General features: G+C 65.3%; 105 protein-coding genes and 1 pseudogene (1 of these 106 cut by a window edge). 39 read left to right on the top strand and 67 right to left on the bottom strand.

Annotated features, from left to right (window positions below; all coding sequences use genetic code 11):
- The 7 genes from zwf to PSEWESI4_RS07225 all read left to right on the top strand — a co-directional run.
- Positions 1-1,386: the 3' portion of a glucose-6-phosphate dehydrogenase gene (gene zwf, locus PSEWESI4_RS07255; RefSeq protein ID WP_235978891.1), read on the top strand. 33 nt of this gene lie to the left of the window's left edge; only the last 1,386 of its 1,419 coding nucleotides appear in the window; its start codon lies off the left edge, out of view; the stop codon is at positions 1,384-1,386.
- 396 nt (positions 1,387-1,782) lie between these two features.
- On the top strand, positions 1,783-2,805 hold the full coding sequence (gene nirK / locus PSEWESI4_RS07250; RefSeq protein WP_235978890.1) for a copper-containing nitrite reductase: 1,023 nt from the start codon (positions 1,783-1,785) through the stop codon (positions 2,803-2,805).
- Positions 2,806-2,854: 49 nt separating this feature from the next.
- Entirely contained in the window at positions 2,855-3,676 is an 822-nt protein-coding gene (locus PSEWESI4_RS07245; protein ID WP_187670517.1) for a formylglycine-generating enzyme family protein, read from the top strand.
- A 65-nt stretch (positions 3,677-3,741) separates the two neighbouring features.
- Positions 3,742-4,449, top strand: a complete 708-nt coding sequence (locus PSEWESI4_RS07240; protein WP_210768832.1) for a Crp/Fnr family transcriptional regulator — start codon at positions 3,742-3,744, stop codon at positions 4,447-4,449.
- A gap of 222 nt (positions 4,450-4,671) precedes the next feature.
- Positions 4,672-5,343 carry an iron-sulfur cluster repair protein YtfE gene (ytfE, locus tag PSEWESI4_RS07235; protein ID WP_187670516.1) on the top strand — a complete coding sequence of 224 codons (672 nt, stop codon included), beginning with the start codon at positions 4,672-4,674 and terminating at the stop codon, positions 5,341-5,343.
- 110 nt (positions 5,344-5,453) lie between these two features.
- Positions 5,454-6,137, top strand: coding sequence for a Crp/Fnr family transcriptional regulator (locus PSEWESI4_RS07230; RefSeq protein WP_187670515.1), 684 nt, complete (start codon positions 5,454-5,456; stop codon positions 6,135-6,137).
- Positions 6,138-6,141: 4 nt separating this feature from the next.
- Positions 6,142-6,324, top strand: coding sequence for a protein DnrP (locus tag PSEWESI4_RS07225; RefSeq protein ID WP_187670514.1), 183 nt, complete (start codon positions 6,142-6,144; stop codon positions 6,322-6,324).
- 58 nt (positions 6,325-6,382) lie between these two features.
- Here PSEWESI4_RS07225 and PSEWESI4_RS07220 read toward each other — a convergent pair whose 3' ends face one another.
- The 6 genes from PSEWESI4_RS07220 to PSEWESI4_RS07195 all read right to left on the bottom strand — a co-directional run bounded on the left by PSEWESI4_RS07220 (position 6,383) and on the right by PSEWESI4_RS07195 (position 11,997).
- Positions 6,383-8,224: a nitric oxide reductase activation protein NorD gene (locus PSEWESI4_RS07220; protein WP_187670513.1), complete on the bottom strand. Its 1,842-nt coding sequence runs from the start codon at positions 8,222-8,224 to the stop codon at positions 6,383-6,385.
- 65 nt (positions 8,225-8,289) lie between these two features.
- Positions 8,290-9,711 (bottom strand): cbb3-type cytochrome c oxidase subunit I, encoded by a 1,422-nt coding sequence (locus PSEWESI4_RS07215; protein WP_187670512.1) that lies wholly within the window; start codon positions 9,709-9,711, stop codon positions 8,290-8,292.
- A gap of 2 nt (positions 9,712-9,713) precedes the next feature.
- Positions 9,714-10,154 (bottom strand): c-type cytochrome, encoded by a 441-nt coding sequence (locus PSEWESI4_RS07210; RefSeq protein ID WP_187670511.1) that lies wholly within the window; start codon positions 10,152-10,154, stop codon positions 9,714-9,716.
- Positions 10,155-10,378: 224 nt separating this feature from the next.
- Entirely contained in the window at positions 10,379-10,627 is a 249-nt protein-coding gene (locus tag PSEWESI4_RS07205) for a cytochrome C oxidase subunit IV family protein (RefSeq protein ID WP_187670510.1), read from the bottom strand.
- A gap of 4 nt (positions 10,628-10,631) precedes the next feature.
- On the bottom strand, positions 10,632-11,216 hold the full coding sequence (locus tag PSEWESI4_RS07200; protein WP_187670509.1) for a cytochrome c oxidase subunit 3 family protein: 585 nt from the start codon (positions 11,214-11,216) through the stop codon (positions 10,632-10,634).
- Positions 11,200-11,997 carry a CbbQ/NirQ/NorQ/GpvN family protein gene (locus PSEWESI4_RS07195; RefSeq protein ID WP_187670508.1) on the bottom strand — a complete coding sequence of 266 codons (798 nt, stop codon included), beginning with the start codon at positions 11,995-11,997 and terminating at the stop codon, positions 11,200-11,202. Before PSEWESI4_RS07195 ends, PSEWESI4_RS07200 begins: the two co-directional genes overlap by 17 nt.
- A gap of 200 nt (positions 11,998-12,197) precedes the next feature.
- Between PSEWESI4_RS07195 and PSEWESI4_RS07190 the strand changes: the two genes are divergently transcribed.
- From PSEWESI4_RS07190 to tatA, 8 genes are all read left to right on the top strand, one after another.
- Positions 12,198-12,512 carry a c-type cytochrome gene (locus tag PSEWESI4_RS07190; protein ID WP_187670507.1) on the top strand — a complete coding sequence of 105 codons (315 nt, stop codon included), beginning with the start codon at positions 12,198-12,200 and terminating at the stop codon, positions 12,510-12,512.
- Positions 12,513-12,597: 85 nt separating this feature from the next.
- Positions 12,598-14,748 (top strand): transcriptional regulator NosR, encoded by a 2,151-nt coding sequence (nosR, locus tag PSEWESI4_RS07185; RefSeq protein ID WP_187670506.1) that lies wholly within the window; start codon positions 12,598-12,600, stop codon positions 14,746-14,748.
- 42 nt (positions 14,749-14,790) lie between these two features.
- On the top strand, positions 14,791-16,701 hold the full coding sequence (gene nosZ, locus PSEWESI4_RS07180; RefSeq protein WP_187670505.1) for a TAT-dependent nitrous-oxide reductase: 1,911 nt from the start codon (positions 14,791-14,793) through the stop codon (positions 16,699-16,701).
- Positions 16,702-16,778: 77 nt separating this feature from the next.
- Positions 16,779-18,041: a nitrous oxide reductase family maturation protein NosD gene (locus PSEWESI4_RS07175; protein WP_187670504.1), complete on the top strand. Its 1,263-nt coding sequence runs from the start codon at positions 16,779-16,781 to the stop codon at positions 18,039-18,041.
- Entirely contained in the window at positions 18,038-18,952 is a 915-nt protein-coding gene (locus PSEWESI4_RS07170) for an ABC transporter ATP-binding protein (protein WP_187670503.1), read from the top strand. The genes PSEWESI4_RS07175 and PSEWESI4_RS07170 overlap by 4 nt, the downstream gene beginning before the upstream one ends.
- On the top strand, positions 18,949-19,776 hold the full coding sequence (locus PSEWESI4_RS07165) for an ABC transporter permease (RefSeq protein ID WP_187670502.1): 828 nt from the start codon (positions 18,949-18,951) through the stop codon (positions 19,774-19,776). Before PSEWESI4_RS07170 ends, PSEWESI4_RS07165 begins: the two co-directional genes overlap by 4 nt.
- Before the next feature lie 24 nt (positions 19,777-19,800).
- The gene (locus tag PSEWESI4_RS07160; RefSeq protein WP_187670501.1) at positions 19,801-20,349 is read left to right on the top strand and encodes a nitrous oxide reductase accessory protein NosL; all 549 of its coding nucleotides are present in this window, start codon (positions 19,801-19,803) and stop codon (positions 20,347-20,349) included.
- Positions 20,349-20,543, top strand: a complete 195-nt coding sequence (gene tatA, locus PSEWESI4_RS07155; RefSeq protein WP_408004283.1) for a twin-arginine translocase TatA/TatE family subunit — start codon at positions 20,349-20,351, stop codon at positions 20,541-20,543. Before PSEWESI4_RS07160 ends, tatA begins: the two co-directional genes overlap by 1 nt.
- A gap of 193 nt (positions 20,544-20,736) precedes the next feature.
- Here tatA and PSEWESI4_RS07150 read toward each other — a convergent pair whose 3' ends face one another.
- The 3 genes from PSEWESI4_RS07150 to PSEWESI4_RS07140 form a co-directional block, all read right to left on the bottom strand.
- On the bottom strand, positions 20,737-21,993 hold the full coding sequence (locus tag PSEWESI4_RS07150; RefSeq protein ID WP_187670499.1) for an MFS transporter: 1,257 nt from the start codon (positions 21,991-21,993) through the stop codon (positions 20,737-20,739).
- Between the two features lie 142 nt (positions 21,994-22,135).
- Positions 22,136-22,795 carry a hypothetical protein gene (locus tag PSEWESI4_RS07145; RefSeq protein WP_187670498.1) on the bottom strand — a complete coding sequence of 220 codons (660 nt, stop codon included), beginning with the start codon at positions 22,793-22,795 and terminating at the stop codon, positions 22,136-22,138.
- Positions 22,796-22,910: 115 nt separating this feature from the next.
- Positions 22,911-25,796, bottom strand: coding sequence for a putative bifunctional diguanylate cyclase/phosphodiesterase (locus PSEWESI4_RS07140; RefSeq protein WP_187670497.1), 2,886 nt, complete (start codon positions 25,794-25,796; stop codon positions 22,911-22,913).
- 180 nt (positions 25,797-25,976) lie between these two features.
- Here PSEWESI4_RS07140 and uvrD point away from each other — a divergent pair, with 180 nt between their 5' ends.
- From uvrD to PSEWESI4_RS07125, 3 genes are all read left to right on the top strand, one after another.
- Complete coding sequence (gene uvrD, locus PSEWESI4_RS07135; RefSeq protein WP_187670496.1) at positions 25,977-28,157, top strand: DNA helicase II; 2,181 nt, start codon at positions 25,977-25,979, stop codon at positions 28,155-28,157.
- A gap of 227 nt (positions 28,158-28,384) precedes the next feature.
- Entirely contained in the window at positions 28,385-28,960 is a 576-nt protein-coding gene (locus PSEWESI4_RS07130) for a TetR/AcrR family transcriptional regulator (RefSeq protein WP_187670495.1), read from the top strand.
- Positions 28,961-28,988: 28 nt separating this feature from the next.
- Entirely contained in the window at positions 28,989-29,429 is a 441-nt protein-coding gene (locus tag PSEWESI4_RS07125) for an EamA family transporter (RefSeq protein WP_187670494.1), read from the top strand.
- Here the strand turns inward: PSEWESI4_RS07125 and PSEWESI4_RS07120 are convergent, their stop codons facing one another.
- Positions 29,430-30,059, bottom strand: coding sequence for an FMN-binding negative transcriptional regulator (locus PSEWESI4_RS07120; protein WP_187670493.1), 630 nt, complete (start codon positions 30,057-30,059; stop codon positions 29,430-29,432).
- 144 nt (positions 30,060-30,203) lie between these two features.
- On the opposite strand from PSEWESI4_RS07120, the gene PSEWESI4_RS07115 reads away from it, so the two are divergent.
- The gene (locus PSEWESI4_RS07115) at positions 30,204-31,046 is read left to right on the top strand and encodes a Tim44 domain-containing protein (protein ID WP_187670492.1); all 843 of its coding nucleotides are present in this window, start codon (positions 30,204-30,206) and stop codon (positions 31,044-31,046) included.
- A 144-nt stretch (positions 31,047-31,190) separates the two neighbouring features.
- Here the strand turns inward: PSEWESI4_RS07115 and PSEWESI4_RS07110 are convergent, their stop codons facing one another.
- Positions 31,191-31,655 carry an aminoacyl-tRNA deacylase gene (locus PSEWESI4_RS07110; protein WP_187670491.1) on the bottom strand — a complete coding sequence of 155 codons (465 nt, stop codon included), beginning with the start codon at positions 31,653-31,655 and terminating at the stop codon, positions 31,191-31,193.
- Between the two features lie 151 nt (positions 31,656-31,806).
- Between PSEWESI4_RS07110 and PSEWESI4_RS07105 the strand changes: the two genes are divergently transcribed.
- Entirely contained in the window at positions 31,807-32,214 is a 408-nt protein-coding gene (locus PSEWESI4_RS07105) for an SMI1/KNR4 family protein (RefSeq protein WP_187670540.1), read from the top strand.
- Positions 32,215-32,351: 137 nt separating this feature from the next.
- On the opposite strand, the gene mnhG is transcribed toward PSEWESI4_RS07105, so the two are convergent.
- The 7 genes from mnhG to PSEWESI4_RS07070 form a co-directional block, all read right to left on the bottom strand.
- Positions 32,352-32,735, bottom strand: coding sequence for a monovalent cation/H(+) antiporter subunit G (mnhG, locus tag PSEWESI4_RS07100; RefSeq protein WP_210768831.1), 384 nt, complete (start codon positions 32,733-32,735; stop codon positions 32,352-32,354).
- Positions 32,732-33,010 (bottom strand): K+/H+ antiporter subunit F, encoded by a 279-nt coding sequence (locus PSEWESI4_RS07095; RefSeq protein WP_210768834.1) that lies wholly within the window; start codon positions 33,008-33,010, stop codon positions 32,732-32,734. Before PSEWESI4_RS07095 ends, mnhG begins: the two co-directional genes overlap by 4 nt.
- Entirely contained in the window at positions 33,010-33,501 is a 492-nt protein-coding gene (locus PSEWESI4_RS07090) for a Na+/H+ antiporter subunit E (RefSeq protein WP_235978888.1), read from the bottom strand. Before PSEWESI4_RS07090 ends, PSEWESI4_RS07095 begins: the two co-directional genes overlap by 1 nt.
- Positions 33,501-35,174 (bottom strand): monovalent cation/H+ antiporter subunit D, encoded by a 1,674-nt coding sequence (locus PSEWESI4_RS07085; protein WP_235978887.1) that lies wholly within the window; start codon positions 35,172-35,174, stop codon positions 33,501-33,503. The genes PSEWESI4_RS07090 and PSEWESI4_RS07085 overlap by 1 nt, the downstream gene beginning before the upstream one ends.
- Positions 35,171-35,518, bottom strand: a complete 348-nt coding sequence (locus PSEWESI4_RS07080) for a Na+/H+ antiporter subunit C (RefSeq protein ID WP_187670488.1) — start codon at positions 35,516-35,518, stop codon at positions 35,171-35,173. The genes PSEWESI4_RS07085 and PSEWESI4_RS07080 overlap by 4 nt, the downstream gene beginning before the upstream one ends.
- A gap of 23 nt (positions 35,519-35,541) precedes the next feature.
- Entirely contained in the window at positions 35,542-38,433 is a 2,892-nt protein-coding gene (locus PSEWESI4_RS07075) for a monovalent cation/H+ antiporter subunit A (RefSeq protein ID WP_187670487.1), read from the bottom strand.
- A gap of 434 nt (positions 38,434-38,867) precedes the next feature.
- A complete protein-coding gene (locus tag PSEWESI4_RS07070; protein ID WP_187670486.1) occupies positions 38,868-39,590 on the bottom strand; it encodes a GntR family transcriptional regulator in 723 nt (240 codons plus the stop codon).
- 251 nt (positions 39,591-39,841) lie between these two features.
- On the opposite strand from PSEWESI4_RS07070, the gene PSEWESI4_RS07065 reads away from it, so the two are divergent.
- From PSEWESI4_RS07065 to ybaL, 4 genes are all read left to right on the top strand, one after another.
- A complete protein-coding gene (locus tag PSEWESI4_RS07065) occupies positions 39,842-41,227 on the top strand; it encodes an aspartate aminotransferase family protein (RefSeq protein ID WP_187670485.1) in 1,386 nt (461 codons plus the stop codon).
- 107 nt (positions 41,228-41,334) lie between these two features.
- The gene (locus PSEWESI4_RS07060; protein WP_187670484.1) at positions 41,335-42,702 is read left to right on the top strand and encodes a glutamine synthetase family protein; all 1,368 of its coding nucleotides are present in this window, start codon (positions 41,335-41,337) and stop codon (positions 42,700-42,702) included.
- 91 nt (positions 42,703-42,793) lie between these two features.
- A complete protein-coding gene (locus PSEWESI4_RS07055; protein ID WP_187670483.1) occupies positions 42,794-43,276 on the top strand; it encodes an acyl-CoA thioesterase in 483 nt (160 codons plus the stop codon).
- Positions 43,277-43,610: 334 nt separating this feature from the next.
- Complete coding sequence (ybaL, locus tag PSEWESI4_RS07050; protein WP_187670482.1) at positions 43,611-45,317, top strand: YbaL family putative K(+) efflux transporter; 1,707 nt, start codon at positions 43,611-43,613, stop codon at positions 45,315-45,317.
- A gap of 97 nt (positions 45,318-45,414) precedes the next feature.
- Here ybaL and pdxY read toward each other — a convergent pair whose 3' ends face one another.
- Positions 45,415-46,281 carry a pyridoxal kinase PdxY gene (pdxY, locus tag PSEWESI4_RS07045; protein WP_187670481.1) on the bottom strand — a complete coding sequence of 289 codons (867 nt, stop codon included), beginning with the start codon at positions 46,279-46,281 and terminating at the stop codon, positions 45,415-45,417.
- A gap of 94 nt (positions 46,282-46,375) precedes the next feature.
- Here pdxY and PSEWESI4_RS07040 point away from each other — a divergent pair, with 94 nt between their 5' ends.
- Positions 46,376-46,804 (top strand): DUF3301 domain-containing protein, encoded by a 429-nt coding sequence (locus PSEWESI4_RS07040; protein WP_187670480.1) that lies wholly within the window; start codon positions 46,376-46,378, stop codon positions 46,802-46,804.
- Here PSEWESI4_RS07040 and PSEWESI4_RS07035 read toward each other — a convergent pair.
- The 3 genes from PSEWESI4_RS07035 to PSEWESI4_RS07025 are packed head-to-tail and all read right to left on the bottom strand — an operon-like array spanning position 46,789 to position 49,052.
- Positions 46,789-47,160, bottom strand: a complete 372-nt coding sequence (locus tag PSEWESI4_RS07035) for a DUF7079 family protein (protein ID WP_187670479.1) — start codon at positions 47,158-47,160, stop codon at positions 46,789-46,791. The two genes, PSEWESI4_RS07040 and PSEWESI4_RS07035, sit on opposite strands and share 16 nt — an antisense overlap.
- Positions 47,161-47,169: 9 nt before the next feature.
- Complete coding sequence (locus tag PSEWESI4_RS07030) at positions 47,170-48,048, bottom strand: alpha/beta fold hydrolase (RefSeq protein WP_187670478.1); 879 nt, start codon at positions 48,046-48,048, stop codon at positions 47,170-47,172.
- Positions 48,049-48,083: 35 nt separating this feature from the next.
- Positions 48,084-49,052: a CobW family GTP-binding protein gene (locus PSEWESI4_RS07025; RefSeq protein ID WP_187670477.1), complete on the bottom strand. Its 969-nt coding sequence runs from the start codon at positions 49,050-49,052 to the stop codon at positions 48,084-48,086.
- Between the two features lie 74 nt (positions 49,053-49,126).
- Between PSEWESI4_RS07025 and PSEWESI4_RS07020 the strand changes: the two genes are divergently transcribed.
- Positions 49,127-49,480 carry an NADH:ubiquinone oxidoreductase gene (locus PSEWESI4_RS07020; protein WP_187670476.1) on the top strand — a complete coding sequence of 118 codons (354 nt, stop codon included), beginning with the start codon at positions 49,127-49,129 and terminating at the stop codon, positions 49,478-49,480.
- A gap of 69 nt (positions 49,481-49,549) precedes the next feature.
- Here PSEWESI4_RS07020 and zigA read toward each other — a convergent pair whose 3' ends face one another.
- Positions 49,550-50,755 carry a zinc metallochaperone GTPase ZigA gene (gene zigA / locus PSEWESI4_RS07015; RefSeq protein ID WP_187670475.1) on the bottom strand — a complete coding sequence of 402 codons (1,206 nt, stop codon included), beginning with the start codon at positions 50,753-50,755 and terminating at the stop codon, positions 49,550-49,552.
- A gap of 13 nt (positions 50,756-50,768) precedes the next feature.
- Positions 50,769-51,173: an RNA polymerase-binding protein DksA gene (dksA, locus tag PSEWESI4_RS07010; protein ID WP_187670474.1), complete on the bottom strand. Its 405-nt coding sequence runs from the start codon at positions 51,171-51,173 to the stop codon at positions 50,769-50,771.
- Between the two features lie 83 nt (positions 51,174-51,256).
- Between dksA and folE2 the strand changes: the two genes are divergently transcribed.
- Both folE2 and cls read left to right on the top strand, forming a co-directional pair.
- Positions 51,257-52,156, top strand: coding sequence for a GTP cyclohydrolase FolE2 (folE2, locus tag PSEWESI4_RS07005; RefSeq protein ID WP_187670473.1), 900 nt, complete (start codon positions 51,257-51,259; stop codon positions 52,154-52,156).
- Positions 52,157-52,211: 55 nt separating this feature from the next.
- Positions 52,212-53,654, top strand: coding sequence for a cardiolipin synthase (gene cls / locus PSEWESI4_RS07000; RefSeq protein ID WP_187670472.1), 1,443 nt, complete (start codon positions 52,212-52,214; stop codon positions 53,652-53,654).
- A 33-nt stretch (positions 53,655-53,687) separates the two neighbouring features.
- On the opposite strand, the gene PSEWESI4_RS06995 is transcribed toward cls, so the two are convergent.
- From PSEWESI4_RS06995 to cfaB, 6 genes are all read right to left on the bottom strand, one after another.
- Positions 53,688-54,086 carry a DUF1850 domain-containing protein gene (locus tag PSEWESI4_RS06995; RefSeq protein ID WP_187670471.1) on the bottom strand — a complete coding sequence of 133 codons (399 nt, stop codon included), beginning with the start codon at positions 54,084-54,086 and terminating at the stop codon, positions 53,688-53,690.
- Positions 54,087-54,099: 13 nt separating this feature from the next.
- Entirely contained in the window at positions 54,100-56,130 is a 2,031-nt protein-coding gene (locus tag PSEWESI4_RS06990) for a TRAP transporter permease (protein ID WP_187670470.1), read from the bottom strand.
- 121 nt (positions 56,131-56,251) lie between these two features.
- Positions 56,252-57,205 (bottom strand): TAXI family TRAP transporter solute-binding subunit, encoded by a 954-nt coding sequence (locus PSEWESI4_RS06985; RefSeq protein WP_187670469.1) that lies wholly within the window; start codon positions 57,203-57,205, stop codon positions 56,252-56,254.
- A gap of 208 nt (positions 57,206-57,413) precedes the next feature.
- Positions 57,414-58,760, bottom strand: a complete 1,347-nt coding sequence (locus tag PSEWESI4_RS06980; protein ID WP_187670468.1) for a sigma-54-dependent transcriptional regulator — start codon at positions 58,758-58,760, stop codon at positions 57,414-57,416.
- 226 nt (positions 58,761-58,986) lie between these two features.
- Entirely contained in the window at positions 58,987-60,735 is a 1,749-nt protein-coding gene (locus PSEWESI4_RS06975) for a sensor histidine kinase (protein WP_187670467.1), read from the bottom strand.
- 68 nt (positions 60,736-60,803) lie between these two features.
- Positions 60,804-61,988 (bottom strand): C17 cyclopropane fatty acid synthase CfaB, encoded by a 1,185-nt coding sequence (cfaB, locus tag PSEWESI4_RS06970; protein ID WP_187670466.1) that lies wholly within the window; start codon positions 61,986-61,988, stop codon positions 60,804-60,806.
- A gap of 179 nt (positions 61,989-62,167) precedes the next feature.
- Between cfaB and PSEWESI4_RS06965 the strand changes: the two genes are divergently transcribed.
- Entirely contained in the window at positions 62,168-62,353 is a 186-nt protein-coding gene (locus tag PSEWESI4_RS06965; RefSeq protein ID WP_187670465.1) for a ribbon-helix-helix domain-containing protein, read from the top strand.
- Positions 62,354-62,466: 113 nt separating this feature from the next.
- Here the strand turns inward: PSEWESI4_RS06965 and PSEWESI4_RS06960 are convergent, their stop codons facing one another.
- On the bottom strand, positions 62,467-64,131 hold the full coding sequence (locus tag PSEWESI4_RS06960; protein WP_187670464.1) for a SulP family inorganic anion transporter: 1,665 nt from the start codon (positions 64,129-64,131) through the stop codon (positions 62,467-62,469).
- Positions 64,132-64,436: 305 nt separating this feature from the next.
- Here PSEWESI4_RS06960 and PSEWESI4_RS06955 point away from each other — a divergent pair, with 305 nt between their 5' ends.
- On the top strand, positions 64,437-65,414 hold the full coding sequence (locus PSEWESI4_RS06955; protein WP_187670463.1) for an aliphatic sulfonate ABC transporter substrate-binding protein: 978 nt from the start codon (positions 64,437-64,439) through the stop codon (positions 65,412-65,414).
- A 22-nt stretch (positions 65,415-65,436) separates the two neighbouring features.
- Here PSEWESI4_RS06955 and glmS read toward each other — a convergent pair whose 3' ends face one another.
- The 21 genes from glmS to rpmH all read right to left on the bottom strand — a co-directional run bounded on the left by glmS (position 65,437) and on the right by rpmH (position 85,627).
- Entirely contained in the window at positions 65,437-67,272 is a 1,836-nt protein-coding gene (glmS, locus tag PSEWESI4_RS06950; protein ID WP_187670462.1) for a glutamine--fructose-6-phosphate transaminase (isomerizing), read from the bottom strand.
- Between the two features lie 19 nt (positions 67,273-67,291).
- Positions 67,292-68,053, bottom strand: coding sequence for a DeoR/GlpR family DNA-binding transcription regulator (locus PSEWESI4_RS06945; protein ID WP_187670461.1), 762 nt, complete (start codon positions 68,051-68,053; stop codon positions 67,292-67,294).
- Positions 68,054-68,187: 134 nt separating this feature from the next.
- Positions 68,188-69,564, bottom strand: coding sequence for a bifunctional UDP-N-acetylglucosamine diphosphorylase/glucosamine-1-phosphate N-acetyltransferase GlmU (gene glmU, locus PSEWESI4_RS06940; protein WP_187670460.1), 1,377 nt, complete (start codon positions 69,562-69,564; stop codon positions 68,188-68,190).
- Positions 69,565-69,675: 111 nt separating this feature from the next.
- The gene (locus tag PSEWESI4_RS06935) at positions 69,676-70,101 is read right to left on the bottom strand and encodes a F0F1 ATP synthase subunit epsilon (protein ID WP_187670459.1); all 426 of its coding nucleotides are present in this window, start codon (positions 70,099-70,101) and stop codon (positions 69,676-69,678) included.
- Between the two features lie 43 nt (positions 70,102-70,144).
- A complete protein-coding gene (gene atpD / locus PSEWESI4_RS06930; RefSeq protein ID WP_187670458.1) occupies positions 70,145-71,521 on the bottom strand; it encodes a F0F1 ATP synthase subunit beta in 1,377 nt (458 codons plus the stop codon).
- A gap of 30 nt (positions 71,522-71,551) precedes the next feature.
- Positions 71,552-72,412: a F0F1 ATP synthase subunit gamma gene (gene atpG / locus PSEWESI4_RS06925; RefSeq protein WP_187670457.1), complete on the bottom strand. Its 861-nt coding sequence runs from the start codon at positions 72,410-72,412 to the stop codon at positions 71,552-71,554.
- 52 nt (positions 72,413-72,464) lie between these two features.
- Entirely contained in the window at positions 72,465-74,009 is a 1,545-nt protein-coding gene (gene atpA, locus PSEWESI4_RS06920; RefSeq protein WP_187670456.1) for a F0F1 ATP synthase subunit alpha, read from the bottom strand.
- 21 nt (positions 74,010-74,030) lie between these two features.
- The gene (locus PSEWESI4_RS06915; protein WP_187670455.1) at positions 74,031-74,567 is read right to left on the bottom strand and encodes a F0F1 ATP synthase subunit delta; all 537 of its coding nucleotides are present in this window, start codon (positions 74,565-74,567) and stop codon (positions 74,031-74,033) included.
- A gap of 12 nt (positions 74,568-74,579) precedes the next feature.
- Entirely contained in the window at positions 74,580-75,050 is a 471-nt protein-coding gene (locus PSEWESI4_RS06910; protein WP_187670454.1) for a F0F1 ATP synthase subunit B, read from the bottom strand.
- Positions 75,051-75,107: 57 nt separating this feature from the next.
- On the bottom strand, positions 75,108-75,365 hold the full coding sequence (gene atpE, locus PSEWESI4_RS06905) for a F0F1 ATP synthase subunit C (protein WP_003097235.1): 258 nt from the start codon (positions 75,363-75,365) through the stop codon (positions 75,108-75,110).
- 145 nt (positions 75,366-75,510) lie between these two features.
- Positions 75,511-76,377, bottom strand: a complete 867-nt coding sequence (gene atpB / locus PSEWESI4_RS06900) for a F0F1 ATP synthase subunit A (RefSeq protein WP_187670453.1) — start codon at positions 76,375-76,377, stop codon at positions 75,511-75,513.
- 17 nt (positions 76,378-76,394) lie between these two features.
- On the bottom strand, positions 76,395-76,799 hold the full coding sequence (locus PSEWESI4_RS06895) for a F0F1 ATP synthase subunit I (protein WP_187670452.1): 405 nt from the start codon (positions 76,797-76,799) through the stop codon (positions 76,395-76,397).
- 159 nt (positions 76,800-76,958) lie between these two features.
- Complete coding sequence (locus tag PSEWESI4_RS06890; RefSeq protein WP_187670451.1) at positions 76,959-77,831, bottom strand: ParB/RepB/Spo0J family partition protein; 873 nt, start codon at positions 77,829-77,831, stop codon at positions 76,959-76,961.
- 9 nt (positions 77,832-77,840) lie between these two features.
- Complete coding sequence (locus PSEWESI4_RS06885; RefSeq protein ID WP_187670450.1) at positions 77,841-78,644, bottom strand: ParA family protein; 804 nt, start codon at positions 78,642-78,644, stop codon at positions 77,841-77,843.
- Positions 78,645-78,663: 19 nt separating this feature from the next.
- Positions 78,664-79,311 carry a 16S rRNA (guanine(527)-N(7))-methyltransferase RsmG gene (rsmG, locus tag PSEWESI4_RS06880; RefSeq protein ID WP_187670449.1) on the bottom strand — a complete coding sequence of 216 codons (648 nt, stop codon included), beginning with the start codon at positions 79,309-79,311 and terminating at the stop codon, positions 78,664-78,666.
- Positions 79,311-81,203, bottom strand: coding sequence for a tRNA uridine-5-carboxymethylaminomethyl(34) synthesis enzyme MnmG (gene mnmG, locus PSEWESI4_RS06875; protein ID WP_187670448.1), 1,893 nt, complete (start codon positions 81,201-81,203; stop codon positions 79,311-79,313). Before mnmG ends, rsmG begins: the two co-directional genes overlap by 1 nt.
- A 495-nt stretch (positions 81,204-81,698) precedes the next feature.
- Positions 81,699-83,066: a tRNA uridine-5-carboxymethylaminomethyl(34) synthesis GTPase MnmE gene (gene mnmE / locus PSEWESI4_RS06870; RefSeq protein WP_187670447.1), complete on the bottom strand. Its 1,368-nt coding sequence runs from the start codon at positions 83,064-83,066 to the stop codon at positions 81,699-81,701.
- An 85-nt stretch (positions 83,067-83,151) separates the two neighbouring features.
- Entirely contained in the window at positions 83,152-84,834 is a 1,683-nt protein-coding gene (yidC, locus tag PSEWESI4_RS06865) for a membrane protein insertase YidC (RefSeq protein WP_187670446.1), read from the bottom strand.
- Between the two features lie 2 nt (positions 84,835-84,836).
- Positions 84,837-85,082 (bottom strand): membrane protein insertion efficiency factor YidD, encoded by a 246-nt coding sequence (gene yidD / locus PSEWESI4_RS06860; RefSeq protein WP_187670445.1) that lies wholly within the window; start codon positions 85,080-85,082, stop codon positions 84,837-84,839.
- Positions 85,075-85,476 (bottom strand): ribonuclease P protein component, encoded by a 402-nt coding sequence (rnpA, locus tag PSEWESI4_RS06855; RefSeq protein WP_187670444.1) that lies wholly within the window; start codon positions 85,474-85,476, stop codon positions 85,075-85,077. The genes yidD and rnpA overlap by 8 nt, the downstream gene beginning before the upstream one ends.
- Before the next feature lie 16 nt (positions 85,477-85,492).
- Positions 85,493-85,627: a 50S ribosomal protein L34 gene (gene rpmH / locus PSEWESI4_RS06850; protein WP_003458028.1), complete on the bottom strand. Its 135-nt coding sequence runs from the start codon at positions 85,625-85,627 to the stop codon at positions 85,493-85,495.
- Between the two features lie 521 nt (positions 85,628-86,148).
- On the opposite strand from rpmH, the gene dnaA reads away from it, so the two are divergent.
- From dnaA to gyrB, 4 genes are read left to right on the top strand one after another with little or no spacing between them, the layout of a single operon-like run.
- Positions 86,149-87,618, top strand: a complete 1,470-nt coding sequence (gene dnaA, locus PSEWESI4_RS06845; RefSeq protein ID WP_187670443.1) for a chromosomal replication initiator protein DnaA — start codon at positions 86,149-86,151, stop codon at positions 87,616-87,618.
- A 34-nt stretch (positions 87,619-87,652) separates the two neighbouring features.
- Positions 87,653-88,756 carry a DNA polymerase III subunit beta gene (gene dnaN, locus PSEWESI4_RS06840; RefSeq protein ID WP_187670442.1) on the top strand — a complete coding sequence of 368 codons (1,104 nt, stop codon included), beginning with the start codon at positions 87,653-87,655 and terminating at the stop codon, positions 88,754-88,756.
- Positions 88,757-88,779: 23 nt separating this feature from the next.
- Complete coding sequence (gene recF / locus PSEWESI4_RS06835; RefSeq protein ID WP_187670441.1) at positions 88,780-89,871, top strand: DNA replication/repair protein RecF; 1,092 nt, start codon at positions 88,780-88,782, stop codon at positions 89,869-89,871.
- Positions 89,872-89,875: 4 nt separating this feature from the next.
- On the top strand, positions 89,876-92,296 hold the full coding sequence (gene gyrB, locus PSEWESI4_RS06830) for a DNA topoisomerase (ATP-hydrolyzing) subunit B (RefSeq protein WP_187670440.1): 2,421 nt from the start codon (positions 89,876-89,878) through the stop codon (positions 92,294-92,296).
- A 75-nt stretch (positions 92,297-92,371) separates the two neighbouring features.
- Here gyrB and PSEWESI4_RS06825 read toward each other — a convergent pair whose 3' ends face one another.
- From PSEWESI4_RS06825 to PSEWESI4_RS25270, 3 genes and pseudogenes are all read right to left on the bottom strand, one after another.
- Positions 92,372-92,785: a DUF4194 domain-containing protein gene (locus tag PSEWESI4_RS06825; protein WP_187670439.1), complete on the bottom strand. Its 414-nt coding sequence runs from the start codon at positions 92,783-92,785 to the stop codon at positions 92,372-92,374.
- Positions 92,782-93,396: a DUF3375 family protein gene (locus tag PSEWESI4_RS25275; RefSeq protein WP_268960747.1), complete on the bottom strand. Its 615-nt coding sequence runs from the start codon at positions 93,394-93,396 to the stop codon at positions 92,782-92,784. The genes PSEWESI4_RS06825 and PSEWESI4_RS25275 overlap by 4 nt, the downstream gene beginning before the upstream one ends.
- Positions 93,384-94,105, bottom strand: a pseudogene (locus PSEWESI4_RS25270) (DUF3375 family protein). The gene PSEWESI4_RS25275 and the pseudogene PSEWESI4_RS25270 overlap by 13 nt, the downstream one beginning before the upstream one ends.
- A 907-nt stretch (positions 94,106-95,012) precedes the next feature.
- On the opposite strand from PSEWESI4_RS25270, the gene PSEWESI4_RS06815 reads away from it, so the two are divergent.
- From PSEWESI4_RS06815 to PSEWESI4_RS06800, 4 genes are all read left to right on the top strand, one after another.
- Positions 95,013-95,252, top strand: coding sequence for a type II toxin-antitoxin system RelB/DinJ family antitoxin (locus PSEWESI4_RS06815; RefSeq protein ID WP_084314717.1), 240 nt, complete (start codon positions 95,013-95,015; stop codon positions 95,250-95,252).
- Positions 95,242-95,529, top strand: a complete 288-nt coding sequence (locus PSEWESI4_RS06810; RefSeq protein WP_125897923.1) for a type II toxin-antitoxin system RelE family toxin — start codon at positions 95,242-95,244, stop codon at positions 95,527-95,529. The genes PSEWESI4_RS06815 and PSEWESI4_RS06810 overlap by 11 nt, the downstream gene beginning before the upstream one ends.
- Positions 95,530-95,571: 42 nt before the next feature.
- The gene (locus PSEWESI4_RS06805) at positions 95,572-97,944 is read left to right on the top strand and encodes a TOTE conflict system archaeo-eukaryotic primase domain-containing protein (RefSeq protein WP_235978886.1); all 2,373 of its coding nucleotides are present in this window, start codon (positions 95,572-95,574) and stop codon (positions 97,942-97,944) included.
- A gap of 386 nt (positions 97,945-98,330) precedes the next feature.
- Positions 98,331-98,534: a hypothetical protein gene (locus PSEWESI4_RS06800; RefSeq protein ID WP_187670438.1), complete on the top strand. Its 204-nt coding sequence runs from the start codon at positions 98,331-98,333 to the stop codon at positions 98,532-98,534.
- 2 nt (positions 98,535-98,536) lie between these two features.
- On the opposite strand, the gene PSEWESI4_RS06795 is transcribed toward PSEWESI4_RS06800, so the two are convergent.
- From PSEWESI4_RS06795 to glyQ, 10 genes are all read right to left on the bottom strand, one after another.
- Positions 98,537-99,469 (bottom strand): phosphatidate cytidylyltransferase, encoded by a 933-nt coding sequence (locus PSEWESI4_RS06795; protein ID WP_187670437.1) that lies wholly within the window; start codon positions 99,467-99,469, stop codon positions 98,537-98,539.
- Positions 99,462-100,094, bottom strand: a complete 633-nt coding sequence (locus tag PSEWESI4_RS06790) for a lysophospholipid acyltransferase family protein (protein ID WP_187670436.1) — start codon at positions 100,092-100,094, stop codon at positions 99,462-99,464. Before PSEWESI4_RS06790 ends, PSEWESI4_RS06795 begins: the two co-directional genes overlap by 8 nt.
- A 10-nt stretch (positions 100,095-100,104) precedes the next feature.
- On the bottom strand, positions 100,105-100,560 hold the full coding sequence (locus tag PSEWESI4_RS06785) for a hypothetical protein (protein ID WP_187670435.1): 456 nt from the start codon (positions 100,558-100,560) through the stop codon (positions 100,105-100,107).
- Entirely contained in the window at positions 100,550-101,857 is a 1,308-nt protein-coding gene (locus tag PSEWESI4_RS06780) for a phosphatase PAP2/dual specificity phosphatase family protein (RefSeq protein ID WP_235978885.1), read from the bottom strand. The genes PSEWESI4_RS06785 and PSEWESI4_RS06780 overlap by 11 nt, the downstream gene beginning before the upstream one ends.
- A gap of 2 nt (positions 101,858-101,859) precedes the next feature.
- A complete protein-coding gene (locus PSEWESI4_RS06775; protein WP_187670433.1) occupies positions 101,860-103,614 on the bottom strand; it encodes a bifunctional alpha/beta hydrolase/class I SAM-dependent methyltransferase in 1,755 nt (584 codons plus the stop codon).
- A gap of 11 nt (positions 103,615-103,625) precedes the next feature.
- Positions 103,626-104,249 carry a CDP-alcohol phosphatidyltransferase family protein gene (locus tag PSEWESI4_RS06770; RefSeq protein ID WP_187670432.1) on the bottom strand — a complete coding sequence of 208 codons (624 nt, stop codon included), beginning with the start codon at positions 104,247-104,249 and terminating at the stop codon, positions 103,626-103,628.
- Positions 104,250-104,343: 94 nt separating this feature from the next.
- Positions 104,344-105,111, bottom strand: coding sequence for a lysophospholipid acyltransferase family protein (locus PSEWESI4_RS06765; RefSeq protein ID WP_187670431.1), 768 nt, complete (start codon positions 105,109-105,111; stop codon positions 104,344-104,346).
- 6 nt (positions 105,112-105,117) lie between these two features.
- Positions 105,118-105,654, bottom strand: coding sequence for a D-glycero-beta-D-manno-heptose 1,7-bisphosphate 7-phosphatase (gene gmhB / locus PSEWESI4_RS06760; RefSeq protein WP_187670430.1), 537 nt, complete (start codon positions 105,652-105,654; stop codon positions 105,118-105,120).
- Between the two features lie 78 nt (positions 105,655-105,732).
- Positions 105,733-107,787 (bottom strand): glycine--tRNA ligase subunit beta, encoded by a 2,055-nt coding sequence (glyS, locus tag PSEWESI4_RS06755; RefSeq protein WP_187670429.1) that lies wholly within the window; start codon positions 107,785-107,787, stop codon positions 105,733-105,735.
- Entirely contained in the window at positions 107,784-108,734 is a 951-nt protein-coding gene (gene glyQ, locus PSEWESI4_RS06750) for a glycine--tRNA ligase subunit alpha (protein ID WP_187670428.1), read from the bottom strand. The genes glyS and glyQ overlap by 4 nt, the downstream gene beginning before the upstream one ends.
- A gap of 258 nt (positions 108,735-108,992) precedes the next feature.
- On the opposite strand from glyQ, the gene PSEWESI4_RS06745 reads away from it, so the two are divergent.
- The gene (locus PSEWESI4_RS06745) at positions 108,993-109,541 is read left to right on the top strand and encodes a DNA-3-methyladenine glycosylase I (protein ID WP_187670427.1); all 549 of its coding nucleotides are present in this window, start codon (positions 108,993-108,995) and stop codon (positions 109,539-109,541) included.
- A gap of 34 nt (positions 109,542-109,575) precedes the next feature.
- On the opposite strand, the gene PSEWESI4_RS06740 is transcribed toward PSEWESI4_RS06745, so the two are convergent.
- Both PSEWESI4_RS06740 and PSEWESI4_RS06735 read right to left on the bottom strand, forming a co-directional pair.
- Complete coding sequence (locus PSEWESI4_RS06740; protein ID WP_187670426.1) at positions 109,576-110,157, bottom strand: TetR/AcrR family transcriptional regulator; 582 nt, start codon at positions 110,155-110,157, stop codon at positions 109,576-109,578.
- A 98-nt stretch (positions 110,158-110,255) separates the two neighbouring features.
- A complete protein-coding gene (locus PSEWESI4_RS06735; protein WP_187670425.1) occupies positions 110,256-111,767 on the bottom strand; it encodes a 3-hydroxyacyl-CoA dehydrogenase in 1,512 nt (503 codons plus the stop codon).
- Between the last annotated feature and the right edge of the window lie 320 nt (positions 111,768-112,087).

The raw sequence follows: 112,087 nt of genomic DNA, 5'->3' as shown, positions 1-112,087 counted from the left end.
CTGCACAAACTGCTGCCCGCGCTCTATCACCTGCACCGTGACGGTCGTCTCGACCCGCAGACGCGCATCCTCGCCCTGGCCCGCCAGCCGCTCGACCGCGCCGCCTACCAGTCGCTCGCCGAACGACGCTGCCGCGCCCAGGTGGCGCGCGCCGACTTCGACGCCACGACCTGGCAGAGCTTCGCCGAGCGCCTCGACTACTTCGCCATGGACGTCGCGCAGAGCGCCGACTTCAGCCGCCTGGCCAAGCGCCTGGGCGAGCCCGCGCGGGTCCAGGTCTACTACCTGGCCACCGCCCCGCACCTGTTCGAGGACATCGCCGCGCACCTGGCCACCGCCGGGCTGGCCGGGCCGCAATCGCGCATCGTGCTGGAAAAGCCGATCGGCCACTCGCTGGAATCGGCCCGGGCGATCAACGCCGCGATCGGCGCGGTGTTCGACGAGTCGCGGGTATTCCGCATCGACCACTACCTGGGCAAGGAGACGGTGCAGAACCTGATGGCGCTGCGCTTCGCCAACGCCCTGTTCGAGCCGGTGTGGCGCGCCGGGCACATCGACCACGTGCAGATAAGCGTCTGCGAGACCCTTGGCGTGGAGAACCGCGGCGCCTACTACGACCATGCCGGCGCCATGCGCGACATGGTGCAGAACCACCTGTTGCAGTTGCTGTGCCTGGTGGCCATGGAGGCGCCGGTGCGCTTCGACGCCGAGGCGGTGCGCGACGAGAAACTCAAGGTGCTCCAGGCGCTCAAGCCGATCCACGGCCTCGACGTGCAGGACAAGACGGTGCGCGGCCAGTATGCCGCCGGGAAGATCGGCGGGCAGGAAGTACCGGCCTATTACTTCGAGAAAAATGTCGACAACGACAGCGATACCGAGACCTTCGTCGCCCTTATCGCGGAGATCGACAACTGGCGCTGGGCCGGCGTGCCCTTCTACCTGCGCACCGGCAAGCGCATGGCGAAGAAGAGTTCGGAGATCGTCATCCAGTTCAAGCCGGTGCCGCACCGCCTGTTCAACGGCGGCGAGGCCAACCGGCTGCTGATCCGCCTCCAGCCGGAGGAACGCATCAGCCTGCAACTGATGGCCAAGGCGCCGGGCAAGGGCATGCGCCTGGAGCCGGTGGAGCTGGATCTCAACCTGGCCCAGGCGTTCCAGCAGAAGCGCCGCTGGGACGCCTACGAGCGCCTGCTGCTGGACGTGATCGAGGGCGACTCGACGCTGTTCATGCGTCGTGACGAGGTGGAAGCGGCCTGGGCCTGGGTCGACCCGATCCTGCAAGGCTGGCACGAGTACTACCAGAGCCCGCGCCCCTACCCGGCCGGCAGCGATGGCCCGGAGCAGCTTCAGGCGTTGTTCGGGCGGCATTTGCACAACAGGTCGTGAGGCAGGACCGGGACGACCCGACGCTCCGCTCCTCGATCCAGCCCAGTCCTCTCCCCCTGCCGACTCCCCCCACCTGCCCGGGCCGGGCGGCGCTTCTCCCCGACCCGGCAAGAATCCTGGCCTGAAGACCCCGCATCCACCCGCTCCGGGCGGTGCGACAGATTGTCCATCCGCCCCGGTCTTTGCTTCCGGTCAAAGAAGAGGTCGCCACTCTGCCGCTATCTCTGTGGGAAACGACATTCCTACCGATACGGAGATGCACCCATGCAAGACCACAAGGAGCACTTTCCACTGTCCCGTCGCAGCCTGCTAGCCGGTGCCGTTCTACTCGGCGCCGCCGGCTCGGTGGTCGGCAGCGGCCTGACCTTCGCTGCCGACGAGCCGGCGCCGAAGGGCATGGGGCCGGTGCCCGACCTGTCCAGGCTGGACCGGGTCAAGGTCGACCTGCTCACCCCGCCCTTCGTCCATGCCCACGAGCAGCGCACCCGCGCCAAGCCGCGCGTGGTGGAGTTCCGCATGGTGATCGAGGAGAAGGAACTGATCATCGACGACGAAGGCACGCGCATGCACGCGATGACCTTCAACGGCTCGGTGCCCGGCCCACTGATGGTGGTGCATCAGGACGACTACGTCGAACTGACCCTCGTCAACCCGGCCAGCAACAGCATGCCGCACAACATCGATTTCCACTCCGCCACCGGCGCGCTCGGCGGCGGCTCGCTGACCCTCGTCAACCCCGGCGAGCAGGTCAAGCTGCGCTTCCGGGCCACCCGGCCGGGCGTGTTCGTCTACCACTGCGCCCCGGGTGGGCCGATGATCCCCTGGCACGTGGTCTCCGGCATGAACGGCGCGATCATGGTGCTGCCGCGCGACGGCCTGAAGGATCGCGAAGGCCGGCCGCTGAAGTACGACAAGGTGTTCTACATCGGCGAGCAGGACCTCTACATCCCGCGCGACGAGAAAGGCCGCTACAAGCGCTACGCCACGCCGACCGACGGCTTCACAGAGATGTACGAGGTGATGAAGGGCTTGATCCCGAGCCACGTGGTATTCAACGGCAAGGTCGGCGCGCTGACCGGCAAGAACGCGCTCAAGGCCAACGTCGGCGAGACCGTGTTGATCGTCCACTCGCAGGCCAACCGCGACACCCGCCCGCACCTGATCGGCGGACACGGCGACTACGTCTGGGCCACCGGCAAGTTCAACAATCCGCCGGAGCAGGACCTGGAGACCTGGTTCATCCCCGGCGGGGCGGCCGGCGCGGCCCTGTACACCTTCCTCCAGCCGGGCCTGTACGCCTACCTCAACCACAACCTGATCGAAGGCGTGGCCCTGGGCGCCACCGCCCACTTCCAGGTCGAGGGGCAGTGGGATGCCGACCTGATGACCCAGGTCGAGCCGCCATCGCCGATCAAGTGAGCCCACCCGGCCGGCCCTCCGGGGCCGGCCTCACGAGGAGTCGATCGTCATGCGGCAGGCGTTGAAGTTCACGGTTCCCGTCCTGTTGGCACTGGCCGTCGCCGGCACCCTGTTCATCGCTCAGCCAACGGCGCCCGATCCCGAGCTGGTGCCGGAAACCGTGCGCCTGGAGGCCCGTGAGCACAGCTACCGGCCAGCCGGCGACTACTGGCGCCACGGCAAGCCGGTGGACCCGCCCCTGCGGCACGAATTCCTCGACCCGGGATTCGACGTCATGAAATACCAGGTCAGCCAGGCCGAGTACGGCCGCTGCGTGGAGGCCGGCGCCTGCCTGCCGCTGGATGGCCTGGACCCATCGGCCGGGGACCTGCCGGTTACCGGCGTCAGCCTGCTCGACGCCCAGCTCTACGCCGACTGGCTGTCGGCGCGCACCGGCCAGCGCTGGCGCTTGCCCAGCGACAGGGAATGGGCCTTCTTCGCCGCGTCGCGCTGGTCCGACGACGCCCTCCTGCTGGATGAAGACGATTCCAACCCCGCCCGGCGCTGGCTCGCTCGCTACCGGTTCGAGGCGGAGCTGGCGTCCGACGGCCCGGCCCAGCCGCAGCCGCGCGGCAGCCACGGCGTCAACGAGCTGGGCGTGGCCGATCTTTCCGGCAACGTCTGGGAATGGACGCTGACCTGCTACGACCGGGTGACCCTGGACGAGCAGGATATCGAGCTGGGCCGGGTCGAGGCCTGCGCGATCAAGGTCGCCCAGGGCCGGCACCGGGCCGCGCTCAACGAATTCGTCCGGGATGCCCGCGTCGGCGGTTGTGGCGCCGGCCAGCCACCGGACAACCTGGGATTCCGCCTGGTAAGGGAGTTGCCTTGACCCATCTCAAGTTTCGCAGTCAGTCACCGAGGGTATGCTGTCGCGGGCCACAAGGACTCGTCACCGTGACAGCCACCATTCCCATCAATCGTGCCTGGCTGGCCAGGCTTCCACTGTTCGCCCACAGCAGCGCCGAGGACCTGGACGACATATTGCGCCAGGCCAGCGGCCTGCATTTCGCCGCCGGGGCGACGGTGTTCGAACAGGGTATGCCGGCCGAGGCGTTCTACCTGCTGGTCCATGGCCGCCTCAAGGCCACCCAGGTGACCCTCGACGGCCAGCGCATCCTGGTGCGCATGGTCAATCCCGGCGACCTGTTCGGCTTCGCCAAGGCGCTCGACCGCACCGACTACCCGGCCACCGCCTGCGCCGCCCAGGACAGCCTGGTGCTGGCCTGGCCGAGCGCGCTGTGGGAGCCCCTGTTCGCCCACCATCCGGGCTTCGCCCTGGATACCGTGCAGGCGGTCGGGCGCCATTTGCAGGAAGCCCACGTGCGCCTGTGCGAATTGGCCACCGAGGAAGTGGAGCGGCGCGTCGCCCATGCCGTCCTGCGCCTGGCGCAGCAATCCGGGCGGCGCGAGGCCGAGGGCCTGCGCATCGACTTCCCGGTGACCCGCCAGGACATCGCCGAGATGACCGGCACCACCCTGCACACCGTCTCGCGCCTCCTCTGCGCCTGGGAGGAGCGCGGCCTGGTGCGCGGCGGCCGGCAGAAGCTGCTGGTGCTCGATCCGCATCGCCTGCTGGCGATCGCCGACGGGGTCGAGGCGTAGCCTGCCGCGCCCCTCCCCGTAGCCCGGACGCAATCCGGGGAAAACCGGCACCTCAACCTTCCCGGATTGCATCCGGGCTACGGGCCGGCGCAAACGGAATTGCTTGATCGCCATCAAGGAGCGCCGGTCCCGGCGCTTCATAGACTGTGCCCAACCTACCCGCCGTCCCGGCCGGCCCGCCGCGTCGCTGCCGTGTGCCCGCCCTTCCACGAGGACACTCCCATGACCGAAGCCCTCACCGAACGCACCCTGAGCGACCTGGCCTGCAGCCTGCCGGGCAGTACCCGGCTGTTCCACGACTACAAGCTGGACTTCTGCTGCGGTGGCCAGAGCACCTTGCGCGACGCCGCCGCCCGGCGCGGCCTGGACGCCGAGCGGATCGCCGGCGAACTGCTGGCCCTGCGGCCCGGCAACGACGAGCGCGACTGGCGCCAGGCCAGCAACCGCGAACTGATCGAACACATCCTCGAGCGCTACCACGACCGCCATCGCGAGCAGTTGCCGGAGCTGATCCGCCTCGCCGCGCGGGTGGAGAAGGTCCACGGCGGCCGCGCGGACTGTCCGCAGGGGCTGGCCGCCCATCTGCACCTGATGCAGGAGGAACTGGAAAGCCACATGTGCAAGGAGGAACACGTGCTGTTCCCCCTGCTCGGCCAGAGCGTGCCGCTGTTCCAGGTGCAGGGACCGATCGGCGTCATGCGCCACGAGCACGACGAACATGCCGCGTCCCTGGCCCGGCTGGCCGAGCTCACCAACGACCTGCAACCGCCGGCCAACGCCTGCAACACCTGGCGCGCGCTCTACGCCGGCCTGGAGGAGCTGCGCCGCGACCTGATGCAGCACATCCACCTGGAGAACAACATCCTGTTCATCGGCGCCAACCAGCCATCATGACGAACACGGAGCGCGGCAGCATGCCTATGACAGAATGCCTCACGACCAACCACGGGGTTTGCGGTCATACTGGACGGCCTAGTCAGCCACCCGCACATGAAGGCCCCATCATGCTGCTGCACCGTGTCCACCACCAGATCCTGCGCAGTCACCACCTGTTCAGCGACCTGAACGATGAACAACTGGAACAACTGATCGCCACCAGCCAGCTCCAGAACCTGGACAAGGGGGACAACCTGTTCCACCAGGGCGAGCCGGCGCATTCGTTCTACTTCGTCATTTCCGGCGCCGTGAAGGTCTACCGGCTCACCCCGGACGGCCAGGAAAAGGTCTTCGAGGTGATCGGCAACCGGCAGACCTTCGCCGAAGCCATGATGCTGATGGATACCCCCAACTACGTGGCCTCGGCGCAGGCGGTCTGTCCCACCCAGGTCTACCGCTTCTCCAACCGCACCTACATGGAGTTGCTGCGCAGCAACCCGCAGTTGCCCTTCGCCCTGCTCGGCACCCTGTGCATCCGCCTGCACCGGCGCATCAACGAGATCGAGACGCTGTCGCTGAAGAACGTCACCCACCGGGTGGTGCGCTACCTGCTCACCCAACTGACCCGCCACGGCGATGCGGACAACCGCTTCGAATTGCCGATGGCCAAGCAACTGGTGGCCGGGCACCTGTCGATCCAGCCGGAAACCTTCTCGCGGGTGCTTCGCCGGCTGGTCGACGAAGGCATCATCGAGCAGCAGGGCCGCGTCATCCACGTGCTCGACCCGTTGCGCCTGGAGCAGTTCGAGTAGCGCCATGCGCCAGTGCCTGTACTGCCAGCAGAGCAGTCCCGACGACCAGTCCGACTGTTCGCACTGCGGCATGCCCCTGCCCGCCGGCCAGGCCATAGCCCGCCAACGGCGCCTGCGGCGCTTCCACTGGTTCTGCATCGGCCTCGGCCTGTTCTGCCTGGCGATGGCCGTCTGGTTGCCGCGCTGATGGGACTGTAGCCACGTAGCCCGGATGCAATCCGGGAAAAACCACCCCAGGGTACAACTCAGCGCCGGGTCAGTTGCCGGTACAGGTGCGGCAGGCGCACCGGCAGTTGCGCCGGGTCGCGGATCATCAGGTAGCCCTGGCTGCCGAACATGTGCGGCAGGTAGTCGCCGGCCTCGCGGTCGATGGTGATGCAGAACGGCAGCAGTCCTTCGCGGCGCGCCTCGAGCACCGCCTGGCGGGTGTCCTCGACGCCGTAGCGTCCCTCGTAGTGATCCAGGTCGTTGGGCTTGCCGTCGGTGAGGATCAGCAGCAGGCGCTGGCGTTCGCGGCGCTCGACGAGCAGCCGGGTGGCCTGGCGGATGGCCGCGCCCATGCGCGTGTAGTAGCCCGGGCGCAGCGCCTGGATGCGTCCGCGCACGGTGTCGCCGTAGCTTTCCGAGAACGTCTTCAACTGCATCAGGCGCACCTGGTGGCGGCGCAGCGAGGAGAAACCGTACAGGGCGAAGCGGTCGCCCACCGCCTGCAAGGCCTCACCGAACAGCAGCAGGCTGTCGCCGATCAGCTCGATCACCCGGTGGTGGTCGTCGATATGGGCGTCGGTGGACATCGACAGGTCGGCCAGCAGCAGGCAGGCCAGGTCGCGGCGGGTCTGGCGCTGCTCGAGGAACAGCCCCGGCTCGCCGCACTGGCCCTGGCGCCGCTCGACGACGAAATCCAGCCAAGCCTGCAAATCCAGTTCCGAACCCTGGGGCTGGCGGCGCAGCCACTGGCGCTGGTTGCGCAGGCCCTCGAACTGCCGGCGCAGGCGCCGCGCGGTGACCGCCAGGGACGGCGGCAGCGGCGCCGGCACGGCATCGCGCGGCAGCATCGGTTGCAGGTTGACGTGGTCGGCCAGCAGGCACTGGCGGCGGTAGTCCCACTCGGGCAGGCGGATGCCCTCGCCCAGCGGCAGGTCGTCAGCCTCGGCCGGCGGCAGGTCGAGATCGAGCTTGAGGCCGCCGCCCTTGCGCTGGCGCTGCCGCGACAGGCTCAGGTGGTCGAGGTCGTCGGCCACCCGCGCGGCGTCCAGGTCCTCGCTGTCGTCGCCGGCGCGATCCAGCTCGACATGCTCGGACCAACTGAACAGGTTTTCCAGGCGGAACAGCAGCAGGCCGCCCTTGCCCGGATCACGTTCGGCGCGCTCGGCCTTCTTGCGCGCCACACCGCCGTGGCCGGGCGGCGACAGCCCTCCCTCGCCATCGCCTTCGACCAGTTCGGTGTGCTGCGGCGCCGCCAGCCGTTGCGGCGGATACAGCCACAGGGGCAGCGGCCAGGGCGCCCTTTCGCTGCGTGGAAAGGCGGCGACGCTGCCCGGCTCGCGCAGGGCCCGGCGCAACGCCCGTTCCAGCGCCGCCTCGGCCGGCGGCAGGTGCGCCGGGTCGGGACGCAGCGGCAGGTGGGCCTCGACCAGCCGCCGGTAGCGCGCGCGCAGCGGCGGGTAGCGCTCCAGCAGTGCGCAGGTCCAGGCCTGGTTGTCCCGCGCCCAATGGTGCAGCGGCGCGCTCTGCGCGGCGAGCAGCGCCAGCCAGCGGTACAGCTCGCGGTTCAGCGCCGCATCCGGGTAGACCGCCAGGCTGGCCGGCAGGCGCAGGGAATCGCCGTCGAACCAGGCCACCGGCAACTGCTCGCAGGTGCCGGCGATCTGTTGCAGCAGGCTGCGGCGCACCAGCAGCTCGCGGGCGCCAGCCGCCTCCACGCCGACCCCGGCGGCACCGCCGGTGGCGCGGAACAGCAGCGCCAGGCGCTGGCGCACCTCGCCCAGCGTCACCGCCGCCTCGGCGAACTCGGGGCTGGCACGGCGGGTGATGAAGCGGTGCCAGGCGCTGCCGAAGCGTTCTTCCAGTTCCAGGTTGACGGCCATGGCGCCCTCGCGGATCGCTCAAAAAAGCGGCCCGCTGCAAGGCAGACGGGCCAAGGGGGAGGAAGTCAGCGGGCCGTCGCCAGGTTGGCGGCGACGAGGCGGCCGCGCTGGCGGAAGCTGAACAGGTAGCAGATCAACCCGGCGAAGAACCCGATCCCGGCGTACAGGCGCAGCCAGAAGAACAACTGCAATTGGTCGACCGTGCCCATGAACGGCAGCGCCACGCCGTCGGCCGGCAACCGTTGCAGCCAGACCTGCACCACGCCGGCGGCGGTGAGCAGCAGGGTGATCAGCAACATGGAGACGGTCATCAGCCAGAAGCCCCAGATTTCCATGCGCTGCGCGCGGGCGTCAGGCGCTTCGCCGATCCCGCGCAGGCGCGGCATGGCGTAGCTGATCATGGTCATCACGATCATCGCGTAGGCGCCGTAGAAGGCCAGGTGGCCGTGGGCGGCGGTCAGTTGCGAGCCGTGGGTGTAGTAGTTCACCGGGGCCAGGGTGTGGATGAAGCCCCACACGCCGGCGCCGAGGAAGGCGGTCACCGTGGTGCCCAGCGCCCACAGCGAGGCGGCCTTGTTGGGGTGCTCGCGACGGCGACGATTCACCATGTTGAAGGCGAACAGCACCATGGCGAAGAACGGCAGCGGCTCCAGCGCGGAGAAGATCGAGCCGAGCCACAGCCAGACGCCCGGCGCGCCGATCCAGAAGTAGTGGTGGCCGGTGCCGATGATGCCGGTGATCAGGGCCATGGCGATGATCACGTACAGCCACTTCTCCACCACCTCGCGGTCGACGCCGGTGATCTTGATCAGCACGAAGGCCAGCATCGAGCCCATGATCAGTTCCCACACGCCTTCCACCCAGAGGTGCACCACCCACCACCAGTAGTACTTGTCGCGGGCCAGGTTCTCGGGGTTGTAGAAGGAGAACAGGAAGAACACCGCCAGACCGACCAGGCCGGTCATCATCACCACGCTGACCACCGTCTTGCGGCCCTTGAGCATGGTCATGCCGATGTTGTAGAGGAAGCCCAGGGCCACCACCACGATGCCCATCTTGGTGATCGTCGGCTGTTCGAGGAACTCCCGGCCCATGGTCGGCAGCAACTCGTTGCCGGTCATCTTGGCCAGCCCGGCATAGGGCACCAGCAGGTAGCCGAGGATGGTCAGCACGCCGGCGATGGCGAACACCCAGAACAGCAGGATCGCCAATTTCGGGCTGTGCAGCTCGCGGTCGGCTTCCTCCGGTATCAGGTAGTAGGCCGCGCCCATGAAGCCGAACAGCAGCCAGACGATCAGCAGGTTGGTGTGCACCATGCGCGCCACGTTGAAGGGGATCAACGGGAACAGGAAGTCACCGACCACGTACTGCAGGCCCATGATCAGGCCGAAGACGATCTGCCCCACGAACAGTATCAGGGCGAACACGAAGTACGGTTTGGCCACCGCCTGCGAAGCGAATTTCAGATGTGGATTGCCTTGGCTCATGATCAACCCTCCTTGTTCGGCGGCCAGTCGTTGGTGTCGATCTTCGATGTCCAGCGCAGGAAGGCCGCCAGGTCGTCCAGCTCCCGATCGCTCAGGTTGAACTGCGGCATCTGCCGGCGCCCGGACACGCCGAGCGGTTGCATCTTCATCCAGGCATGCAGGAAGGAGTCGAAGTTCTCCTCGCCGCCGCGCCGGTCGAAGACGTTGCCCAGTTCCGGCGCGAAGTAGGCGCCCTCGCCGAGCAGAGAATGGCAGCCGATGCAGTTGTTCTGCTCCCACACCAGCTTGCCGCGTACCACCGCTTCGCTCATCTCGCTCTCGTTGGTGCGCGCGGCGAAGGTGGTTTCCGTGTGATAGGTCAGGGCGAGGAACACCAGGAAGAAGAACACGCCTCCCCCCAGGTAGATGTTCCTCGCCATGCCTTTGGTGAATGTCTCTGACATGGGTCCTCCTCATCTCGGCCCGCAGCCATTCTAGGAAGGCCCCCGGAAGAACCCGCTTGATGACGATCAAGAAAAGCCGATGGATTCAGTCGGACATAGGGAAGGGGGTGGTTCGCTTCCCGGATTGCATCCGGGCTACGGGCAGGAACGGGCGGCCGTGCAGGGTGGAAACTCGGCCCCACCCCGGCCCTCTCCCGGAGGGAGAGGGAGCAAGCGCGGAGCGCTCAGCCGATGGGGTGCAGCGCCAGCACGGCCACGGCGAGCAGCACGGGCCAGCCGAGCAGCAGGCGGCGCCACAGCGCGGGTCCGGGGCCCAGTTCCATGAAGCGTGCGACGATGACCCACGCCTTGCCCAGCGCCAGGCCCAGGATGCCTGCCGCCGCCAGCAGGCCAAGCGACTCCCGCCCGCCCATCCAGACGGTGGCCAGCGACAGGACCACCAGCGCCAGCCAGGCGCCCGTCAGTGCCTTCATCGCCTCACTCCAGCATGTACACCAGGGGAAACAGCATCACCCACACCAGGTCCACCATGTGCCAGTAGAGCGCCCCGGACTCGAGCCCGCCGAGCGAGCCGTCGCGGTAGGCGCCGCGCCAGCAGCGGCCGGCCATCCAGACGAGGATCGCCATGCCCAGCAGCACGTGCAGGAAGTGGAAGCCGGTGAGGATCCAGTACAGGGTGAAGAAGGTGCTGTGCTCCAGATCCAGCCCCAACGCCGCCAGATGACGGTATTCGCCGAGCTTGAGCAGCACGTAGACCAGCGCCACCGCCAACGCGCCGCCCAGCAGAACGGCGGCCGCCCGCTGTCGCCCCTGGCGCACCCGTTCCACCGCCACGGCGGCCAGGAAGCCGGCGGTCAGCAGGCTCAGGGTCAGCGCCAGGCCGGTGGAACGATCCAGTGCCGCGCGGCCGGCGCGGAAGCCTTCGGCGTCCAGGTACTGGGCCACGGCGAAGGCGAGGATCAGGATGCCGAACACCGTCAGCTCGGCGAGGATGAAGAACCACATGGCCAGGTCGCCCGGCAGCCGCCGGACCGTGGCCAGCGCCTCAGGCGAAGTGGACATCGACCACGTCCATCAGCGCCGCGACGGTGCGCGCATCGTCCGACAGCGGCTCGGCCAGCCCGGCCAGGCACGCCTCGCGCGGCGCCACGCCGCCCCGGATCAGGCGCGCGGCGAACACCAGCAGGCGGGTCGAGCAGACTTCCTCCAGGTCCTGCTGCTCCAGCCGGCGCAGGGCCTGGCCCAGTTGTACCAGGCGCAGCGCCAGCCCCAGTTCGACGCCGGCCTCGTTGGCGACGATGCGCGCCTCCTCCTCGGCCGCCGGGTAGTCGAAGCGCAGCGCCACGAAACGCTGGCGGGTGCTCGGCTTCATGCCCTTGAGCAGGTTCTGGTAGCCGGGGTTGTAGGACACCACCAGCATGAAGCCGGGCGGCGCCCTGAGCGATTCGCCGGTGCGCTCGATGAACAGCTCGCGGCGGTCGTCGGCCAGCGGGTGCAGCACCACGGCGGTATCCTGGCGCGCCTCGACCACTTCGTCGAGGTAGCAGATGCCGCCTTCGCGCACCGCGCGGGTCAGCGGGCCGTCCTGCCACCAGGTTCCCTCGGCGCCGATCAGGTGGCGGCCGACCAGGTCCGCCGCCGACAGGTCGTCGTGGCAGGCCACGGTGTACAGCGGCAACCCCAGGCGCCGCGCCATGTGCTGGACGAAACGGGTCTTGCCGCAGCCGGTCGGGCCCTTGATCAGCACCGGCATGCCCTGCTCCCAGGCCTGGGTGAACAGCGCCACCTCGTTGCCGAGCGGTTGATAGAAGGGCAACGGGGCGAGCGGAGCGGGAGCGTTCATGGGAAAAATCTCCAGTGATGCGTATGGCCAGGCACGCTATCGCCGCGCCGACACCCGCCTCAAGCACATCGCGAGAAGTTCTTGATTGTCATCAAGAGAGCCCGCTCATCCCCCCTCCTAGAATGCCGACGAACGCCCGGCCCAAGGCCTGGCGCAACCGTCCGGCGCCACGGCGCCAAAGCCTGCGAGGAAGCAATGCCATGGAAAAGAAGCTGGTCGCGCTGCTGATGTTCGGCGGACTGCTGGTCCACTCGACGACCTTCGCCGCCGGCGGCGAGGAACTGTTCAAGGCCAAGGCCTGCGTGGCCTGCCACAACCTCAACATGAAGCTGGTCGGTCCGGCCTTCCAGGACGTGGCGGGGAAATACGCCGGCCAGGCCGATGCCGTCGACCACTTGGCGACCAGCATCAAGAAGGGCAGCCAGGGCATCTGGGGACCGATCCCGATGCCGCCGAACGCGGTGACCGAGGAAGAGGCCAAGACCATCGCCGAGTGGATCGTCACCCTCAAGTGACGCCAACGCCCGCAGCCGGTGAGGAGCGCCTGACTCGATGGCCATCGGCGATGGCGCTGTTCCCGCGGGGCGGGGAGGAAACCCCATGACTGGCGTTCACGACTTGCTCGGACGGCTCTGCGCCCGCTTCGCCTGGCTGTTGTTGCTGGCCGGCATGGCCGCCCACGGCGCCGAGCTCGGCGATCTGGAGCGCACGCGGATCGAGCAGGTGTTCCCCGAGGTCGAGCGGATCGGCGAGCCTGAGGGCGAATACGGCGTGCGCCGCCTGAGCAAGGGCGAGGAAACCCTCGGCTACGCCTTCCAGAGCATCCGCGTCACCGACATCCCCGCCTATTCCGGCAAGCCGATCAACCTCCAGGTGATCCTCGACCCACGGGCGGTGATCCGCGACGCCTACGTGCTCGAACACCACGAACCGATCCTGCTGATCGGCATCCCCGAGGAAAAGCTGCACGCCTTCAGCGCCAGGTACGCCGGCATCCACGCCGACCAGCGGGTGGTGGTGGGCCGCTCGGCCGACCCGCAGGCGGTCACCGTCGATGCCGTCAGCGGCGCCACCGTGACGGTGATGGTGGTCAACGAGATCGTCATGCGCGCCGCCCACACGGTGGCGGTGTCCCTCGGCCTGATCGAGGACGGCGGCAGCGTGCGGCCGAAGCCGGCGCTGGTGCGCACCGACCTGTTCCAGCCGGCCACCTGGAGCGAGCTGACCGGCAGCGGCGCGATCCGCCGCCTGCACCTGAACAAGGGACAGATCGACGAAGCCTTCAAGGACAGCGAGGCCGAAGGCATCGGCGAAGCCAGCCCGGAGCACCGGGACGACACCTTCATCGACCTCTACACCGCCCTGCTCAACCCGCCGGGCGTCGGCCGCAACCTGCTCGGCGACAGCCAGTACCGTGAACTGATGGACTCGCTCGAACCGGGCGAATACGCCATCGTCGTGCTCGGCAACGGCGAGTATTCGTTCAAGGGCTCAGGCTACGTGCGCGGCGGCATCTTCGACCGGGTGCAGGTGCGCCAGTTCGGCGACATCCTCAGCTTCCGCGACCTCGACTACCAACGCCTGTCCGACGTCTACGCCGAGGGCATGCCGCGCTTCGCCGAGATGGCCATCTTCATCGCCCGCGCCCACCAGCGCTTCGACCCCGGCACACCCTGGACCCTGGAGTTGCTGGTGCGCCGCCAGACCGGTCCGGTGGCGGGCGTGTTCACCAGCTTCGAACTGCCCTACCAGACCCCCGAGGAATACCTCGAACGGCCGCAGCCGAGCGCCGAGGAACTGGCCGCCCTGGAAGAGGCCAAGCGCCCGCTGTGGCTGCGCGTCTGGTACCAGAAGAGCTTCCAGGTCGGCGTGCTCGGCGCCGCCCTGCTGCTGTTGCTGGCGATCCTCTTCCTGCAGGACAGCTTCACCCGCCAGCCGCGCTTCCTGCACTGGCTGCGCCGTGGCTACCTGTTATTCACCCTGTTCTATATCGGCTGGTACTGCCTGGGCCAGTTGTCGGTGGTCAACGTGCTGACCTTCGTCCACGCGCTGTTCGCAGGCTTCCGCTGGGAGCTGTTCCTCAGCGACCCGGTCCTGTTCATCCTCTGGACCTTCACCGCCGCCAGCGTGCTGCTCTGGGGGCGCGGTGTGTTCTGCGGCTGGCTGTGCCCGTTCGGCGCCTTGCAGGAACTGCTCAACGAGGCGGCGCGCAAGCTCCGGGTGCCGCAGTTCGAGCTGCCCTTCGCCGTGCACGAACGGCTCTGGGCGATCAAGTACATCATCCTGCTGGTGCTGTTCGGCCTCTCGCTCGAATCCATGACGATGGCCGAACAGGCCGCCGAGGTCGAACCCTTCAAGACCGCCATCATGCTCAAGTTCGACCGCCAGTGGTGGTTCGTGCTCTACGCCGTGGCGCTGCTGGTGGTCAACCTGTTCACCCGCAAGGTCTATTGCCGCTACCTCTGCCCGCTCGGCGCGGCCCTGGCGATCCCCGGCAAGGCGCGCCTGTTCGACTGGCTCAAGCGCCGCAAGGAATGCGGCCAGCCCTGCCAGCTCTGCGCCAGGGAATGCGAGATCCAGGCCATCCACCCCGACGGTCGCATCAACGGCAACGAGTGCCACTACTGCCTCGACTGCCAGATGACCTACCACAACGAACACAAGTGCCCGCCCCTGGTGAACAAGCGCAAGAAGCGCGGCAAGCGGGCGCCGGAGGACGACGACGCGCTGATCGCCGTCCGGCAGCTTTGAGTACGCCAACCCTCCCCATGACAGCAACTCAAGGAGCAAGTCATGACAGACGAACTTAACAACCCGCAGGAAGAAGGCAGCGGTCTCAGTCGGCGCGGATTCCTCGGCGCCTCGGCGGTCACCGGCGCAGCGGCTCTGGTCGGCGCCGGCGCCCTGGGCAGCGCGGTGATCCCGCGCGAAGCCTGGGCCGAAACGGTCAAGGCGGCACAGGCCAAGGCCCACGTCGGCCCCGGCGAGCTGGACGACTACTACGGCTTCTGGAGCGGCGGCCACTCCGGCGAAGTGCGCGTGCTGGGCATCCCGTCGATGCGCGAGCTGATGCGCATCCCGGTGTTCAACGTCGACTCGGCCACCGGCTGGGGGCTCACCAACGAGAGCAGACACATCCTCGGCGAGAGCGCCAGGTACGCCAACGGCGACTGCCACCACCCGCACATCTCGATGACCGACGGCAAGTACGACGGCAAGTACCTGTTCATCAACGACAAGGCCAACAGCCGCGTCGCACGCATCCGCCTGGACATCATGAAGTGCGACAAGATCACCACCATCCCCAACGTCCAGGCGATCCACGGCCTGCGCCTGCAGAAGGTGCCGCACACCAAGTACGTGTTCTGCAACGCCGAGTTCATCATTCCCCACCCCAACGATGGCTCGACCTTCGAACTCGGCGACAACGCCTTCACGATGTACAACGCCATCGACGCCGAAACCATGCAGGTGGCCTGGCAGGTGATCGTCGACGGCAACCTCGACAACACCGACATGGACTACACCGGCAGGTTCACCGCCTCCACCTGCTACAACTCGGAGAAGGCCTTCGACCTCGGCGGCATGATGCGCAACGAGCGCGACTGGGTGGTGGTGTTCGACATCCCGCGCATCGAGGCCGAGATCAAGGCCGGCCGCTTCGTCACCCTAGGCGATTCGAAGGTGCCGGTGGTCGACGGGCGCAAGAAGGACGGCAAGGACAGCCCGGTCACCCGCTACATCCCGGTGCCGAAGAACCCCCACGGCCTGAACACCTCGCCGGACGGCAAGTACTTCATCGCCAACGGCAAGCTGTCGCCGACCTGCAGCATGATCGCCATCGACAAGCTTCCCGACCTGTTCGCCGGCAAGCTCGAGGACCCGCGCGACGTGGTGGTCGGCGAGCCGGAGCTGGGCCTAGGCCCGCTGCACACCACCTTCGACGGCCGCGGCAACGCCTACACCACGCTGTTCATCGACAGCCAACTGGTCAAGTGGAACCTGGAAGACGCAGTGCGCGCCTACAAGGGCGAGAAGGTCGACTACATCCGCCAGAAGCTCGACGTGCACTACCAACCGGGGCACAACCACGCCTCGCTGTGCGAGACCCGCGAGGCGGACGGCAAGTGGGTCATCGTGCTCAGCAAGTTCTCCAAGGACCGCTTCCTGCCCACCGGCCCGCTGCACCCGGAGAACGACCAGTTGATCGACATCTCCGGCGACGAGATGAAGCTGGTCCACGACGGCCCGACCTTCGCCGAGCCGCACGACTGCATCCTCGCCCGCCGCGACCAGATCAAGACCAGGAAGATCTGGTCGCGCGACGACCCGTACTTCGCCGAGACGGTGAAGCAGGCCGGGAAGGACGGCATCAACCTGTTGACCGACAACAAGGTGATCCGCGACGGCAAGAAGGTGCGCGTGTACATGACCTCGATGGCGCCCTCCTACGGCCTCACCGAGTTCACCGTGAAGCAGGGCGATGAAGTCACCGTGACCATCACCAACCTCGACGAGATCGAGGACGTGTCCCACGGCTTCGTCATGGTCAACCACGGCGTGAGCATGGAGATCAGCCCGCAGCAGACCTCCTCGATCACCTTCGTCGCCGACAAGCCCGGGGTGCACTGGTACTACTGCAGTTGGTTCTGCCATGCCCTGCACATGGAAATGGTCGGCCGCATGCTGGTGGAAAAAGCCTGACCCCAGGCAGATGGCGCTGCCGGGAACGGGGGCCCGGCAGCCGCCGCTGCGAACCGCCCCCCGAAGGATTCTTCCGCGTGCCGTCATCCCGCGCCTGCCTCGCCCTGCTGCTGCTCGCCGGCTCCGCCCTGGCCGCGCCGCAGCCGATCGACGACCTGCCCCTGCGCGCGGCGGGCGAGGGGCTGTGGACGCTGGCGGCGGGCACCTATGCGGGCCGCTTCCTCATCAACCGGCCCCTGCACCTGCGCTGCGAGGCCGGCGCCATGTTCGACGGCCAGGGCCGGGGCAGCACCCTGGTGATACGCAGCGCCGGCGTCACCCTCGAAGGCTGCCGGGTGCGCAACTGGGGCCGCAACCTGACCGACCTGGATTCAGCGATCTTCGTCGAGAAGACCGCCACCGGCGCGGTGCTGCGCGGCAACGACCTGCGCGGCCCCGGCTTCGGCATCTGGCTCGACGCCACCCAGGGCGCGCGGGTGCTCGACAACCGCATCGAGGGCGACCCGGCCATCCGCTCCCAGGATCGCGGCAACGGCATCCACCTGTACGCCGTGCGCGATGCCCTGGTGCGCGGCAACCGGGTGCGCCACGCCCGCGACGGCATCTACATCGACACCTCCAACGACAGCGCCATCGAGCACAACCGGCTCGAAGACCTGCGCTACGGCGTGCACTACATGTTCACCAACGGCAGCCGGGTTACCGGCAACCTGACCCGCCGCACCCGCACCGGCTACGCGCTGATGCAGAGCCGCAAGCTCAGCGTGACCGGCAACCGCTCGGTGGACGACGAGAACTACGGCATCCTGATGAACTACATCACCTACTCGACCCTCGAAGGCAACCGCGTCGAGGGCGTGCGCAGCGGCAGCACCGGCGACAGCATGATCGCCGGCGCCGAAGGCAAGGCGCTGTTCATCTACAACTCGCTGTTCAACCGCATCGAGCACAACCACTTCGGGCGCAGCGCCCTGGGCATCCACCTGACCGCCGGCTCCGAGGACAACCGCATCGCCGGCAACGCCTTCGTCGGCAACCGCCAGCAGGTCAAGTACGTCGCCAACCGCACCCAGGAATGGTCGGTCGAAGGCCGGGGCAACTACTGGAGCGACTACCTGGGCTGGGACCGCGACGACGACGGCCTCGGCGACGTCGCCTACGAGCCCAACGACAACGTCGACCGCCTGCTGTGGCTGTACCCGCAGGTGCGCCTGCTGATGAACAGCCCGGCCATCGAACTGCTGCGCTGGGTGCAGCGCGCCTTCCCGGTGATCAAGTCGCCCGGCGTGCAGGACAGCCACCCGCTGATGCGCCCCCCGATCGAGGAACCCCCGGCATGAAGCTGGTCGACATCCACGGCGTGACCCAGCGCTACGGCAAGCTCACCGTCCTGCACGGGCTCGACCTGTCGCTCGACGCCGGCGAAGTGCTCGGCCTGCTCGGCCACAACGGTGCCGGCAAGACCACCACCATCAAGCTGATCCTCGGCCTGCTGCGGCCGAGCGAAGGCGAGGTGCGGGTGCTCGGTCGCGCCGCCAGCGACCTCGACGTCCGCCGCCAGCTCGGCTATCTGCCGGAGAACGTCACCTTCTACCCGCAGCTCACCGGCCGCGAGACCCTGCGCCACTTCGCCCGCCTCAAGGGAGCGGCACCAAGCGAGGTGGACGCGCTGCTCGAACAGGTCGGCCTCGGCCCGGCCGCCGGACGCCGGGTGAAGACCTACTCCAAGGGCATGCGCCAGCGCCTCGGCCTGGCCCAGGCGATCCTCGGCCATCCGCGCCTGCTGCTGCTCGACGAGCCCACCGTGGGCCTCGACCCCATCGCCACCGTCGAGCTGTACCGGCTGGTCGACCGCCTGCGCGCCCAGGGCACCGGCATCATCCTCTGCTCCCACGTGCTGCCTGGCGTCGAGACGCACATCAGCCGTGCCGCCATCCTCGCCGGCGGCCGCCTGCAAACGGTCGGCAGCCTCGCCGAGCTGCGCCGCGAGGCCGGCCTGCCGACGCGCATCCGCGTTGCCGGGCACCAGAGCGGACAGTGGCTGAGCCGCTGGCGCGACGCCGGCCTGGACGTGCGCCCGCTGGACGGCGAGCGCGTCGAGGTGCTGGCCCTCAACGGCCACAAGCAGCAAGTGTTGCAGACGCTGATCGACGGCCAGGCGCAGGACCTCGAAGTGCTGCCGCCGTCGCTGGAAGACCTCTACCGCCACTACATGCAGCGCGCCGAACAGGCCGCCGGAGGCCGCCCATGAACCCGCTGTGGACCATCGCCCGCAAGGAACTGGCCGACGGCCTGCGCAACCGCTGGCTGCTCGCCATCAGCCTGCTGTTCGCCCTGCTCGCCGTCGGCATCGCCTGGTTCGGCGCGGCCGCCGCCGGCCAGGTCGGCTTCACCTCGATCCCGGCCACGGTGGCCAGCCTGACCAGCCTGGCCACCTTCCTGATGCCGCTGATCGCCCTGCTGCTGGCCTACGACGCCATCGTCGGCGAGGAGGAAGGCGGCACCCTGATGCTGCTGCTCACCTACCCGCTCAGCCGTGGCCAGTTGCTGCTCGGCAAGTTCGTCGGCCACGGCCTGATCCTCGCCCTGGCCACCCTGCTGGGCTTCGGCGCCGCCGCCCTGGCCATCGCCGCGCTGGTGCCGGACATCGAGCTGCCATTGCTGCTGTGGGCGTTCGGCCGCTTCATGCTGTCCTCCACCCTGCTCGGCTGGGCGTTCCTGGCCATGGCCTACGCGCTGAGCAGCCGGGTCGGCGAGAAATCCACCGCCGCCGGCCTGGCGCTGGGCCTGTGGTTCTTCTTCGTGCTGGTGTTCGACCTGGCCCTGCTGGCCATCCTGGTGCTCGGCCAGGGCCGCCTGAGCCCGGAGCTGCTGCCCTGGCTGCTGCTGTTCAACCCCACCGACATCTACCGCCTGATCAACCTGTCCGGCTTCGAGGCCAGCGCCGGCACCGGGGTCATGAACCTGGGCCAGGACCTGCCGGTGTCAGGCGCCGCCCTCTGGCTGGCCCTGGCGCTCTGGACCCTGGCCGCGCTGGCCCTGGCCTACTGGCTGTTCCGCCGGCGCCCGGCCTGATTCCCTTCCCACGAGGACCTTTCCATGCTCCAACTGCCGAAACCTTCCCGCCACTACCTGGGCGCCGCCCTGCTCGGCCTGCTGCTCGCCGGCTGCGGCGGCGACCGGCAGGACAGCGCCTCGCTCGATCCCGTGACCTTCCGGGACGGCGACGGATGCCACGTCTGCGGCATGATCATCGGTGAATTCCCCGGTCCCAAGGGCGAAGCCGTGAGCCCCGGCGCGGTGCGCAAGTTCTGCTCCACCGCCGAACTGCTCGGCTGGTGGCTGCAACCGGAAAACCGCCGCGACGACGCGCGCCTGTACGTGCACGACATGGCCCACGGCGACTGGAGCCATCCCGACGACACCCACCTGATCGACGCCACCACCGCCTACTACGTGGTCGGCATCCAGCGCCCCGGCGCGATGGGCGCCACCCTCGCCTCCTTCGCCGAACAGGCCGACGCCGAGCGCCTGGCCCACGAGGAAGGCGGCCGCGTGCTGCGCTTCGCCGAGATCGACCAGGGCGTGTTGCAGGGCGTCGGCGACGACCACGCCCATCGCCACGGCCATGCGGGGAAAGCGCCATGATGGGCATCGGCATCTGGCAACTGCTGATCATCCTGCTGATCGCGATCATGCTGTTCGGCACCCGGCGCCTGCGCAGCCTGGGCAGCGACCTGGGCGGGGCGATCGGCGGCTTCCGCCGCGCCCTGGACGATTCGCAGGCCCCGCCTAGGGTGGACGAAAAACCTGTGGACAAGATTGTGGATAAAACCACCTGATCCTGGCACCAACGGTGTGCCTGGCCAGGGTCGACCCGTTCCCGCGAGTCGACATGAATACCGCCAGAGCCCGCGCCGGCCGGCTCCGGCGGCCCGGAGCCGGTCCACGGCCTGCCGCTGCGCCACGTTATGCACAGCTCGCTGTGGACAAGATCGTGGATAACCTGTGCGCCGATTCGGATGAAGCCGGCGCTCAGGCCTCGCTCAAGGAACGCCGCGAACCCGGGCGCAGGAAGTACGCCAGCACCAGGCCCAGCACCAGCATTCCCACGACACCGGCGCCGACGAACAGCCCTCCGTAGCCCAGCGCCTTGGCCAGCACGCCGCTGCTGGCCCCGACCAGGCCGGCCAGCAGCAATTGCGCGGAAGCCTGCAAGGTGAAGTCGGCGCCTTCGTGCTCGGGGCGGCACAGGCGCATCATCGCGGCGAACAGGGCAACAGTGGACATGCCGTCGGCCACCTGTTCGAACAGGGCGATGGCGTAGACCAGCCCGACCTGGCCGCCGGCCCCGACCAGCAGGGCCATGGCGGCGATGCCAATGGCCTGCAAGGCGCCGAACAGCAGCAGCGAGCGCAGGGCGCCGAGGCGGGCGTAGAGCAGGCCACCGAGCAGTGCGCCGCCGATGCCGGCCAAGCTGCTGGCCAGGGTCAACTGGCCCAGTTCGCCGGTGCTCCAGCCCTGGTCGACCAGCATCGGCTTGATCATCGGCGAACCCAGGGAATCGCCCAGCTTGAAGGTCAGCACCACCGCCAGCCAGGCGAGCATGCCCGGCTGCGCCAGCAGGCCACGATAGTGACGCAGCAGCAGGCCGGGGCCCGCCGTGGTTTCCGCCAGGGCCGGGCGGAACGGCAGCAGGCGCCGTTCCGGGAAGCGCCAGATCGGCCAGGTCAGCAACAGCAGCAGGCCGGCGATCAGGCCGACGCCGAGGTTCCAGCCCAGCGGGTCGATCAGCAACAACAGGCCGCTGCCACTGATGATCATGCCGGTCTTGTAGCCGCCCACCTGCAAGCTGTTGCCGAGGCCGCGCCAGCGCTCGGGCAGCAGGCGCACGGTGAGGCCGTCGGTGGCCACGTCCTGGGTCGCGGCGGCCAGATTGACCAGCAGCAGCAAGCCGAGCAGCAGCCACAGGCCGGCGCCGAACAGGGTCTGCGGGGCGAGCAGGGCCAGGCCGGCGACGCAGAGGATCACCGTGCCCTGCAACGGCAGTATCCAGCCACGGTGATGGCCGAGGCGCGGCGAGGCCAGGCGGTCGATCCAGGGCGCCCACAACACCTTGAGCAACCAGGGCAGCGCCAGCAGCTTGAGCAGGCCGATCAGCGCCAGGTCGACGCCATGCTGGCGCAGCAGCACCGGCAGGGAATGGGCGATCAGCCCCGAGGGCAGCCCCTGCGCGCAGTAGAGCGAGGCCAGCAGCACCAGGGTGGCATTGGACGGGCGGGCGGCGGACATGGGCGTCCCTCTGTGACGGGAGGCAAGCGTAGGACGGGTCAGCCGCGCAAGGCAACGCCCAGGGCTTTGGTAGGGTGCGCCGCGCGCACCGAGAGGATTGCGGCACCGATCTTTCCGGTGCGCACGGCGCACCCTACGGGAGTCAGGCCGGCGCTACCTGCAAATGCTCGGGCAGCAAGTCGCGCAACTCGCCATTGGCCTTCAACAGCAGCGGCAACAGGCGCTCCCGGGTGGCCGGAGCGAGGTGGGCGCAGATATCGGCCTGGCGCGGCAACGGCAAGCCACCGAGCACGCGGGCGGAAAGCTGCACATTGTCGTCTTCGTCGGCCGCTTCGGTGAGCTTGCACAGGTAGCCGGTGGAGAAACTGCGCAGGCTCTGCACGATCAGTTCGAGGTCGACGATATGGCGGGCGATCCGCACCACGTTGCCCGGCGAGTTGAGGCCGAAGATCAGCACCTTGACCTGCTGGGCCGACAGGCACTCGGCGTAGCGCGCGGCGGTGGCGAACTGGCGGTCCTCGCAGAGCTGGCGGGCCACATCGAGGTGCAGGCTATCCGGCAGGCTCAGGTAGGCGTCGAGGATCAGCCGTGGGTCGAGGTGCACGGTGGCCTGGGCGAGGAAGTCGATGGGCAGGGCGAGGATCAGCTCGCGCAGGCGCTCGGCCGGCAGGTGCGGGGCCAGTTCGGCGACGCGCCGGGGGCCCAGTTGCAGGATCACCGGCACCTTCAGCGCCAGCGGGGTCACGCCCTGGGTGGCCAGCAGCAGACGCTGGCCGATGCTCAGCTCCGGCAGTTCGTTCATGTCAGCGGTCCTTCTCCGAGGATTCGAAGCCCGAGCATGAGCAAACCGGGCCGCCGGGGCAGCCATCTTTGATTGGGCGGGCCGACGGCGGGCGTAACGCCAGCGACGCGGACTGTTACTGGCAGAGCGCCGCCGCCTGTTCCTTGAGCAGGTTGACGAACACGTCCATCTCCACCGGACGGCTGATCAGGTAACCCTGGATCTCGTCGCAGTGCTGCGCCTTGAGGAAATCCATCTGCTCCTGGGTCTCCACGCCCTCGGCGACCACCTTGAGCCCGAGGCTGTGGGCCATGGCGATGATCGCCCGGGTGATGGCGGCGTCCTCGCCGCCCACGGACAGGTCGCGGATGAAAGTCTGGTCGATCTTCACGTAATCGACCGGGAAGCGCTTGAGATAGCTGAGCGAGGAGTAACCGGTGCCGAAATCGTCGATCGCCAGCTTCACGCCCAGTTCGCGCAACTGGTGGAAGATGGCGATGACGCTCTCGACGTTGTCGAGCAACTGGTTCTCGGTCAGTTCCAGCTCCAGCAGGCGCGGCGGCAGGCCGGTCTCGTCGAGCACCTGGCGGATCAGGCGGACCAGGTTGCCATTGCGCAACTGGTGCACCGAGACGTTCACCGACACGCGCAGGTCGGCCAGCCCCTGGCGCTGCCATTCGCGGGCCTGCTGGCAGGCGGTGCGCAGCACGAACTCGCCGATCTGGCTGATCAGCCCGGTCTCCTCGGCCAGGCCGATGAACTCGCTCGGCGGCACCAGGCCGAGTTCCGGCCGGCGCCAGCGCACCAGCGCCTCGGCGGAATTGATGCTGTCGTCGGCGAGGCTCAGCTTGGGTTGGTAGAACACCTCCAACTGGCCCAGCTCGATGCCCTTGCGCAACTGGCTCTCCAGTTGCAGGCGCTCCACCGTGCAGGCCTGGAGGTTGTCGGTGAAGAACTGGAAGGTGTTGCCGCCCAGGTGCTTGGCGTGCTGCACGGCCATGCCGGCCTGGCTGATCAGGGTGGATATCTCCCGCGCGTTCTCCGGCAGCAGGCTGATGCCCATGGAGGCGCTGACCACCAGCTCATGGCCGCCGATGTTCATCGGCACGCGCAGCTTGGCCAGCAGCCGGCTGGCGGTGCGCGCCAGGGCCGACAGGCTGGTGTAGGAGTCCAGCAGCACGGCGAATTCGTCGCCGGACAGCCGCGCCACGGTGTCGGCCTCCGGCACCGCCTGGAGCAGCCGGCGGCTCATCTGGCGCAGCAACTGGTCGGCGATCTCGTGGCCGAGGCTGTCGTTGAGCAGCTTGAAGCGGTCCAGGTCGATGTGCAGCAGGGCCAGGCTGCGGCCGCTCTGGCGCGCGCGCTGGCCGGCCTCGTGCAGGCGCTCCATGAACAGCACGCGGTTGGCCAGGCCGGTGAGCTCGTCGTAGTGCGACAGGTAGCGCAGGCGCTCCTCGGCCTCGCGGCGCGCGGTGAGATCGGCGAAGAAGGCGACCACGTGGCTCACCCGGCCCTGGCGGTCGCGCACCACGTTGAGCTGCAACCACTGCGGATAGAGCTCGCCGTTCTTGCGGGTATCCATCAGCTCGCCCTGCCAGTGGCCGCTGTTCTCCAGCTCGACGTGGATCGCCTGGTACTGGCGGAGCAGCTCGCGGTTGCCGGTCAGCTCGGCGACCCGCCGGCCCTGCACGTCCTCCAGGCGATAGCCGGTGACGGCGCTGTAGGCGCGGTTGACCATCAGCACGCGGTACTCGGCGTCGAGGATGACGATGCCCTCGCTGGCGGCCTCGAAGACCATCGCGGAGAGGCGCTGCTCTTCCTCGCGGTTCTTCCAGTGGCTGATGTCGCGGCGGGTGCCGAGCATGCGCAGCACCTTGCCGGTGGAGTCCCGCTCCACCGCGCGCCCGCGGTCCTCGACCCACACCCAGCGGCCGTCGGCATGGCGCACCCGGTATTCGATGCGATAGCCGTCGCTGAGCCCCTTCATGTGCTCGACCAGCGCCCGGCGCAACGCCGGCAGGTCGTCCGGGTGCAGCCGGGGCTTGAGGTGGCTGAGCACGCCTTTCACGACTTCCGGCTCGATGCCGAAGATCTCCTTGAGGTGCGAGTGGTGCACCTCGTCGGTCTCCAGGTTCCAGTCCCACAGGCCCAGCTCGCTGGCTTCCAGGGCCAGGGCCAGGCGCTCCTCGCTCTCGCTCAGCGCATGCCCGGTGACCGCCAGTTCGCGGGTGCGCAGCTCGACGCGCCGCTCCAGCTCGTCATGGGCCTGGCGCAACTCGCCTTCGGCACGGCGGCGCTGCTCCACTTCGCGGGCCAGTTCCAGGTTGAGGTCGTCGGCCTGCGCCTTGGCCCGCTCCAGGTGCTGGATCAGCGCCTGGTTGTGGAAGCGCTGCAACAGGCTGCGCTGCACCAGGCGGTTGATCTGCCAGGCCACCACCATCAACGCCGCCAGCAGGATCGCGGCGAGCAGCCCCCAGCCGCGCAGCATCTCGTGGGGCGCGAGCAGCAGGTAGCCCATCGAGGGCAGCAGGCAAGGCAGGGCAAAGCTGAGGAAGGCCGGCAGGCTGACCGCGTAGGCGACGCTGGCGGAGAGGATCGCCGCGGCGATCAGGCCGAACACCGTGGCCTGCTGGACGAACACGTCGGCTGGCACCAGGACGATGGCGCCGGTGGCCAGGACCAGGCCCGAGGCGGCGGCACCGAGCATGAACATGCGTCGCCAGAGGGGATTGGCCTGACGAACGGGCGGCGCCATGTTGAAGGCCGCCACCTGGATCAGCCGCAGCACCGCCAGCAGCACCAGCCCCAGCAGCCAGGCGGACAGCCACAGGCCCTGGCGCTGGTCCCAGAGCAGGACAGCGCAGGCCAGGCCGCAGAGCAGCATGAAAAGAGTCGGAGTCCGCGAGCCCTGGTAGAGCAGGCGAATGCGTTCCACGGCGATCTCCGCGGCGAACTGCTGGCGGATTTCGCGATCGGCGTCCACAGACGGCCCGCTACGGCTGGGCCTCGAAGTAACGGTCATAGGCACTGTTCTTGTAATAGTCGGCCTAGGGAAGGGCCCGAAGCATATACCGGCCTTGCCCCGCGACCCAATACTCAGATGTACGAATTGCCATCACACCTATCTTTCGTAGAGCACCGCGTCCGCAACCGACGGCCGGCAGCGTTTGCCCCGCCCTTCCCCACCCCCTAGAATGCCGCGATGCTCAACGATCCCGAACTTCTCCTCGCTTCCCTCAACGATGCGCAATGCCGCGCGGTCGCCGCGCCGCTGGGCCGCCAACTGGTACTGGCCGGCGCCGGCTCGGGCAAGACCCGCGTGCTGGTGCACCGCATCGCCTTCCTGATCCAGATCGAAAAGGCCTCGCCGCACAGCATCCTGTCGGTGACCTTCACCAACAAGGCCGCCAGCGAGATGCGCCACCGCATCGAGCAGTTGCTCGGTGACAACCCGCAGGGCATGTGGGTCGGCACCTTCCACGGCCTGGCCCACCGCCTGCTGCGCGCCCACTGGCAGGAAGCGGGGCTGAGCCAGAACTTCCAGATCCTCGATTCCGACGACCAGCAGCGCCTGGTCAAGCGGGTGATCCGCGACCTCGGCCTCGACGAGCAGCGCTGGCCGGCGCGCCAGGCGCAGTGGTTCATCAACGGCCAGAAGGACGAAGGCATCCGCCCGCAGAACATCCAGGCCAGCGGCGACCTGTTCCTGGCCACCATGCGCAGCATCTACGAAGCCTACGAGGCCGCCTGCGCGCGCACCGGGGTGATCGACTTCTCCGAGCTGCTGCTGCGCGCCCTGGACCTGTGGCGCGACCATCCCGGCCTGCTCGAACACTATCGGCGGCGCTTCCGGCACATCCTGGTCGACGAGTTCCAGGACACCAACGCCGTGCAATACGCCTGGCTGCGCCTGCTGGCCCAGGGCGGCGACAGCCTGATGGTGGTCGGCGACGACGACCAGTCGATCTATGGCTGGCGCGGCGCCAAGATCGAGAACATCCAGCAGTTCTCCAGCGACTTCCCGGATTGCGAGCTGATCCGCCTGGAGCAGAACTACCGCTCCACCGCCGGCATCCTCAAGGCCGCCAACGCGCTGATCGCCAACAACCAGGGGCGCCTCGGCAAGGAACTGTGGACCGAGGACGGCGACGGCGAGCCGATCGCCCTGTATGCCGCCTTCAACGAGCACGACGAAGCGCGCTACGTGGTGGAAAGCATCGAGAGCGCGCTGAAGAAGGGCCTGGCGCGCCGTGAAATCGCCATCCTCTACCGCTCCAACGCCCAGTCGCGGGTGCTGGAAGAAGCCCTGCTGCGCGAACAGATTCCCTACCGCATCTACGGCGGCCAGCGCTTCTTCGAGCGCGCCGAGATCAAGAACGCGGTGGCCTACCTGCGCCTGCTCGACGGCCGCGACAACGACGCCGCGCTGGAACGCATCATCAACGTGCCGCCGCGCGGCATCGGCGAGAAGACCGTCGAGACCCTGCGCGAGCTGGCTCGCCAGCAGGGCCTGTCGCTGTGGGCCGCGCTGCACCAGGCGGTGGGCGCCAAGCTGGTCAGCGGCCGCGCCGCCAGCGCGCTGAACGCCTTCGTCGAGCTGGTCGACGAACTGGCGCTGCGGGTCGAGACGATGCCGCTGCACCTGATGACCCAGACGGTGATCGAACGGAGCGGCCTGCTCACCTATCACCGCGAGGAAAAGGGCGAGAAGGGCCAGGCGCGGGTGGAAAACCTCGAGGAACTGGTCAGCGCCGCGCGCGCCTTCGAGAACGAGGAGAACGAAGAGGGCCTGACCCCGTTGCAGGCCTTCCTCGGCCACGCCTCGCTGGAAGCCGGCGACACCCAGGCCGGGCCGGAAGAGGACTGCGTGCAGATGATGACCCTGCACAGCGCCAAGGGCCTGGAGTTCCCCATGGTGTTCCTGGTCGGCATGGAGGAGGGCCTGTTCCCCCACAAGATGAGCCTGGAGGAGCCCGGCCGCCTGGAAGAGGAACGCCGCCTGGCCTACGTGGGCGTGACCCGCGCCATGCAGCACCTGGTGATCAGCTACGCCGAGACCCGCCGGCTGTACGGCAGCGAGACCTACAACAAGGTGTCGCGCTTCGTCCGCGAGATCCCGTCGAGCCTGGTCCAGGAAGTGCGCCTGTCGAACAGTGTCAGCCGGCCGCTCGGCAACACCGCCCGCAACGCCAACCTGTTCGCCAACGCCGCCGTGCCGGACACCGGCTTCAACCTCGGCCAGGCAGTGCGCCACGCGCTGTTCGGCGAAGGGGTGATCCTCAACTTCGAAGGCTCCGGCGCCCACGCGCGGGTGCAGGTGAAGTTCGAGAACGAAGGCGCCAAGTGGTTGATGCTGGCCTACGCCAAGCTCGAACCACTGTAGGGATGGACGGCCACCCGGTGGAAAACGCTTCGCGATTTTCCACCCTACGGCGGTGATTCCGTAGGGTGGGCTTCAGCCCACCGAGCGAAGCCGAGCCCAGCCGTGTCGTTGCTGGTTGGTGAGCTGAAGCGGAACGCCTTACTTCAATGCAGCCCGCATAAAGCCTCCGACGACCGGTCGGTCCGGTGCGCCCGTCGCCGCCATACTGACGAACGGAGGTGATCGCCATGCCCCGTTCGCCCAGCGCCGCCCAGATCCTCGACGCCGCCCTCTCCCTCGCCGACCAGTGCGGCTGGGAACGCCTGCAACTGTTCGCCGTGGCCACCGAGCTCGGCGTCGGCCTCGATGCCATCGCCCGTCACTACAGTTCCAAGGACGACCTGGTGGAAGCCTGGTACGACCGCGCCGACCAGGCCCTGCTGCGCCGCGCCGGGGACGAGGCGCTGATCGAACTGAACGCCGCCCAGCGCCTGGAAGAACTGCTGTTCGCCTGGCTCGGCGCCCTCGCCCCGCACCGTTCGGTGAGCGGCCAGATGCTGCTCTACAAGCTGGAACCCGGCCACGTGCACCTGCAAGTGCTCGGCCTGCTGCGCATCAGCCGCACGGTGCAGTGGTGGCGCGAAGCCGCCAGGCGCGACACCCACCACCTGGCGCGCATCGTCGAGGAAAGCCTGCTGACCACCATCTACCTGCGCACCTTCGTGCACTGGCTGCGCCACCCAGAGGAAGACGAGATCGAAACGCGCGTCCTGTTGCGTCGGCAACTGGACTGCGGGGCGCTGCGGCGTCTACTGTCCCGCTAAGTGGGAAGCAGGGATGAAGGATCGACCGATGGGCCATACGCTGCTGTCTTCCTGGACCTTCTGGGCGCTGCTCTCGGCCGTCTTCGCCGCGCTGACGGCGATCTTCGCCAAGATCGGCGTCGAGCAGGTCGATCCCGATTTCGCCACCCTGCTGCGCACGGCGGTGGTGCTGGTCAGCCTGGCTCTGCTGCTGCGCCTCACCGGCCAGTACCAGCCGCTGGCCAGCATCTCGACGAAAAGCTACCTGTTCCTGCTGCTCTCCGGGCTGGCCACCGGCGCCTCCTGGCTGTGCTACTTCCGCGCGCTGAAACTCGGCCCGGCCTCGCTGGTGGCGCCTGTGGACAAGTTCAGCCTGGTGCTGGTCGCCATCTTCGGCGTCACCCTGCTCGGTGAACGGCTCGACCTGCGCCAGTGGTGCGGCATCGGCCTGGTCAGCGCCGGGCTGATACTGCTGGTGATCAAGCCCTGATCAGTCCTCGGCCATCTGCCGCGCCAGGCGGCGTTCGCTGTCCCGAGGCGATTCGGCCAGGCCCTGGCGGACTCCGGCACGGTCCCGCTCGTCCTTGTTCTGGCTGAGCTTCCACTTGCCTTCCAGCCGTTCGATCGGAATGGCGAAACCGACGATGGCGCGCAGCATGCCGGCGATATAGTCGGCCGGCGCATCGCTGACCGCCCAGGGCAGGGCGCGGTCCTGCTCGTGGTGCTGGCTGAGGCGGCTGACCAGCGCCAGCAGGCGCTCGCGGTCGTCGAACACTTCCACCCGCCCGTAGGCATGCACGGCGACATAGTTCCAGGTCGGCACCACCCGGCCGTGCTCGCCCTTGCCCGGATAGAAGCCGGGGCTGACGTAGCCTTCGTCCCCCGGGAACACCAGCAGCACCTCGCCGCCATCGGCCAGGGCGCGCCATTGCGGGTTGCCACGGGCGAAATGCCCGTACAGGGTGCCCCGCTCGCCCTCCCCGCGCTCCAGCAGCAGCGGCAGATGGCTGGCCTGCAGGCCGTCGGCGCCCTGGCTGACCAGGATGGCCAGGGGCGTCCGCTCGATCTGCTCGTGCAACCGGGCGAGATCGGTTTCGGCAAAGGCTCTGGGGATGTACATGAACGGTTTCCTCGACGATGTTCGAACCCGGATGCGGCACGGAATCATGCTGACATAAATCCCGATACATTCTGCGACTGGTCAACGCCGCCAAGAGTCGGCAGCATGGCGCGCGTGTAATCCATAACAACGGGATCCCCCTCTATGCAACGCTTTCTCAGCCTCGCCATGGCCCTGTGCATCGGCCTGACGCTCAGCCTGGACGTTCACGCCAAGCGCCTGGGCGGCGGCAAGTCGTTCGGCTCCGCACCGACCCACCAGACCCGCCAGGCCCAGCCCACCACTCCGGCCGCCGCGCCCACCGCGCCGGGCCGCGCACCGGCTGCCGCCAGCGGTGCCTCCAAGTGGCTCGGCCCGCTGGCCGGCATCGCCGCCGGCGGCCTGCTCGCCGCGATGTTCATGGGCGACGGCTTCGAAGGCTTCCAGTTCTTCGACTTCCTGATCCTCGCGCTGATCGCCTTCGTCATCTTCCGCTTCATCGCCGCACGCCGTGCTGCCCAGCAGCAAGGCCGCCCGGCCATGGCCGGCGCGCCGTTCCAGCGTGAAATGCCGCAGCAGCAGGCGCCGATCTTCGGCAGCGCCGCTCCAGCCGCAGCTCCGGCCACCCTCAATGCCCCGGCCTGGTTCGACGAGCAGCGCTTCCTGGAAGCCGGCCGCACCCACTTCATGGCCCTGCAACAGCACTGGGACGCGGCGGAGATGGACAAGATCGCCGAATTCGTCACCCCGTCGATGCTCAACTTCCTCAAGGAAGAGCGCGCCAGCCTGGGCGACGGCTTCCAGTCCACCTACATCGATGACCTGCAGGTGCAACTGGACGGCATCGACGAACTGGCCGACAAGACCGTCGCCACCCTGACCTTCAACGGCCTGGCCAAGACCTCGCGTTTCGACCAGGGCGAAGCCTTCAGCGAAAGCTGGCGCATGGAGCGCCCGCACGGCGACAACCAGCCCTGGCTGGTGGCCGGTATCCGCCAGAACGGCTGATCCCCTCCGCATGAAAAGAACCCGGGCTTGCCCGGGTTCTTTCGTTTCAGCGCCCCGTGCGGAGCCGCCGCCGGGCGATGGAGCGGCGGAACCAGAAACGCGGCGGCCGCGCTGCCGGCAGTCGCGTGGCCCCGGCCTTCCCTTTCAGTGGCACAGCTCGCAGACCTCGGCATGCGGCGCCAGCCTGAGGTATTCGTCCATGCTCAGGTGCACCAGGTTCTGGTGGTCGCCGGCCTCCAGGTAGATGTCCTGCTGGCGGGTCAGTTGCGGGTCGACCAGCATCTTCATGCCATACGGCTCGCCCAGCGCCGGCACCGCGCCAAGCTCGCAATCCCGGAACAGGCCGGCGATGGTCGATTCGTTGGTCAGTTGCCAGTCCCGCCCGTCGCTGCGCACCATGCTCAGGTCCAGGTGACGGCTGGCCGGCAGCACCGCCATCAGGTAGTGGCCCTGGCGGTCGTCGAGGATCACCGACTTGGCCACCCGCTCGGCCGGCACATAGGCGACCCGCGCCGATTCCAGGCTGGTCGCCGAGTGCGGATGCGCCACCAGTTCGTATTCGCAACGCGCGCCCGCCAGGCTGCTCTGCAGCGTTCCCGCCATGCTCATTTCGCACCTCCAGGCCCCGAACCGGGCCTCGCCACTTCCATGGTCAGTCTAGCCAGCCCGTCACCCGGCAGCGGGACGACCGGCTGTACGGTTTTCCCCGCGCCGCGCGCTACTGTATAAAGCGCATCCCACTGCATGAGGGCCCTTGTCCATGGAAGATGTCATCGACCAACTGCGCGAACTCAACGAGCCGGTTCCAGTACCGCTGGAGCTGCCCGACGAGGATCTGCTGGTGGAAATCGAGGAGCAGTTGCTGATCAACCTGCCCCACGACCTGCGCGAGTTCCTGCTCAAGGTCAGCGACGTGGTCTACGGCCGCCTGGAGCCGGTCACCGTCACCGACCCGCAGTCGCATACCTATCTGCCGGAAGTCGCCGCCCAGGCCTGGGACGACGGTGTGCCGCGCGACCTGCTGCCGATCTGCCAGGCCGGCCGCAACTACTACGTGGTCGATATCGAGGGAGAGGTGACCCTGTGGTCGGGCGACGACGACGAGCTGACCGACGAGACCTGGGACTCCGTCTGGCACTGGGCGCGGGACGTCTGGCTGGAAAGCTGAAGCGCCCACGTCGCCCTGGTCTGGCGGGTGGCGCCCTTCCCGGTGCTTGAGCCGCTGGCTGCACCGGGAAAAAATTCCTTCAAGCGGCTGGACGCTTCAAAAAGCCAGAGGGCAGGTGGGCGTTGTGACGGCGGCGATCATTCGTCGGGATGCTCGGCGGACGGCACCGCGTCTTTCAGGTTTTCCGGTGGCGGCGGCGTGTGCGGGCGACCGGCTCGTCGGTCACGGGCAACCACTGCGCGCATCAGCATCATCGCGGTCACGGGTGCCGTCAGCAACAGAATGCCCACGATCAACAACTCGTGAACGACCAATCGTTGCTGGGTCAGGGTAAAGAACAGCATGGAGCAGCCCAGGCAGCCAAAGGCCCCGAAGGTGCTGATCATCGCCGGGCCATGGATACGCTGATAGAAATTGCTCAGCCGCAGCATGCCCACGCCGCCAATCAGGCACAACAGGCCACTGAGCACCAGAATGATGATGATCGGAACGGCCGCCCATAGTGGTAGGTTTGCCATCATTCGATCACTTCCCCGCGCAACAGGAATTTCGCCATTGCCATGGAGCCAGCGAATCCCAGCGCCGCAATCAGCAGTGCCAGCTCGAAATAGACGACGCTCTGGTGGCGCATGCCTTGCAGCACCATCAGGATCATGCCGCACACGTACAGCATGTCCAGAGAGATCACCCGGTCCTGGGCCTTCGGGCCAAGCAAGAGACGCAAAGTGGCCATCAACATGGCCAACACCACGCAGAAACTGGTGAAGATCAAAGCCGCATTCAGCGCATCCGCGATCATTCGAAAATCTCCATCAACGGCTTTTCATAACGCTCGTGAAAGATGCGCCGGAACTCCTGCTCCTCATTCAAATCCAGCAAGTGAACCAGCAGGATCCTGTTGTCGTCGCTGAGTTCGGTCCACACCGTGCCCGGCGTGGAGTTCACGATGCTGGCGAGAATGGTCATGCCGTACACCGAACGAATGTTGAGGCGGATGGTGATGAACCCGGAACGGCTGCGAGCCTGCTTGGTGCCGAGAATGATCTTGCAGACTTTCCAGCAGGAAACCGTGATATCCACCACCACCCGGGTCGCCACCAACACCGCCAGCCAGAGTTTCTTCACTTTCATGCGGCCATGGACATACATGGCACGCGTCATGAGAGGCATGAAGATTGCCAGCACCGCCCCCAGCAACGCATGACTCACTGCCAGCGTTTCATTGAGCAGCATCCAGACGACCCAAAGCACCAATGTCATCCAGGGATAAGGAAAAAGCTTGCGCATCACAGCCGGGCCCCCTCGTCCTCATGCTCCCCGGACAACAGCGAGGAATGCTGGGATGGCGTCGCCTGCCTGTCCTTGGGCAGCGCTCCCAACACACCCTCTATGTAGGCAGCCGGTGCATGGAGCGCATCCGCTGCCCGCTGCAAATAACCCAGCACGGGCCCCGCCGCCAGCGTGATGAGCACCGTCAACCCTATCAACGCGGTCAGCGGCCCGGCTTCGGCCAAGCGCAGACGAGGCTTCTTGTGACGCTCCGGCACCCAGAACAACTGAATCCCCAAGCGCGTCAACGTCAGGGTTGCGGCAAAGCCGGCCACTACCAGCAATATCACGAACAGCCAGACGGCGTATTGCATGGCACTGCCTGCCTCACTCCCGAGAGCGGAGACCAGCAATGCAAACTTGCCGACAAAACCGGACAGCGGTGGCAGACCGCTCAGCACCAGAAGACAGAGGCCGAAGGACAAGGCAAGAAAGGCCATGGCGGCCGGAATCGCGACGCCCACTTCACTCTCTTCCGGCAGAATCATGCCTTCCGCCTCGAACGACTCGATCGTGACCGCCAGCAGGCTGGCACTGAAATCACGGATACGATCGAGCAGGTCCACCAGCAGGTAGAAGGCGGCCACCGCCAGGGTCGATGCCAGCAGGTAATAGAGCGCGGCGGCCGTTCCCTGGCTGCCGCCCAGTGGAATGGCCGTCAACAAGGTCCCGGCTGAAGCGATCACGCTGAAACCGGCAAAGCGCTTGAAATTCGTCGCCGCCAGCATGCCAAAGATGGCATAGCCCAGCGTGATCAAGCCCAGGCCGACCAGCCAGGCGGCGCCGAAGCTGCTACTGACCCCGGCACTCTCGCCGAACACCAGCAGCCACAGGCGCAGCAGCACATAGAAACCCACCTTGGTCATGATGGCAAAAATGGCGCTCACCGGCGCCACCGCCGCGCCATAACTGGCTGGCAGCCAGAAGTTGAGCGGCCAGATGGCGCTCTTGATCAGGAAAGCCACGGCCAGCACGGCGGCACCCGTTTCAAACAACTGGCGGTCGGCAGCGCCCAGCGTGGCCACCTTGTACGCCATATCCGCCATGTTCAAGGTGCCGCTGGCGGAATACATGAGCGCCACGCCCACCAGGAAAATGGACGATGCCACCAGGTTGACCGCGATATAGTGCAGCCCGGCCTTCACCCGCACCCTGCCCGAGCCGTGCAGCAGCAAACCATAGGATGCCGCCAGCATCACTTCGAAGAATACGAACAGGTTGAACAGGTCGTTGGTGAGGAAGGCGCCGTTGATGCCCATCAGCAGCAACTGGAACAGCACATGGAAGTGCACGCCGACGCGATCCCATTTGGCTGCGGCAAAAATCAGTGCAGCGATGGCCAGCACCGCATTGAGCAACAGCATCAACGCATTGAGGCGATCCAGCGCCAACGAAATGGCGACCGGCGAATCCCAGTTGGCAAGCAAGTACACGGCAGCGGGCGCCGAGCCTTCCACCCGGTCGGCCACCACCACCCAGTACAAGGCAACGGCCAACTGCAACAGTACGGCAACCACGCCGATCGCAACCTTGCTGCGCCGGCGGGTCTCGTCCATCGGAACCAGCGCCACCGCGGCAAACAATGGAATCAGTATCGGCAGGATGATCAGGTGCTGCTGCCATCCACTCATAGGGACGAGTCCTCACGACCATCCACATGGTCAGTGCCAGTCAGGCCCCGGGATGCCATCAGCACCACCAGAAACAGTGCCGTCATGGCAAAACCAATCACGATGGCGGTCAGCACCAGCGCCTGTGGCACGGGGTCGGCATACTCGGTCACCGCCAATACCACGCCTTCCTCGATGACAGGCACGGCGTCAGCTTTCAGTTGCCCTACGGCAAACAGCAGCAGGTTGACGGCATAGGACAATATGGAAAGCCCTATGATCACCTGGAAGGTTCGGGGCCGCAGCAGCAGCCACACGCCCGAAGCCGTCAAAACGCCAATGGCCAGTGCCAGTATCAATTCCATCTACTGCCCTCGGGGTTTGCCATCTAAAGGCTGGCTCGATTGCCAGTCGTTTCTTCCACCTTGCCGCCCGGCATACGGTGGCTGCGAATGGACTGGTGCGCCAGACCGACGAGAATCAGCACCGTTGCCCCCACCACCAGCAGGAAAATGCCCAGATCGAACAGGAAGGCGCTGGGCAAGGGTATTTCTCCTAGCACCGGCAATACCGGGTGCGCCGAATGACTGGTCAGGAACGGATAGCCGAACACGAAAGCCCCCATGCCGGTGAGCAGGGCAAACCACAAGCCCGCCGCTATCCAGTAATGGGGGCGAATCGGCAAGTGCGACTCCACCCAGAGCGAACCCGCCACCATGTATTGCAGGATGATGGCCACCGACATCACCAGGCCGGCAACAAAGCCGCCACCGGGCGCGTTATGGCCACGCAGGAACAGATAGATGGCGATCAGCATCAGAACCGGCATCAAAGCACGCACGAACACCGCCGGAATCATCAGGCTGCCGGTCTTGGCTTCATCTCCCGGGCGGAGGCTGGAGGCGCTGTTTTGCTGCTGGGGTAACGGAATGCTCTCCGGCGCGGGCCGGAAACGACGCAACAGGGCGTAAACCGTCAGCGACACGATGCCGAGCACGACGATTTCGCCAAAGGTATCGAAGCCGCGGAAATCCACCAGGATCACATTCACGATATTGCTGCCGCCGCCTTCCGGCAGGGCGCGCTCGACAAAATAGGAAGCCAGGTGTTCGCCACGCTGGCGGGTCAGCAACAGCCAGGCGAGCATGGCCATGGCAAGCCCGACGGCACTGGCGACCAGGAAGTCACGGAAACGCCTCGCACGGTCGGCAACAGTTTCCTGGATACCGGTTTCCTTCGGCTTCAGTCGCGGCGGCAGCCAGCGCAATCCCAGCAGGATCAGCACCGTCGTCACCACTTCCACGACCAGTTGCGTCATGGCCAGGTCCGGCGCCGAGAACCAGGCGAAGGTCAGGCAGGTAACGATACCGGCCCCCCCCATGAAGGCCAGCGCCGCCAGCCGATGAAACTTTGCCTGATGAGCTGCCGCAATGGCACACGCGCCCCCTACCAGCCAGAGCAGCGCAAAGGCCGGGTCCCACGCCGGCAACGACCAGTCGACGGCCACCATGGTGCGATTGATGGCAACACTGCCCAGCAACAGCACGGTAACGACGACAAGCAGCAGTTGGCGTTGCAGGTTATCGCTGCTGAAGCGGCTTTCCACGAAGCCGGCAAAGCGCGTGATGGACAGCAGTACCTGGTCGAAATAGCGCTGACCGTCGAAGCGGTACAGAAGAGGCGCCTGTTCGCGGGAAGTAATGCGGAAATGTTTGCGCAGGACGAAATACAGCAGTACCCCGCAAGTCATGGCGACGATACTCATCACCAATGGCAGGCTGAAGCCATGCCAGATGCTGAGGCTATATTGCGGCGTCATCTCGCCCAGTACCGCCTGCACCCCTAGATGCAGGTAAGGCCCGATGGTCAAGGCGGGCAGCACACCTACGACCAGGCAAATCAGCACCAGAAACTCCACGGGGAAACGCATCCAGTGCGGTGGCTCATGTGGCGTGCGCGGCAGGTCCGTCGCCACCGGCCCGAAAAAGACCTCGTAAACGAAACGCAGCGAATAGCAGACGCTGAAGGCGCCGGCCACGGTGGCCGCCACCGACATGAACCAGTTGTGGGTATCGCCCACGTTCACGGTTTCAGCGAAGAACATTTCCTTGGACAGGAAGCCATTGAGCAGGGGGACCCCGGCCATCGAGGCCGCCGCCACGATGGCCAGTGTGGCCGTGATCGGCATCTGCTTGCGCAAGCCACTCAGGCGGCGCAGGTCCCGTGTGCCGCTTTCGTGGTCGATGATGCCCGCCGCCATGAACAGCGACGCCTTGAAGGTGGCGTGATTGAGAAGATGGAAAATGGCCGCCACCGCCGCCAGGGGCGTTCCTATCCCCAACAGCAGGGTAATCAGTCCAAGGTGGCTGATGGTGGAGTAGGCCAACAGCCCCTTCAGGTCATGCTGGAAGATCGCGAGGAAGGCTCCGATCAGCAGGGTCAGCAGGCCTGCCGTGCCAATCACCCAGGTCCAGGCTTCGGTACCGGACAACACCGGCCACAAGCGCACCAGCAGAAAAACCCCCGCCTTGACCATGGTGGCCGAGTGCAGATAGGCCGACACCGGAGTGGGCGCCGCCATGGCGCGCGGCAGCCAGAAGTGGAAGGGGAACTGGGCGCTTTTGGTCAAGGCCCCCAGCGCCACCAGAATCAGTATCGGCAGATACCAGTCATGTGCCTGAATTTCCTCGCGGGCCGCCAGCACCACATCCAGGTCGTAGCTGCCGACGATCTGCCCCAGCAATATCAGGCCAACGAGCAGGCACAACCCACCCGCGGCGGTCACGGTAAAGGCCATGCGCGCGCCACGCCGCGCATCGGCCCGGTGATACCAGTAACCGATCAGCATGAAGGACGTCAGGCTGGTCAATTCCCAGAACAGCACCAACTGGATGAGGTTGCCGGACAGCACCAGCCCCAGCATGGCGCCCATGAAGGCCAGCAGAAAGGAGAAAAAGCGTGGCACCGGATCTTTCGGCGACATGTAGTAGCGCGCATAGAGCACCACCAGAAAACCGATGCCGCTGACCAGCAACGAAAACAGCCAGGAAAAGCCATCCATGCGTATGGTCAGGGCGAGTCCCCAGGCTGGTATCCAGGGAATGTCGTAGCGCAACACGCCTTCTTGCGCCATCTGGGGGTACAGCAGCAGTGTCAGCACCAGACAGGCAAGCGCTATCGATCCGGCCAGCCAGGCTTCCAGATTCCGGGCGTTGGCACGCAGCAGGGCAGCAAGAACACTGCCGATGAAGGGCAGCAGAACGATCCAGTACAACAGCATAAGTGTGTCCAATGGTGTAACGGAGAGCCGCCAGAAGCGCCGCCAAGCGCGAGAAAGGCCAGTCCCGTGTTTTCGGCCAGGCTGAGTTTGCCACCCCGATCGTCATCAAAGAAACCACGATGGCCAAACACGCTATTGCACTGGGCGAGCTTGCCGAGAGAACCCCGGGCACCGAGCCGCCATTCCCCACCCCTTGCAGCGGCTCGAGGCCTGGACAAGGGTTCGCGTCGGTATCACGGACATCTTCCCCAACGACGACGCCATCGTCCGCCTGGTCGGGACGACGTTGCCGAAGCAGAACGATGAATAGGGGGCTGCAATGGCTCAGTGACAATCAGTCTGCCGGTTATCCGCCGTGACTGGCCGAGTCTCCGCAGGCCCGATTGTAGAGCCATGGCAGCTACGCCACGTCCCCCGGGACACAATCTGAAACATCAAACCCGCTGTTCTTCCTCCAGCGCCAGCAAGCCTAGCAAATAGTGTCCGAAATATTTCAGGTCCTGTTCCAGCGCCTGCCGGGCCGCCGCGCCGTCGCCACGTTCCAGGGCATCCAGGACATCGCCATGGAACTGATTCAGGCGCAATGACAGGTCCGCTTCGCTGAACAACCTGTTGAAGAAGGGGCCTACCTGTAGCCAGAGCGAGTCGATCAAGCGCAGTAAAAGAGGGTTTTCGCAGCGCTGGTACAGGTGCAGGTGAAAATGGCTGTTGTGGCTCAAATACTGTTCGATGCTGCCTTTTTGCACGGCGTCCTGCATCGTTTCGACGCAATTGCGCAAACAACGCAGGTCATCGCGGGTCAACCGCGGCACCGCTAGGTCGACTGCAAGGCCTTCGAGTGCCAGGCGCACCGATAGAAGTTGTTCGTAGCGTTCGCGGGTCATTGCCGGGACCCGCATCGAGCGTTGCGGTTCTCCCTCCAACGCGCCTTCGGCAACCAGGCGCTGGAGCGCCGTGCGGACCGGCATGGCGCTGGTTCCCCACTGCCGGGCCAGATCGCGGATCTTCAGCGCCTGGCCGGGGCGGTAGCGTCCCGCCAACAGGTCGGCGCGAATGCTCTGGTAAAGCTGCTCCTGCAAATTGTCCGCAGGTTTTGCCTGCGCCGGGTCCGCGGGCGGTGCGGGCAGTTGCTCGAAGGTCAGGCTGCAATTACGCATGGATACTCCTGTTTCTGTGATCACAGGGTTCGACAATCGACGCCATTGTACCGCCGGCTCACGGTCTGTTCACGACCCGTTCCGGAACCGGCCTCCTGACAACGAGCCGAACCGATGTTGTTCTGATGGCGAGGCCATTCTAGCAATACCCGGGGTTCCTCCGAGAAGCCGGGGCCCCTCGAAGGGAACCCGCTATTGACTTATTTGTGATCACAAATAGCATGTTCAGGAAATCGTACGAGGTGTCCGACATGACTGCCAGTGGTATCGCCGAGCACGCCGTGGAAACCTTCGCCGCCCGCGAGCGGCAGCGTTTCCTGGAACAGAACCCGAAATCCGTCGCCCTGGCCGAACGCGCCCGCCATTCGCTGTTCGGCGGCGTGCCGATGCACTGGATGGCCGACTGGTCGACGCCCTGCCCGCTGTTCGTCGAACGCGCCCAGGGCGCGCGCTTCCATGACGTGGACGGCCACGAATACATCGACTTCTGCCTGGGCGACACCGGCAGCATGTTCGGCCACTCGCCGGCGCCGATCGCCAGGGCCCTGGCCGAACAGGCGGGCAACGGCCTGACCACCATGCTGCCCGGCGAGGATGCGGTGGTCGCCGGTGAACTGCTCGCCGGGCGCTTCGGCCTGCCCTACTGGCAGGTCACCGCGACCGCCACCGATGCCAACCGCTACGTGCTGCGCTGGGCACGGGCGATCACCGGGCGCAAGGTGCTGCTGGTGTTCGACGGCTGCTACCACGGCACCGTGGACGACGTCATGGTTCGCCACCGCGACGGCCGAACGGTGCACCGCTCCGGGCTGGTCGGCCAGGCCCACGACCTGACCCGCTACAGTCGCTCGATCCCCTTCAACGACATTGCCGCCCTGGAGGCCGCGCTGGCCCAGGGCGACGTCTGCGCCCTGCTCTGCGAGCCGGCGATGACCAACATCGGCATGGTCCTGCCCGAGCCCGGCTTCCTGCAGAAATGCCGCGAGCTGACCCGCCGCTACGGCTCTCTGCTGATCGTCGACGAGACCCACACCATCTCCACCGGCATCGGCGGCTGCACGAAGCTGTGGGGACTCGACCCGGACTTCTTCGTGCTCGGCAAGCCGATCGCCGGCGGCGTGCCCTGTGGCGTGTTCGGTTGCAGCGCGGCGATGGCCGACGCCATGTCCCAGGCCCGCCGGCACGCCAGCGAGCACAGCCATGGCCACAGCGGCATGGGCACCACCCTGTCGGCCAACGCCCTGGCCATGCACTGCATGCGCGCCAACCTCGAACAGGTGATGACCCAGGCCGCCTACGACCACATGCTGCCGCTGGCGGCGCGGCTGGCCGAAGGCTTCCGAGGGCTGATCGGCAAGCACGGGCTGCAATGGTCGGTGACCGAACTGGGCGCGCGCTGCGAGTTCCAGTTCTGCCCGCAACCGCCGAAGACCGGCGCCGAGGCGGAAGCGGCCTTCCACGACGACTTGCAGATGGCCCTGCACCTGTACCTGATCAACCGCGGCATCCTGATCACGCCGTTCCACAACATGACCCTGTGTTGCCCGGATACCTCGGAAGCCGATGCGGATCGGTTGATCGCCACTCTGGATGAGGCGTTGACCGAGCTGCTGGCCATTCCTGGTGCGCGTGAGTGAATGTGAGGTCAGGCGATGATGCTGGCGGATGGGACGGACTCTCCTCCCCACACCAGCCCTCATTCAGAACGCACCCCACCAACCAACCCCCTCCGCGAGAACCCACCATGCGATTCGCCGATCCCCGGGAAGCCCAGGACTTCCTCGCCCAGCACCCCGAAGTGCGCAGCTTCGAGCTGATCCTGATCGACGCCAACGGCGTACCACGCGGCAAGCTGCTGCACCGCGACGAGTTGCTGGCCGTCTACCAGCACGGTCGCCCGTTGCCCAGCTCGATCCTCGCCCTGACCATCCAGGGCGAGGACGTCGAGGACAGTGGGCTGGTCTGGGAGGTCGCCGACGCCGATTGCTGGACCTATCCCCTGCCCGGCAGCCTGTGCCTGCAACCCTGGCGTGCCACGCCGACCGGCCAGTTCCAGGTCAGCATGCACCCGCAGCGTGGCCTGCCGGCCGCCCCGGCCGATCCGCGCCACGTGCTGGTACGCGCCATCGAGCGGCTCGAGGCCGACGGCTACCACCCGGTGATGGCGGTGGAGCTGGAGTTCTACCTGCTCGACAAGCAGCGCGACGCGCAGGGCCGGCCGCAGCCGGCGTTGCAGATGAACGGCGTGCGCCCGCAGGCGCCACAGGTCTATGGCGTGCATGAGCTGGAACAGTTGCAGCCGTTCCTCGACGACCTCTATTCCGCCTGCGAGGTGCAGGGCCTGCCGGTACGCACGGCGATTTCCGAATACGCGCCCGGCCAGCTCGAACTGACCCTCGAACACCGCTTCGACGCCTTGCAGGCCATCGACGAGGGTCTTCGCTACAAGCGCCTGGTCAAGGGCGTGGCCAACAAGCACGGCTTGCAGGCCTGCTTCATGGCCAAGCCGTTCGGCGACCAGGCCGGCAGCGGCCTGCACCTGCACGTCAGCCTGGCCGACGACCAGGGCAACAACCTGTTCGCCTCGGAAGATCCCCAGGGCACGCCGCTGCTGCGCCATGCCATCGGCGGGATGATGGCTACCCTGCTCGACTCGCTGGCGATCTTCTGCCCCAACGCCAACTCGTTCCGCCGCTTCCAGGCCAACAGCTACGCGCCGCTGGCCAAGAGCTGGGGCGTCAACAACCGCACCGTGTCGTTCCGCGTGCCCGGCGGCCCGGCGCAGAGCCGGCATATCGAGCACCGTATCTGTGGCGCCGACGCCAACCCCTACCTGGCGGCGGCGGCGCTCCTTTCCGGAATCCGCTACGGCATCCGCCACCAGAGCGACCCCGGCCCGGCCATCGAGGGCAACGGCTACGCGCAAGCGACCGAGTTCCTGCCCACCGACTGGCTCACCGCGCTGCACGCCCTGGAGCGCTCGTCCTGGGCCGAGGAAGCCTTCGGCGCCGGCTTCCTCAAGGTGTTCCTGGCCATCAAGTGGCACGAGTACCGCCAGTTCATGGGCGAGGTCGGCGAGCAGGACTGGCGCTGGTATCTGAACCACGCGTAGGCGTCGAAGCCTGCCCCGGAAACGATAGAAATCGTTCTCCATACGCCCGGCGCCGGTTAAGGTATCCGCAGAAATGACCGAGGAGTCACCAATGGAAGCCGGCGCCGCACAACTGAGCATGACCGTCCTGATGACCCCGGACAAAGCCAACTTCTCCGGCAACGTCCACGGCGGCACCCTGCTCAAGTACCTCGACGAGGTCGCCTATGCCTGCGCCAGCCGCTACGCCGGCTGCTACGTGGTGACCCTGTCGGTGGACCAGGTGGTATTCCGCGAGCCGATCCACGTCGGCGAGCTCGTCACTTTCCTCGCCTCGGTCAACTACACTGGCACCACGTCGATGGAGATCGGCATCAAGGTGATCACCGAGAACATCCGCGAGAAGTCGGTGCGCCACACCAACAGTTGCTTTTTCACCATGGTCGCCGTGGACGAGCAACGCAAACCCTGCGCGGTGCCGCCGCGGCAGCCGGAAACCGCCGACGAGCGCCGGCGCTTCAAGCAGGGCCAGCAACGACGGGCCCTGCGCCAGGAACTGGAGCGCCGCTACCAGGACATCCGCGAGGAGAGCTGAAACAGCGAAAAGTCTGAAAACGCGCTGGGGGCTGGACGAGACAGCCGCCCCACATGCAGCTTCGCGCCGCCTTTTCGTCCGGCTTTCCGGCCTCCAGCGCCCTTCTCGATTTTCCGCTCGCCACATCCTGTTTAAAAATCAACAGCTTGTATTCACAAAACTGGCACGCTAGCTGCGTTAGAATGTCGCCTCATTGCGCTCCGCCCGAGTCCTGGGCACGGCCGCGCTGTCTCCCCTCCAGTGCCTCGTTCCGCCGTCAGAGCCATTTTTGCCGCGCCGGTCTTGCCCAGCCCGAATTCGCGCGGCCAGCCATTCAGTTCATACGGGAGATTCGATGCCACACCATACGCCCCTGATCGCCACTATCGCCGTGGGCTTCGTACTCGCCTATTTCCTCGGCGCCCTCGCCACCCGCCTGCGCCTGTCGCCGCTGGTGGGCTACCTGATCGCCGGTATCCTTGTCGGCCCCTTCACCCCCGGTTTCGTCGCCGACAAGGAACTCTCTCACGAGATTTCCGAGATCGGCGTGATGCTGCTGATGTTCGGCGTCGGCCTGCACTTCTCGCTGAAAGACCTGATGTCGGTGAAGCACATCGCCATTCCCGGCGCCCTGGCGCAGATCGCCGTGGCCACCCTGCTCGGCATGGGCCTGGCCTGGATGCTGGACTGGGGCCTGGGCGCCGGCCTGGTGTTCGGCCTGGCGCTGTCGGTGGCCAGTACCGTGGTGTTGCTGCGCGCCCTCGAGGAGCGCCAGTTGCTCGACAGCCGGCGCGGCAAGATCGCCATCGGCTGGCTGATCGTCGAGGACCTGGTAATGGTGGTCACCCTGGTCCTGCTGCCGGCGCTGGCCGGCGTGCTCGGCGGCAACTCGCAAGGCAACGAGGATGCCGGCGTGTTGATGCCGCTGCTGATCACCCTGGGCAAGGTCAGCCTGTTCATCGCCCTGATGGTGGTGGTCGGCCGCCGCCTGATCCCCTGGATGCTCGAACGCACCGCCGGCAGCGGCTCGCGCGAGCTGTTCACCCTGGCGGTGCTGGCCATCGCCATGGGCATCGCCTACTTCGCCGCCCAGGTGTTCGGCGTGTCCTTCGCCCTCGGCGCCTTCTTCGCCGGCATGATGCTCAACGAATCGGAACACAACCACCGCGCCGCCGAGGACTCCCAGGGGCTGCGCGACGCCTTCGCGGTACTGTTCTTCGTCGCCGTGGGCATGCTGTTCGACCCGGCGATCCTGATCCAGCAACCGGCCGCGGTGCTGGCCACCTTCCTGATCATCGTGTTCGGCAAGTCGCTGGCCGCGCTGCTCATCGTGCGCGCCTTCGGCAAGCCGCTGAGCACCGCGCTGACCATTTCCGCCAGCCTGGCGCAGATCGGCGAGTTCTCCTTCATCCTCGTCGCCCTCGGCGTCGGCCTCGGCCTGCTGCCGGAAGCCGGCCGCGACCTGGTCCTCGCCGGGGCGATCCTGTCGATCCTGGTCAACCCACTGTGCTTCTCCATGATCGACCGCCTGCAACCCTGGCTCGACGTGCGCGAGAACACCGTGCCGGCAGATACCCCGAGCGCCGCCGAGGAGCCCGACGACATCCCGGTGATCCACGAAACCGAGCACGCCATCCTGATCGGCCACGGCCGGGTCGGCAGCCGCATCAGCCGGCGCCTGAGCGAGGAAGGCGTGCCGCTGGTGATCATCGAGGACAACCGTGCGCGCGCCCAGGAACTGCGCGAGGAAGGTTTCAGCGTGGTGCTCGGCAACGCGGCCAGCAACCATGTGCTGGACCTGGCCAACGTGGACAAGGCGCGCTGGCTGCTGATCGCCATCCCCAACGCCCTGGAGGCCGGCCAGATCGCCATGCACGCGCGGGCGGCCAACCCCGGCCTGGACATCATCGCCCGCGCCCACTTCGACGACGAGGTGGAATACCTCAGCGAGCACAACGCCGACCTGGTGGTGATGGGTGAGCGCGAGATCGCCCGGGTGATGTTCTCCCGCCTTGGCCTGGACAGCCAGAGGTCGATGACACCGGACTCGACGGCGGCCTGAACGGTTTTATTGGGTCCCCGCGAACGCGGGAATCCAGCAAACAACGTCGTAGGGTGGAAAACCGCGAAGCGTTTTCCACCAATAGCGAACACCGCGCCTACAGCCGCTCGGCGGCGAACTTCAGGCGCGGGTGGGCGATGCGGTCCTGGGCCCGCACCAGTTGCAGTTCATAGCTGGCGCAGGCCTGGGTCTCCAGCAACACCTCGTGCACCGCGGCCGACGTGAACTCGAAGGCCGCGCGCAGATCGTCGCCAAGCAGCACACGGCCGAGGAATAGCCCGGACGTCAGGTCGCCGACGCCCACCGGCTGGCGCGGGAAGGCCAGGTAGGGGCGGCGTATCAACCAACGCTCGCCGGCAGTCACCAGCAGCATCTCGAAACAGTCCTCGTCCTTGCCCGGATAGCTCAGGTGCTTGACCAGCACCGCCCTGGGTCCGCGCACCAGCAACGCCTCGGCCATCTCCACGCAATCGGCCAGCGACGTGGGCCGGCGCCCGGCGAAGCTGTCCAGCTCAAGCTGGTTGGGACACAGGAAGTCGGCCAGCGCCGCCGCTTCCTCGAGAAGGAACTCGCCTACCTCCGGGGCGACGATGCACCCCTTCTCCGGGTGCCCCATCACCGGGTCGCAGAGGTAGAGGGCGCGCGGGTTGGCCGCCTTGATCCGCGCCACTCCGGCGAGGATCGCCCGGCCCTGGGCGGCGCTGCCCAGGTAGCCGGAAACCACTCCGTCGCAACGGCCCAGTTCGCCGATCGCGGCGATACCCTCGATCAGCGCCGGGATCTGCTCCGGTGGCAGCACCTCGCCGGCCCACTGGCCGTACTGGGTGTGGTTGGAGAACTGCACGGTATTCAACGGCCAGACATTGACGCCAATGCGCTGCAACGGGAACACCGCGGCGCCGTTGCCGGCGTGGCCGAATACCACGTGGGACTGGATGCTGAGCAGGTTTGGGGTGTGAGGCATTAGACGAATTTCCATATGGCGAGGGTCGAGTATCGCGCTATCCGCCACGCGCGGCGATGATAAGCTGAGTGTCCCCGCCCGTGACGGAACCGCCATGCTGACCCTGGGTAACCTGTTCGTCCTGATGCTGCTCGCCACTGCCGGCGCCTGGCTGTGGCACGCCCACGGCCTGCGCGAGCGCGCCCTGGAGCTGGTCAAGCAGCACTGTGCGCGCGCGGACGTGCTGCTGCTCGACGACAACGTCGCCCTGCGGCGCATCGCCCTGCTCCCCGACGCCCGTGGGCGCAAGCGGCTGGCGCGAGTCTACGGTTTCGAATTCACGGTCACCGGCGAGCAGCGCCATGCCGGCAGCATCATCCTGTTCGGCCGCCACCTGGGCGGCATCGAACTGGCGCCGCATCCCTTCGATGCCCGCGCCGAGGCGGATGCGCCGGTGCCGCTGGAACACCCGCCGGTGGAGTCGAACGCCAAGGTGATCTCGCTGAATGACTGGCGGCGCCAGCACGATCAGTGGAACTCCTGATCCAGCAGCGCCTGGATACGCCGCCAGTCGGAAGCCGTCGCGTAGGTCATCGGCCGGCGAAGCAGGCGACATTTCCAGCGGTGCCAGCGGCTTTCCCGCCGCCGGCGGTTGCGCAGGCAGCCGGCCGCCAGCCAGCCCGCATCGAACCCCGCCCAGGCGCCCGCCGCCACCCACAGGTTGGGCCACAGCAGCGGCGCCACTTCGTACAGGTAGATCGCCTCGAGCTCCTGCCGCGACAGGCCGCTGGCAACCAGCTCGGCGGCCACCCAGCGCAGCTCGCTCTCCTGCAGCTCGGTGTCCAGCCACAACGTGGACAGCGCCTGCCAGACGCGGATACGGGAGGCTTCGGGGTTCATCCGCCGCGTTCAACTGCGCTGCAACAGGAAGTCCGCCACCCGCCGCGCGCTGTCCTCGGGGAACTCCTGCATGAAGCAGTGCCCGCCGGCCACCTGATGGGCGCTGACATGGGCGTTCTGCGCGGTGAGCCGCGCCACCGACCGGGCGACGAAAGGGTAGGTGCGCTGGCCGTAGAGGATCAGGCTGGGGGTGACGATCTTGCCCAGCGACGGCCACAGGCGCTTCGGGCACGAGGAGAAGATCTCCGCCTCGCGGCTCGGCCGGCACTTCAGCTCGATGCCACCCTCCACCTCGACCATCGCGTGCTCGACGAAGGCCCATAGCGCCGCATCGGTCCAGCCCTTGTAGATACCGCGCCCGTGCAATGCGCTGTAAGCCGCCAGCCGGTCGTTCCAGCGGCTGCGGCGGGCGGCGGCGCGCGCCGCCATGCCGTTCTTGCGGCGCACGCCGAGCACTTCGGCGAAGCTCATCACACCGATCATCGCCGGGGTGAACAGCACCGGGTCGAGCAGTACCGCGCGCTGGAACAGTTGCGGCCACTTGGCCAGGATCAGGCAGCTCAACACCCCGCCGAAACTGTGCCCGGCAGCGAAGCGCGGCACTTCGCCGAAGCGTCCGCGACCGCTCTCGAAAGCCTCCACCGCCAGCTCGGCGCTGCGGTTCCAGCCATGGAAACGGCCACCATGGTCGCTGTCGCCATGGCCCTGCACGTCGCACAGCCAGAGGTCGAACTCATCCGCCAGCCGCTTGAGCATCGGCTCGTAGGTGAGCCCGCAAAAGCCATTGCCGTGCAGGAAATGCAGCAGCGGCTTGCCGGACGGTTCGCTGTGCCAGCCGCGCAGGGTGAAACCGGCGGAAGTCGCATGGGACCAGGGGTGGAGGATCATGGAGGCGTGCAATCGACGGAAAATGGGAGGGCAGTTTAGCCCTGTTGCAGCCGACAGGCAGCCATCCCCGTTCGCAACACCTCTTCATCCTGCGCCTCGGCGAAGATCAGCTCCAGGCGCGAATCCTTGCGCCATTCGCTGGCCCGCCAGTGCGGCGCTTCGCCGTCCAGGGCGTTGGCCGACAGCCAGCCGGCATTGGTCTGCAACACCAGCTTGGCGCGCCGCCAGGGCAGGCTCGCGAGCCATTGCTGCACGCGCAGCAGCTCGAAGCTCTGGCTGGGGTGCCAGCGCCAGCCGATGCTCCAGCCTTCGGCCTGGGCCTGTATCCGGCAGATCGGTTCGTCCGGGGTGCGCCACAGCGCTGGCGGCGGCGCGGCACCACCCGGCAGTCGTTCGGCATCGACAGCGCCGGCCTGTACGTCGTGGCCGGGCAGTTCGACGAAGGGCAGGCGACCCTGGCTGGTCCAGCGCAGCAGTACGTCCGGCAGGGCCGCGACCAGGCGCGCCCGGGCCACCTCGTCCAGGCTTTCCGCCTTGTTCAGCAGCAACAGCCCGGCCCCGCCCAAAGCCGCCTGCTGGCTATCCGGCAGCGCCTGGCCATCGGCCAGGGCGGCGGCGTCCAGCACCAGCACCGTGGGTTGCACGGCCAGCACCGAATCCCACGGCGGCTCGCCCAACTGGCGCAGCAGCTCGGCGGGATGGCCGAGCCCGGAAGGTTCGATCAGCAGGCGCTGCGGCTTCGCCCGGCGCAGCAGGCGACCGAGCCCGACCTGGAACGGCGCGCCGTTGACGCAGCACAGGCAGCCGCCAGCGACTTCGGCCAGTCGCACGCCATCGCCGCCGTCATCCAGCAACGCGGCATCCAGGCCGATCTGGCCGAACTCGTTGATCAGCACCGCCCAGCGCTCGTGCGCCGGACGCTGGGCCAGCAGGTCGCGGATCAGGCTGGTCTTGCCGGCGCCAAGCGGGCCAGCGATCAGGTGGGTGGGGATATGCGTCAACATCTGCCTATGCTGCGGCTTGTACCGGCCAACGGGAAAGCCCTAGAGTGCAGCGCATCGCTTCCGGAGACCAGTCCATGCGCCACCTGTTCGCCCTGCTCTGTTCCGCCCTTCCCCTGCTGGCCCAAGCCGAAGCCTGCGTGGTGCACACCCAGGGCAACCGGCTGGACGTCAAGGTCTGCCAGCAGAACCAGAGCATCCCGCCGCAGATGTTCCGCGACGGTTTCTGCCAGCCGCAGCTCAAGGGCCAGAAGGTCGAGGTGGAGTTCGTCGCGCAGTGCCCGCAGGGCTCGTTCGGTGTCTGCCGCAACGCCCAGGTGTCCAACCTGCCCTATCGCCAGGACATCCACTACTACGGCGTGGAGAGCGACGCCAACTACCTCAAGCCCTACTGCGAGCGGCAGAACAAGGGCGTGTGGATGGCTCGCTAGCCCGAACTGCTCATGGCCTGTAGGAGCGCGCCATGCGCGCGATTCACGGCCATGGGCCGCTCCGCGCTATCAGGCCACCTCCCTGGTCCAGGGGCCGAACGGATCGGGCAGGCATTGCCAGGCCTCCACGCCGGCCGCCATTTCCGCATCGTCGAGCAGGCAGGCGTCCAGTTCGGCGGTCAGGCGCGCGAAGTCGATATTCTGGCCGATGAACACCAGTTCCTGGCGGCAGTCGCCGACCTGCACGTCCCAGTGCCTGAGGATCGCCTGCAGGCTCTCTTCGTCCTGCGGCCAGTGCGCCTTCGGTACGAAGCGCCACCAGCGCCCGGCCGGGCCGTGACGCATCAGGCCGCCGGCCTGTGACCAACTGCCGGCCTCGCGGTACTGGCTGGCCAGCCAGAAGAAGCCCTTGGAGCGCAGCAGGTTGCCGTTGTCCCATTCGCGGGTGAGGAAATCGTGGAAGCGCTGTGGGTGGAACGGCCGCCGCGCCCGGTAGGCGGTCGAGGAGATGCCGTATTCCTCGCTTTCCGGCACGTGCTCGCCGCGCAGCTCCTTCAGCCAGCCCGGCGCCTGCGCCGCGCGCTCGAAGTCGAAGCGTCCGGTGTCGAGGATGCTTTCCAGCGCTACCTGGCCCATGGACATCGGCAGGATCTCGGCGTGGGTGTTGAGGCTGCGGAGAATCGCCGTCAGTTCCTCGAGCTGGGCACCGGAAATCAGGTCTATCTTGCTGATCAGAATCACATCGGCGAATTCCACCTGCTCGATCAGCAGGTCGGTGATCGCGCGCTCGTCCTCCTCGCCCAGGGTCTCGCCACGGCTGGCCAGGCTCCGCGCGGCATGGAAGTCGGGCAGGAAGTTCACCCCGTCGACCACCGTGACCAGGGTATCCAGCCGCGCCAGGTCGGACAGGCTGCGGCCCTGCTCGTCGCGGAAGGTGAAGGTCTCGGCCACCGGCAGGGGTTCGGAGATGCCGGTGGACTCGATCAGCAGGTAGTCGAAGCGTCCCTCGCGGGCCAGCCGGCTGACCTCTTCCAGCAGGTCCTCGCGCAAGGTGCAGCAGATGCAGCCGTTGCTCATCTCGACGAGCTTTTCCTCGCCACGCGCGAGGGTGACGTCGCGCTGCACTTCGCTGGCGTCGATGTTGATTTCGCTCATGTCGTTGACGATCACCGCCACGCGGCGGTTCTCACGGTTCTTCAGGACATGGTTGAGCAGCGTGCTCTTGCCGGCGCCGAGAAAGCCGGATAACACGGTGACAGGGAGTCGCGGGTCCATCGGGAATACCTCTTCAGCTATCACGGAGATGTTTTTCGCGCCGTTCCTGGCGTTCTTTCGCTTCGATGCACAGGGTCGCGGTGGGCCGCAGCAGCAGGCGGCGCAGGCCGATCGGCTCGCCGGTTTCCGCGCACCAGCCGTACTCGCCGCAGGCCAGGCGTTCGAGCGCCCGGTCGATCTTGTCCAGCAGCTTCTTCTCGCGCTCGAGCAGGCGCAGTTGCCAGCGGCGCTGTTCCTCGGCGCTACCCTGGTCGTTGGGGTCGCTGATGAACTCCTGCTCGCGCAGCAGGACGAGTTCCTCGTCGATGCGTGCCTGCAATTCGTGGCGCTGTTCCAGCAGCAGGTTGCGGAAGAACGCCTGCTGGGCATCGTTCATGTAGGCGGAGTCCGGTTGGGCGAGCAGTTCCTGTTCGGTCATGGCGGGCTACTTCATGGGGCTTGAATCATTAATGTTATATTATAACAATAACAATCGACCAAGCCCTCCGCGAGAACCTCCCGATGAACGCCCTGACCACCCTGCCCGATATCGCCGGGCAAACCCGTGAAGATCCGCTCGCCCTGGACTGGGTGGGCATGTGCGGCATCGCCCTGCCGGTGCGGCTCGATGGCGAACGGCTGATGGCACGGGCCGATGCGGGTGTCGACCTGGCCGACGGCGCGGCGCGCGGCATCCACATGTCGCGCCTGTACCTGGCGCTGGAGCGCCTGGAGCATGAGCCGCTGTCGCCGGCGTCACTGAGGCGGGTACTGGAAGCGTTCCTCGACAGCCACAGCGGCCTGTCCACCCGCGCACAGTTGCGACTGCGCACGGAAGCACTGCTCCAACGCCCGGCGCTGGTCAGCACCTTGTCCGGCTGGAAGGCTTATCCGCTGCAAATCGATGCAGGCCTGGATGCGCGGGGGTTTCACGTGGAACTACGGGTGGAAATCGGCTATTCGTCGACCTGCCCGTGTTCCGCGGCACTGGCCCGGCAACTGATCCAGCAGCGCTTCGCCGACGATTTCTCCGCCAGGCCGCCGGACCACGAGGCCGTGCTGGCCTGGCTGGGCAGCGACCAGGGTATCGTCGCCACCCCGCACAGCCAGCGCAGTACCGCCCAGGTCCGGGTACGCCTGCATGAAGATTGCGCATGCATTCCCCTGAAAGGCCTGGTCGATCCCCTCGAACAGGCGCTCGGAACCGCGCTACAGACGGCGGTGAAACGCGCCGACGAGCAGGCCTTCGCCCTCGCCAATGGCCAGAATCCGATGTTCTGCGAAGACGCCGCGCGCCGCCTGCACCAGGCCCTTCGCCGGTTGCCGGACATCGATGGCTTCCACCTGCGCGTCGAACATGCGGAGAGCCTGCACGCCCATGACGCGGTGGCGGAAAGCAGTTGGAACTGGCGTGGGGATTGAACGCTTCGCTACGCCAGGTAGTCTGTGAGGGAAGTCTCGCGAATAAGAGCCAGGCATGGATCTCGCCGCCATTCCCCACCTGTTCGGTTACCTGATCGCCAGCGTCCAGTTGCTCGGCGTGATCGCGGCGATCCACGCGGTGCTCACCGTGCGCACCGCGCAAGGCGCCATCGCCTGGGCGCTGTCGTTGCTGTTCATGCCCTACCTGACCCTGGTGCCCTACCTGGTGTTCGGCCGCAGCAGCTTCGACGCCTATATCCGCGCGCGGCGCCAGGCCAACCGCGAGATGCACGACGCCATGGCCGACCTCGACTGGCGCCCGTGGGTCGCCGAGGCGCTGGCCGCGCGCCGCTCGACCCAGACCGGCAAGCTGCTGGCAATGCCGCGGCTGAGCCCGATGCCACCGCTGGCGCATAACCAGGTACGCCTGCTGATCGACGGCGAAGCCACCTTCGAGGCGATCTTCGCCGCCATCGCCGCCGCCCGCCAGGTGGTGCTGGTGCAGTTCTTCATCATCCGCGACGACCCGCTCGGCCGCCGCCTGGCCGACCTGCTGCTGGAACGGGCCGCCACCGGCGTCGGCGTCTACCTGCTCTACGACGGCATCGGCAGCCACACCCTGCCGGCCGCCTATGTCGAACGCCTGCGCGCCGGCGGCGTGCAGGTCCACGCCTTCGCCACCCGGCGCGGCATGCTCAACCGCTTCCAGATCAACTTCCGCAACCACCGCAAGATCGTCGTGGTCGACGGCGAGGTCGGCTTCATCGGCGGTCACAACGTCGGCGACGAATATCTCGGCCTCAAGCCCCCGCTGGCGCCCTGGCGCGACACCCATATAGAGATCCGCGGACCGGTGCTGACCTGCCTGCAGGAGACCTTCGCCGAGGACTGGTACTGGGCCGCGCGCCGCCTGCCGCCGCTGATCCTGCCGAGCAGCTTCGGCGACGGCGGCATGCTCTGCCAGTTGATCGCCAGCGGCCCGGCGGATTCGCAGGAGACCTGCTCGCTGTTCTTCGTCGAGGCGATCCAGGCAGCGCGCGAACGGCTGTGGATAACCAGCCCCTATTTCGTCCCCGACGAGTCGGTATTCGCCGCGTTGCGCCTGGCGGTGATGCGCGGCGTGGACGTGCGCATCCTGCTGCCGGCGCGCCCCGACCACAAGATCGTCTACGCCGCCTCCACCCTGTTTGCCTTCGAGGCGTTGCGCGCCGGGGTCCGCATCTTCCGCTACCAGCCGGGTTTCCTGCACCAGAAGGTGATGCTGATCGACGACGATAGCTGCGCCATCGGCAGCGCCAACCTGGACAACCGTTCGTTCCGGCTGAATTTCGAAGTCATGCTGCTGACCCACGATGCGGGCTTCGCCGACCAGGTGCAGCGCATGCTGGAGGAGGATTTCCACCGGGCCTACGAACTCAGCGTGGAGGACGACCAGAAGGTCGACCGCCTGCGTCAGTTGGGTATGCGAGTGGCGCGGCTGATCTCGCCGATTCTTTGAAGAAAGGGGTGGCCGGCGCTCGTCGCGCCGGACTCAACCCGCCCCGGAGCCGGTTTCGCAGCTCCAGAGTTCCAGCGCCGGCCGGTCCGCTTGTGGCGGGCCGACCCAGTCGCCCAGGGGGCGGCAACGCTGGTCGATACACAGTTGGTAATCCCCTGCCTCGGGCGTACGTCCCAGGCGCAGGGGCTGCAAGGGCGGCAGATGGCTCTGGTAGTGCCAGGCCCCCTCGCGAAGTTCGGCGCCGTCCGGAATCTCCATGCCGGCGCCAGAACCCTTGATCCGCGCCTCGCCGAGCAGCAGCCCGGACGGCGTGACGCGGTAATCCTCTTCCCAGCGAATCTTCTCGATCGTATGGGTCCAGGCCAGGGTGAAGGACGGAGCCGGCAGCTCCGCCCAGACCACCCCGGCCAGGCCCATGCAGAGTCCGAGCATGCTCCGCCCGGCCTCAGGCCGTGGCCGCCAGGGCGTTGGCCCGGCGCGCGCGCCAGACGTGCTGAGCCATCAGCAGGATGCCGAGGGCATAGCCGAACTCGTCGGTCAGCGGCATGGCCAGCACCAGGGTGAAACCGGCGACCAGCGCCAGCAGGCGCTCCCACCAGGCCAGCGGCGCGCTGTAGTAGCCGACCACGGCGATCCCCCACAGGCCCACGGCGAATATCGCCTTGACCACCATGTACAAGGTGGCGGTCCAATCGTCGCCCTGCATCATCAGCGCCGGGTCGTAAACCGCCATGAACGGCACGATGAAGCCGGCGATGGCCACCTTGACCGCCACCAGGCTGATCTTCAGGCCGTTCTCCTTGGCGATCGGCGCGGCGGCGAAGCAAGCCAGCGCCACCGGCGGGGTGAGGTCCGCCATCAGGCCGAAATAGAACACGAACATGTGCGAGACGATCAGCGGCACGCCCAGCTCCAGCAGCGCCGGCGCGGCGATGGCGCTGGTGATGATGTAGTTGGGGATGGTCGGGATGCCCATGCCCAGCACCAGGCAGGTGAGCATGGTCAGCACCAGGGACAGGAACAGGTTGTCCTGGCCGATGGCGAGGATGTAGCCGGCGAAGGTGGAGGCGATGCCGGTCAGCGAGACGATGCCGATGATCACCCCGACCAGGGCGCAGGCGATGCCCACCGGAACGGCGTGGCGAGCGCCCTCGACCAGCGCGAACACGCAGGCGGTCAGGGTCTCGCGGCCGCCCTTGATGAACCAGCAGCCGGCCACCAGGGCGGCGATGACGCCGAAGATCACCCCGATGCCGAGCTGGAAGAAGCCGGCGCAGAGCACGCCCAGCGCCACCCAGAAGGCCATGCGCAGCCAGAACGAGTTGGCGCGCAGGATGATCGCCGAACCGAGGATGACGATGGCGGTCAGCGCCAGGCCCACGGTGCCGGAGAACATCGGCGTGCGTCCGGTGAACAGCAGGTAGACCAGCACCGCCAGCGGGATCAGCAGGAACCAGCGCTCCTTCACCGCCGCCCAGGCGCTCGGGCACTCATCTTTCGGCAGGCCCTTGAGGTTGTGCTTGATGGCCTCCAGGTGAACCATCCAGAACACCGAGCCGAAGTACAGGCAGGCCGGGATCAGCGCGGCCTTGGCCACCTCGACGAATGGCACGTTGATGGTCTCGGCCATGATGAAGGCCACCGCGCCCATCACCGGCGGCATGATCTGGCTGCCCATGCTGGCCGTGGCCTCGATGCCACCGGCGAACGCCGGCTTGTAGCCGAAGCGCTTCATCAGCGGGATGGTGAACTGGCCGGTGGTGACCACGTTGGCCACCCCGGAGCCGGTGATGGTGCCCATCAGCACCGAAGACACCACGGAGACCTTGGCCGGGCCGCCGGTGCGATGGCCGAACATACCCATGGCGAAGTCGGTGAACAGCTTGATCATCCCGGCCTGCTCGAGGAACGCGCCGAACAGGATGAACAGGAAGATGTAGGTGGCCGACACATAGGTCGGCGTGCCGTAGAAGCCCTCGGTGCCGAAGGACAACTGATTGATGATCTGGTCGAAGCCGTAGCCACGATGGGCAAAGTCACCCGGCAGGTACTGGCCGAACAGGCCGTAGGCGAGGAACGCGCCGCAAACCAGCGGCAGGGCGATGCCCATGACCCGCCGCGCCGCCTCGAAGATCAGCACCAGCAGGGTGACGCCGACGATCAGGTCGCTGGTGGTCAGGTCGCCGGAACGCTGGATCAGGTCGGCCTCGAAAATCCACTGGTAGGCGAAGGTGGCCATGCCCGCCAGGCCCAGCAGCCAGGCCAGCGGCTGGAACGGCCGGCCATTGCCCCTGGACGGGTAGCAGAGGAACACCAGCAGCAGCAGGAAGCCGATATGGCCGGCGCGCAGCACCTGGCTGGACACCGGATGGAAGGCCGCGGTGATGATCTGGTAGATGGAAAACAGCAGCGCGGCATAGAACAGCGCTTTCGGCCACTGGTTGGGGCTGGCGTGCAAGCCTTGTTGTTCGCTCATGATGACAAGGTCCCTGGGGCGAAAAGACGAACGCTCGCAAGATGGGTAGGGACGCACAGGCGCAACCCATCCTGCAAACTCCGGACACCCTCTCCCAGCGGGAGAGGGGAATCGGCCTGCCTTACTGGATCAGGCCCTGCTCCTTGTAGAAGCGCTCGGCGCCAGGATGCAGCGGGATCGGCAGGTTGGCGGTGGCGTGCTCCAGCTTGATGTCCTGGGCCGCGGAGTGCGAAGTGGCCAGGCGCGGCAGGTTGTCGAACATCAGCTTGGTCATCTGGTAGGCCACGTCGTCGGACACTCCTTCATGGCTGACCAGGATGTTGGTGATGGCCACGGTGGGCACGTCCTCGTCCTGACCATCGTAGGTGCCGGCCGGGATTACGCCCGCCTGGTAGGCGTCGCTCTTGATGTTGGCCACCACCTCGGCGGGGACCGCCACGAAGTTCAGCGGCACCATTGACGCCAGGTCGCGAATCGCCGCCATGCCCAGACCGGAAGATTGCAGGGTGGCGTCCAACTGGCGGTTCTTGATCAGCTCGACCGACTCGGCGTAGGGCATGAACTCGACGCGGCCCATGTCCTTGTAGCTCAGGCCGGCGGCTTCGAAGATGGCGCGGGCGTTCAGCTCGGTGCCGGACTTCGGCGCCCCCACGGAGATGCGCTTGCCCTTGAGGTCTTCCAGGGTCTTGATCCCGGATTCCTTGCTGGCGACGATCTGGATGTAGTTGGGGTAGGTACCGGCAATGGCACGGATCTTCTTCAGCGGAGTCTTGAAGCCGGCGTCTTCGACACCGTTCCAGGCATCTTCCACCGAGTCGCCCAGGGCGAAGGCCAGTTCGCCACGGCCGGCCTGCAGCAGGTTGAGGTTTTCCACCGAGGCCTTGGTCGCCTGCACCGACGCACGGGCGCCATCGATGCTGCCGTAGAGCTGCGACAGGGCCACGCCGATTGGGTAATAGACCCCGCTGGTGCCGCCGGTGAGGACGTTGATGAAGGTGGGCGCGGCATAGGCCGCGGTGCTGGCAGTGATGGCCGCGGCAGCGGCGAACAGACTCAGGCGCTTGGTCAGTCGCATGGGGGAATCTCCATTGTTTTTATGGTTGTCGGCGCTGCTCGATGCCACGCCGCTGGAGACAGCCATAGCAGGGCCCGTGCCAAAGCCGGAAAGGCCCATTCCAGAGGGGTTTTCAAGATTGGAGGGGTGGTTTTTGCGCGAGAATCCGCCGACCCGGGACAAGGTATCGGCAAGATTCCGCCGATACCACGCCGCCCTGCAGGAGCGGCTACGCCTGCTCGTCGCTGCCGGCCGGAAGGTAGTCGCCACGGCTCAGGCCATGGCGCTGCATTTTCTCGTTGAGGGTGCGTCGCGGCAGTTGCAGCAGCTCCATCACTGCGGCGATGTTGCCCTGGCAGTGCATCAGGGCATTGTGCAGGCACATGGCCTCGAAGGCTTCCATCTGCTGGGCCAGGGACTGCCCGGAGAACCCTTCCGGCGGCGGGCTGCTCAGGCCCAGGGCATGGCGTTCGGCGGCGTTGATCAGCTCGCGCACGTTGCCCGGCCAGTCATGGCCGAGCAGCCGCGCCAGTTCCATGGGCGACAGCGGCGGTGCCTCGCGGCCATGACGCTCGGCCGCCTGGGCGGCGAAATGCTCGAACAGCAGCGGAATGTCCTCGCGCCGCTCGCGCAGCGGCGGGATTTGCAGCACGGCGACATTCAGGCGGTAGAGCAGGTCCTCGCGGAAACGCCCGGCCCTGACCTCTTCGAGCAGGTCCGGCTTGGCCGCGCTGATCACCCGCAGGTCGACCTTGATGCTCTTGTTGGAGCCGAGCCGCTCCAGGGTCTTCTCCTGCAACACGCGCAGCAGCTTGACCTGCTGCGCCAGCGGCATGCCCTCCACTTCGTCGAGGAACAGGGTACCGCCGTCGGCGTGCTCGATACGCCCGATGCGCTTGGCCTGGGCGCCGGTAAAGGCACCGCTCTCGTGACCGAACAGCTCGCTCTCGAAGATGCTCTCGGGAATCGCCGCACAGTTCAGGGCCACGAAGGGTTTGCTCGCGCGCGGGCCGAAGTCGTGCAGGCAACGGGCGACGCGCTCCTTGCCGCTGCCGGTTTCGCCACGGACCAGCACGTTGACCGGGGTCTGCGCCAGCTCGATGATCTGCCGGCGCAGGTGCTCCATGGGCCTGGAAACGCCCAGCAGGCTGGCTTCGATATGATCCTTGAGCGCCGCGTGCTGACGTAGCTGGCGGTTCTCGCAGACCAGCCGGCGCTTGTCCAGGGCGCGGCGCACGCTGTCCAGCAGGCGCTCGGGGGTGAAGGGCTTTTCGATGAAGTCGTAGGCGCCCTGGCGCAGGGCCTGCACCGCCATGGGCACGTCGCCGTGGCCGGTGACCAGGATCACCGGCAGGTCGCGGTCCACTTCCAGCAGCCGGTCGAGCAGTTGCAGGCCGTCGCTGCCGGGCATCCGCACATCGCTGACCACGATGCCGGGGAAGTCGCGATCGACCAGGGCCAGGGCCTCGGCGGCGCTGGCACAGGCGTTCACCTCGAAGCCGGACAACTGCAGCCACTGCTGCACCGCCTCGCGGATCGCCGCTTCATCATCGACCACTATCACCCGACCAGTCATGGCACCTCCTGTTTCGACGGCGGCAGTGTATATCGCACCCGGCCCCGTAGGAGCCAGCACAGTCGTAGTCGTAGGGTGGATGACGCTTCACCCATCCACCACAGCCACGGATTCGACGGTGGATGAAAACAGCGTCAGCTACGCGCCACGATCCACCCTACGCCGATCAGCCTGTAGCCCGGATGAAATCCGGGAACACCACACCGCCCCCCGGATTGCATCCGGGCTACGGCGCCACCGGCAGGCGCAGGGTGAACACCGCGCCGCGCTCGCCGTTGGCCACGCTCAGGCTGCCGCCCAGTTCGCGCACGATGCCATAGGATACCGCCAGTCCCAGGCCCAACCCCTGCCCCACCGGCTTGGTGGTGAAGAAGGGCTCGAACACCCGCGCCAGGTCGTCATCGGCGATGCCGCCGCCACTGTCCCCGACTCGGAGCAGGCAATCGCCGCCGTCGCGGGTGATGGACAGCTCGAGCACCCGCTCATCCGCCTCGGCCATGGCGTCCAGGGCGTTGTGCAGCAGGTTGAGCAGCACCTGCTCCAGGCGGATGGCATCCCCCAGCACCTGGACCTCTGAATCGAGGCGGCTGTGCAAGCGCACCTGTTCGTTGCGGATGCGCGGCGCCAGCAGTTGCAGGGCCTGCTCCAGCACCTCGGCCAGGCGCAGCCGTTCGCTCAGGCCCGCCGGGCTCTTGCGGGCGAAGGTCTTGAGGTGGCCGGTCAGCGCGGCCATGCGCTGCAACAGTCCATCGACCCGTTGCAGCCCCTCGCGCACCTCGTCGTTGCGGCCGCTGCCGTGCAGCAGGCGCAGGCTGCCGAGTTGCATCTGCAAGGCGGTCAGCGGCTGGTTGATCTCGTGGGCCATGGCTGCCGACATCTGCCCGAGGGCGGCCATCCGGGCGGCATGCACCAGACCTTCCTGGGCCTGGCGTAGCTCGGCGGTGCGCAGCGTCACCTCCTGCTCCAGCCGCTCGCGAATCCCGGCCTGCAGGCGCTGGTTCTTGCGCCGCTGGGCGAGGAACAGCAGGAGGAAGGCCAGGGTCATCCACACCCCAGCGGCGGCCAGGCGGTAGCTGCGCACCGTATCGGCCAGGCTGCTCGGCTCCATCAGCAGGTGCAGGGTCCAGTCTTCATCGGGCATGGCCAGGCGCTGCCAGAGGTAGTCACGAGCACCGTCCGGGCCATCGACCTGCATCCAGTCGCTGCCGTCGTCTATGAGCCTGTGACGTTGCAGCGACAGCGGCCGCAGGGCCTGCTCGGCGTACCTGCGCACCTCCACCAGTTCGGCGCGGGCCGCTTCGTCCAACGCCTGCAAGGCCCGGAAACGCCAGGCCGGCCGGTTGCTGAGGACCACCACCTGGTAACTGTCGGTCACCAGCAGCACGCCGGGCTGGTCGACCCACTCGCGTTGCAGTTCCTCCAGTTCGAGCTTGACCACCAGCACGCCAAGCAGGCTGCCGTCGACGTCGCGCACCACATGGGAAAGGAAGTAGCCGGGAATGCCGGTGGTCACGCCAACGGCGAAGTAGCGGGCCCCTTCGTTGCGCAGGGCATCCTGGAAGTAGGGGCGGAAGGCGTAGTTGTTGCCGACGAAACTGCTCCAGTCGCGCCAGTTGCTGGCCACCAGGGTTTCGCCCTGGCGGTCGAGCAGATAGAGCACGGTGGAACCGGCCGCCTCGTTGAGGCGCTCCAGCCGCCGGTTGAGGGCCTGGCGCAGGGCGTCGTCGCCGGGAGTGCGCAGCAGGGCCTTGATGTCGCTGTCCATGGCCAGCAACTGCGGTACCGAGCTGAAACGCTCCACCAGGGTACGGATCGACTGGGCATAGAGCAGCAACTGGCTGTGCGCCTCGCCGCTACGCTCGGTCCAGGCGCGCTGCTCGGCATAGCGCCCGGCCAGCCAGCCGCTCAGGAGCAGGCCGGCAATGATCGCCAGTACGATAAGAACGACGCGGTAGCGCTGCAGCGAAGCGGGCATGGATGGCTCGGGCGGACGAAGTCGAGCCGTATGCTAAGCCATGCTCCGCCCGCCGTGCGCCCTCTTCGTCAGCGATACAGGTCCGCCCTGCTCCAGGGAAGCGTGTGGGAGCCATCCTCCAGCGGCTTGACGGCGAGGATCTGGTGCAGGTTGATCCAGCCCTGGGAGAAGGCATAGGAACAACCAGCCAGGTACAACCGCCAGATGCGCAGGGTCTGCTCCGGGACCATCCCCGACGCCTCGTCCAGCCGGTTTTCCAGGTTCTGGCTCCAGAACTCCAGGGTCCGCGCATAGTGCAGGCGCAGGCTTTCCACATCGACCACCTCGAGGCCGGCCTCGCTCAGGTTGCCGACCATCCGTGCCAGGTGTGGCAGCTCGCCGTGGGGGAACACGTAGCGGTCGATGAACTCGCCGGCGCCACGCCCCACCGGGCGGCCATCGAGGTGCTTGGCGGTGATGCCGTGGTTCATCACCAGCCCGCCCGGGCGCACCGCGCCGAACAGCCGCTCGCAGTACAGTGGCAGGTTGACGTGGCCGACGTGCTCGAACATGCCGACGCTGACCACCTTGTCGAAGCGGCCATCCTGCGGCAGGTCGCGGTAGTCGAGCAGTTCCAGCTCCACCTGGCCTTCGAGCCCCTCGTCCTCGACCCGCTGCCGGGCCAGCGCCAACTGCTCCTTGCTGAGGGTGATGCCGAACACCCGCGCGCCGAACTCCCGGGCGGCGAAGCGCGCCAGGCCGCCCCAGCCACAACCGACATCCAGCAGGTAATCGCCGCGCGCCAGGCGCAGCTTGCGGCACAGATGACGCAGCTTGGCCTGCTGGGCGGTGTCGAGGTCTTCCTTGCCGGTCTCGAAATAGGCGCAGGAATAGACCATGTCGCGGTCCAGCCACAACGCGTAGAAGTCGTTGGAAAGGTCGTAGTGGTAGGAGATTGCCGCCGCGTCGGTGGCCTTGTCGTGCATCTGTCGCGAAGGAGGTGCGTCGCCATTCTCGCCGACCAGCGCCTGGCTGATCACGTCGCCGATGCGAATCACCTCGCGGATCGGCCCCTCCAGACCGAGCTTGCCCTCGACGTAGGCACTGCCCAGCGCATCCAGGCTGGGACTCTTCAGTTGCGCGACCACGCTCGGGTCGTGCAGCACCAGGGTAACGCTCGGCTCGGGGCCGAGATCGAGTTCCTTACCGTCCCACAGGCGTAGCCGCAAAGGCAGCTTAAGTCCGCTCAGGGCCGGCTCGAGTTGCGCCAGCATAGGAGAACCCCCCTGTCCGTGAAAAGACAAGGCAAAGCGTAGTCCAGTTGTGTGACTCTCCAAACTATGAGGTTAACAGACTATGTCTATGACGGCGGTTGTGACCACACTTCGATGACAGTCCGCGACGTGCTCATTACACTGCGGCGGACCTGCCTACGCCTTGATCGGACCATTCGATGGAAAACAAGACCGCACGACTGACCGTGCTGATCGACCCCGTGAAGAAAAAAGCCTTCGAAGAGCTCTGCGCGGCCCAGGACCTGACCCCCTCTCAAGTGGTGCGCCAGTTGATCCGCGACTACCTCAGCCAGCACGGCGTCAGCTATGCCACGCAAAGCAAGACGGGCGGCAGGAAATCCTAGGGCGGACCGACCGGGGCTGTGTAGGAGTGAGGGGACGCCACAGTCCTCTGCTCGCGAATAGTGGCGTATCAAAAGCTTCGCGAGCAGAGCTCGCTCCTACAGGGTGAAGCTGGCTAGGAGCCTGGCGCCGGAGCGGGCTCGGCCTCCGACAGGCTGGCCAGCGCCGACTTGAAGTCGGCGTGATAGTGCTCGGTGCCGATAGCCTTCAATATCCCGGCCTTGCCCAGCTTGCCCAGCACCTTGGCATTGGCCTCGCAGAGCTTCACGCGGATGTTGCGCAGGTGCAGTTGCTGGATGACCTCCTCGAGAGTCTGGATGCCGGTGATGTCCATGAACGGCACGCGCTTGAGGCGGATCACCAGCAGTTGCGGGTCGGTATGGGTCTGCGCCAGGACCCGCTCGAACGTCTCCGCCGCGCCGAAGAACAGCGGCCCCTCGATGGTGTAGACCAGCACGCCGGGGGGCAGGAGGGTCTGGCCGTTGCCGCCCAGTTCGGCCTCCAGCTCATGCTCGACCACCTGCTGCACCTCCACCGAGCCGGCCATGCGGCGCATGAACAGCAGCATCGCCAGGATCACCCCGATGTTCACCGCAATCACCAGGTCGCTGAACACGGTGAGCAGGAAGGTCACCAGCAGCACCGCCACGTCGGCCCGAGGGGCGCGCTGCAACATGCGCTTGAAGTGCTTCAGCTCGCTCATGTTCCAGGCCACCACGAAGAGAATGGCGGCCAGCGCGCAGAGCGGAATGTCCGCCGCCAGCGGGGCGAGGAACAACAGGATGAGCACCAGGGTCAGGGCGTGGAACACACCGGCCAGCGGGCCGCTGGCGCCGTTGCGGATGTTGGTCGCGGTACGCGCCAGCGCGCCGGTGGCAGCGAAACCGCCGAACAGTGGCGCGGCCAGGTTGGCGATGCCCTGGCCGATCAGTTCCTGGTTGGAATCATGCTTGGTGCCGGCCATGCCGTCGGCCACTACCGCCGAGAGCAGCGACTCGATGGCGCCGAGCATGGCGATGGCGAAGGCCGGGCCGATCAGTTCGAGAATGCGTGGCAGGGTGACTTCCGGCAGGCTGAGGCTCGGCAGCCCCTGGGGAATGCCGCCGAACGCACTGCCGATGGTGGCCACGCCATCGAACTGGAACATCGCCTGGATGGCAGTGACCACCGCCATCGCCACCAACGGCCCCGGCACCTTGCGCAAGCCGGGAACCCGTGGGGAACCAATCACCAGCAGCAGGGCCAGGACGGCCAGGGCGGTAGTCGCCAGGTGCAATTCCGGCAGGGTCAGCAACAGGTGCCACACCCGTTCGTGGAAATGCTCGCCGGTCACCGCCGGCAAGCCGAAGAAGTCCTTCCACTGGCCGACCCAGATGATCACCCCGATACCGGCGGTGAAACCGACGATCACCGGGTCCGGGATGAACTTGATGATCGAACCGAGGCGGCTGATGCCCAGCAGCAGCAGGATCAAGCCGGCCATCAGGGTGGCGATCTGCAGGCCGTCGACACCGTACTTGGCGGTGACCCCGGCGAGGATGACGATGAAAGCACCGGTCGGCCCGGCGATCTGCAGGCGGCTACCGCCGAACAGCGAGACCAGCACGCCGGCGACGATCGCCGTGTAGATGCCCTGCTCGGGCTTCACCCCCGAGGCGATGGCGAAAGCCATGGCCAGCGGCAGCGCCACTACCCCGACGACGACCCCGGCCACCAAGTTGCGCAACCAATGCTCGCGCCCCAGCAGACCAGCCTTCCACGCCTCTTGCACCGCCAGCATGACAGCCCCCTTTGCGGAGAAACATGTGCATTACATTAACATGTGATGTTAATAGAAGGCGCGTTCTGATCACCCCTTCCAGACACCGGAAGCGAAGGCGATTTATCGCGATCAATCAAGACGACCAAGGTGGAAGAACCCGGCACGCATCTCTCCCATAGCGATACATGGCCACTGGCCTTCCATTCATAAGAAAAGACCAAAAAGCTATTTATTATTATTTTTTTATACCTGTATGTTCTTTGATCTCACCCGGCACGGGGTTGCGAACCCGGCCGGCCCGATCGACATCCAGGAGGTCATCCATGTCTTCGTTCCTTCGTCCGCTTCTGCTGGCAGGCGCCGTCCTGGGCGGCCTGGCCAGCCTCCCGGCGCATGCCGATACCTTGCGCATCGGTTTCCAGAAATCCTCGACATTGCTGACCGTGGTCAAGCAGCAGGGCACCCTCGAAAAGGCCCTTGCCGAAAAGGGCACCAAGGTCACCTGGCATGAATTCCCCAGCGGCCTGCCGCTGCTGGAGTCGCTGAACGTCGGCAACGTCGACATCTCCGCCGACGTGGCGGACACCGTCCCGGTCTTCGCCCAGGCGGCGGGCGCCCAACTGACCTACTACGCCCTGGAAACCCCCTCGCCGACCGCGCAGGCCATCCTGGTGCCGCAGGATTCCCCACTGCAAAGCCTGGCGGATCTCAAGGGCAAGCGCGTGGCCGTGACCAAGGCCGCCGGCAGCCACTACCTGCTGATCGCTGCCCTGGCCAAGGCCGGGCTCACCTTCAGCGACATCCAGCCCTCCTACCTGACGCCGGCCGACGGCCGGGCCGCCTTCGAAAACGGCAACGTGGATGCCTGGGTCACCTGGGAACCCTTCGTCTCCAGCGCCCAGCTCCAGCAACATGCCCGCACGCTAAGCAGCGGCGAGGGGCTGGCCAGCTACCAGCGCTACTACCTGGCCTCCTCCGCTTACGCCGAAAAGCACCCGGAAGTACTGGCGGTGGTCTTCGACACCCTGCGGAACACCGGCCGCTGGATCAAGGACAATCCCGGCGAGGCCGCCAGCCTGCTGGGACCGCTATGGGGCGGCCTGGACGCGACGACCGTGCAGCAGGCCAATGCCCGGCGCAGCTATGACGTGCAGCCCGTCACCCGCGAAAGCCTCGCCGAACAGCAGGCCATCGCCGACGCCTTCCTGAGCGCGGGGCTGCTGCCCAGGAAGGTGGATGCCTCCGACGCCGGCATCTGGCAACCGGCCGCCGCCGGCAAGGCCCCGGCGCACAGCCACTGAGCAGCCAGGGCGTCGCGGTCGATCACTCGACGGTGACGCTCTTGGCCAGGTTGCGCGGCTGGTCGACGTCGGTGCCCTTGAGCACGGCGACGTAGTAGGACAGCAGTTGCAGTGGCACGGTGTAGAGGATCGGCGCCAGCGCATCCGCGATGTGCGGCACGTGCACCACGTGGGTCCCCTCGCCGTTGTCCAGGCCCGCCTCGCGATCGGCGAAGACCACCAGCTCGCCGCCGCGCGCGCGCACTTCCTGCAAGTTGGACTTGAGCTTCTCGAGCAGTTCGTTGTTCGGCGCCACGGTCACCACCGGCATGTCGCTGTCCACCAGCGCCAGCGGCCCGTGCTTGAGCTCACCGGCCGGATAGGCCTCGGCATGGATGTAGGAAATCTCCTTGAGCTTGAGCGCGCCTTCCATGGCCACCGGGTACTGCGCGCCACGGCCGAGGAACAGGGTGTGGTGCTTCTCGGCGAACAGCTCGGCGATCTTCTCCACCGTCCTGTCCATCGCCAGCGCTTCGCCCAGGCGGGCCGGCAGGCGGCGCAGCTCCTCGACCAGTCCGGCCTCGACGGCACCTTCCAGGCTGCCACGGGCGCGGCCGACAGCCAGGGTCAGCAGCATCAGGGCGACCAACTGGGTGGTGAAGGCCTTGGTCGAGGCCACGCCGATCTCGGGACCGGCCTGGGTCAGCAGGGTCAGGTCGGACTCGCGCACCAGGGAGCTGATGCCGACGTTGCAGATCGCCAGGCTGGCCAGGTAGCCCAGCGCCTTGGCGTTACGCAGGGCGGCCAGGGTGTCGGCGGTTTCGCCGGACTGTGAAATGGTCACGAACAGGGTATCGGGCTGCACCACCACCTTGCGGTAGCGGAATTCGCTGGCCACCTCGACCTGGCAGGGCACTCCGGCCAGTTCCTCCAGCCAGTAACGGGCGACCATGCCGGCATGGTAGCTGGTGCCGCAGGCGACGATCTGCACGTTGCGGACCTTGGCGAACAGCTCGGCGGCCTGCGGGCCGAACGCGTCGACCAGCACCTGCTGCTGGCCCAGGCGGCCTTCCAGGGTACGCTGCACCACGCTCGGCTGCTCGTGGATCTCCTTGAGCATGAAGTGCCGGTACTCGCCCTTGTCGGCGGCCTCGGCGCCTTCGCGGTGCTGTACCGTCTCACGTTGCACCGGCCGGCCGGAAGCGTCCCAGACCTGCACGCTGTCGCGGCGGATCTCGGCGATATCGCCCTCTTCCAGGTACATGAAGCGGTCGGTCACCTGGCGCAGGGCAAGTTGATCGGAGGCCAGGAAGTTCTCGCCATGGCCCAGGCCGATCACCAGCGGGCTGCCGCTGCGCGCGGCGAGCAGGCGGTCCGGCTGCTTGGCACTGATCACCGCCAGGCCATAGGCGCCGTGCAGTTCGGCGACCGTGGCCTTGAGCGCGGTGGTGAGGTCGCCGAGTTCCTGCAGCTTGTGGTCGAGCAGGTGGACGATGACCTCGGTGTCGGTGTCCGAGCTGAACACGTAGCCCAGCCCCTTGAGGCGTTCGCGCAGTGCCTCGTGGTTCTCGATGATGCCGTTGTGCACCACTGCCAGGTCGTTGCCGGAGAAGTGCGGGTGGGCATTGTTCTCGCTGGGCGCGCCATGGGTCGCCCAGCGGGTGTGGGCGATGCCCAGCCGGCCGGCCAGCGGTTCGCCGGCCAGGGCACGCTCCAGTTCGGCCACCTTGCCGACCCGGCGGCGACGCTCGAGCGCCCCTTCGGTGTTGAACAGCGCCAGGCCGGCGCTGTCGTAGCCGCGGTACTCCAGGCGCTTGAGGCCTTCGACCAGTACCGCGGTGATATTGCGTTCGGCGATGGCGCCCACGATGCCGCACATATCGGTGTTCTCCTTTGTTTCAGGCCGCGACGATCAGCTTGATGCCACGGGCGAGGATGTGTTCGCGCGCCTCTTCCGGCAGGCGATCGTCGGTAATCAGGGTATGCACGCTGCTCCAGGGCAGCTCGAGGTTGGGGATCTTGCGGCCGAACTTGTCGGCCTCGATCATCACGATGACTTCGCGAGCGACTTCCGCCATCACCCTGGAGAGGCCGAGCAGTTCGTTGAAGGTGGTGGTCCCGCGCTGCAGGTCGATACCGTCGGCGCCGATGAACAACTGGTCGAAATCGTAGGAGCGAAGTACCTGCTCGGCCACCTGGCCCTGGAAGGATTCCGAGTGCGGGTCCCAAGTGCCGCCGGTCATCAGCAGCACCGGCTCGTGCTCGAGGTCGCTAAGCGCCTTGGCGACGTTCAGCGAGTTGGTCATCACCACCAGGCCCGGCTTGTAGCCCAGCTCGGGAATCATCGCCGCGGTGGTGCTGCCGCTGTCGATGATGATCCGCGCATGCTCGCGGATCAGCCCCACCGCCGCCCGGGCGATGGCCTGCTTGTAGCGCGACACCGGCTGGCCGGCATCACCGATCAGCTCCTGCGGCATCGGCACCGCGCCGCCATAACGCCGCAGCAGCAGGCCGTTCTTTTCCAACTCGGCCAGATCCTTTCGAATCGTAACTTCAGAAGTGGCGAAGTGCTGCGCCAGCGCATCCACGCTCACCTCGCCCTGCTCGTTGAGCAGCGCGAGGATGGAGTGGCGGCGTTGAGGGGTGTTGCGCTTGGACATTTAAGTTTCGATTCGAAAGATAACGTGCGCGAATCAAAACATAAATCAGCGGCAAGCGGCAAGCGGATCAGAGTACAGGCCGGCATCCGCAGCCCGTCAAAAGCTCCGTACCGCTCCTGGCTCTTGCTTGCAGCTTATGGCTTACGGCTTGCCGCTGCTTTTGTCGGTCGCTTCCAGCCGTCGATATTGCGCTGCTTGCCGCGCCCCACGGCCAGGGTGCCGGCCGGCACGTCCTGGGTGATGGTCGAGCCGGCGCCGGTGGTGACGCCGTCTCCCAGGGTCAGCGGCGCGACCAACGAACTGTTGGAACCGATGAACACGTCCGCGCCCATCACCGTGCGGTGCTTGTTGGCGCCGTCGTAGTTGCAGGTGATGGTGCCGGCGCCGATGTTGGTGCGCGCACCGATCTCGGCATCGCCCAGGTAGCTCAGGTGACCGGCCTTGGCGCCCTCGCCCAGCACCGCGTTCTTCAGTTCGACGAAGTTGCCGACATGCGCCTTGGCCCCCAGCACTGCACCGGGACGCAGGCGGGCGAACGGGCCGCAGTCGGCGCCCTCGCCCAGCTCGGCGCCTTCCAGGTGGCTGTTGGCCTTGACGATGGCGCCCTTGCGCAGGGTGCTGTCCTTGATCACGCAGTTGGCACCGATCTGCACATCGTCCTCGATCACCACCCGGCCTTCGAGAATCACGTTGACGTCGATCAGCACGTCGCGGCCGACCGTCACCTCTCCGCGCACATCGAAGCGCGCCGGGTCGCGCAGGGTCACGCCCTGGGCCATCAGGCGGCGGGCGGCTCGCAACTGGTAGTGGCGCTCCAGTTCGGCAAGCTGGATACGGTCGTTGGCGCCCTGCACTTCCATGGCGTCGTGCGGCTGCACGGTCTCGATGACCAGGCCGTCGGCCACTGCCATGGCGATCACGTCGGTCAGGTAGTACTCGCCCTGGGCGTTGTCGTTGGACAGCCGGCCGAGCCAGTCGGCCAGGCGCGCGCCAGGCACGGCGAGGATGCCGGTGTTGCCTTCGCGTACAGCCCTCTGCTCCGCCGTGGCGTCCTTGTGCTCGACGATCGCCGTCACCCGCCCGGCGCCGTCGCGGAGAATGCGCCCGTAGCCAGTCGGGTCGTCCAACTCGACGGTCAGCAGGGCCAGTCGCTCGGGGCCGACCTTGGCGAGCAGGCGTTGCAGGGTATCGGCCTCGATCAGCGGCACGTCGCCATAGAGGATCAGCACCTGCTCGGCGGTAACCCCCGGCAGCGCCTGGGCGACGGCATGGCCGGTGCCGAGCTGTTCAGCCTGCAGCACGAAATCGACGTCGTTCGCCGCCAATCGCGCGCGCACCTGCTCGGCGCCATGGCCGATCACCACGTGGATGCCCTGCGGCTCCAGTTGGCGGGCGGTGTCGAGCACGTGGCCGAGCATCGATTTGCCGGCCAGCGGGTGCAGTACCTTGGGCTGCGCCGAGCGCATGCGGGTACCTTGGCCGGCGGCGAGAATGACGATATCGAGTGACATGGCAGAACATCCTGTAGGGGGCATGGCCAGGGCCGGCCACGCGAAAACGGCGGAAAAGAAAAAGGGTAGCCAAGGCTACCCTTTCTCCCATTCGCGTTGAAGCCGGTGACGTCAGCCGCCGAACTTCTTGCGGACCTGCTGGACGGTGCGCAGTTGCGCAGCCGCTTCGGCCAGGCGTGCGGCGGCGGCGCTGTAGTCGAACTCCGCCCCCTTGCCGTGCAGGGCCTTCTCGGCGGCCTTGAGGGCCTCCTGAGCGGCGGCCTCGTCCAGGTCACCAGCACGCACCACGGTGTCGGCCAGGACCTTGACCATGTTCGGCTGCACTTCCAGGAAACCACCGGAGATGTAGAACACCTCGCTGTCGCCACCCTGCTTGACCAGCCGGATCGGGCCCGGCTTGAGGTTGGTGATCAGCGGCGCGTGGCCCGGCGCGATACCCAGATCGCCCAGGTGGCCGTGCGCGATCACCATCTCGACCAGGCCGGAGAAGATCTCGCCTTCCGCGCTGACGATATCGCAATGGACAGTAATAGCCATACGCTTGCCTCACGTCGGCGCCCGTTGCCGGGCGCCCGGTGGATTACAGTTTCTTGGCTTTCTCGATCGCTTCGTCGATGCTGCCGACCATGTAGAACGCCTGCTCGGGCAGGTGGTCGTACTCGCCGTTGAGAATGCCCTTGAAGCCTGCGATGGTGTCCTTCAGCGACACGTACTTGCCCGGGGAACCGGTGAAGACTTCCGCCACGAAGAACGGCTGGGACAGGAAGCGCTGGATCTTACGTGCGCGAGACACCAGCAGCTTGTCGTCCTCGGACAGTTCGTCCATACCCAGGATCGCAATGATGTCCTTCAGCTCTTTATAGCGCTGCAGTACATACTGCACACCACGAGCGGTGTCGTAGTGGTCCTGGCCGATCACCAGCGGGTCGAGCTGGCGGGAGGTCGAGTCCAGCGGATCCACGGCCGGGTAGATACCCAGCGAGGCGATGTCGCGGGACAGTACGACGGTGGCGTCCAAGTGGGCGAAGGTGGTCGCCGGGCTCGGGTCGGTCAGGTCGTCCGCGGGAACGTACACGGCCTGGATCGAGGTGATCGAGCCTTTCTTGGTGGAGGTGATGCGCTCCTGCAGAACGCCCATCTCTTCGGCCAGGGTCGGCTGGTAACCCACTGCGGACGGCATACGGCCGAGCAGTGCGGACACTTCGGTACCGGCGAGGGTGTAACGGTAGATGTTGTCGATGAACAGCAGAACGTCACGGCCTTCGTCACGGAACTTCTCGGCCATGGTCAGGCCGGTCAGTGCCACGCGCAGACGGTTGCCCGGCGGCTCGTTCATCTGGCCGTAGACCAGGGCTACCTTGTCGAGAACGTTGGAGTCCTTCATCTCGTGGTAGAAGTCGTTGCCCTCACGGGTACGCTCGCCCACGCCGGCGAACACGGAGTAACCGCTGTGCTCGATGGCGATGTTACGGATCAGCTCCATCATGTTCACGGTCTTGCCCACGCCGGCGCCGCCGAACAGGCCGACCTTGCCGCCCTTGGCGAACGGGCACACCAGGTCGATCACCTTGATGCCGGTTTCCAGCAGCTCGTTGCCGCCAGCTTGCTCGGCATACGAAGGAGCGGCGCGGTGGATTTCCCAGCGCTCTTCCTCGCCGATGGGGCCGGCTTCGTCGATCGGGTTGCCCAGCACGTCCATGATCCGGCCCAGGGTCGCCTTGCCGACCGGAACGGAGATGGCCTTGCCGGTGCTGGTCACGTCTAGGCCACGCTTGAGGCCTTCGGTCGAACCCATCGCAATGGAACGGACCACGCCGTCGCCCAGTTGCTGCTGGACTTCCAGGGTGGTCTCGACGCCTTGTACCTTCAGGGCGTCGTACACGTTCGGCACCTGGTCGCGCGGGAATTCCACGTCGATAACGGCGCCGATGATTTGAACGATACGTCCGCTACTCATTTTTGGTTCCTCTGAATATTTGAACCGTTCTTAAACCGCGGCAGCGCCGCCGACGATTTCCGAAATTTCCTGGGTGATCGCTGCCTGGCGCGCCTTGTTGTAGATCAGCTGAAGTTCGCTGATCAGGTTGCCGGCGTTCTCGGTGGCGTTCTTCATCGCGACCATCCGCGCAGCCTGCTCGGCCGCGTTGTTCTCGACCACAGCCTGGTACACCTGCGACTCCACGTAACGCACCATCAGCCCGTCGAGGAGCTGCTTGGCGTCGGGTTCGTAGATGTAGTCCCAGTGGTGCTTGAGCTCCTCTTCCGGAGTCGCCACCAGCGGAATCAGTTGTTCCACGGTCGGCTTCTGCACCATGGTGTTGACGAACTTGTTCGAGACCACGGACAGACGATCGATGCGGCCTTCCAGGTAGGCATCGAGCATGACCTTGACGCTGCCGATCAGGTCATTGATCGACGGTTCCTCGCCCAGGTGGCTGATCGCCGCGACGACGTTGCCGCCGAAGTTGCGGAAGAAGGATGCACCCTTGCTGCCGATCACGCAGATATCGATTTCCGCGCCCAGCTCGCGCTGCTCCGTCATGTCCTTGACCAGCACCTTGAACAGGTTGGTGTTCAAGCCGCCGCACAGGCCACGGTCCGAGCTCACTACGATGTAGCCGACGCGCTTGATCTCGCGTTCCTGCATGAACGGATGGCGGTATTCCGGGTTGGCGTTGGCCAGATGACCGATCACCTGACGGATACGCTCAGCGTAGGGACGGCCGGCCGCCATGCGCAGTTGGGCCTTGCGCATCTTGCTCACCGCCACCTTTTCCATGGCATTGGTGATCTTCTGCGTACTTTTGATGCTCGCGATCTTGCCGCGAATCTCTTTTGCGCCTGCCATTTGACACCTATCGGGTTAGCAAGCGGGGGCCCTCGCAGGCCCCCGCTGCGGCTTACCAGGTTTGGGTGGCCTTGAACTTCTCGATACCGGCCTTGATGGCGGCATCGATATCGTCGTTGAAGTCACCCTTCTCGTTGATCTTCGCCAGCAGATCGGCGTGATCACGGTTGAAGTAGGCCAGCAGAGCAGCTTCGAAAGCGCCTACCTTGCTCACCTCGATGTCGGTCAGGAAACCACGCTCGACCGCATACAGCGACACGGCCATGTCCGCGATGGACATCGGTGCGTACTGCTTCTGCTTCATCAGCTCGGTAACGCGTTGACCGTGGTCCAGCTGCTTGCGGGTAGCCTCGTCGAGGTCCGAAGCGAACTGGGCGAAGGCCGCCAGTTCACGGTACTGGGCCAGCGCGGTACGGATGCCGCCGGACAGCTTCTTGATGATCTTGGTCTGGGCCGCGCCACCGACACGGGATACCGAGATACCGGCGTTGACCGCCGGACGGATGCCCGAGTTGAACATGGCGGATTCCAGGAAGATCTGGCCGTCGGTGATCGAGATCACGTTGGTCGGTACGAACGCGGACACGTCGCCGGCCTGGGTCTCGATGATCGGCAGGGCGGTCAGCGAACCGGTCTTGCCTTTCACTTCGCCGTTGGTGAACTTCTCGACGTACTCCTCGGAAACGCGGGAAGCGCGCTCCAGCAGGCGGCTGTGGAGATAGAACACGTCGCCCGGGTAAGCCTCGCGGCCCGGCGGACGGCGCAGCAGCAGGGAGATCTGACGATAGGCCACGGCCTGCTTGGACAGGTCGTCGTAGATGATCAGGGCATCTTCGCCACGGTCACGGAAGTACTCGCCCATGGTGCAGCCGGCGTACGGCGCCAGGTATTGCAGGGCGGCGGACTCGGAAGCGGACGCGGCCACCACGATGGTGTTGGCCAGGGCGCCGTGCTCTTCCAGCTTGCGCACCACGTTGGCGATGGTCGATTGCTTCTGACCGATGGCCACGTAGACGCAGCGGATGCCACTGTTCTTCTGGTTGATGATGGCGTCGACGGCCAGGGCGGTCTTGCCGATCTGACGGTCGCCGATGATCAGCTCGCGCTGGCCACGGCCGATCGGGATCATCGAGTCGACGGACTTGTAGCCGGTCTGCACCGGCTGGTCGACCGACTTACGCCAGATCACGCCCGGAGCCACTTTCTCGACGGCGTCGGTAGCGGCGGCGTTGATCGGGCCCTTGCCATCGATCGGGTTGCCGAGGGCGTCGACCACGCGGCCGAGCAGCTCCGGACCAACCGGCACTTCGAGGATGCGGCCGGTGCACTTGGCGCTCTGACCTTCGGCCAGGCCGAGGTAGCTGCCCAGCACCACGGCGCCGACGGAGTCCTGCTCCAGGTTCAGCGCCATGCCGTAGATACCGCCCGGGAACTCGATCATTTCGCCGTACATGACGTCGGCCAGACCGTAGATGCGCACGATACCGTCGGAGACGCTGACGATGGTGCCTTCGTTGCGGGCTTGGGAAGAGACGTCGAGTTTCTCGATACGCCCCTTGATGATTTCACTAATTTCGGATGGATTGAGTTGCTGCATTGCTCTGCTGCCCCTTCAAACTCAGGATTTCAACGCTTCGGCCAGTTTCGCGAGCTTGCCGCGAACCGAGCCATCGATAACCAGGTCGCCGGCGTGGATGACGACGCCGCCGATCAGGCTGGCATCCTCCACGACGTGCAGCCGCACTTCTCGGCTGAGCCGTGCGCTGAGAACCTTGGCGAGTTTGTCTTGCTGTTCTGCGCTCAATGCGAAGGCACTGGTCACTTCCACCTCGACCGACTTTTCCTGTTCGGCTTTGTACTGCTCGAACAGGGCGGCGATTTCCGGCAACAGCTCGAGGCGGTTGTTCTCCGAAAGCACGGAAATGAAGTTCTGTGCCTGGGCGTCGAACTTGTCACCACACACTTCGTTGAAAGCGGTGGCCTTCTCTGCACTCGTCAGACGCGGGGCCGCGAGTACGCGCTGCATGGTCTCGTCTTGCGATACCGCAGCAGCCAGGCCGAGCATGGCTGACCAGGAGGCCAGTTGCTGGTGGGCCTGGGCGTACTCGAAAGCAGCCTTGGCGTAAGGTCGGGCCAGCGTGGTCAGTTCTGCCATGATCGCCCTCGCTTAAATTTCGGCTGCCAGTTTGTTAACCAGCTCCGCATGCGCGTTTTGATCGACAGTGGCGCCCAGGATCTTCTCGGCGCCGCTGACGGCCAGGTTGCCCAGTTGGGCGCGCAGGGCGTCTTTCACACCGTTCAGTTCCTGCTCGATCTCGGCCTGAGCCTGAGCCTTCACGCGGTCGGCTTCGGCACGGGCCTGGTCACGGGCTTCATCGACGATCTGGGTCGCGCGCTTCTTGGCCTGCTCGATGATTTCAGCCGCCTGCCCCTTGGCCTCGCGCAGTTGCTGGGCCACTTTCTCGTGGGCCAGCTCCAGATCACGAGCCGCACGGTTGGCAGCGTCCAGGCCGTCCGCAATCTTCTTCTGGCGCTCGCGCAAAGCCGTGATGACCGGAGGCCACACGAACTTCATGCAGAACAGCACGAAGACTAGGAAAGCAACGGACTGGCCAATCAGGGTTGCATTAATGTTCACGCCAACACCTCGCTCGTTCGTTGTCCGTCAAACCGATGCACTCGTGGGAACGAGTGATCAGCCGGCGATTTGACCAACGAAGGGGTTTGCGAAGGTGAAGAACAGGGCAATACCCACGCCGATCATGGTCACGGCGTCGAGCAGACCGGCGACGATGAACATCTTGACCTGCAGCATCGGGACCATTTCCGGCTGACGCGCGGCGCCTTCCAGGAATTTGCCACCCAGCAGACCGAAACCAATGGCGGTACCCAGGGCACCCAGGCCGATCAGCAGTGCAACGGCGATAGCGGTCAGACCAACTACAGTTTCCATTTTTCCTCCCGACGTACAGTCGTATTGTTTAAGGTTGAAGCGAAATCGTTATTACAGCTTGCCCTCGCGGGCATCCCACTCCGAGCACGGCGTCCCCTCGTCTCCCTCGCGGAAGGCGAAGGCCGGCGGGGACTTCTATGCGCTCTTAGTGATTGTCCTCATGTGCCATCGACAGGTAGACGATGGTCAGCATCATGAAGATGAATGCCTGCAGGACGATGATCAGGATGTGGAACACCGCCCACGCCCATTGCAGCACGATACCGAACAGACCGAGCAGCCAGCCTGCGCTGAACACCACGGCGATAAGGATGAAGATCAGCTCGCCGGCATACAGGTTGCCGAACAGACGCAGTGCCAGGGAGACCGGCTTGGCCACCAGGGTCACGAACTCGAGCAGGAAGTTGATCGGCACCAGCAGGGCCTGGACCACGACGTTCTTGCTGCTGAACGGGTGCAGGGTCAGCTCGCCGAGGAAACCGCCGATACCCTTGACCTTGATGCTGTAGAAGATGATCAGGGCGAACACCGACAGGGACAGGCCGAGGGTGGCGTTCGGGTCGGTGGTGGGCACCACGCGGAAGAACAGGTGCTCGTCGCCGGCGATCTTGGCGGCCAGCATCGGCAGCCAGTCCACCGGGACCAAGTCCATCAGGTTCATCAGGAAGACCCAGACGAAAATGGTCAGGGCCAGGGGAGCGATCAGCGGATTACGGCCGTGGAAGGTTTCCTTCACGCTGTTGTCGACGAACTCCACCATGACTTCGACGAAGTTCTGCAGGCCGCCCGGCTGCCCGGAGGTGGCCTTCTTGGCCGCCGCGCGGAACAGGAAGATGAAGATCAGGCCGAGCACCACGGACCAACCCAGGGTGTCCACGTGGAAGGCCCAGAAGCCCATTTCTTTGGCTTCTTGTGCGGTATGGGCGAAACTCCAGCCGTTCACCGGGTGCAGGCCATAGGTCATGTTCTGCAGGTGGTGCTGGATGTAACCCGAAGCGGTTTCTGCTGCCATTATTTGCCTCGAACGCTCTAAGGTCTTGAAAATCTTCTTATCAACAGCGGAGCGAACCAGTTGACCGCCAGGGCCAACAGGAAGGTGCCGAACAACGCTGGCACCACCAGGGGTTTCACACCCGCAAACGTCAGCGCGAACAGCACTGCCGTGAAAATCAGCTTGCCCGCTTCGCCCGCATAGAAAGAACGGACGATCTCGCGAGCGGCCCTGGCCCCGCCGAAGCGGAATGCCTTGTGGGCGAAATACACATTCGGAAGCCAGGCGATCAAGCCACCGAGCAGCCCCGAATAACCAGCCACCGTCCCCAGCCACAACCACAACAAGGCGGCCGCACCCGATACCACGATCAACTGGGTGAGGAGCACCGGGAAGACCGGTAGGCGATGGAAAGGCAGGCGGTTCGGCATGCGGGGTTCCATCGTTCGGACTCCTGGACTGTCGGCTGCCGTTAAATCAATGACTTGGCATAGTTTGTGCCGACAAAATGCGCGCAGAGTATAGGGGGGGTTCCCCCCCTATTCAACTGGCCGGTAGTGAATTCCGACCGCCCGCTACAACGGCAAAGATGTGCAATTGTTTCAGCGGATATGGGCCAATACGCCCTGCAATTCGTCCAGCGAGCTGTAGCGGATGACCAGTTGGCCTTTGCCCTTCTGACCATGCTTGATCTGCACCGGAGCGCCTAGCTTCTCGGCCAGGCGCTGTTCCAGGCGGCTGATGTCGGGGTCACTCTTGACGGGTGCGGCAGGTTTTTCCTTGCTGCTCAGCCACTGGCGAACCAGGGCCTCGGTCTGGCGCACGGTGAGGCCTCGTGCGACAACGTGTCGCGCCCCTTCAACCTGGCGTTCCAGGGGCAGGCCGAGCAGGGCACGGGCGTGTCCCATCTCCAGGTCGCCATGGGACAGCAGGGTCTTCACTTCCTCGGGCAGGGCGATCAGGCGCAGCAGGTTGGTGATGGTTACCCGCGACTTGCCGACCGCCTCGGCGACCTGCTGCTGGGTGAGCTGGAACTCCTGTTGCAGGCGTTGCAGGGCGATGGCTTCCTCGATCGGGTTGAGGTCCTCGCGCTGGATGTTCTCGATCAGCGCCATGGCGATCGCCGCTTCGTCCGGCACGTTGCGGACCAGCGCGGGGATCTTGTCCAGGCCGGCCTGCTGGCTGGCCCGCCAGCGCCGCTCGCCGGCGATGATCTCGAAGCGGTTGTCGCCGATCGAGCGCACCACGATCGGCTGCATCACGCCCTGGGCCCTGATCGACTGTGCCAGTTCCTCGAGGGCGGCCGGGTCCATGTCGCGACGCGGCTGGTACTTGCCGCGCTGGATCAGTTCCAGCGGCAGGTGCTGCAATTCGCGGCTGTCGGCGCGGGCAGCCTCTTCCTGCAGGGCAGTGACGCTGTTGCCTCCGAGCAGGGCGTCCAGTCCGCGTCCGAGACCACGTTTCTTGCTGGCCATGGGGATTCCTTATGCTTTGGTGGCGGTCGCCGTCGTGCTGCGCGCGGCCTGCCGCTGGCGGCGCGACAGTTCACCGGCCAGCGCCAGGTAGGCCAGCGCGCCCCGGGATTGCTTGTCGTAGACCAACGCCGGCATGCCGAAGCTGGGAGCCTCGGCAAGGCGGACGTTGCGTGGGATGACGGTGTCGTAGAGCTTGTCGCCGAAATGCGCCTTGAGCTGTTCGGAGACGTCGTTGGTCAGGCTGATGCGCGGGTCGTACATGGTACGCAGCAGGCCCTCGATCTTCAGCGACGGGTTGAGCAACTGGCCGATGCGCTGGATCGAGTTGATCAGGTCGGTGAGCCCTTCGAGCGCGTAGTACTCGCACTGCATGGGGATGATCACCCCGTCTGCGGCGACCAGGGCGTTGACGGTGAGCATCGACAGCGACGGCGGGCAGTCGATGAGGATGTAGTCGTAGTTCTCGCGCACCGGCGCCAGGGCTTCGCGCAGACGCTTTTCCTTGGCCGGCAGGTCGAGCAGGGCGACCTCGGCGGCGGTCAGGTCGCGGTTGGCCGGCAGCAACTGGTAGCCGCCGTGCTCGGAGAACTGCATGGCCTCGACCAGGCTGCAGGAGCCGATCAGCACGTCGTAGATGGAATGCTCGAGGGCCAGCTTGTCGACACCGCTGCCGGTGGTGGCGTTGCCCTGCGGATCGAGGTCGATCAACAACACGCGGCGACGCGTGGCGACCAGCGAGGCAGCGAGGTTGATGCAGGTGGTGGTCTTGGCCACGCCGCCCTTCTGGTTGGCGATAGCGAGCACTTTGGCCATGGTCGGCGTTCTATTCCAGTCAGTGGGTGCGGCGCAGTATCAGCAGATGGCGCTGGCCTTGGCAACCGGGAACCTTGAGCACGTGACAGACATCCAGTCGGAAATCCTCCGACAGCGCCTGCAGTTCGTCGTCCGGCTGCACGCCCTTCATCGCCAACCAGCGGGTGTCGGCGTCGCCCAGGTGGCGGGTCCAGTCGGTGAAGTTCTTCAATTCGCTGAACGCCCGCGAGACGATCCCGGCGAACGGCGTGGCCGGCTTAAACGCCTCGACCCGGTTATGGACCACCTCGAGGTTGGCAAGTTTCAGTTCCAGCCGGACCTGGGTGAGGAAACGGGTCTTCTTGCCGTTGGAGTCCAGCAGGGTGAAGCGCCGTTCGGGGAACAGGATGGCCAGCGGCACGCCCGGCATGCCGCCGCCGCTGCCGACGTCCAGCCAGGTCTCGCCGCCCTCGGCGACGTAGGGGACCACGCTCAGGCTGTCGAGCAGGTGGCGCGAGACCATTTCGTCGGGATTGCGCACCGCGGTGAGGTTGTAGGCCTGGTTCCACTTGATCAACAGCCCCAGGTAGGCGAGCAACTGTTCCTGCTGCTGCGCCGTCAGTTCTACGCCCAGGGCCCGCGCGCCTTGCGCGAGCTCCTCGGCATGGCGCTCGGTGACCACGGACATCAGGCGCTCTGCTCCAGTTGGCGGCCGGCGCCGCGTTTCTTCAGGTGGATCAGCAACAGGGAGACCGCCGCCGGGGTGACCCCGGGGATACGCGACGCCTGCCCGAGGGTTTCCGGACGGTGCTGGCCGAGCTTGTGCTGGATCTCCTTGGACAATCCGGAGATCGCCGCGTAGTCGAGATCCGCCGGCAGCCTGGTGTCCTCGCTGGCGCGCAGGCGGGCGATCTCGTCCTGCTGGCGATCGATGTAGCCGGCGTACTTGGTCTTGATCTCAACCTGCTCGGCGACCTGCGGGTCTTCGGCGCCGCCGCCGGTAACCTCGGCGAGAGCGGCATAGTCGATCTCCGGCCGGCTGAGCAGGTTGAGCAGGTTGTACTCGTGGTTCAGCGGCGTGCCGAAACGCGCGGCGATGGCCTCGCCTTCCGGCGTGTTCGGGCGCACCCAGGTACTCTTCAGGCGCTGTTCCTCGCGCTCGATGCCTTCGCGCTTGGCGCAGAAGGCGGCCCAGCGGGCGTCGTCGACCAGGCCCAGCTCACGGCCCTTCTCGGTCAGGCGCAGGTCGGCGTTGTCCTCGCGCAGGATCAGCCGGTACTCGGCGCGCGAGGTGAACATGCGGTACGGCTCCTGGGTGCCGAGGGTAATCAGGTCGTCGACCAGCACGCCGATGTAGGCCTCGTCGCGACGCGGGCACCAGGCGTCCTTCCCCTGGGCACGCAGCGCGGCATTGGCGCCGGCCAGCAGGCCCTGGGCGCCGGCCTCCTCGTAGCCGGTGGTACCGTTGATCTGCCCGGCGAAGAACAGCCCGTCGATCACCTTGGTCTCCAGGCTGGTCTTGAGGTCGCGCGGATCGAAGTAGTCGTACTCGATGGCGTAGCCCGGACGGACGATATGGGCGTTCTCCATGCCGCGGATCGAGCGGACGATCTGCAACTGCACGTCGAACGGCAGCGAGGTGGAGATGCCGTTCGGGTACAGCTCGTGGGTGGTCAGGCCTTCCGGCTCGATGAACACCTGGTGGCTGTCCTTGTCGGCGAAGCGATGGATCTTGTCCTCGATCGACGGGCAATAGCGCGGGCCGATGCCTTCGATCACCCCGGAGTACATCGGCGAACGGTCGAGGTTGCTGGCGATGATCTCGTGGGTGCGCGCGTTGGTGTGGGTGATCCAGCAACTGACCTGTCGCGGATGCTCGTCGCGCGAACCGAGGAAGGACATCACCGGGATCGGCGTGTCGCCAGGCTGCTCGGTCATCACCGAGAAGTCCACGCTGCGGCCGTCGATGCGCGGCGGCGTCCCGGTCTTCAGCCGGCCGACGCGCAGCGGCTGCTCGCGCAGGCGCTGGGCCAGGGCGATCGACGGCGGGTCGCCGGCGCGGCCGCCGGAATAGTTCTGCAGGCCGATGTGGATAAGTCCGCCGAGGAAGGTACCGGTGGTCAGCACCACGGAAGACGCGAAGAAACGCAGGCCCATCTGGGTTACCGCGCCACGGACTTCGCCGTTCTCGACGATCAGGTCGTCGCAGGCCTGCTGGAATATCCACAGGTTCGGCTGGTTTTCCAGGATCTGGCGGATCGCAGCCTTGTACAGCACGCGGTCGGCCTGGGCACGAGTGGCACGCACGGCCGGGCCCTTGCGGCTGTTCAGCACGCGGAACTGGATGCCGCCCTTGTCGGTGGCGTGCGCCATGGCGCCGCCCAGCGCGTCGATTTCCTTGACCAGGTGGCTCTTGCCGATGCCGCCGATGGCCGGGTTGCAGCTCATCTGGCCGAGGGTTTCCACGTTATGGGTCAGCAGCAGGGTTTTTACACCCATGCGTGCTGCGGCGAGCGCGGCCTCGGTGCCGGCATGGCCTCCGCCGATCACGATCACGTCAAAACGGGAAGGGTAATCCACACGCACCTCGTGCCTGTTCGGAAATGGAAATGGGGAAGGGCGGCAAGTATAGGGATTTCCCCCCCTCGAATGAAGCCTTCTGGACAAAAAATAGCCAACCGGTAAAGGGGCAGGTCAAAAAAGAATAGAAAGAGAGAAATTTTATAAAGCTTGGTTTTTATGTTTATGAATAGAGAAGGCCTTTTCTGTGGATAACCATCTGTAGGCCAGGCAGGGAAAGGTCTACGTGAATGTATAAGGCTGTGGCGTTCCTGCCCGCTTCCACTGGGCAAGCTGGAGAATCCCTGTGGATGGAACGGGTACTTATGCACAGGCGGATTATCCCCTGGCTTTTACCCAGGGTTATGGAGAGGGTTCAGGCGTGGTTTTCCACAGGGTTCAGGGAGGGGAAGCAAGGCCCCGCTCAGCCGTCATCCCCGCGAACGCGGGGACCCAGTAAGGAAAAAATGGCGCGGACGAGGCTTCTTCGGGTGCGTGGCACGCCCTGCGGGGATGTCACTTGCCGATGCAGAAGCTGGAGAAGATCCGTCCCAGCAGGTCGTCGGAGCTGAAGGCACCGGTAATCTCGCCGAGCGCCTGCTGGGCCTGGCGGAGGTCTTCGGCAAGCAGCTCGCCAGCGCCGGCCTGGGTAAGCTGGGCGTGGCCATGGTCGAGGTAGGCCTGGGCCTGGCGCAGTGCTTCGAGGTGGCGGCGGCGGGCGCTGAAGCCGCTTTCGGCGGTCTGCTCGTAGCCCATGCAGGCCTTCAGGTGATCGCGCAGCAGGTCGAGTCCGGCCGTGGACATGGCGGACAGGCTGATGGTGACATGCCCGTCGGCGCTGGTGTGCAGGGCCACCGGTTCGCCGGACAGGTCGGCCTTGTTGCGGATCAGGGTGACTCGCGCCGGATCGGGGCGCTGGTCGAGGAATTCCGGCCACAGGGCGAAGGGATCGGCGGCTTCCGCAGCGGTGGCGTCGACCACCAGGAGGACGCGGTCGGCTTCGCCGATCGCCTTCAGCGCGCGCTCGACGCCGATCCGTTCCACCTTGTCGTGGGTGTCGCGCAGGCCGGCGGTGTCCACCACGTGCAGCGGCATACCGTCGATGTGGATATGTTCGCGCAGCACGTCGCGGGTGGTGCCGGCGATGTCGGTGACGATCGCCGCTTCACGCCCGGCCAGGGCGTTGAGCAGGCTGGACTTGCCGGCATTTGGCCGGCCGGCGATCACCACGTTCATGCCGTCGCGCAGCAGGGCGCCCTGGCCGGCCTCGTGCAGCACTGTGGATAAGTTGCCGCGCAGCGCTTCGAGCAGGCTGAGCACGTGGCCATCGGCGAGGAAGTCGATTTCCTCCTCGGGAAAGTCGATGGTCGCCTCGACGTAGATGCGCAGGGCGATCAACTGTTCGGTCAGTTCGTGCACGCGCCGCGAGAACTCCCCTTGCAGTGAGCGTAGGGCGTTGCGCGCGGCCTGCTCGGAACTGGCCTCGATCAGGTCGGCGATGGCTTCGGCCTGGGCCAGGTCGAGCTTGTCGTTGAGGAAGGCGCGCTCGCTGAATTCGCCAGGACGGGCCTGCCGCGCGCCCAGCTCCAGGCAGCGGCGCAGCAGCATGTCGAGTACCACCGGGCCACCGTGGCCCTGCAACTCGAGCACATCCTCGCCGGTGAACGAGTTCGGGCCCGGGAAGTACAACAGCAGGCCTTCGTCGATCACCTCGCCGGAGTCGTCGTGCCAGGGGCCGTAGTGGGCATGTCGCGGCCTGGGCTCGATGCCGCTCAGGGTGATGGCGATGGCCCGTGCGCGTGGCCCGGAGACCCGCACGATGCCAACGCCGCCACGGCCCTGTGCGGTGGCGACGGCGGCAATGGTTTCGCGGACTGTGTTCATGGCGGCGTCTCGAAGAGAAAAGGCGGATAGCAAAACGCCCCTCGAGGGGGCGTTTGCGTTCAGGTCAGCGGTGTGGCGGGCCGTATCAGGCCGGCTTGCTGGCTGCCTCGATCTTGCGGGTAATGTACCACTGCTGGGCGATCGACAGGATGTTGTTGACCACCCAGTACAGCACAAGACCGGCCGGGAACCACAGGAAGAAGAAGGTGAAGATGATCGGCATCAGCTTCATCACCTTGGCCTGCATCGGGTCCGGCGGAGTCGGGTTGAGCTGCTGCTGGATGAACATGGTGGCGCCCATGATGATCGGCAGCAGGAAGTACGGGTCCTTGATCGACAGGTCGGTTATCCACAGCAGCCAGGGCGCCTGGCGCATCTCGACGCTTTCCAGCAGCACCCAGTAGAGGGCGAGGAACACCGGCATCTGGACCAGGATCGGCAGGCAGCCGCCCAGCGGGTTGATCTTCTCCTTCTTGTACAGCTCCATCATCGCCTGGGACATCTTCTGGCGGTCGTCGCCGTACTGCTCCTTCAGCGATTGCAGCTTCGGCGACACCGCGCGCATGCGCGCCATCGACTTGTAGCTGGCGGCCGACAGCGGGAAGAAGGCCAGCTTGATGATGATGGTCAGGACGATGATCGACCAGCCCCAGTTGCCGAGCAGGCTGTGGATATGTTCCAGCAACCAGAAGATCGGCTGGGCGATGAACCAGAGGATGCCGTAGTCGACGGTCAGTTCCAGGCCCGGGGACAGTTCCTTCAGGTGCTTCTGGATCTTCGGGCCGGCGTACAGGGTGGCGCTGGTTTCGGCCTGGCTGCCGGCGGCGACGCTGAGGGTCGGGCCGGTGAAGCCGATGATGTAGTTGCCCTGGCCGTCCTTGCGGGTCTGCAGGACGTTGTTGCTGTCCTTGGCGGGAATCCAGGCGGTGACGAAGTAGTGCTGCAGCCAGGCGACCCAGCCGCCTTCCACGGTTTCCTTCAGGCCCTGCTTGTCCATGTCCTTCATGGACACTTTCTTGTAGGGCTCGGACGGCGTCCACAGCGCGGCGCCCAGGTAGGTCGCGGTGCCGGTGGCGGTGGTCGAGGACGGATCGCCGCTGTTGTCACGCTTGAGCTGGGCGAACAGGTTGCCGCTCCATGGCTGGCCACTCTGGTTGTCGATCTTGTAGCCGACGGTGAAGTCGTACTGGCCGCGAGTGAAGGTGAAGCGCTTGACGTAGTTGACCCCGGCGTCGCTGAAGGTCAGTTCGACCACCAGTTGATCCTGGCCGTCCGCCAGTTGGTACGCGCGCTGGGCGCTGGCATAGAGCGGGCGGCCGGAAGGACGGGCGTCAGGGCCGTTGTTGCCGGTCAGGCCGCTCTGCGCCAGATAGAGGCGCTCGCCACCGTTGTCGAACAACTGGAAGGGTACGTCCGGGCGATCCTGGCGACGCGGGTATTGCGGCAGGGTCAGTTGGACCACATCACCGCCGCGCGGATCGATGGCCAGGTCGAGCACGTCGGTTTTCACCTGGATCAACTGGCTATTGGCTGCAACCGCCGAGACGCTGGGCAGCGAGGCATCGGCCTCGCCCTGCGTGGCCGGGACCGGGACGTCGGCATCGTTCTGTGACGTGGTCGATCCCTCCGGCAAGGCGGGTGCGCTGGCGGTAGCGGCGTTGCTGGTGGGCGGCAGGGCGGCTTGTCCGTAGTCCTGGTTCCATTGAAGGACCATCAGGTAGGACACGATTGCCAGGGCGACGATCAGGATCGAGCGTTTGATATCCATGATTACTCGGCCATCGAAGTGGGTCGGGATGAGGTAACGGGAGGCACCGGATCATAGCCCCCGGGGTGCCAGGGGTGGCAGCGGCCGAGCCGGCGAAGGGTCAGCCAGCCGCCGCGCAGGAGGCCATGCTGGTCGATGGCCTCGTAGGCATAGCAGGAACAGCTTGGATAGAAGCGACAATGGCTGGCCATCAGCGGACTGATGGCGTAGCGGTAGAACTGGATCGGAACGAGCGCCAGTTTACGCATGGTGACCGTCGCTTTTGCCGACCGGGGGCGGGGATTCCACGGTTTGCTTGTTGCGCGCCAGACGCTTCCAGAGCTTGCCGAAGTGCTGGGCGAGCTCGGCGTTTTCCTGATCGGCAATCCCCTTGCGCGCCACCACCACGATGTCCCACCCGGCCAGGCTGTCCTGGTTGAGGCGGAACGAAGTGCGGATAACGCGTTTGAGGCGATTGCGTTCGACCGAGAGCTTGACGCTCTTCTTGCCGATGACCAACCCCAGGCGGGGATGGTCCAGGTCGTTCTGGCGGGCGAGAAGCAGGACGTTCTTGCCGGGAACCTTGGCGCTGGGAGAGTCGAAGACCGCTTTGAACTGTCGAGGAGTCAGCAGGCGCTTTTCTCGACCGAAGTCTTGACTCACCACCGGGACTGAATGATCAGACAGTCAGGCGCTTGCGGCCTTTGGCGCGACGACGCGACAGGACTTGACGGCCGTTCTTGGTGGCCATGCGAGCACGGAAACCGTGGGTGCGAGCGCGCTTGAGGGTGCTGGGTTGGAAAGTACGTTTCATGACGTGTTACCTGGGTGATCGACTGCGGGCCGGAATGGCCCCCGTTTTAAGAGACCGGCAATTCTAGAGAAAGCCGCAGGTCAGGTCAATTTCCAACCAGCCTTTCCGTGCAAATAAGAATAAAGAGAGAAATGTATTAAAGCTTTTCTGTAGAGCTTGTAATGCATTAGGCAGGCCCCGATCTGTGGAAAACCCTTCCGAGGCCAATGCCCGTGCGGCATTCGTCGTGGTAGAAGTCTGTCGACAAGCCGTGTCCTGGATGTGTGCGAGGTGGGGACAGGCTGGGGATGGATCGACGCCTTATCCACACGAAGGTTGTCCACGGGCTTATCCCGTCGGCTGTCCCATGGGTTCACGGCCGGTTATCCACACCCTTTCATGACGACTTGCCAGGTCAGCCTTATCTGGATTAAGGCTTTGATTTTCCTTGTGCTATGCCGAATCTTCATGTGGATAAGTGGGGTGATGGCGGCTACAATGACGGCTGTTTTTTGCGTCGTGGACGATCCGGGGGATATCGCGTGTCAGTGGAACTTTGGCAGCAGTGCATCGAGCTTCTCCGCGATGAACTCCCTGCCCAGCAGTTCAATACCTGGATTCGTCCGTTGCAGGTCGAGGCGGCCAGCGATGAGCTGCGCGTCTACGCACCGAACCGTTTCGTGCTCGACTGGGTGAACGAGAAATACCTGGGCCGCCTGCTCGAATTGCTCAGCGAACGCAGCCAGGGACTCGCCCCCGCGCTTTCCTTATTAATAGGCAGCAAGCGCAGTGCTGCGGCGATGCGTAGTCCGGCACCGGTCGTTGCGCCGGCGATGCCCGTGGCCACCCCGGCGCCGGTTCGCCAGGTCGTGGATGGCCTGCCGGTGGATGCGGCGCGTGCCAACCCCGACCCCATGGCGGTGGCCAGCGCTCCGGCCAGTCCCGCATTGCGTACCGAGCGCTCGGTACAGGTGGAAGGCGCACTCAAGCACACCAGCTACCTGAACCGAACCTTCACCTTCGAGAATTTCGTCGAGGGCAAGTCCAACCAGTTGGCCCGCGCGGCGGCCTGGCAGGTGGCGGACAATCCCAAGCACGGCTACAACCCGCTGTTCCTCTATGGCGGCGTCGGCCTCGGCAAGACCCACCTGATGCACGCGGTGGGTAACCACCTGCTGAAGAAGAACCCGAATGCCAAGGTGGTCTACCTGCATTCCGAGCGCTTCGTCGCCGACATGGTCAAGGCGCTGCAACTCAACGCGATCAACGAGTTCAAGCGTTTCTATCGCTCGGTCGACGCCCTGTTGATCGACGACATCCAGTTCTTCGCCAAGAAGGAGCGCTCCCAGGAGGAGTTCTTCCACACCTTCAACGCCCTGCTCGAAGGCGGCCAGCAGGTGATCCTCACCAGCGACCGCTATCCAAAGGAGATCGAGGGCCTGGAGGAACGCCTGAAGTCGCGCTTCGGCTGGGGCCTGACCGTGGCGGTGGAGCCGCCGGAGCTGGAGACCCGGGTGGCGATCCTGATGAAGAAGGCCGAGCAGGCGAAGATCGACCTGCCCCACGATGCCGCCTTCTTCATCGCCCAGCGCATCCGTTCCAACGTGCGGGAACTCGAAGGAGCCCTGAAAAGGGTCATTGCCCACTCGCACTTCATGGGCCGCGACATCACCATCGAGCTGATCCGTGAATCCCTCAAGGATCTGCTGGCCCTGCAAGACAAACTGGTCAGCGTCGACAACATCCAGCGCACGGTGGCCGAGTACTACAAGATCAAGATCGCCGATCTGCTCTCCAAGCGTCGTTCGCGATCGATCGCCCGGCCGCGCCAGGTTGCCATGGCGCTGTCCAAGGAACTGACCAACCACAGCCTGCCGGAGATTGGCGATGCCTTCGGCGGTCGCGATCACACCACGGTATTGCATGCATGCCGTAAGATTGCTGAACTTAGGGAAGCCGACGCGGATATCCGCGAGGATTACAAGAACCTGCTGCGCACCCTGACCACCTGATTCCAACGCAGCCCATGAGGCAAGGGACTAGACCATGCATTTCACCATTCAACGCGAAGCTCTGTTGAAACCCCTGCAACTGGTCGCTGGCGTCGTCGAACGCCGCCAGACCTTGCCGGTTCTTTCCAACGTCCTGCTGGTGGTCGAAGGGCAGCAGCTATCGCTGACCGGTACTGACCTGGAGGTCGAGCTGGTCGGCCGCGTCACGCTCGAAGAGCCGGCCGAACCGGGCGAGATCACCGTACCGGCGCGCAAGCTGATGGATATCTGCAAGAGCCTGCCCAACGACGCGTTGATCGACATCAAGCTCGACGACCAGAAACTGGTGGTCAAGGCCGGACGCAGCCGCTTCACCCTGTCGACCCTGCCGGCCAACGATTTCCCGAGCGTCGAGGAAGGCCCGGGCTCGCTGACCTTCAGCATGGTGCAGAGCAAGCTGCGTCGCCTGATCGAGCGCACCAGCTTCGCCATGGCCCAGCAGGATGTGCGCTACTACCTCAACGGCATGCTCCTGGAAGTGCAGACCGGCCTCCTGCGTGCCGTGGCCACCGATGGCCATCGCCTGGCGTTGTGCGCCGTGGAAGCGGGCATCGAGCAGACCGAGCGCCACCAGGTGATCGTGCCGCGCAAGGGCATCCTCGAACTGGCCCGCCTGCTCACCGAGCAGGACGGCAGCGTCAGCGTCGTCCTCGGCCAGCATCACATTCGTGCCACCACTGGTGAGTTCACCTTCACCTCCAAGCTGGTGGACGGCAAGTTCCCCGATTACGAGCGCGTGCTGCCGCGCGGTGGCGACAAGCTGGTGGTCGGCGATCGCCAGGCGCTGCGCGAAGCGTTCAGCCGCACCGCGATCCTCTCCAACGAAAAATATCGTGGTATCCGCCTGCAATTGTCGGCTGGCCTGTTGAAGATCCAGGCCAACAACCCGGAGCAGGAAGAAGCCGAAGAGGAAGTGGTGGTCGACTACAACGGCGGTTCGCTGGAGATCGGCTTCAACGTAAGCTATCTGCTCGACGTGCTGGGCGTGATGGGGACCGACCAGGTGCGCCTGACCATGTCCGACGCCAACAGCAGTGCTCTGTTGCAGGAAGCGGACAACGACGAGTCGGCCTACGTCGTCATGCCCATGCGCCTGTGAGCCTGAGGGCGCAGCCAACCTAAATGTCCCTCAGCCGTGTTACGGTCACCGCGGTGCGCAATCTGCACGCGGTGACCCTCTCTCCCTCCCCCCGCATCAACATCCTCCACGGCGCCAACGGCAGCGGAAAGACCAGCCTGCTCGAAGCGATCCACCTGCTGGGCCTGGCCCGCTCCTTCCGCAGCCTGCGTCTGCAACCGGTGATCCAGTACGAGCAAGCCGCCTGTACGGTGTTCGGTCAGGTCGAGATACCCGAAGGAGGACGTTGCAACCTGGGGGTTTCCCGCGATCGCCAGGGCGAGTTCCTGATTCGTATCGACGGACAGAACGCACGCAGTGCTGCGCAACTGGCCGAAGTGTTGCCGCTGCAACTGATCAATCCGGACAGCTTCCGTCTGCTCGAAGGTGCTCCGAAAATCCGCCGGCAGTTCCTTGATTGGGGAGTGTTCCACGTGGAACCTCGTTTCCTGTCGGCCTGGCAGCGCCTGCAGAAGGCCCTGCGGCAGCGGAACTCGTGGCTGCGCCATGGTACACTGGACACCGCGTCACAAGCGGCCTGGGACCGAGAGCTGTGCCTGGCCAGCGACGAAATCGATGCGTATCGGCGGGCCTATATCCAGGCCCTGAAACCCGTATTCGAAAGTACCCTGCGCGAGTTGGTGGAGCTGGATGGGTTGACCCTCAGCTACTACCGCGGCTGGGACAAGGATCGTGAGCTTAGCGAAGTGCTCTCCTCGTCCCTGGGCCGTGACCAGCAATTGGGGCATACCCAGGCTGGCCCGCAGCGTGCCGATTTGCGCCTGCGGCTTGGGGCGAACAATGCGGCGGATATCCTGTCGCGCGGCCAGCAGAAGCTGGTGGTGTGCGCCTTGCGGATTGCCCAGGGACACCTGGTCGGCCAGGCCAAGCGCGGGCAATGCATCTATTTGGTGGACGACTTGCCGTCCGAGTTGGATGAGCAGCACCGGCGAGCGTTGTGCCGCTTGCTGGAAGAATTGAATTGTCAGGTGTTCATCACCTGCGTGGATCACGAATTGTTGAGGGACGGCTGGCGCGCGGATACGCCGGTCGCCATGTTCCACGTGGAACATGGTCGAATCACACCATGGGAGTGAAGGCATGAGCGAGAACAGAACGTACGACTCTTCCAGCATCAAGGTGCTGAAAGGACTGGATGCCGTACGCAAGCGCCCCGGTATGTACATCGGCGACACCGATGACGGTACCGGTCTGCATCACATGGTGTTCGAGGTGGTGGATAACTCTATCGATGAGGCGCTCGCCGGCTATTGCAGCGAGATCAGCATCACCATCCATACCGACGAATCGATCACCGTGCGTGACAACGGTCGCGGCATTCCGGTGGATATCCACAAGGAGGAAGGGGTTTCCGCCGCGGAAGTGATCATGACCGTGCTGCACGCCGGCGGTAAGTTTGACGACAACAGCTACAAGGTGTCCGGCGGCCTGCACGGCGTGGGTGTCTCGGTGGTCAACGCGCTCTCCAAGGAGTTGGTGCTGACCATCCGCCGCAGTGGCAAGGTCTGGGAACAGGTCTACGTCCACGGCGTTCCGCAGGCTCCGCTGGCCGCGGTAGGCGATACCGAGGGCACCGGTACCGAGATTCACTTCAAGCCCTCGGAAGAAACCTTCCACAACATCCACTTCAGTTGGGACATCCTGGCCAAGCGCCTGCGCGAGTTGTCGTTCCTGAACTCCGGGGTTGGCATCGTCCTCAGGGACGAGCGCACCGGTAAGGAAGAGCAGTTCAAGTACGAGGGCGGTCTGCGCGCCTTCGTCGAATACCTGAACACCAACAAGACCTCGGTGAACCAGGTCTTCCACTTCAACGTGCAGCGTGAAGAGGATGGTGTCGGTGTCGAAGTCGCCCTGCAGTGGAACGACAGCTTCAACGAGAACATCCTCTGCTTCACCAACAACATCCCGCAGCGTGACGGCGGTACTCACCTGGCGGGCTTCCGCTCCGCCCTCACCCGCAACCTGAACAACTACATCGAGCAGGAAGGCCTGGCCAAGAAGTTCAAGATCGCCACCACTGGCGACGATGCCCGTGAAGGCCTCACCGCGATCATCTCGGTGAAGGTGCCGGACCCGAAGTTCAGCTCGCAGACCAAGGACAAGCTGGTTTCCTCCGAAGTGAAGACCGCGGTGGAACAGGAGATGGGCAAGTACTTCGCCGACTACCTGCTGGAGAACCCCAACGAGGCCAAGTCGGTGGTCGGCAAGATGATCGACGCCGCCCGCGCTCGCGAGGCCGCCCGCAAGGCGCGCGAGATGACCCGCCGCAAGGGGGCGCTGGATATCGCCGGGCTGCCCGGCAAACTGGCCGACTGCCAGGAAAAGGATCCGGCGCTTTCCGAACTCTACCTGGTGGAGGGTGACTCCGCTGGCGGTTCCGCCAAGCAGGGCCGCAACCGTCGTACCCAGGCGATCCTGCCGCTGAAAGGCAAGATCCTCAACGTGGAAAAGGCGCGCTTCGACAAGATGCTCTCCTCCGCCGAGGTCGGCACCCTGATCACCGCACTGGGCTGCGGGATCGGGCGCGAGGAGTACAACATCGACAAGCTGCGCTACCACAACATCATTATCATGACCGACGCCGACGTCGACGGCTCGCACATCCGCACCCTGCTGTTGACCTTCTTCTTCCGCCAGTTGCCGGAACTGATCGAGCGCGGCTACGTGTATATCGCCCAGCCGCCGCTGTACAAGGTCAAGAAGGGCAAGCAGGAGCAGTACATCAAGGACGACGAGGCCATGGAGGAATACATGACCCAGTCGGCCCTCGAAGATGCCAGCCTGCACGTCAACGAGTCGGCTCCCGGCCTCGCCGGCGAGTCGCTGGAAACGCTGGTCAACGAATACCGCGCGGTGATGAAGACCCTCAAGCGTCTGTCGCGCCTGTACCCGCAGGAGATGACCGAGCACTTCGTCTACCTGCCCAAGGTCAGCCTCGACGACCTGTCTAGCCAGGAAATCATGCAAGGCTGGCTGAGCAAGTTCAGCGAACGTCTGAAGGGCACCGAGAAATCCGGCCTGGCCTACCAGCTCAGCCTGCGCGAGGATCGCGAACGTCACCTGTGGTTGCCGGAGGTGGAGCAGATCGCCCATGGCGTTTCCAGCTACATCACCTTCAACCGCGACTTCTTCGCCAGCAACGACTACAAGAGCGTCACCACGCTCGGCGAGCGCCTGAACAACCTGCTGGAAGACGGCGCCTACGTGCAGCGCGGCGAGCGCAAGCGGCCGGTGTCCAGCTTCAAGGAAGCCCTCGAGTGGCTGCTGGCGGAAAGCACCAAGCGCCACAGCATCCAGCGCTACAAAGGGTTGGGTGAGATGAACCCCGAGCAGTTGTGGGAAACCACCATGGACCCGGAAGCCCGGCGCATGCTCAAGGTGACCATCGAGGATGCCATCGCCGCCGACCAGATCTTCAACACCCTGATGGGCGATGAAGTGGAACCGCGCCGCGAGTTCATCGAGAACAACGCCCTGGCGGTGTCCAACCTGGACTTCTGATTTTCTGTCGACGGACAGGTTAATTGGCATGATTTCACGAGTTATTGTCATGACAATTTCTGTCACTACCCCGGCCTAGCGCCGGGGTCTTTCTTTGTAGATCAGGCTTTTAGATATGCCGGCTTTCTGGTCGAGCAGCATGTATAGGTACATGTTGCCGAGATGCTCGCCGATCAGCTTCTCGTGGCGGCACAGGCTCTCGAAGGTTAGGCGCTTCTTCTCTTCCCTCACCACACCAGTGTTGAGCAAGTAGCGCATTGCTCGACGGGCATCACCCGGCATGCTCCCGGTTTCACTCTTGCCGGTGATCGAGAGCTCGGTGGTATCGAGGCCCTCGTCTCCATCGGCCAACGCGATGTTGTCCTCGGGCAGGCGGGTATCCAACTCTTCGGAGGGCTGCTCCCATTCAGTTGCTGCTGGCGTCTCGGCTGGGCGGAATTGGTCGAATAGCGACGGGGCCGTTGCAATCTGGTCGTCTTTATCACTCATAGGGCAAGCGTCTCCAGATCCTCGGGAAATCGATCTGCGCTAGGTAGCAACTGGGGGATACCGGCAAGAATTTGTTGGCTATCACGGTCGCTCACAAGAACCTGTTCGCGACCCTCCAATGAGATGGCGTCGACTGCCTTAGCGATGCGCACATGGGCGACCAGTTCCTCCAGGCCACCTTGAATGGGCCTGTGCCCGAGCAGTTGGCCTACAGTCATTGGCCCGTTGGCGTCGAGCAGCACGCGCAAGCCGATGGCGACCTCCAGGATCTGCACCGTCTCCAGACTTTCGAGCATGGTGTCGCTGGCGCTACTGTTGTTGGTGTGTGCGACCACCTGGCCGGTATCCAAGCGTTCTCCTGGCAAGCGTAGGCGAATGCTCGAAGGTGAGCGCACCGTGAAACTGCCGCTCGGTAAACACACCGCCAGTGGGGTTCGCAGGCCAACATCTTGATCCTTGAACGTCACCGCCAGCTTTTCCAGTTGACGCAACACTCGCTCTACCGCTCGACGCTCTTGCTGGGCGCCACTCTCGATGAAGGCGCGCAAGCTTTCCTGGGTGCGTCGGCGCACGGCGATCACTCGCTGGCTTTCGCCATTTAGCTCACGCACCAAATGGGCGGAAAGTACGTCTCCTCGTGGTTTAGGTGCTGATGAGCCGCAGGTCTTTCTAGGATCGACCGCATCTGTTTGCGGAATTCGACGCTACGGTGCTCATCGCAGAGCAGCCGGAAGGCGCCGTCAAAGGCTTGCCCTGCATCGGTTTGGAGCAATATATCCTCACGGTCGAGCAGTGCCTGAGGACTGTACCCCGGCCTCCTTCCGGCTCGATCATCTGCACTCGCAGGGTCTGATCCAGCAAGCGAATCTCATCTTCCAGATGCCGGAAGTCGCCGGTCAGCACCGAGGCTAGCTGATAGATCCCTCGAATCCGCTCACGCTGTTCCGCGCTGGACAGCTCTGGCACTACGCCGGCCTTTAGCAGCCGGATTTCTTCATTCAGTTCCTCCACTCGGTTTTCGAGCACGCGCAAGCGCTCTTCCGGATTTGGGCTCAGTGCCACCGACAGATCTCGCACTGCATCTTGGACAATGCGCAGGTGTGAGGCAGTGGCACTGCTGTCCCGTTGTTCCAAGCCGTGGACAAAACGCAACGCCTGCTCAAAGGCATCGGTGCAGGTTAAACGGTCATCATGCTCACGTAGCCAGCCGGCATGAATCCAGTTACGCAGGTAGACGTTGGCGTTGTCCTGTATGCCGTAGGCTTCTTGCCAGGCGGGTAGCTCTGCTTCCAGAGCAACCCTCGCCTTGGTGTAAGACACCTCCTGTTCGGAGAACAGGTCATCAAGGAAAGCCAAGATGATTGGTGCAGAATCGGCGCGTACAGCCGCCAGGCCGCCTGCTCACCATGCAGTCTTCGGTAGCGCGCTTGCTTTTCGTAAAGGCTCATCGTGCTTCCCTACTCGACAGTGCTCAAATTCAGACTGAGGCCTTAAACATAAGTCTGGGTCATGCGTTCAGCTCAATGAGCCCACCACTCTATGTGAGGACTGCCAGCAGGTCTTTGGTCGCTTCATTGACCACTACCCCTACTTCGGAATCTACGGCAAGGACGACTATCAGGAGTTGAAGAGCGCCCGCCTTTGTTCAACCGTGGCGCTGTATGAGAAACACTTTGGCGCGTATCCGGACGGTGGCAGCGAAGCTCAAGCCATGCGCTGCAAAGATCACGCGTGCCACGTGGAGTTCAAGTGCGCATGCCGTGTTGAGGGTGCATGCAAAGACGACGTAGCGGCCTATTAATTCTGGAGGTGGATATGAGTAAGCAGCCTAAAAGCCCTACCGGCCAGACGCCCAAACCGACCCCTCGCCCGGTCGTCCCCAATTTGCCCAGTACCATGGGGAACAAATCGGGAGGTGGTCGCGGTAACTACCCACCAGCGAAGTCGAAGTAAATGAACAGGGGCAACAGGCTCATCAGTGGTCCTGTTGACCACCTCGCACAGGTGGAACCTATCTGCCTAGTTGCGCCCCCCGGTTCCCTGTGTGCCTGGGTCAATTTCAATCGGCAGAGTGGGTCGAGATTCTCTTAACAGGTTTGTTAATAAATTCCTGAGCAGCACGGTGGCAGGTATCAGCCTCATGCCCGTCAATCGTGATCGAGCGGTTGCCAAAAAATCGCAAGAGTGTCATCGTAATGACGAATGTCTTTACGTGGAGGCCGTGCTCATGGCTTCGATCAATATCCGCATCGACGACGAGCTGAAAGTCCGGGCTTACCGAGAGCTGGAAAAGCTTGGCGTCACCCCTTCTGAGCTGATGCGCCAAGCCCTGCAATATGTGGCTGAGCGGGGTCAGCTGCCTTTCCGTCCGGTTCTGATGACCGAGGAAGATGAGGCTCTGATTGCCACGGTGCGTGAACGCCTTGCTGCTCCGCAGCGCGTGAAGGTTTCGCTGGATGACCTATAGCCTCGAATTCGATGCACGGGCACTGAAGGAGTGGCACAAGCTGGGGGATACCGTCCGCGAGCAGCTCAAGAAAAAGCTCGCGGAGGTGCTGGTCAATCCGCGCGTCGAGGCGAATCGCCTTCACTCACTACCCGACTGCTACAAGATCAAACTGCGTAGCAGTGGTTATCGCCTGGTCTATCAGGTGATCGACCATGAGGTGGTGGTGTTTGTCGTCGCGGTGGATCGACGTGACCGTGAGCAGGCTTACCGCAAGGCCGCTGAGCGGCTCAAATAACGCGCTGCCTGCGTCATACAGAGTCTGGTTTCGATGCGATGAGTGATTGAGCAACTGCGGGCTGAGAATGCTCGTCTGATCGCATTGCTGGACGCGCATGGCGTCGAGTGGCGGCTACCGGCTGAGCTGCCAGAGCCTGAACTGGCTGTTGCGCTGCCACCGCTAGTCCCGGTTCTGGATACCAATGAGAAGCTGGCACTGTTCAAGCGTCTGTTCCGGGGACGTGCTGATGTCTTTCCCTTGCGATGGGAAAGCAAGGCAGGGAAGTCCGGCTACTCACCTGCTTGTGCAAATGAATGGCGTCCAGGCGTCTGTGAGAAGCCCAGGATCAAGTGCGGCGATTGCTCGTACCGGCAGTTGCTGCCACTGACCGACCAGGTGCTCTACAAGCATTTGGCCGGAGAGATTGTCGTCGGTGTTTACCCACTGCTGCCGGATGACACCTGTTACTTCCTGGCTGTGGACTTTGACGAGGCCGACTGGCGTGAAGATGTCATGGCGTTCGCCCAGTCATGTCGCGAATTGGGCGTACCGGTCGCGGTGGAGGTTTCTCGCTCCGGTAACGGTGCACATGCCTGGATATTCTTCGAGCACAGTGTTCTTGCGTCTGAGGCACGCCTACTCGGCTCTGCGATCATCAGCCATACCTGTGAACGTACTCGGCAGTTGACGCTAGGATCCTATGATCGGCTGTTTCCTAATCAGGACAGCATGCCGAAGGGCGGTTTTGGCAATTTGATCGCCTTGCCCTTGCAGAAGCGGGCTCGCGCTCGGGGCGGCAGTGTTTTTGTCGATGAGAAGCTGGTGCCCTATCCCGATCAGTGGGCATTTCTGGCCAGTGTCCAACCTATGCCGGCGAGGGACATTGCACCGGCTACGCTGCGAGCCAGTGGCGGTCGCCATCCGTTGGGTGTCGCTGACCTAACAGATGATGAAAGCGCGAAACCCTGGCAGCGCACACCGGAAAAGACTCAGAAACTGACCTGTTCGTTACCAGCGTCGGTAAGCGTGACCCTGGCCAACCAGATCTATTTCAGCAAGTCCGAGCTGCCCCAACCTTTGGTCAACAAGCTCATTCGGCTGGCGGCATTTCAGAATCCGGAGTTCTACAAAGCTCAGGCCATGCGCCTTCCTGTGTGGAACAAGCCCCGGGTCATCGGATGTGCCGAAAACTATCCGCAGCATATTGCCCTGCCGCGCGGATGCCTGGATAACGTCCAGGCGCTGTTGGATGAAAACAAGGTAGAACTGGTGCTGCATGATGAGCGCTTCGCTGGGGAGCCCATCGATGTCCGCTTTGTGGGAAAGCTACGTTCGGATCAGGAGGCTGCACTGGCGGGTATGCTGGGGCACGACACCGGCATCCTCTGCGCTCCGACTGCATTCGGCAAAACTGTCACTGCTGCTGCCCTGATTGCTCAGCGTGGCGTGAACACGCTGGTGCTGGTTCACCGAACGGAACTGCTCCAGCAGTGGAAGGAAAGGTTGCAGGCGTTTCTGGGGGCTGACAAGAAGACAGTTGGTAGCATCGGTGGTGGTAAGGCCAAGCCGACCGGCATCATAGATGTGGCGGTCATGCAGTCGCTATCGCGGCAAGGTGAGGTCAGCGAACAGGTAAAGAACTACGGGCAAATTATCGTAGATGAATGCCATCACCTGTCGGCGTTCTCCTTTGAGGCCCTTCTCAAGGCTACCCCTGCGAGATATGTGCTGGGGCTGACCGCAACGCCCATCCGGCGCGATGGCCAACAGCCGATTATTTTCATGCAGTGCGGGCCGATTCGGCATACCGCATCACGGCCTGAGAGTGCGCCTGCTGAGTTGACGGTGATCCCTAGGTGGTTGCCCCGTTCTATCCTCATGCCAGAAGGCGCTGGCATCCAGGATGTCTTCTTACAGGTGTGCAGCGATACGGAGCGGACAGACAAGATTGTGGCTGAGGTCGAAGCCGCTTTTGGGCAGGGGAGAAAGATTCTGCTGCTGACGGAGCGAACGGATCACCTCAGTTCCATTGAGGAGAGGCTGGCTGGGCGAGTCGAAAGCCTGTTTACCCTGCATGGGCGGATGTCCAAGAAGCAACGTACTGCGCTAATCGGCGAGCTGGAAGCGCTGCCACCCGATGCACCCAGGGTGATCCTGGCCACTGGGAAACTGGTCGGTGAGGGGTTCGATCATCCTGCGCTGGATACTTTGGTACTGGCGATGCCGGTTTCCTGGAAGGGCACCCTCCAGCAGTATGCAGGTCGCCTACATCGGGAGCATTCAGATAAGGGGGACGTCCGTATCATCGATTTCATCGACTCCGGGCATCCAGCCTTGTTGCGTATGTGGAGCAAGCGCCAGGCTGGCTACAAGGCAATGGGCTATGAATTTGCTGATTCATCCAGCTCAATGGAGCTTCTGTCGCAGGACTGAAAAGGCCTTGAAACCTGCGACGGATGGGGATTCCGAAAAGCCAGGAACCCCGTTACGCTGCCTCAATTGACACTTTGGCAATCCGCTCAGCCCAGCATGCTCCTGATGTGGAGGCCACGCTTTTTCAGGCTTGTAGTGCCCGGAATGCAGGGCATACGGAAAATGCCATTTATTCCGGTCATTTCGACGGAAAATGCCACTTTATGTGGCTCAATCATGCCAATAACGGCGCCCATTTTTCGCATAAGTCATTGATTTTTATAGGCTGGTGAATGCCACGTTTATCGCCCGTCGATATTTTCCGCCTCTGCGTCAAACCAAAGCCCCGGCCTTCGCGCCGGGGCTTTTTCATGGGCGTATAGTCGGCGGAGCGATGAACGGGAGAGATGTTGATGGATGAGCGGGAGCAGCCGATGACGGTCAGCGACGAGGAAATCCGTGCCTATATGCAGCGGATGATTCGTTCGGGCCGGGTGAAGCCGGCGGTGCTGGTGGTGCAGACCGGGAAGGCGTTTCCGGCTGTCGATCACGAGCGCATCGTGCGCTGTTTCAATGAGCTGGATTCACCCTATCTGAAGCGGTTGAAGTGATTTCAAATCCACCAGTAACGAACGAAATGAAAGAAGATCGGGGCGGCAAAGCATACCGAGTCGATACGGTCGAGCATGCCGCCGTGGCCTTCTATCATGTGACCCCAGTCCTTCACTCCTCGGTCGCGTTTGATTGCCGACATGACCAGTCCACCCGCGAAACCAAGAAGATTGACCAGTAGAGCCATCAGTGCTGCCTGCCAGAAGTCGAAGGGGGTAATCCAGAAAAGGCAGGCTCCGATCAGAGTGGCCAGTGTCACACCCCCTACCAGACCTTCCACCGTTTTTGACGGCGACAGGTTGGGGGCGACCTTGTGTTTGCCGAACAGTTTGCCGCAGACGTATTGCAGGACGTCGGAGATTTGCACCACCAGGATCAGCCAAGCGATGAGCAGCAGGTTGCGTTCTTCATAGCTGGGGATGTTCAGGGTCATCAGAGCGGGAACGGCCGATACGCAGTAGACGGTGATCATCAGGCCCCACTGTACCTTTGACGTGCGTTCGAGAAAGCGCGTGGTGTCGCCGCCCAGACTGGACAGGATAGGCAGCAGCAGGAATAGATAGACCGGGATGAAGATGCTGAACAGGCCGTACCATTCCAGAGCGATCAACAGATACTGCATCGGCAGCGCGAAATAGAATGCCGCCACCAGTGCGGGGTAGTCACTGCGCCGTGTCGGGGCCAGGGTGAGGAATTCGCGTAGCGCATAGAAGGACACGAAGTAGAAAAGCAGGATTACGCCGACCTTACCGAACAGAAAGGCCAGGCCGATCACCAGCACCATCATCCACCAGGCATCGATTCGGGCGTTGAGATTATCGATTACGGCGTTAGGACCCGGCTCGGATCGCCATTTGAGCAACCGACCGACCACTGTAGCGAACAGGAGCAGGCCACCTATGCCGCCGAACAGCAGTAGGGTGTTGCTATCCATTTTGCGCTTTCTCCTGCGACAGGGTTAACAGAGCGTTGCGTGCTCGCTCCAGAAAGGCTTCCTTGTCCTCCTCTTCCTGCCATTGCAGTGGTTCGCCAAAGCTCAAGGTGCAGAGCAGTGGTAATGGCAGCGCACGTCCTTTGGGCATGACCCGATTGAGGTTGTCTATCCATACGGGGATCAACTCGACCGTCGGGCGGGCTTGCATCAGGTGATAGAGACCGCTCTTGAACGGCAGCAGCGGTTCGTCGGTCAGGTTGCGGGTGCCTTCAGGGAAAATGATCAGCGAGTCGCCGTGATCGATGGCATCGATCAGCGGTTGTAGCAGGTTGGTGGCGCTACCGGTCCGTTGCCGATCGATCAGCACGCCATTGAACACTCGGTTGATCAGGAAGCTGCGGATACCGGGTTTTTGCCAGTAGTCGACTCCGGCTACCGGGCGTGTGCGGCGACGAAGCTCGGGCGGTAGTGAGGCCCAGAGCAGGATGAAATCGCCATGACTGCTGTGGTTGGCATAGTACACGCGTTGCCTTGGGTCGGCAGTGCAGCCAAGCCACAAGGCTCGGGCGCCGGTGAGCAAACGTGCGGCGGAAGTGATGATGAAGGCGGTCAAGGAGGCTAGCATCGACGTTTCCTCATCCGATGAGATGAATCCAGGGCATGGTAAGCAGGCCGGCAATCGCCAGGATGGTTTGAGCGGCCAGGAAAATCGCCTGGTAGCGCAACAGGCGTAAGGCGCCAGAGATACGGTCCGGCCAACCGCGCTCGTCGGCGGATACCGGTTTGAGGCCGAGTCTGCCCAGCGAGGCATCGAGTGCGCGGGTACGTTGTGCCAGTTGCTCGGTGTCCTTGGCGAGCATGGCGAACAGTTCGGCATCCAATGTGACGCGTACGGCCCAGTATTTCTGGGCCAGACCGCAAACCAGCAGCAGGCCGCAGAGAAACGCGGCGGTCGGGCTTGCCGGTGCGCCGGCGAGTGGCGCCAGGCCATAGGCCAGGGCCAACAGGCTGATGCCATCCGACGTCCGTTCGAGATTATGGCCACGCCTGAGCAGGCTGGCAGCCAGCGTGAGGTCCGGGTCAGTGCTCATGGGCAAGGCCTTCCAAGGTGCGAAGGTGGGCCGAATGCAGCACTATCCTTGGACGTGCCCGGCGAATTCGTTCCCAGGCTTGCCGGACTGTCCGGCAGTGTCCGCTATGCAGCAGCCACGCAGCGACTGCGATGGCGCTACGTGAATATCCCAGGGCACAGCAGACCAGGACGGGCCCCTGGCCGCGGGCTTGCTCTATCGCTATGGCGGCCTGACGGCACCACTCAGGATCGGGGGTAACCAAGTCCAGACTTGGCAGGCCTCGGTAGTACTGGTCGGGGCGCGTGGTTATCGGCAGCTCGGCACAGAGGTCGACTATGGCCGCGAAGCTTTCGGCTTGCTTCCTGTCTGGGAGGCGGCCCAGGTATACGCCGTCGCGAATCTCATCGGCCTGCGGATGTCGGTGTGTCCACAGGCGGGAATTGAGCCAGGCCGCGGCCAGGTAGGGGACGAGCAACCAGGTCGCCGCGCTGGACAGACGGCCGTCGGCCTTCTTCTGGAAGCCTTCGGCGTTGAACAGCGCATAGTTGAGCGCCACCAGCAGCAGCGACGTGCAAGGCCAGAAGCACCACAGCCAGTTTCCACCCAGTGAGGCCAGGGCTGCAAAACCGGCGGCACCCAGGATGTAGTACAACGCCAAGCGCCAGCGCTTTGGATCGCGTGCCAGGCGCATTTTCCGCAAGGGAGCGTCTCCCTCCAGGGGCCAGAGCCATACACATAGCCAACCCGCCAGCACTCCAGTGGGCACATCGATGAAGTGATGTTGCCAGGTGGTCAGTACCGACAGGCCGATCAGGGCCATCCAGAGGTGCATGGCCAGCCGCAGGTAACGCCCCCGTATGTGTCGGGCGAACAGAGCCCAAATGATCACCAGTAGGGTTATGTGTAGTGAAGGTGCTTGATTGAAGGGCTTGTCAAAGCCCATCAACACCTCGAACAGCCAGCCGAACACACCCTCTAGTTCGGGACGCTCGAAAGTGAAGCGCAAAGGCCAGAGCAGGAAACAGGTGACGCAGATGAGCTGGGCACTGGCCAGCCGAAAGGCATGGCGATCCATCTCATGCCGGGTAGTGGGCAACAGGAAGGACAGGCCGTAGAGAAGATCGATCGACCAATAGGGAAGGATGGTCCATGGCCACAAGGGAATCTCGTTTTCCCACTCGAATACCAGACTGGAAACGTCGTCCCGCTGTGTGGCGAGCCAGTTGGAGAAGCCGTAGCTGGCGAAGAACAGAGGGCCGAGCAGCAACAGCCAGAGCAGGCCGCGTCCTATCAGCCATGTTGTGCGCTGTGCCATTGTCAGGAAACCCGCTGTGCCAAGCTGACGCTGAAAATTCCCCATTCATCGATACGCTGTGCCAACTTGCGGAAACCGGCCGCTTCCACCAATTGATCCATTTCCGCCTGGCTACGGCGACGCATGACCCATGCCTGGCCGTCGCGGTGGCTGGTCAGGGCGCGAGCGATCATCTCCAGTTGCGGATGCCAGGGCTGGCCGGTGTAGATCAGGTAGCCGCCTTCTTCCACGGCCGCCGCCAGCCCTGCCAGCGAATGACCGACCATGTCGTTGCTGGAGAACAGTTCATAGAGTCCGGATACCACCGCCAGTGAGGGCTTGGGATCGAGCCGGGCAAGATCTTCCTGGTCGAAGGCATCACCTTGGACGAAGCGAGCGATCTCGGTCAGTCCTTTCTGTTCGATCAATGCTTTGCCATCGCGCACATTGATGTCGCTGTAGTCGCGCAACAGGATGGATTCGGGGCGTTCGTCGAGCCCTTCGAGGGCTTCCAGGATATAGCGGCCATGCCCGGCGGCGATATCGACGATACGCACCGGCCGGTTCTGTTCGCGCAGCCGGGTCATGGCCTGGCGCAGTAGTTCCTCGACGTGCAGCTTGCGTTGGCGGATGCCACGCCAGCCAATCGCGTTCAGGTAGTTGGCGTCGACCAGGCGGCCTATGGGGCCTTTACCGGTGGGGTGGTTGCGGTACACGTAGTCGAGAGTACTGCCGGAGTCGAAACCGGTCTCGAAACCCAGGCGGATGCCTTCCGACAGGCCCTTGCCGAGACGTAGGGCGGTGCGGGTGGCACGCCAGTACAGAGCGTTCGGGGAGTACTTCGGCAACGGCATGACAAGGCTCTCGGCTTCGGCACAACTGGTGCCCAGCCGGTCGGAATCGAGCAGCGAGGGGCGCTGCGGCGCTTCCTTGAAACACTGTTCGATGAAGCGTCGGGCGCGGATCAGAGCATGGGCCCGGTCACGCTCGCCGAGGGTATCGTGGAAGAAACCGGGCAGTATGTGGCATTCCTTGCGGAGAGTGCCGAGCCGTTCGAAGAAGCGGATCTGGGGGGCGCGTCGGACGACGAAGTCGGCACCTGAAATCAACAACTGGGTAGGCACCTGGATGACGTGTGCGTCGGTCACCACACGGTTGGCCGCGTCGTACAGGCCGAGCAGCATGTTCACCGAGATTGGTCGACTGATCAGGGGATCGCTCTCGTAAGAGGCAACACGCGGTGGATCGTGGCTGAGCAGTCGCGCCTTGACGTAGCTGTTGACGAAGAAATTGCCGCGCCAGGCCCGCATCAATTTCAGCCCGGTACGGGCGAAAGGCACGTAGAGCTTGACCTCGAAGGCGGGTGAGGCGAGTACCAGGCACCGTACCTTGGGGGCGTAGTCATGGGCCCAGGTGGCCACGAGTACGGCACCGACGCTTTGCGCCAGGATGGCCATGTCCTGCTCGCAAATGTCGTGTTGGACCGCGATGTGCTCGATGAAGGTCTGTACATCACGCACGCTGGTGGCGAAACCAGGGCTGTCTCCCCGTTCCCCCGGCGATTGGCCGTGACCCCGGGCATCCCAGGCGAAGAAGTCGTAGCTGGGCAGGTCGAGTTCGTCGACCAGATGAGCCATACGCCCACCGTGTTCATGGCCACGATGGAACATCACCACTGCGCGGCGGGGTTGGCTGTTGCTCTGGCTGGCGGGCCAATGCTTGTAGTGCAGCTCGGCGCCGTCATGGGTGGTGAAGGTGTGCGATAGAGCTTGGCGCATGGTGAATATCCTTATTCGTCGGAGGGTTGTCGGGCCGCTTCGGTGACTCCTTGGCGTACGCGGTTGTACAGGGTGGCCAGCAAGAGCAGAACTACCAGGACCAGCAGGCCGTTGATCCAGGCAGCGTCGAACCAGCCAGTGGCGACACCGGCGCCGAGCAGTCCGAAGACGAAGGCGCGGTCGCTCTTGCCCATCGGGCCGTCATAGCGGCGGGATGCGCCGACCAGCGGCCCCATCACGCCGGCGTATTCGCTGAGCGTGGAGAGCAATACCGTCGATACCACCAGCATCGGCGAGACACCGGGCAGCAGGGCGAAAGGCAGGTAGAGGGTGCTGTCGGCGATGAGGTCGCACAACTCGTTGAGGTAGGCCCCCAGGGTCGTCTGCTGGCCGAATTCGCGTGCGAGTATGCCGTCGATGGCGTTGAAAGCCATGCGCAGTATCATCCACAAGGGAACAAGGGCGAACAGCCAGGCAATATGGCTGGCCCAGGCCAGCAGCAGACCGATGGATACGGACAGGACAGCGGCGGCCAAGGTGACCTGGTTGGCGGTTACGCCATGCTGGTGCAAATACTGGGCGCCAGGTCGGAGCAGAGCCTGAAAGCGAGGCTTGAGCTGATAGATCGATGGCATTTCGAAGTCCCTTTCTTTGCCTGCGGGTTGCTTGCAACCCTAACCGCTTGAAGCCGGATGCTTCCTGCACCGGCCCGTCTTTTCAGATGTCTTCTCAGACGCTCGGCTTGGCTTTCGCGTCGGCGGGTAGCGATACATTACCTGAAATTTGAGCCTGTGCCTGTGCGACCCAGGCGAAGGCGCGGTCGTTGAGTTCGGCGACCGCGCGCGGGCCCTCGCCTTTCGCGTACATCGCCGGGCCGATCTTCACCTGGATGGTGCCGGGGAACTTGGCCCAGCCTTCCTTCGGCCAGAACAGGCCGGCGTTGTGGGCGATCGGCAGGACCGGGAGGTTGGAGTTCACCGCCAGGGCTGCGCCGCTGCGGGAAAACTTGCCGATCTGGTCGACCGGTACGCGGGTGCCTTCCGGGAAGATCAGCACCCAGCAGCCTTCCTGGAGGCGCTGATGTCCCTTCTGGGCCACCTGCTTGAGGGCGGCCTTGGGGTTGTCGCGATCGATGGCAATGGGCTTGAGCAGGGCCATCGCCCAGCCGAAGAACGGCACGTAGAGCAGCTCGCGCTTGAGAACCTGGGACAGCGGCTCGAAGTAGCCGGAGAGGAAGAAGGTTTCCCAGGTGCTCTGGTGCTTGGCGAGGATCACGCAGGGCTGCTCGGGGATGTTCTCGCTGCCGCTGACCTCGTAGCGCAGGCCGACCATCACCCTGGCCAGGCCGACGGCGAAGCGGCACCAGTTCTGGACGATGAAGCGGTAGCGGGCACGGTAGCTGGTGAGCAGCGGCAGGCAGAGCATGCCGATCAGGCACCAGACCAGCGCGCTGAGCGACAGCAGCAGGTAGAAGAAAAAGGTTCTGATGGCCTGCACTGTCGTCTAGTCCTCTAGTGTCAACTGGTCGGCGACGGCCGCCAGATCATCGAAAATCAGGATACCGTCCGGCAGTGGCTTGCCCAGGGTACGTCCGCCTTTTCCGGTCTTCACCAGCACGGGCTGACAGTCGACGGCCAGCGCGGCTTCCAGGTCACCGCTACTGTCGCCGACGAACCATACCCCATGCAGCGCGACGCCGTAGTGGGCGGCGATCTGGTGGAGCATGCCGGGCCTGGGCTTGCGGCAATCGCAACCGTCGTCCGGGCCGTGCGGGCAATGGACGATCAGGCCGAGCTCTCCGCCCTGCTCCGCCACCAGTTGGCGCAGTCGGGCGTGCATGGCTTCGAGGGTCGCCAGGTCGTAGTAGCCGCGTGCGATGCCGGACTGGTTGGTGGCCACCGCCACGGTCCAGCCAGCCTTGCTCAGGCGTGCGATGGCGTCGATGGAACCGGGGATGGGAATCCACTCGTCCAGCGATTTGATATAGGCGTCGGAGTCGTGATTGATGACTCCATCGCGGTCGAGAATGATCAATTTCAAAGCGGCAAGCCTCAAGCGCCTCAAGCCGCAAGTCACGGCCGCTCGCTTGCGGCTCGTGGCTTGCAGCTTGTCGCTGCGTCAACCCAGCACGGAGATATCGGCCACGCCGAGGAACAGCCCGCGCAGCTTGGCCAGCAGCGCATAGCGGTTGGCGCGCACCCGCGGGTTTTCGGCGTTGACCAGCACCGCTTCGAAGAAGCTGTCCACCGGCTCGCGCAGGGCGGCCAGGCGAGCCAGCGCCTCGGTGTACTGGCGAGCCGCGGCCAGCGGTTGCACGGCCTGGTCGGCCTGCTGGATCGCCGCGTTCAGGGAGAACTCGGTGGGCGTCTCGAAGTAGTGTGCCTCGATGCTCGCGGCCACCTCGCCTTCGGCCTTGCCGAGCAGGTTGGAGACGCGCTTGTTGGCGGCGGCCAGGGACTCGGCCTCGGGCAGCTTGCGGAAGGCCTGCACGGCCTGCACGCGCTGGTCGAAGTCCAGCGGCGAGCCGGGGTTGACCGCGCGCACCGCCTGGTAGACGGCGACTTCGATGCCCTCGTCCTCGTAGCGTGCGCGCAGGCGGTCGAAGACGAATTCCTGCACTTGTTCGGCGAGGCCGGCAGCCTTGACCTTGGTGCCGTACTGCTGGACGGCGAAGGCGATCGTCTCGGGGATGTCGAGGTCGAGCTGCTTCTCGATGAGGATGCGCAGCACGCCCAGGGCGGCGCGGCGCAGCGCGTAGGGGTCCTTGCTGCCGGTGGGCAGCATGCCGATGCCGAAGATGCCGACCAGGGTATCGAGCTTGTCGGCGATGGCCACCGCCGCACCGGTCAGGGTGGCCGGCAGCTCGGCGCCGGCACCGCGCGGCATGTACTGCTCGTTGAGGGCCAGGGCGACGTCTTCCGGTTCGCCGTCGTTGAGCGCGTAGTAGTAGCCGGCGATGCCCTGCATCTCCGGGAACTCGCCGACCATCTCGGTGGCCAGGTCGCACTTGGAGAGCAGGCCGGCACGCGCGGCGCGCTTGGCGTCGCCGCCGATGCGCTCGGCGATGAAGGCGGCCAGGAAGGAGACGCGCTGGGCCTTGTCGAACACGCTGCCGAGCTGGGCCTGGAAGACCACGTTGGCCAGGCGCTGGTTGAAGCTTTCCAGCTTCTGCTTCTTGTCCTGCTTGAAGAAGAATTCGGCGTCGGTGAGGCGCGGGCGAACCACCTTCTCGTTACCGGCGACGATCTGCGCCGGGTCGCGGCTCTCCAGGTTGGCGACGGTGATGAAGCGCGGCAGCAGCTTGCCCTCGCCGTCCAGCAGGCAGAAGTACTTCTGGTTGTCCTGCATGGTGGAGATCAGCGCTTCCTGGGGCACGGCGAGGAAACGTTCCTCGAAGCTGCACACCAGCGGCACCGGCCACTCCACCAGCGCGGTGACTTCGTCGAGCAACGCCGGCGGGACGATGGCGCTGCCCTGCTCGGCCGCCGCCAGCTCGGCGACGCGCTGCTCGATCAGTGCGCGGCGTTCGGCGAAGTCGGCCAGTACGTGGGCACTGCGCAGGTCTTCCAGGTAGGTGGAAGGCTTGCTGATGCGCACTTGGTCCGGGTTGTGGAAGCGGTGGCCACGGGATTCGCGGCCGGCTTTCTGGGCGAGGATCTCGCAGTCGATGACGTCATCGCCGAACAGCATCACCAGCCACTGGGTGGGACGCACGAATTCTTCGCGGCGCGCCGCCCAGCGCATGCGCTTCGGGATTGGCAGTTCGTTCAACGAGGCCTCGACGATGCCTGGCAGCAGGTCGACGGTCGGCTGGCCGGGGATGCTGCGGCTGAATTTCAGTTTCGGGCCGCTGCGGTCGATCTGGGCCAGGTCGACGCCGCACTTCTTGGCGAAGCCCAGCGCCGCCTGGGTGGGATTGCCGTCGGCGTCGAAGGCGGCCTGCACCGGCGGGCCGTCGAGGTTGAGGCTGCGGTCGGCCTGCTGCTGTTCAAGCTGCTCGACCAGCACGGCCAGGCGGCGCGGCGCGGCGAATACCTGGGCCTTGGCATAGCCCAGGCCGGCGGCCTTGAGGCCGTTCTCGATACCGCTGCGGAAGGCTTCGCCGAGGCTCTTCAGGGCCTTCGGCGGCAGTTCTTCGGTACCCAGTTCGACGAGAAAATCTTGTGCACTCATTCCGCGGCCTCCTTCAGCTTGGCCAGTACTTCATCACGCAGTTCGGGGGTGGCCATGGGGAAGCCGAGCTTGGCGCGGGCGTTCAGGTAGCTCTGCGCCACGGCGCGGGCCAGGGTGCGCACGCGCAGGATGTAGCGCTGGCGCTCGGTCACCGAGATGGCGCGGCGGGCGTCCAGCAGGTTGAAGGTGTGCGAGGCCTTGAGGACCATTTCGTAGGTCGGCAGCGGCAGCTCCAGCTCGATCAGCCGGTTGGCCTCGGACTCGTAGAAGTCGAACAGCTCGAACAGCTTCGGCACGTTGGCGTGTTCGAAGTTGTAGGTGGACTGCTCCACTTCGTTCTGGTGGAACACGTCGCCGTAGGTCACGGTGCCGAACGGGCCGTCGGTCCAGATCAGGTCGTAGACCGAGTCGACGCCCTGCAGGTACATGGCCAGGCGTTCCAGGCCGTAGGTGATCTCGCCGGTCACCGGGTAGCACTCGATGCCGCCGACCTGCTGGAAGTAGGTGAACTGGGTGACTTCCATGCCGTTCAGCCATATCTCCCAGCCCAGGCCCCAGGCGCCGAGGGTCGGCGATTCCCAGTTGTCCTCGACGAAGCGGATGTCGTGGACCAGCGGGTCGATGCCGATGGCTTTCAGCGAGCCCAGGTAGAGTTCCTGGAAGTTCTCCGGGTTCGGCTTGAGGACCACCTGGAACTGGTAGTAGTGCTGCAGGCGGTTGGGGTTCTCGCCATAGCGACCGTCGGCGGGACGGCGGCTCGGCTGCACATAGGCGGCGTTCCAGGTTTCCGGGCCGATGGCGCGCAGGAAAGTGGCGGTGTGGAAAGTACCGGCGCCGACTTCCATGTCATAGGGCTGCAATACCACGCAGCCCTGCTCCGCCCAATACTGTTGCAGGGCTAGGATCAGGTCTTGAAAGGTGCGCACGGCAGGATTGGTCTGGCTCACGAATTTCACCGGTCAGAGGCTAAGCATAAAGCTCGGCAGTATACCCGAACGCCTCCGTGCGAACCCAGCAAGGCCGGGCGCTCCGCCGTGTGGCATTGCGGAGGCGCCCCTGAATCCGTTGAGTTGAGACTGAATGTCCTCTTTGTCGTTGCGCGGGCAGTTCTGAGCATCGGCTTGATGCCATAAGCCGGATGACTGGTTTTTTATACAGTTATCCGGTGTATAGTCGCCTGGTCTCCCCTGCCAGGTTGAACTGCCATGCCCCGCTGTTTCTGGTGTTCCGACGATCCCCTGTACATCGCCTATCACGACGAGGAATGGGGCGTGCCGTTGCGCGATCCGCGCGCGCTGTTCGAGTTGCTGCTGCTGGAGGGTTTCCAGGCCGGGTTGTCCTGGTTCACCGTGCTGAAGAAGCGTGAGCACTATCGACGTGTGCTGCACGGTTTCGATCCGGTCCGCCTGGCGAGCCTGACCGATGAGGAGATCGAAGTGCTGATGCAGGACCCGGGCATCATCCGCAACCGCCTGAAGCTCCAGGCCGCGCGCAGGAACGCCCAGGCCTGGTTGCGCCAGGACGACCCGGTGGAGCTGCTCTGGTCGTTCGTCGACGGCCGGCCGAAGATCAACCGCTTCACCGGGCGCGGCGACATACCGGCGGTCACGCCCGAGGCCGAGGCGATGAGCAAGGCGCTGAAGAAGGCCGGTTTCACCTTCGTCGGGCCGACCATCTGCTACGCCTTCATGCAGGCCAGCGGGATGGTGATGGATCACACCCTCGATTGTGATCGCTACGCGCTGCTTTCGTAGGCCCGGCAATTCGCAAGTGTCGCAGCTAGCGGGATCAGCGCAGCAGCTTGAGGGCCAGGGCGCGGTAGTGGGCGTGGCTCCCGACGTTCGTCTGCTCGCGCCAGGCGGCGTCCAGCAGGGCGAGGATCGCCTGGCCCAGCAAGGCGGGATCGTCGGCGCGGAAGCTGCCCTGGCGTACGCCGTCGTCGATGATCCGGCGCAGTTCTCCGGCGTAGCCCTGGCCGAGCTGCCGCACCCGGGCGCGTTCGCTGTCTTCCAGGCTGCGCGCTTCGCCGGGATCGATCAGCGCGCCCTGCCCCCTGCGCTGCCTGTGCCAGTCGAGATGATGATCGACGAAGGCGGCGAGCTCCGCTTCGACCGTGGCGCTTCGCGGCCGGGTTTCCTGCCAGGAGGCCAGCAGGTCCTCGTAGTACTCGCAGATCAGCTCGAACAGCAGGCTGTGCTTGCTGGGGAAGTAGCGGTACAGGCTGCCGGCCTGGATGCCGACGGTTTCCGCCAACTGGCGCATGCTCATGGCCTCGAAGCCGCGCTGGCCGATCAGCCAGAACGCCGAGCGGCGGATCAGCTCGTAGGTATGCCCGCCGTCGGCTGGCGCGGCTTGTCGGGAAACGCCCATCGCCATGCCCTCAGACTTGCTCGATGACCATCGCCAGGTCGTCCGGGCGGCTTGACGGAGTGCGCGGGCCGGCATGGATGTAGGCATCGGGCATGGTGTCATTCCTCCGGGGTGGTCAGCGGCAGGCCGAGTTGCACACGGCGGCGCAGCCAGGGGCTGGGGCGGTAGCGTGGCTCGCCGCCGTAGCAGGCTTGCAGGTTCTGCAGGATGGTGAGGATGCGCGCGGCGCCATAGCGTTCGCCGAAGCCCAGTGGCCCCATCGGGTAGCCGAGCGCCAGGGGGATGGCGCGCTCCAGGGTGTGCGGGTCGGCGATGCACCGCTGGGCGATTTCGCAACCGAGGTTGACGATGCTGGCGACGACGCGCTGGCTGATGAAGCCGGGCGAGTCGTTGATCACTTCCACCGGCACACCGTCGGCGCCCAGGGCCTGGCGCGCCTGGGCCAGCAGCGCCGGGTCGAGGGCCGGCTGGCGCATCAGCACGCGGCGTTTGCCGAAGTCGCAGAAGGTTTCCAGGGCCAGGCTGCGTTCGGCCGGCAGGCCGAGGCGGTGGATCGCGGCGCTGGCGTCCTCGCCCAGCGGGGTGACCAGGCAGATGGCGCTGGCCGAGGGGTGGGCGCCCTCTTCCAGCTTGGCGCCGGCGGCGGCCAGTACCTGGCGCAAGCTGGTGCGCAGCGCGTCGTCGTCGCTGTCCAGCCAGAACGGCCGGTCGATGAGCTGTGCCTCGTGGGCCGGCTCCGGTTCGCGTTGGGGCTTGCCGTCGACGTAGCGGTAGTAGCCCTCGCCGCTCTTGCGGCCGAGCAGGCCGGCGGCGACGCGCTGGGCGGCGAGGTTGGACGGCGTGTAGCGCGGGTCCTGGTAGTACTGCTCGAAGATCGATTCCATCACCGCGTGGGAGATGTCCAGGCCGGTCAGGTCGGCCAGCTCGAACGGGCCCATGGGGAAGCCCGGGCCGTCGCGCAGGATGCGGTCTATCTGCGCCGGCGTGGCGATGCCTTCGGCGAGGATGCGCTGTGCCTCGGTGGCGTAGGCGCGGCCGGCATGGTTGACCAGGAAGCCGGGGGTGTCCGGGGTGATGGCCGCGAAGTGTCCGGCGTGTTCGGCCAGGTCCACCAGGCGCCGGATCACCGCCGGGTCGGTGCGTTCGCCGCGCACCACCTCGACCAGTTTCATCAGCGGCACCGGGTTGAAGAAGTGGAAGCCGGCGACCCGCTCGGGCCGCTGGCAGGCGCTGGCGATGCGGGTCACCGACAGCGACGAGGTGTTGCTGGCGAGAATGGTGTCCGCCGCGACCAGGCTTTCCAGCTCGACGAACAGCGCCTGCTTGACGTCCAGGCGCTCGACCACCGCTTCGATCACCAGTTCGCAGTGGGCCAGCTCGGCGAGGCTGTGGGCCGGCCGCATGCGCGCCAGGGTGGCGGCCAGTTCGTCGGGGCTCAGGCGGCCCTTGGCGACGCTGCGTTCGAGCAGTTCGCGGTTGAAGGCCAGGGCCTGTTCGATGGCCTCGGCGCGGGTGTCGTGGAGCCAGACCTGGTGGCCGGCAGTGGCGAACAACTGGGCGATACCCCGGCCCATGGCGCCGGCACCGATGATGGCAATCTTGGAAAGCATGTGGGCCTCCTTGGTGTGGGTGGCGTGTTGGCCAGTTCTCGGGGTAGGGGGAACCTCCGCCCCTCACCCCCGGCCCCTCTCCCAGGGGGGAGAGGGGAGTCATTTGCTCGACGCCTCGTGCTGCTCCTGCAAGCTATCTATTGCTGAATAGGTTCAGATCCTGAATGGATGCCACGTCTCACCCGGACCAGTCCCCTCTCCCGGGGGGGAGAGGGGAGCCGTTTGCTCGACGCCTCGTGCTGCTCCTGCAAGCTATCTATTGCTGAATAGGTTCAGATCCTGAATGGATGCCACGTCTCACCCGGACCAGTCCCCTCTCC

Origin of the sequence: Zestomonas carbonaria, assembly GCF_904061905.1 — a bacterium.
Classification (GTDB): domain Bacteria; phylum Pseudomonadota; class Gammaproteobacteria; order Pseudomonadales; family Pseudomonadaceae; genus Aquipseudomonas; species Aquipseudomonas carbonaria.
Note: the sequence above shows the minus strand (reverse complement) of the source record. Positions and strands in the feature narration are given on the sequence as shown.

Excerpts from the sequence above, each read along its gene's own strand:
- nirK (WP_235978890.1), top strand. The coding sequence starts at position 1,783 with ATGGGGCCGGTGCCCGACCTGTCCAGGCTGGACCGGGTCAAGGTCGAC.
- PSEWESI4_RS07245 (WP_187670517.1), top strand. The coding sequence starts at position 2,855 with ATGCGGCAGGCGTTGAAGTTCACGGTTCCCGTCCTGTTGGCACTGGCC.
- ytfE (WP_187670516.1), top strand. The coding sequence starts at position 4,672 with ATGACCGAAGCCCTCACCGAACGCACCCTGAGCGACCTGGCCTGCAGC.
- PSEWESI4_RS07230 (WP_187670515.1), top strand. The coding sequence starts at position 5,454 with ATGCTGCTGCACCGTGTCCACCACCAGATCCTGCGCAGTCACCACCTG.
- PSEWESI4_RS07225 (WP_187670514.1), top strand. The coding sequence starts at position 6,142 with ATGCGCCAGTGCCTGTACTGCCAGCAGAGCAGTCCCGACGACCAGTCC.
- PSEWESI4_RS07220 (WP_187670513.1), bottom strand. The coding sequence starts at position 8,224 with ATGGCCGTCAACCTGGAACTGGAAGAACGCTTCGGCAGCGCCTGGCAC.
- PSEWESI4_RS07215 (WP_187670512.1), bottom strand. The coding sequence starts at position 9,711 with ATGAGCCAAGGCAATCCACATCTGAAATTCGCTTCGCAGGCGGTGGCC.
- PSEWESI4_RS07210 (WP_187670511.1), bottom strand. The coding sequence starts at position 10,154 with ATGTCAGAGACATTCACCAAAGGCATGGCGAGGAACATCTACCTGGGG.
- PSEWESI4_RS07205 (WP_187670510.1), bottom strand. The coding sequence starts at position 10,627 with ATGAAGGCACTGACGGGCGCCTGGCTGGCGCTGGTGGTCCTGTCGCTG.
- PSEWESI4_RS07200 (WP_187670509.1), bottom strand. The coding sequence starts at position 11,216 with ATGTCCACTTCGCCTGAGGCGCTGGCCACGGTCCGGCGGCTGCCGGGC.
- PSEWESI4_RS07195 (WP_187670508.1), bottom strand. The coding sequence starts at position 11,997 with ATGAACGCTCCCGCTCCGCTCGCCCCGTTGCCCTTCTATCAACCGCTC.
- PSEWESI4_RS07190 (WP_187670507.1), top strand. The coding sequence starts at position 12,198 with ATGGAAAAGAAGCTGGTCGCGCTGCTGATGTTCGGCGGACTGCTGGTC.
- nosR (WP_187670506.1), top strand. The coding sequence starts at position 12,598 with ATGACTGGCGTTCACGACTTGCTCGGACGGCTCTGCGCCCGCTTCGCC.
- nosZ (WP_187670505.1), top strand. The coding sequence starts at position 14,791 with ATGACAGACGAACTTAACAACCCGCAGGAAGAAGGCAGCGGTCTCAGT.
- PSEWESI4_RS07170 (WP_187670503.1), top strand. The coding sequence starts at position 18,038 with ATGAAGCTGGTCGACATCCACGGCGTGACCCAGCGCTACGGCAAGCTC.
- PSEWESI4_RS07165 (WP_187670502.1), top strand. The coding sequence starts at position 18,949 with ATGAACCCGCTGTGGACCATCGCCCGCAAGGAACTGGCCGACGGCCTG.
- PSEWESI4_RS07160 (WP_187670501.1), top strand. The coding sequence starts at position 19,801 with ATGCTCCAACTGCCGAAACCTTCCCGCCACTACCTGGGCGCCGCCCTG.
- tatA (WP_408004283.1), top strand. The coding sequence starts at position 20,349 with ATGGGCATCGGCATCTGGCAACTGCTGATCATCCTGCTGATCGCGATC.
- PSEWESI4_RS07150 (WP_187670499.1), bottom strand. The coding sequence starts at position 21,993 with ATGTCCGCCGCCCGCCCGTCCAATGCCACCCTGGTGCTGCTGGCCTCG.
- PSEWESI4_RS07145 (WP_187670498.1), bottom strand. The coding sequence starts at position 22,795 with ATGAACGAACTGCCGGAGCTGAGCATCGGCCAGCGTCTGCTGCTGGCC.
- PSEWESI4_RS07140 (WP_187670497.1), bottom strand. The coding sequence starts at position 25,796 with ATGACCGTTACTTCGAGGCCCAGCCGTAGCGGGCCGTCTGTGGACGCC.
- uvrD (WP_187670496.1), top strand. The coding sequence starts at position 25,977 with ATGCTCAACGATCCCGAACTTCTCCTCGCTTCCCTCAACGATGCGCAA.
- PSEWESI4_RS07130 (WP_187670495.1), top strand. The coding sequence starts at position 28,385 with ATGCCCCGTTCGCCCAGCGCCGCCCAGATCCTCGACGCCGCCCTCTCC.
- PSEWESI4_RS07125 (WP_187670494.1), top strand. The coding sequence starts at position 28,989 with ATGGGCCATACGCTGCTGTCTTCCTGGACCTTCTGGGCGCTGCTCTCG.
- PSEWESI4_RS07120 (WP_187670493.1), bottom strand. The coding sequence starts at position 30,059 with ATGTACATCCCCAGAGCCTTTGCCGAAACCGATCTCGCCCGGTTGCAC.
- PSEWESI4_RS07115 (WP_187670492.1), top strand. The coding sequence starts at position 30,204 with ATGCAACGCTTTCTCAGCCTCGCCATGGCCCTGTGCATCGGCCTGACG.
- PSEWESI4_RS07110 (WP_187670491.1), bottom strand. The coding sequence starts at position 31,655 with ATGAGCATGGCGGGAACGCTGCAGAGCAGCCTGGCGGGCGCGCGTTGC.
- PSEWESI4_RS07105 (WP_187670540.1), top strand. The coding sequence starts at position 31,807 with ATGGAAGATGTCATCGACCAACTGCGCGAACTCAACGAGCCGGTTCCA.
- mnhG (WP_210768831.1), bottom strand. The coding sequence starts at position 32,735 with ATGATGGCAAACCTACCACTATGGGCGGCCGTTCCGATCATCATCATT.
- PSEWESI4_RS07090 (WP_235978888.1), bottom strand. The coding sequence starts at position 33,501 with ATGCGCAAGCTTTTTCCTTATCCCTGGATGACATTGGTGCTTTGGGTC.
- PSEWESI4_RS07085 (WP_235978887.1), bottom strand. The coding sequence starts at position 35,174 with ATGAGTGGATGGCAGCAGCACCTGATCATCCTGCCGATACTGATTCCA.
- PSEWESI4_RS07080 (WP_187670488.1), bottom strand. The coding sequence starts at position 35,518 with ATGGAATTGATACTGGCACTGGCCATTGGCGTTTTGACGGCTTCGGGC.
- PSEWESI4_RS07075 (WP_187670487.1), bottom strand. The coding sequence starts at position 38,433 with ATGCTGTTGTACTGGATCGTTCTGCTGCCCTTCATCGGCAGTGTTCTT.
- PSEWESI4_RS07070 (WP_187670486.1), bottom strand. The coding sequence starts at position 39,590 with ATGCGTAATTGCAGCCTGACCTTCGAGCAACTGCCCGCACCGCCCGCG.
- PSEWESI4_RS07065 (WP_187670485.1), top strand. The coding sequence starts at position 39,842 with ATGACTGCCAGTGGTATCGCCGAGCACGCCGTGGAAACCTTCGCCGCC.
- PSEWESI4_RS07060 (WP_187670484.1), top strand. The coding sequence starts at position 41,335 with ATGCGATTCGCCGATCCCCGGGAAGCCCAGGACTTCCTCGCCCAGCAC.
- PSEWESI4_RS07055 (WP_187670483.1), top strand. The coding sequence starts at position 42,794 with ATGGAAGCCGGCGCCGCACAACTGAGCATGACCGTCCTGATGACCCCG.
- ybaL (WP_187670482.1), top strand. The coding sequence starts at position 43,611 with ATGCCACACCATACGCCCCTGATCGCCACTATCGCCGTGGGCTTCGTA.
- pdxY (WP_187670481.1), bottom strand. The coding sequence starts at position 46,281 with ATGCCTCACACCCCAAACCTGCTCAGCATCCAGTCCCACGTGGTATTC.
- PSEWESI4_RS07040 (WP_187670480.1), top strand. The coding sequence starts at position 46,376 with ATGCTGACCCTGGGTAACCTGTTCGTCCTGATGCTGCTCGCCACTGCC.
- PSEWESI4_RS07035 (WP_187670479.1), bottom strand. The coding sequence starts at position 47,160 with ATGAACCCCGAAGCCTCCCGTATCCGCGTCTGGCAGGCGCTGTCCACG.
- PSEWESI4_RS07030 (WP_187670478.1), bottom strand. The coding sequence starts at position 48,048 with ATGATCCTCCACCCCTGGTCCCATGCGACTTCCGCCGGTTTCACCCTG.
- PSEWESI4_RS07025 (WP_187670477.1), bottom strand. The coding sequence starts at position 49,052 with ATGTTGACGCATATCCCCACCCACCTGATCGCTGGCCCGCTTGGCGCC.
- PSEWESI4_RS07020 (WP_187670476.1), top strand. The coding sequence starts at position 49,127 with ATGCGCCACCTGTTCGCCCTGCTCTGTTCCGCCCTTCCCCTGCTGGCC.
- zigA (WP_187670475.1), bottom strand. The coding sequence starts at position 50,755 with ATGGACCCGCGACTCCCTGTCACCGTGTTATCCGGCTTTCTCGGCGCC.
- dksA (WP_187670474.1), bottom strand. The coding sequence starts at position 51,173 with ATGACCGAACAGGAACTGCTCGCCCAACCGGACTCCGCCTACATGAAC.
- folE2 (WP_187670473.1), top strand. The coding sequence starts at position 51,257 with ATGAACGCCCTGACCACCCTGCCCGATATCGCCGGGCAAACCCGTGAA.
- cls (WP_187670472.1), top strand. The coding sequence starts at position 52,212 with ATGGATCTCGCCGCCATTCCCCACCTGTTCGGTTACCTGATCGCCAGC.
- PSEWESI4_RS06995 (WP_187670471.1), bottom strand. The coding sequence starts at position 54,086 with ATGCTCGGACTCTGCATGGGCCTGGCCGGGGTGGTCTGGGCGGAGCTG.
- PSEWESI4_RS06990 (WP_187670470.1), bottom strand. The coding sequence starts at position 56,130 with ATGAGCGAACAACAAGGCTTGCACGCCAGCCCCAACCAGTGGCCGAAA.
- PSEWESI4_RS06985 (WP_187670469.1), bottom strand. The coding sequence starts at position 57,205 with ATGCGACTGACCAAGCGCCTGAGTCTGTTCGCCGCTGCCGCGGCCATC.
- PSEWESI4_RS06980 (WP_187670468.1), bottom strand. The coding sequence starts at position 58,760 with ATGACTGGTCGGGTGATAGTGGTCGATGATGAAGCGGCGATCCGCGAG.
- PSEWESI4_RS06975 (WP_187670467.1), bottom strand. The coding sequence starts at position 60,735 with ATGCCCGCTTCGCTGCAGCGCTACCGCGTCGTTCTTATCGTACTGGCG.
- cfaB (WP_187670466.1), bottom strand. The coding sequence starts at position 61,988 with ATGCTGGCGCAACTCGAGCCGGCCCTGAGCGGACTTAAGCTGCCTTTG.
- PSEWESI4_RS06965 (WP_187670465.1), top strand. The coding sequence starts at position 62,168 with ATGGAAAACAAGACCGCACGACTGACCGTGCTGATCGACCCCGTGAAG.
- PSEWESI4_RS06960 (WP_187670464.1), bottom strand. The coding sequence starts at position 64,131 with ATGCTGGCGGTGCAAGAGGCGTGGAAGGCTGGTCTGCTGGGGCGCGAG.
- PSEWESI4_RS06955 (WP_187670463.1), top strand. The coding sequence starts at position 64,437 with ATGTCTTCGTTCCTTCGTCCGCTTCTGCTGGCAGGCGCCGTCCTGGGC.
- glmS (WP_187670462.1), bottom strand. The coding sequence starts at position 67,272 with ATGTGCGGCATCGTGGGCGCCATCGCCGAACGCAATATCACCGCGGTA.
- PSEWESI4_RS06945 (WP_187670461.1), bottom strand. The coding sequence starts at position 68,053 with ATGTCCAAGCGCAACACCCCTCAACGCCGCCACTCCATCCTCGCGCTG.
- glmU (WP_187670460.1), bottom strand. The coding sequence starts at position 69,564 with ATGTCACTCGATATCGTCATTCTCGCCGCCGGCCAAGGTACCCGCATG.
- PSEWESI4_RS06935 (WP_187670459.1), bottom strand. The coding sequence starts at position 70,101 with ATGGCTATTACTGTCCATTGCGATATCGTCAGCGCGGAAGGCGAGATC.
- atpD (WP_187670458.1), bottom strand. The coding sequence starts at position 71,521 with ATGAGTAGCGGACGTATCGTTCAAATCATCGGCGCCGTTATCGACGTG.
- atpG (WP_187670457.1), bottom strand. The coding sequence starts at position 72,412 with ATGGCAGGCGCAAAAGAGATTCGCGGCAAGATCGCGAGCATCAAAAGT.
- atpA (WP_187670456.1), bottom strand. The coding sequence starts at position 74,009 with ATGCAGCAACTCAATCCATCCGAAATTAGTGAAATCATCAAGGGGCGT.
- PSEWESI4_RS06915 (WP_187670455.1), bottom strand. The coding sequence starts at position 74,567 with ATGGCAGAACTGACCACGCTGGCCCGACCTTACGCCAAGGCTGCTTTC.
- atpE (WP_003097235.1), bottom strand. The coding sequence starts at position 75,365 with ATGGAAACTGTAGTTGGTCTGACCGCTATCGCCGTTGCACTGCTGATC.
- atpB (WP_187670453.1), bottom strand. The coding sequence starts at position 76,377 with ATGGCAGCAGAAACCGCTTCGGGTTACATCCAGCACCACCTGCAGAAC.
- PSEWESI4_RS06895 (WP_187670452.1), bottom strand. The coding sequence starts at position 76,799 with ATGGAACCCCGCATGCCGAACCGCCTGCCTTTCCATCGCCTACCGGTC.
- PSEWESI4_RS06890 (WP_187670451.1), bottom strand. The coding sequence starts at position 77,831 with ATGGCCAGCAAGAAACGTGGTCTCGGACGCGGACTGGACGCCCTGCTC.
- PSEWESI4_RS06885 (WP_187670450.1), bottom strand. The coding sequence starts at position 78,644 with ATGGCCAAAGTGCTCGCTATCGCCAACCAGAAGGGCGGCGTGGCCAAG.
- rsmG (WP_187670449.1), bottom strand. The coding sequence starts at position 79,311 with ATGTCCGTGGTCACCGAGCGCCATGCCGAGGAGCTCGCGCAAGGCGCG.
- mnmE (WP_187670447.1), bottom strand. The coding sequence starts at position 83,066 with ATGAACACAGTCCGCGAAACCATTGCCGCCGTCGCCACCGCACAGGGC.
- yidC (WP_187670446.1), bottom strand. The coding sequence starts at position 84,834 with ATGGATATCAAACGCTCGATCCTGATCGTCGCCCTGGCAATCGTGTCC.
- yidD (WP_187670445.1), bottom strand. The coding sequence starts at position 85,082 with ATGCGTAAACTGGCGCTCGTTCCGATCCAGTTCTACCGCTACGCCATC.
- rpmH (WP_003458028.1), bottom strand. The coding sequence starts at position 85,627 with ATGAAACGTACTTTCCAACCCAGCACCCTCAAGCGCGCTCGCACCCAC.
- dnaN (WP_187670442.1), top strand. The coding sequence starts at position 87,653 with ATGCATTTCACCATTCAACGCGAAGCTCTGTTGAAACCCCTGCAACTG.
- recF (WP_187670441.1), top strand. The coding sequence starts at position 88,780 with ATGTCCCTCAGCCGTGTTACGGTCACCGCGGTGCGCAATCTGCACGCG.
- gyrB (WP_187670440.1), top strand. The coding sequence starts at position 89,876 with ATGAGCGAGAACAGAACGTACGACTCTTCCAGCATCAAGGTGCTGAAA.
- PSEWESI4_RS06825 (WP_187670439.1), bottom strand. The coding sequence starts at position 92,785 with ATGAGTGATAAAGACGACCAGATTGCAACGGCCCCGTCGCTATTCGAC.
- PSEWESI4_RS06815 (WP_084314717.1), top strand. The coding sequence starts at position 95,013 with ATGGCTTCGATCAATATCCGCATCGACGACGAGCTGAAAGTCCGGGCT.
- PSEWESI4_RS06810 (WP_125897923.1), top strand. The coding sequence starts at position 95,242 with ATGACCTATAGCCTCGAATTCGATGCACGGGCACTGAAGGAGTGGCAC.
- PSEWESI4_RS06800 (WP_187670438.1), top strand. The coding sequence starts at position 98,331 with ATGTTGATGGATGAGCGGGAGCAGCCGATGACGGTCAGCGACGAGGAA.
- PSEWESI4_RS06795 (WP_187670437.1), bottom strand. The coding sequence starts at position 99,469 with ATGGATAGCAACACCCTACTGCTGTTCGGCGGCATAGGTGGCCTGCTC.
- PSEWESI4_RS06790 (WP_187670436.1), bottom strand. The coding sequence starts at position 100,094 with ATGCTAGCCTCCTTGACCGCCTTCATCATCACTTCCGCCGCACGTTTG.
- PSEWESI4_RS06785 (WP_187670435.1), bottom strand. The coding sequence starts at position 100,560 with ATGAGCACTGACCCGGACCTCACGCTGGCTGCCAGCCTGCTCAGGCGT.
- PSEWESI4_RS06780 (WP_235978885.1), bottom strand. The coding sequence starts at position 101,857 with ATGGCACAGCGCACAACATGGCTGATAGGACGCGGCCTGCTCTGGCTG.
- PSEWESI4_RS06775 (WP_187670433.1), bottom strand. The coding sequence starts at position 103,614 with ATGCGCCAAGCTCTATCGCACACCTTCACCACCCATGACGGCGCCGAG.
- PSEWESI4_RS06770 (WP_187670432.1), bottom strand. The coding sequence starts at position 104,249 with ATGCCATCGATCTATCAGCTCAAGCCTCGCTTTCAGGCTCTGCTCCGA.
- glyS (WP_187670429.1), bottom strand. The coding sequence starts at position 107,787 with ATGAGTGCACAAGATTTTCTCGTCGAACTGGGTACCGAAGAACTGCCG.
- PSEWESI4_RS06745 (WP_187670427.1), top strand. The coding sequence starts at position 108,993 with ATGCCCCGCTGTTTCTGGTGTTCCGACGATCCCCTGTACATCGCCTAT.
- PSEWESI4_RS06740 (WP_187670426.1), bottom strand. The coding sequence starts at position 110,157 with ATGGGCGTTTCCCGACAAGCCGCGCCAGCCGACGGCGGGCATACCTAC.
- PSEWESI4_RS06735 (WP_187670425.1), bottom strand. The coding sequence starts at position 111,767 with ATGCTTTCCAAGATTGCCATCATCGGTGCCGGCGCCATGGGCCGGGGT.